The organism is Veillonella faecalis, assembly GCF_024677885.1.
GTDB classification, from domain to species: Bacteria; Bacillota; Negativicutes; order Veillonellales; family Veillonellaceae; genus Veillonella; species Veillonella nakazawae.
In genome coordinates this window covers 1-115,343 of sequence record NZ_JALBWL010000002.1, presented here as the reverse complement: position 1 = coordinate 115,343, position 115,343 = coordinate 1, and the positions used below count along the sequence as shown (strand labels likewise).

Genomic DNA, 115,343 nt, shown 5'->3' with positions numbered 1-115,343 from the left:
TCGGGGCTACTTATACGTTCTGAATATCTAACTAGACAGAGCGAATATCAGCTTCTATTAAATTGTTGGATTATTTACCCCATAGGGCCTGCATAACTTCCGCGCCCATGGTATCATCTTCAATTTTTGTAGGTTTTTGTGCGTCTTTGCTGGACAATAACGCTACGCCTGCAGCGCTGTATACTGTTGTATCAAGTTCTGTCCATGTTTTTTCTTTGCGATCGATGCGTACTGTGTAGATGTATGTGAAGCCTTCTACATTGTTAATTTTAACAAGTACTGTTGCCGCATCATCTGTTTTATATACAGAAGAGTTGTCGATAAACCATGCTGCATCGTCAGCATCAGCATCGATATAATACCAATCAGCGGCACTCGCTTGGCCAAAGCCACCTACAAAGAAAACCCCTGCTGCAAACATAGCAGCTAACCATTTTTTCATTTCTAACTCCTTAACGCTAGAGACGACCATCTAAGATGGCCGCCCATAGTTACTTACATATAGTATTAATACAAATTATTCCTCAGTTACATCTTCTTCGATTTCAGAACCTGGAATAACAGCAATGCTAGCTACTTTATCACCTTCGTCGAGGTTTTGTGTTTTCACACCAGAAATAGCTTTACCTTTCTTCACAGCAATATCATTCATGTTGAAGCGGATGATTTTGCCTTGTTCAGAGATAAGCATTACTTCATCATCGTTATGAACAACTTCAACGGCAACTACGTCACCTGTTTTGTTCGTAATCTTGAAGTTCTTAGAGCCTTTACCGCCGCGTTTTTGCAATGTGTAAGCTTCCGCATCATTGCGTTTACCAAATCCTTCTTCGGAGATAGTAAACACTTGTGCTTCGCTTTCATCAGCATTAATAACACCAGCACCTACAACCACGTCGCCTGCATTGAGTTTAATACCCCGTACGCCGTGAGCCGCACGTTTCATAAGGCGTACATCGCTTTCACTGAAACGAATAGCAATACCCAATTTAGTACCAATCAAGATATCTTGGTCACCAGTCGTTACGTTGACGGAAATCAAGTGATCCCCTTCATCGAGGTTGATAGCGTTGAGACCAGAACGACGGATGTTGCGGTATTCTTCGATAGCTGTACGTTTTACAACGCCGAACTCAGTTACCATGAATAAGTTTACATCTTCTTGAACGCGTTCAAGGTCGATCATAGTTGTAACGGATTCTCCTACAGCCAGTGGCAATACGTTAACCATAGCAGTACCGCGAGAATTACGGGAACCTGCTTCTGGCACTTCGTATGCTTTGAGGCGGTATGTACGACCTGTGGATGTGAAGAATAACAATGTATTATGCGTACGAACATGCATAATTTGTGTTACATAATCGTCTTCCTTAGTCTTCATGCCGATAACGCCAGCGCCACCTTTATGTTGGTTGCGATATACGTTCGCGTTCATGCGTTTGATATAACCTTGTTTAGTCAAGGTAATAACCATCTCTTCGTCAGCGATGAGGTCCTCTACATCAAGGTCGGACGTATCGATTGTGATTTCAGAACGACGAGGGTCGCCGTATTTCTTCTTCATATCTTCTAGTTCGTCTTTGATGATTTGACGTTGACGCGCTTCGCTAGCCAAGATAGCTTTCAAGTCTTCGATCAATGCCAACAATTCCTTGTATTCGTCTTCGATTTTCTCACGTTCCAAGCCTGTTAAACGGCGTAAACGCATGTCGAGGATGGCTACTGCTTGTTTTTCTGAAAGCCCGAATTTTTGCATCAATGCGTTACGTGCGATTTCGTCAGTTTGAGAACTGCGAATTGTAGCGATAACTTCATCGATGTGGTCAAGGGCGATCAACAAGCCTTCCAAGATGTGTGCACGCGCTTCAGCTTTGTTAAGCTCGAATTGAGTACGGCGTACGATTACATTGAGACGATGATCTAAGTAGTAACCCAATACTTCTTTCAAATTCAATACGCGAGGATGACCATCTACGAGGGCCAACATAATCACGCCGAAAGATTCTTGAAGTTGAGTGTGTTTATATAATTTGTTAAGAACGATATCTGGTTGCACGTCAGCGCGCAATTCGATAACGATGCGCATACCTTGACGGTCAGATTCGTCGCGAAGTGCTGTGATGCCATCAACAACCTTGTCACGGCTCAAGTTTGCAATCGTTTCAATAACGCGAGCCTTGTTAACTTGGTATGGAATCTCAGTCACTACGATTTTATGCTTGCCCTTCGCCATTTCTTCAATGGTTGCACGAGCGCGCATTTTTACGCTGCCACGACCTGTGGAGTATGCTTTTTTAATGCCTTCCCGGCCCAAAATGAGCGCCCCAGTCGGGAAGTCTGGACCTTTAATTTGCGTCATCAATTCGTCCACAGTTACATCTGGATTATCGATGAGCATGGTAAGGCCATTACATACCTCATTAAGGTTGTGCGGCGGAATATTTGTCGCCATCCCTACGGCGATACCGCTGGAACCATTGATGAGAAGATTTGGAATCTTCGCTGGCAATACTGTAGGTTCTTGCAAGCTTTCATCATAGTTCGGCATGAAATCAACAGTTTCCTTGTCGATATCAGCGAGCATTTCTTGCGTAATTTTCGCCATACGTACTTCGGTATAACGCATCGCAGCGGCACTATCGCCGTCGATGGAACCAAAGTTACCGTGGCCGTCTACCAAGAGGTAGCGCGTATTGAAATCTTGCGCTAAACGAACCGTTGCGTCGTAAACAGAACTATCACCATGTGGATGATACTTACCAAGTACGTCACCGACGATACGAGCGGATTTCTTGTACGGTTTATTTGGCGTCATGCCTGTTTCGTGCATCGCGTACAAAATACGACGATGTACTGGTTTCAAGCCATCGCGCACATCTGGAAGAGCACGCATTACGATTACGGACATCGCATAATCGATATAGGCGTTCTTCATTTCTTTATCAATCTGAACGGGATGAATATTCCCGTGGGACCATTGTTGGTCTGCCACAATCTCACCTCATTTTACTAACACTGATTATAATACATCATAATATTATAGCATTTTTAAGGGATAAAGGCTATAAACCCTTTATTATTAACTATGTTCTCTCACAAACTTATCAAAATCAGAAATTACTTTCTGTTGTGTATTAAACGTTTTATATTCACTAACAGCTTTCTTCTGTGCTTGTGTCATAGAAATAAGTCCTTTGTTTGTTAGGATTTGATACTCATTAAAGTCTAAAAACTTATCTACACTTTCAATAAACGCTTTCATAGTAAATGTTTCACGTCGTTCAATAATACGTTCTATATAATCAAAAAATGAGGATACCATTCGCTCAAGTTGTTCAATCTCTTCAACAGATAAATAATTTTTTGCTACGATTACATCCTTCTTATAAATCCGCCCTTCCGGTCCAGATTCCCACGTAGTCAATCCCATATGATCCTTTGTAGCATCTGCATGACTATGAATGATCTCTGCAGCAGTTTGACCTGTAATAGCATAATGAAACTTATTCTGTATCGTTCCAAAAAATTCTCTAGTAATAGGTGATTGTGCATCATAATCGATTGCACACGCAGCAAATATATCTGTTACTTGTTGATATATGCGTCGTTCACTAGCGCGAATTGAGCGGACTCTTCGTAGCAATTCTTTAAAATAATCTTGTCCAAATGAACGTCCATTCTTTAGCATAACATCATCAAGAGCAAAACCTTTGATAATATATTCCCGTAAAACTCCTGTCGCCCAAATTCGAAATTGAGTTGCCTTTTTGCTATTTACTCGATATCCTACCGCAATGATAGCATCAAGATTATAAAAATTAGTTTGATAAATTTTACCATCTTCAGCAGTTGTTTCCATTTTGGAAATAACTGCTGATATAACTAGTTCTCCACTTTCAAATATATTCTTCAGATGCTTACTAATAGCAGGTACATTAACATCAAATAGTTTTGCCATTTCTTTTTGTGTCATCCAAAATGTTTCATCTTTGAATAGAACATTCGTAGAAACAGATTCATTCTCTGCTTGATATACAATCACATTTCCTGTAATCGCATTTTCTAAGGATGTCATATAATCCCCCTCTATATTTATATCTCATTTTATTTCATACTTATAAGCTATTCCTGCTTATTATTTAATGAGCTGCATGATATATCATATCGTCCAAAATCTTAACAAAGTCTCGTTCCACACCTGAAGTATCATTACCAGTACTACCTATGCCTGTTAGCATAGTTTCTTTCCAATCATTCTTTGCCTTAAATCTAAATGAGAACAAATACTTAGCTTTTGTTTTATCCGCTTCTCCCAATTAGGGGCCTCGCCCCATGCGAAAGGAAAAGTGCTTTTGTTGTTGGGACTAGTCCACATATAGGGTTGTAAAAAAGTTAGACACTTATGAATGAGCGACTTAGGTCACTATGGAGCGAAGGAATAAGTGTCTAACTTTTTTAACTAGTAAACCACTATGTGACGGGGCCCCAACAACAATCACTTAACTAGCACATCCAACATATTCATGCGATAATCCTCCACCACATTCATAAAGGATTGATTGTGTATCGGATTTTCCGTCATCCCAAATAGGTGGCTTTTACAGTCACAGTCGGAGGATCCAAATTTAGGCACATCCCATTCGGCAACGCCACGGACCGCATCAGCGAGAGCACATTCCGCATCAGCCCAGCTAGTTCGGATTGGTAGGCCTGCGATCATTTCGCAGTGACCTCGGAAGTAATCTAGATGCCAGTGCATTTTCTTCCGTTTTCTCTTATGGCGCTCAATGCGTTTCGTTAAATTCGCCTTCGCAGAGCCTACGTACATATAGTAACCCGCCTTGAAATGCATCATCCCTTTAGAGCCAATCTCAAGGTCTAAATCATGGTCGAGATGCATGACCATTACGTACACGCCACTATCGTGAACCTCTGTGTCGAGGATGGTGCTCGGATAGGAACATTCACGGGTGACAGTCGGCATAGCGAAAGTCTCATCCCACGCCACTGCAACAGCTTTCCAATCTAAAGACGGTGCTACCTCTTTAAAGGTTTTGGCAAACTCCAAATCTGTATGGTAGTCTGGTAAGAACCACTGTGCACGGTCCCATTGCACGAGGAATAGAACCCCTGTATAGTATCCTTCGTTTTGCAATTCTTTTAAATGCAATAAATGCTTGCGCCCTCGCTCTGTAATGGCATCAGGGAACATGGCACCGGTCTTAGAGAATAACGTACAAGACTTAACCTCTAACAGGAACTCATCACCTTTATCATTGGTGAGGAGCAAGTCAAAACGAGATGATGTACCGTGTAGTTTAACTGTATACTCTCGTCGTACAACGCGCCACTCTTCCCAACCTGGGATAAGTTTATTTTCAATCAAATACTGCGCTACATCATTGCTATAGTTGGTGTCAAGCATAATCACTACGCCATCGCGCTCGATACCTACAACACGGTATTTCGTCTTCGCATCAGGCTTATCATGAGGTACGATGTACATCGTTACACCGGTGAACAAGAGCTCCCACATGCGACCGGGATTTGGCAAATGAGCAAGCACACTTTCACCATTCAAATCTAAGGTCACCACAAAACGGTTCGGGCGACCTGTATATTTCGCTTTTAAAATTGTATCGTAAAGGACTTTCATTGCATCTCCTATATCAATAATATTCTATATGTCTATTATACGCTATTTTGTTACAGGATGAGAGTCCTACGGATTGTACTTTGAAAGTCCTTACAAATTGCATGGTGAATGCCCTAAGAAAAGTCTAAGAAGTACCACCTTACATATTTACAAAATCTGAATTAATAATTCACCACAGTTACAGGATCATTATTACGGTATTTGCGGTTACTACGTTGATAATCTCGTTCTACCAGATTCTGTAGCGCTTCTCCTAATAAGGTCCAAAAAGCATCAGAATCTTCCGTTGGTATACCAAGAACAATGGAGTTTCCTTTGGAATAGGTAATACATGTGGAGGTTATGTTATCAATAATTGGCAAATACACAATAATCACACCACATGCTGCTAACATGTCCTTAAGAGGCTCTTTCACACCAATTAAAGGTTCACTAGAAAGGTCCTTAATTTTTGGTATAAATTTTCTTAGTAACTCCGCATCGTAAGGATTGACCTCTACAAAACGAGCCTGCCCTTTTGTGATTTGTACTAGTGTATAAATCGCGCTCTTTTTAGCTGGCTCCATATCCTTAATATTTTCATATACTAAGGGCATAACCATGTCATTAGCTACATTTTTTAAAGAAGCTACCTCAAAAAACTTCTGTAAATTATTGACCTGCTCAGCTGCCTTTTTCGTTTCTGGAACAATACCCAAACGTGCAAGCTTAGCATAACCAAAAGGCTTGGCAAAATTGATTTCTTCATCAATAGAATTCTCATACTCTACTTTTAAGATAGATTCTCTATATGCAGCTTCTAGACCATTCCAAAAACTAGCCTCTACACCAAACACCCGCTCAAGACGCATTGCCACATCTTGAGTTAATGGCACCTCTCCATTAATAAGCTTACTAATGTGTTTTTCACTCATATCCATTCGTGTAGCTAATTCTTTTTGCGTCATATGCCTATCTTCTAAAACCTCTTTTATAGTCATACCTGGTGGTATCGCTATAAAGGTATTACTTCTATAAATTTTCATACTTTTTACACTCCTTATCAATGATAATCCACAATTTCTTGGATCTCTACAATATCTACAGTATTACCATATTGAGTAAAAATTAAGCGGTATGGATGGATTAAATCCATAGCATATTGTCCTAATCGATCTCCGTATAAAGGATGGCATCTTCCTAATCGCAAAAAAATTAATGTTTCAATAGATGTAGCTTGACTAATTTGTTGTAACCGTTCATATAGTTTTACTGTCATTTTAAGATTATATTTTTTCTGTGCTACATTAATATCTGTACATACCTTACGTATCTTATTATTCTTATATCGTATATCCAATATGTCACCGACTCTCTCAAATCATAGTGAATGGTTGATACAATATAAATGGCCATTTATAATAATTTACCTAGTAGGTTAATTCTATTATACCTCTTCAAATACAAATGTAAATAAATAATTTACCAATTAGGTAAATTTAATAGCACTATGTAGTATCAAAAATCATGTATGCTATTAATAATTAATATTGAAATTTTTCATTTTTGTAGCTTAGGTTACATTATTACGTGTTAAAATAGTTTATACTAGGAACATCAGGTCAGTATTTAATACCCGTACTGATCGTTACGCCGGGTTTTGATGAGGCATCGCCTAGTTGATCTCATCACGCTGTTCGTATACGTGCGAAGCTTTCACAAAACCCAACGGCGTATATATTTTACAAACAAAGAATCACATAGATTAACTAAGTAGTTTTAGCCACTATTCTCCGCAGAGAGGGCTCGAGAAAGGATTTAATATGGCACAAATTGCAGCAAATTTACAACGCATTAAAAACGGTCAACGCCGTTATGCAATTACACCTCGCGTTCCTGCAGGTTTCATTCAACCTGAACAATTACAAAAATATATCGACGTAGCTAATGAGTTCGGCGCCGTTCTTAAATTGACTGGCAGCCAACGCATTATGATTACGAATTTGAAAGCAGAAGACGTAGATAAAGCTTGGGAAATACTCGGCATGGAGCCAGCGTACACTGTATCTAATCGCGTGCGCAGCGTAAAAATCTGCCCAGGTACTACATTCTGTAAACGTGCTAAACAAGATAGCGTACATCTTGGCATGCAAATTGAGCGCAAATATTTGTCTCAAGAAATGCCAAGCAAAATGAAAATCGGTGTGTCCGGTTGTCTTAACTCTTGTACTGAAAGCCGCATGAAAGATGTTGGTATTATCGGTACTGTAGAAGGCTGGAATGTTTACGCTGGCGGTAGCGGCGGTGCTCATCCACGCATCGGCGACCTCATCGCTGAAGTAACAACTGAAAAAGAAGCTCTTGCATTAGTAGATCGTATCATTGCATACTATAAAGAAAATGCACAAATCGAGCGCATGGGCGAATTTATTGACCGCATTGGTTTAGAGGCTTTCAAAGCAGCTGTATTAGGCGACCTTGAAGGTGCTCCAGCTGAAAGCAAATCCGACGAACCAGCTGTGTTCTTGCCTGGTCATGGTAACGATCCTGAACCAGAAGCACCACGCCTCGAAGAAGGTGCCCCTATTACACCAGATACAATCATTCGCGATATCGTAGATACATATCCAAATGTTGTACCTGTGTTACAAAGCATCGGCATGGGTTGCCTTGGTTGCCCATCTTCTACAGCTGAACCATTATGGCAAGCTGCAGAAATTCACGGTGTTAATGTATACGATTTAGTTCAAAAATTAGAAACAGCACGAAAAGGAGCTTAATATGTCCGCATTCTTAGGTCACATCCATTACTGGTTATATCGTAAAATTCAATTGCTCGTTGAGCGTGAAAACTTGATTTTAGAAAAAACAACTAAAGTTGTTGATGATTTGGCAGAGGAATTGCACTCCATCTCCGTAGATACATATGGCGAGCCAATCAATCCAAGTATTCCTCTGGAAAACATCATCGACCATGGCAATATCCATGGCTGGTTGTCCAACCAAATTAACATCGCATCTGTTCGCGAAGCAGCTTTCATCAAAGATTTGCTTGACACTAACTCTGGCGACGAAGCGGTGAACGTAGTAACAGCTATTCTTGATGCGTTTGCTGTACAAGGCCAAGCATGTGGCGTTGTGGCACAAGATAACCTTGAAGAACACACAGCTCCAGCAATTTACAATGCGTTGCAAAACTTCTACGTAAATGGCATGCCTTGCGATGGTGGTGACCAAGTTGTTTCTGAAAGCCCTGACGAATTCACATGGGTTGGCGATCACAGATTACAAGCAGGCTACTGGCGTACAGCAGGCGTTGATCCTAAGTTCATGGCACTTGCGTACCAAACATGGTTCGAAGCCTTTGTAAAAGCGGTAGATCCTAACTTTGAACTTGTAACGACTGAAGAAAACGGCACACGTTTATATACAATCAAGAAAAAATAATTAATAAATACATAACATTCTGTTTGTTTAGGCACTATAAACGAACGAAAACGGGCGCAAAAACGAACGAAAATATTTTCGTTCGTTTTTGCGTCCATTTTAAATCTATATTTAATATATATTTCTTTCAAAACTGTAGCTATAGGCACAGCATTGATAAGCAATATCATTTATAATGTAAACATAAGGTAATTACACAAATTAATTTAATTAAGTGATAGCGTCAGCTTTCAAAACATAAAAAGCTAGAATTAGGAGGTCTATTATGGCAGGCACAGTTAATCAAGAATTAGGTTTATTATTCCAAGGTCCTAACTATGTAATCGTAAAAAAAGGCGGCAAAGCTGGTGAACAAGTTGAAAAACACAATCACCCAGAAGCAAATGTAGTCTTTACAGTAGTAAAAGGTAAAGTACAAGTATTCCTTAACGAAACTGAAGAACATGTACTTGTACCAGGCCAAGTATTAGAATTCAACGGCGACAACTACATCCAAGCAACACTTGTAGAAGACAGCGAATTCGTAGTAAACCTTATCCACAAACCTGAATAAAATACTAACAGAACCTACAAACACTATTAGAAAAGGCGGTTAATCGTAATTGATTAACCGCCCTTTTTGTATTACTTAAATTCTGTAGTGCTTACATTTTATAGAGCTTACATTTTAAAGAAATTAAAAGGAATTATAGATTGTAAAGTCACTTACATCAAAGCGTTTTGTATGGCCCGGTGCCGGTACGCAATCTGGATGAGGATAACCGATTGGGAATATCGCTACAGGTATGATGTTATCAGGCAAAGCATAGGCTGCTCGTACTTTACGGGGATCAAAATGAGCAATCCAAGTTGTTCCTAGACCTATATCCGCCACGGTAAACATGAGGTGAGAACCTACAATACTAGCGTCTACAACGCCCATATCCGCATCATCGTATTCCCGTTTCCAACTCACTGTATTATCATAACAAACAATAATCGCCAACGGCGCATTGAAGTGGCCATTAGTGCAGTCTTTTAGTTTATTAAGACTATCTGTCGTATTCAGCACAAGTAAGCGTTGCGGCTGATAATTATGAGCCGTAGGTGCTAATCTCACTGCCTCTAACAAGATATCTAACTTCTCTTGCTCAACGGGCTTCGTATCAAATTTTCTAACGGAATACCGCTCTGTGGCTAATGCTTTAAAATCTTTCATTAGATCTCACTCCTTAATTGAAATAAGCTAATCTATTTTAAAGAAAACACCTATATGTAACCTACAATATCTTATCTCTATACAGACTACTTCTGTTAATATATTTCTCTATCTCAATATAAAAGTCCTTTAAATCCAAAAGCCCCTTATCTGAAACCAGACAAGGGGCCATTTCATATTATCTTTTTAGCCGGTATTATTTTTTAAGACGGCTAATTACTTCGTTAGTAATGTTTTCGATTTTGCTGTTAGCGTCAGCCGCACGGATTGTGTATGGATCATCCAATACTACATCCATTTTTTTCTCAACGCGAATAGTTTCAACTGCATTATGAATTGCTTGCATCATAGGTTGAGCAATTTTGTTGATTTCATCGTTTTCTTTTTGAAGCAATGGAGCTACGGATTTATTGAATTCAGCTTCTGCTTGAGTTTGATCTTGAATTTTTTCAATTTCTTGTACTTTTTTCTCAATTTGTGGACGGTATTGAGCGTCTACTTGTTGCATTTTCATATCTAATGCACCATAGCCAGGGTAGCTATTTACTACTTGGCTCATATTTACTAAGCCAATGTTAGCAGCACTTGCTACTGCAGCAGTAGCAGACATAGCACCAACGATAGCTAGGGTAGTTAATTTTTTAGATAATTTCATCTGAAATCCTCCTCGAAATAAAAGTGTCACTATACAATCCAATAGTGTACTATTTTTACTATAACAAATCTCGCTAACTTTCACAAGACTATGTTACATAGCATAATAAAGACCTATGAAATGCTTATGAAAGTCTATAGAAGTTAAAATAATACCCACAAGTATACTCTGAAGCTATAATCGCAGTCGTTACGGACATATTCAGAGCACACATGTGGGTATTACGGCTTTCACCTAGTATTTATAATTCGACATCGAATTATTGTTCATCGTTTAAATAAATGTATTTATCGGATTTCAATTTGGACACGAGGTCAGGCACCAAACCGATAAGACGATCGAAGCTGCTGCTGTAAGGGTTGCCTTTAATGTTGAACAACTCAATGCGTTCGCCTTTAATAACGAGGATAGCGCTTGGTTCCATTTTGGCACCGCCGCCACCGCCGCCACATTCGTGGTTTTTGTTAGCAGTGTTGTGGTTTGTACCAGTACCAAAACCAAATGTTACGTCTACGAATGGAACAAGTGTAGTATCGCCGATTTGCACAGCTTCGCCTACTACAGTTTCCACCTTAATCATATTTTTGAATTTCTCGAATAGGACTTCCAAATTCTCTTTTACATTACTGTTTTCCATCACAGTACCTCCGCTTTTTGTGAAAGTATCATTGCTGTACGTTCAATACTTAGGTTTTTATACTATGTATTTACTTCTATATGACATATACATTATTTGTAGACCTTATATATTGTCTTAATACAGCTCATTTACTTAGTTGACTTAATATATCCTTACGCTGTTTGACCTTGTTCGGCTTTCAGCTTTTCTAACTGCTTAGCTTCCTTCCGTTTAACCCAGAAGACGCGAGCGCTTTCACCCAATAGGGAACGCATTGGTTTAGATAGCAAGAATCTTGTACCATGCCAAGCCATGACAGCTAAAATGATGCGCCCTTTAATATGACCACTACCTTCACCGGCCCAATGTACATAATCGAGCTCGATGTTCTCAGCTTGTTCAGGCCAAATGCTGTACAGCATAGATGCGATAATCCCCATACGATATGGGTCACCAACACCAAATCGACCTTCTATGGCCACATCCCGTGGTTTAGAGTGGTCATAGCATCGTTTCGAAACAAGGAATAGCTGGTGCCATAATTCTGTATTTTGTACATGTTTCATGAACCAGAATGTAGGAATTTTAGACTTAAATGATGCTACCGGATCGTTTGGATCTGGTTTTTCAAAACGATGTTTAACCGTCGTTTTGAGGTCTTTCACCTTCGTAAATACCTTTTCCTTGATAGAACCGTCACTGTTGAAAGTAACGCGGCTCACTGTTTCGTCATCGCTTTTAATATGGGATGTTGGATCTTGCTGAATGGAGTCATACCGATCAGCTCGAGCCTGTGCATCCATATCCTTAGAAGCTTGTTCAGGACGTTCAATGCGTTCATTTGGATTTTCAGATCTACCAGCCCCCGGTGATTCTTCATCATCAAAGGTAATGTCAGAACGTTGAGAGCTCTTCAAATCTTCAAAGCTAGTACCACTAGAGCTTGCAGAAGGACCTTGTCCGCCCCCTTGCATCGCCTTCGCAAAAGCTTCTGTTTGAGACATTTCATCGTCTTCGTCCACAACTTTTTGGTATTCTTCGTCTACGCGATTTTCAAGCCATTCTTCATAGTCTTTCACAGGACCAATCTTGAGCATACCCAAAATATATAATTCCTTAAAAAATGGTTTGTCCTGCAAATATGCTAGATGCAGTGAAAATACACGCCACAGCCATTTGACGCGCACCTCGCCTCGATATGGCGAGCGTCCGTTAATTTCGATGCTATATGTGATTGGTGTCAGTAGGATAATCAAGATGAGTGCTGCAATGATGGCCACAATAACGAGGGCCACAATAGCCACTGTACTCAACCACATCACCTCCTTAGGTGTACCTATGATTAGTTTTCAATACCTTTTCGAGCCATTACGCCTTGAAGGTAGTAATGTTTAACCTCTTTCATTTCCGTTACAAGGTCTGCCTCATCGATTAATTCTTGAGGAGCCCCACGGCCCGTAAATACGAGTTCCGTTTCTGGATGACGAGCATCGAGCAAAGCCTTTGTTTTATCCCATGTAATGAGTTCAAAGAAGAGCGCCATGTTGTATTCATCAAGAACGACGAGATCGTACTCTCCACTGCTAATAGCAGCCAGTGCGCGTTCGTATCCTTTTTCAATGAGCGCTACATAGTCTTTTGGCGGATTACCGGATTCAAAGACAACGACTTCATCGCCCCATTTAGCGAGTTCATCCTTGCTTTTCATCCCTTCTTTGATGATAAAGAATGGCTTACCCACGGTTTCTAAGGTTAAATTCTGTAAGGTAGGTAAAATAGTATGTTCACTATATACTTTAGATTTCATAAATTGCAAAAAGAGGACTTTCTTGCCAGCACCGATGGCACGGATAGCTAGACCGATAGCAGCGGTCGTTTTGCCCTTGCCTTCGCCGGTATAAACTTGTACATAGGCCTTCATAGATATACCTCCGTTCATATACTTTTATTTTACAATATATATATGCAAAAATAAAGAAAAAGAACTTGCTATTAGTGCATTTGCACGCATAACAAGTTCTTTTTTCTATGAATTATGTTTTATTTTAGTTACTAATTGGTAAGAAGATCATAGGATCTGTAGGGGATCCATTGAGTCGTACCTCGTAGTGAACGTGAGCGCCTGTACTTTTACCAGTGCTGCCCATCAAGGCGATTGTTTGACCTTGTTTTACGCTCATACCTACAGTTACCAATACAGCACTATTATGGCCATAACGGGTTACGAAGCCATTGCCGTGATCGATTTCAACGAGGTTACCATAACCGCCGTCTGTATAACCTGCAAAGGTTACAACGCCCGCAGCAGTCGCCACAATTGGTGTACCATAGTCATCCGCAATATCTACCCCTTCGTGGAATGCACCGATAGCGCCCGTTACAGGGTCCACACGGCTACCAAATGGAGAGGTAATAACGCCCTTGCTCGGCCAGATACTTGGTGTAGTATTATTCGTAACACCACCAGACCCAGCAGAGAAGTTAATGGATTGCATAGCCATAAGGTCTTGCGCCCCACCATCGCGAAGGATATTACGCATTGTATAGAAGCTAACTAGCAATTTTTGTGCGTCCTTGTCCATTTTGGACAGACGAGCTGATAATTGTGCCGCTGTTAGCGTCTTTACTTCGCTTTCATCAGCGGCTGGCTGCTTTGGGTCGCTACCGTCCCCGCCACCTTGAGATGGTGTGCCAGATTCAGCGCCTTTCAGCATTTGCTTGTTTTCTTCGCTAATTTGATTTAAGTTTTGAATTTTCTTATCTAAAACATCTGTCTTTTGTTGTAACAATTTTAGCTGTTCAGATTGTAATTGTGTCTGTTGACGTAATTGCACAATCTCAGCTTGGCGCACGATGCCCCAAATGCCGAGAACCAATGCGGCGATAATTATAATAGAGCTTACAATAGCTGCAACCTTCGCTTGCTTGGTTGTTAATGTCAATATGCAGTTGTCACCATTTCTTTCAACTTTATTTGAAATAAATGCCGGTACTTTCAATACAAACCTTCCTTATTTAGAAACGATGGCGCTCGTTAACGCTTCCTCATTGGTGCGCTCGCCCAACGCTTCGTTCAAACTCTCTAATTCTTCTTGTGAAAGACTTACGAGACTTTTACCTTTCACAATAGGTTTACTAAAAATACGGGATTCGCTACGACCGTAAATACTAGAGATACAGATACCGTTATTGTTGCCATCAAGTAATGTAAGTGCAAAAGACAAATCATTACCGATATTTTCAAAGGCATTATATTTGACAAAGCCAATTTTTTGTATCGTATTGCTTTGAATATTGCGGATCGCCGCTTGCTCAGTCAACATTGTCTCAAGACCTTTTGCAGCATCGCGAATTTCGCTAACCTCTACAGATAATTTACGTTCTAGGCTCGCACCATTGTCCCCTTGCATAAAGAAATCATATTTCTTTTTAAGGCTCCCTAAGCGAATGTGCAAGATTACACAATACACTAACAACGCTATTACAAGGACGATGGTCGCCATGCCAATCCACGGTTGAATCGATTCGAACATGTATATTCCTTCCTATACAATCATTCAAACTCCAACACTTAATTATACCATTCTTATTGTGAAAGTTAAATGACTGTATACAATTTAATTTAATATATGTAATTAAAGATTAATTATACCTACCCTTTTATTTCGTCAATAAATGGGCTTATCGCTCGTTCTAGTATACCATGCAGAGCCGCTATGAGTACACCGTAATTTACGATTGGTGTGCCTTGTACAACGGCACATTCAATGCGTCGTAACACCTCGCGGCGTGTGAGCATACAAGCACCACAATGAATGATTAAATCATACTGGGATACATCTTTTGGGAAGGCGCCCCCACTAGTAAATTCTAGCTGTAAATCTGTATGACCTTGCTTCTTAAGAAGATTAGGAATCTTTACAGTACCAATATCATCACATTGGCGGCGATGTGTACAACCTTCACTGATAAGCACCTTAGAGCCTGCTTTCAAATTCTTAATCGCTTCTACACCAGCTACTAAATCTTGTAATTTGCCCTTGAAACGGGCCATCAAAATAGAGAATGATGTCAACGGAATTGTACTAGGTGTTAACTCATCGACGCGATCAAAAGCTTGGGAGTCACAGATAACCATCTTCGGTGGATATTTAAGAGAATTAATCATAGCAGGCAATTCTTCGGTTTGGCATACTAACGCTAAGCCTTTATAATCCAATATTTCACGAATAGTTTGGACTTGTGGCAAAATAAGGCGGCCCTTTGGTGCTGCGCTATCAATAGGACATACAAGAATTATAGTATCTCCCTCTTCTACTAGGCCTTGTAATAGAGTTTGATCCCCTTCTACATCAAGTGGTGTTAACCCACCCAAGAGATCAAGTAATTCTAAACGTTTATCTTGAGATGTAAAATCAGCAGAACCAATGACAGTAGCTAATTCAGATAATCCCTTATGAGTTTCTACATAAATAGATGCATCTGTTTTATTTTCTATGTTGTTTTCTTTATCATTTTCTTTGTCAATTTCTGCATTGATTTCATTTATAAATAATGCAATAGGCACATTGTTTTGTTTTAATAGGCCTAACCAATGCATATCATCAGTAGTTGGTTCTTCATCGGTACGAAGTACATAAACAGCGAGGTTAATCTTCTTCACAACCTCCTCTGTTTTCTCCATCCGCAATGTACCTAATTCAGTTGTATCGTCTATACCAGCCGTATCGGTAATCACTACAGGTCCGAGTGGTAAAATCTCCATAGATTTACTCACAGGGTCTGTCGTTGTTCCTGCCACCTCAGATACAAGGGATACAGGCTGATCAGTTAACATATTAATCAATGTAGACTTACCAGCGTTACAACGACCAAAAAAGCCGATATGCACGCGGTTTGCTTTAGGTGTTTGTTCCATAGTCTATCCTTGTTACTTAACGTTTATATTTATTACAAAATATCGTTAATCATCTTACAACATGTATTAGTACGTATTAGTACGTATTAGTATGTATTATGATCTACTAAGTTATCTTACAATATTATTATAACTCAATAAAATACCTTATATACAGTAAAAGCGCAGTCCGTAGACTACGCTTTTACCGTGGATTGTAAATTGTATTTACATTATACAGAATTGTTATCGGTTTGTCATTACTAAATTCACATAATTCGATTCGAATTTAAGTATATCAATTATACTCTAAATTCTACTGTTTCAGTATCGTCTGTATTATCTTGACCATCCATAAAAGCAATGAGACGTTCTAATTCTGCTTCAGAGGAGAAGGCAATTTCAATCTTACCTTGAACCTTTTTACCAGCACGGAATTTAATATTTACAGGAGATCCTAAGCTTAGTTTTAAACGGTCCATAAGAGCACGTACCTCTGCAGTACTTTGCGGCTTAGCAGCCTTTGCTTTAGGTGTCTTATTTTGCATAGACTTCACAAGAGCCTCTGCTTGACGAGCACTCAACTCGCCCTCTTTAATACGTTCAGCAGCTTCAATTTGTTGCGCTGCACTACGCAATGCCAACAATGGACGCGCTTGACCTACTGTTAAGTCACCTTCGATGAGATCTTTTTGTACAGAATCACATAGTTTTAACAAACGAACCATATTTGCAATATAAGAACGACTGCGACCTAGTCGAGCAGAAATCATTTCTTGAGTTTGTTTATACGTATCCATTAAACCTTGGTATGCCAAAGCTTCTTCAATTGGATCTAAGCCTTCACGTTGCAGATTTTCAACGAGGGCTACTTCTGTCATCTCTTCTGTATTATATTTCTTTACAATAACTGGTACAGTCTCAAGACCTGCAATGATAGCAGCACGGTAACGACGTTCACCAGCTACGATTTGGTATTTATTCTTTTGTTTACGTACTACAATTGGTTGAAAAATACCAAGATTTTTAATAGATTCAGCTAATGTTGCCAAACTATCTTCATCAAAACTTTTACGAGGTTGATCTGCATTAGGAACTAACTCGGAGATTGGTAGTTCGTGAATCTCCTTTTCAGGCAATACAGACTCTACCGTATCTACCTTCATTAAATTTCCAAGGCCCTTCCCCAAGCCGGATGATTTACTTTTCTTACTTTTTACTTCTCTAGGCATAACTAACCTCTCTCACCTTACATATGCGATTATATATCAATTTATAGCACTCATTTATTTAATAGACCAGGTATTAGTCTAGTCATTTTAACTATTTAACTAAACAACGAGCTATCTATTTAACTAAACAATTAGCTATCTATTGAACTATTGAACTGTTTATTTATCTTTTGAAGCTTTGATCACTTCTTTAGCTAGTTTAGTATATACGTCCGCCCCTTTAGATTTTGGATCATATACGATGATAGGTTCACCATAACTTGGAGCTTCGCTAAGACGTACATTACGTGGAATAATAGTCTTATATACTTTATTGCCAAAGAATTTTTTAACTTCATCAGCAACTTGAATAGATAAATTTGTACGGCCGTCAAACATTGTTAATAACACACCTTCAATTTCAAGGTCTTTATTAGATGTTTGTTGCACAATAGTAATTGTTTTCACTAGCTGACTAACCCCTTCTAATGCGTAGAACTCGCTTTGAATCGGAATTAACACGCTATCTGCCGCTGTAAAGGCATTTAATGTTAGCAAACCAAGGGATGGCGGACAGTCGATAATGATAAAATCATATTCATCACATACGGGTGCCAATGCTTTTTTCAACATTGTTTCACGTGAAACAACTGAAACGAGTTCCACTTCTGCACCAGCTAATTGAATTGTTGCAGGCGCTACAAATAGCTTTTTAAGCATTGTAGGCTGAACAATATCAGCAATAGGTTCACCATCGATTAGAACATCGTGTACACAGAGTTCTAAATCATCTTTTTCAATACCTAAACCAGAGCTAGCATTACCTTGTGGATCTAAATCAACAAGCAATACTTTTTTACCAGCATCAGCCAAACAAGCGCTCAAATTCACGGATGTCGTCGTCTTACCAACACCGCCTTTTTGATTAGTAATAGCTATCACTTTGCCCACTTAATTCACCTCACATGTTCGTTCAAAATATTTCTTTTTAATTATAACATAAAACAACGATAATTACGGTAATTACAAATCAAATTCCAGAAAAATATCTATATTTTATTCACTAACTACATTATTTAATAATACACATATCAATATATTAGCAAATAATATGATTAAATCTTATTTATAAACCTTATTTTGTATTTCTCAAATACTACTATAAGAATTTTAATTGTTTCACGTGAAACAAATTATCTTTACTTTTTCATAATAAAATTTTGATTTAAAACATATACCTAAATGTTTCACGTGAAACATTTATAATTAATAAAAAGATATACTAAAATTTACTCCCTTAGCATATAGTTTTAATACTAAAAATTTTATAGTAAAAAAATCACTTTGGTATATAAACATATACCAATCATCCAAATTTACACAAAAATTTTTTCATTCAAAATTTATCTAAAAACAATTAATTAGGAATCAAAATTAGGCCAATGAAAATTGTTCAGTCAGAAAATATAAATCATTTAGAAAAACAATTTATTACAAAGTATCAATAAGATTACAATATATTACAACTTATTATTAAGATTACAATTTATTACAACTTATCATTAATATTACAATTAATAATCAAACATCAGTACTAAAAATAAAATTTAATATCTTGATCAAAATTTATAGATAAAATTATTAGATTGTTTCACGTGAAACAATTAAATATAAAACTATAATAATATTAGGTATCCTAACAGTCTAAAACATCTATACAATTACCAATGATAACTTTTAAGATTAAAATGTAATTTGATATAGCTTCAAGTTATATCAACATACAACTAAATTATATGAGAATATAGGTCCTATATGCTTTGACAGGCATTATCGATATCTATATACTATTAATTAGATAGTAATTATATTTATAGACATAAAATCAGTAAATTTTAAGTTTCAACTGATCTATATACAATATACTAAAGATTAAGTACACGCTCTACGGATACGCAGAGCTTTTTATTTTGAAGAGGAGGCGTTTCCATGCCCATTTATAACGGAATGCTTCCTGCCATCGATAAAGCAGAAGTAAAACGATACGCAGGACTTCGTCATGCAGAGGATTTTCCACAACAATATGTGGATGAAGCATGTAAAGAAATTCAGTTATTAGCTACACCTAAAGGTGTATATCAAGAATACGATTATGATGCAGAAACAAAGACAATTTTGAGCAATCCACCGCTAAAAATTGAAGGTTCTATCATCGAAAAACACTTAGAAAAATCTACAAAGGTCTATGTATTAGGCGTAACAGTAGGTGAAGATGTAGAAATCCGCAGTGAACAGCTTTTTAAACAAGGTAATTACACTGTAGGTTTATTGCTTGATGCAGCTGCTACAACAGCAGTAGAGCAGGTAGCTGATCAAGTAAATGAAGTTATTAATACAATTGCTAAAAAACAAGGTTATAAACCAACATGGCGATTTAGTCCTGGTTACGGTAACTGGCCACTAGAAATTCAGCCACAATTAGCTAAAATCATCAAAACAGAGATGATTGGCTTACAAGTTACAGAAAATTATTTATTGTTCCCACGTAAGTCGGTAACAGCTATCATTGGTTTAATGCCAGCTAATGAAGATATCAATACAAAGCGTGGTTGCACATCTTGTTCCCAAAAGGATTGTGCATCTCGTAAATTACCAGAAAAGGCATCTGTAACCACTAATAATAAAGGAGAAGAGAGCTGTAGTAAAACGACAGCTGAAGCCTCTGGTATCGCTATGAAAGGCCAACCAACAGAATAATGTTTCACGTGAAACATTTCAAAATTTAGGATGATAAAGGAAGATATTTATGTATATATTTGATGGTGCTATGGGCACAATGCTTCAAGCTGCAGGCTTGGAAGAGGGCTATTGTCCAGAATTATTTAACGTAGAAAAACCAGAAGTAGTAAAGAATATTCACGCTCAATACTTACAACATGGTAGTGATGTAATTACTACTAACACATTCGGTGCTTGTGGTCTTAAGTTAGAAGATTATGACTTACAAGATCGAGTAAGAGAGATTAATATTGCAGCTGTAAAGGTAGCAAAAGAAGCTATTGCAGAGGTTAAACCATCTGCTCGTGTAGCTGGTTCTATGGGACCTACAGGTCGTTTCTTACAGCCATTAGGTAATATGAGCTTTGACTCTATTTATGACACATATCGTGAACAAGCAGATGCATTGATTGAAGGTGGCGTAGATTTCATTATCATTGAAACCATTATCGATGTACAAGAAATGCGTGCCGCTTTATTAGCATCTCTTGACGCTCGTGAAGCAGCAGGGAAGACAAAAGAAGATGTACAAATTATCTGTCAGTTTTCTTTCAGTGAAGACGGCCGTACTATTACAGGTACACCGCCAGCAGTAGCAACTACTATCGTAGAAGCTATGGGTGCTGATATCATCGGTATCAACTGTTCCCTTGGACCTGAACAAATTACACCACTTATCGAGGAAATCGCTAGCGTTACCAACTTGCCAATTAGCTGCCAACCAAATGCAGGCATGCCTCAATTAATTAATAAACAAACTGTGTTCCCACTTACAGCAGAAGAAATGGGTCCATTGATGCTTCCAATCGTAGATGCAGGTGCAAGCTATGTAGGTGGTTGCTGTGGTACAACACCAGCTCATATCCAATCTATTTCCGACGCTGTAAAAGCGCATACACCTAAAGAACGTGCTCATATTGAACCTAAAACAATCATTACGAGCCGTACTAAATTGTTAGAATTAGGTCATCATACAAAACCTCTTATCATCGGTGAACGTATCAATCCTACAGGCCGCAAAGTGCTTGCTCAAGAATTACGCGATGGCTCTTTCATCCGTGTAAAACGCGATGCGTTAGACCAAGTAGAAGCAGGTGCTGATATCCTCGACGTAAACATGGGCGTAGCAGGCATGGACCAAACTCCATTGATGGAGCGTGCTATCTTCGAATTATCTATGCTTGTTGAAACTCCATTATCTATCGATACATTGGATCCAGCAGCTATGGAAGTAGCCCTTAAAAACTACCCAGGTCGTGCTCTTATCAACTCTGTAAATGGGGAAGAAGAGTCCATCACACACGTTATGCCATTGGCTAAACGTTATGGTGCTGCTTTGCTTTGCTTGCCAATCTGCAGTGGCGACTTACCTGAAAAAGCAGAGGATCGCGTTGCTTTAGCTGAAAGTATCGTAAATCGTGCCTATGGCTATGGGCTTCAACCACACGACTTATTACTTGATCCATTAGTATTAACACTTGCTAGCGGTGAAGATAGTGCACGCCAAACATTGCGTACATTACAGTTATATAAAGAGAAATTTGGCTTCCCAACAGTAATGGGCTTGTCTAACATCTCCTTCGGTATGCCACAACGCCCTTACTTGAACGGCCAATTCTTAACAATGGCTTTAGCATGTGGCTTAACTACACCAATTATGAATCCTCTAAACTATCCAGCGAAAAAAGCGTTTGTTTCTAGCACTACATTATTAGGCTGGGACCCAGGTTCCGCTCAATTCATCAAAGAATACGGTTATGAAGATGAAACAAGTGCTCCTGGTAACGCTGCTCCAAAAGGTCCTGAAAAGAAATCTTTCGACAGTAATGATCCACTCGCTAATATCCGTGCTTGCGTAGAGCAAGGGGAAAAAGAGGCGATTATAGATCTTGTAAAAAAAGCATTAGCAGATGGCATTGATCCATTAGATCTTACTAAAAAAGGTTTATCTGAAGCGATGAACGTAGTAGGGGACAAGTTCGGTTCTGGTAAATTATTCTTGCCACAAGTAATGCTTGCTGCTGAAACAATGCAGGCTGCTTTCAACACCATTAAAGAAATTATTCCTGCTAGTGAAAGCTTAGATAAAGGTACAGTCGTTGTAGCAACAGTTAAAGGCGACATCCACGATTTAGGTAAAAATATCGTAGCAGCCTTGCTTGAAAACAATGGTTACAAAATCGTTGACCTTGGTAAAGATGTTGATCCAGAAGTTATCGTTCAAGCGATTAAAGACAACAAGGCGGCTCTCGTTGGTATCTGTTCCTTGATGACTACTACAATGCCTCAAATCGACAACACCATCGCTGCAATCCGTGCGGCAGGCCTCAAAACTAAGGTCATGGTAGGTGGTGCCGTAGTATCTCAAGACTACGCAGACCAAGCGGGTGCAGATATCTACGCTAAGGACGGTATCGCAGCCGTTAACCACGCTAATGATTTCTTTGAAACTTTAGAGAAATAATTTTTTACTTTCATTACTCATAAATATAGTGAAAGCCCATCTTAAATAAACGTTCTTAAATGAACGTTATAAATATTACAAATCATGTAATAAATCTAAGGAATTAAGCTTTTACTATAAGAATAGATAAGAGGTACATGATGACCCTAAGAGAGAAACATCAACAAGGGAAGTTCACCATCACTGTTGAATTAGACCCACCAAAGAGTAGTTCAGCTCAAAAAGTATTTGATCAAGCAGCGCTTTTGAAAGGGAAGGTTGATGCTATTAACATCGCTGACAGTCCTATGTCTAAGATGCGTATGAGCCCAATTTCCTTGTCCTATTTATTGCAACATAATGAAGGCATTGAAACTATTTTCCACCTTACTTGCCGCGACCGTAATATCATCGGTTTGCAATCCGAATTACTTGGCGCTGCGGCGTTGGGCGTGAACAATATTTTAACCCTCACTGGGGATAAACCAGATAATGGGGACCATCCATTTGCACAATCTGTATTCGAAGTAGACTGTATGGGCTTACTTAACATCGCTAAAACATTAAATGCTGGCAAAGACTTGGCAGGTAATGATTTAGAGGAACCTACAAACTTCTACATCGGTGCTACTGGCAATCCTGGTGCGCCAGATTTAGAAATCGAACGCCAAAAATTGGCTGCCAAAATCCAAAATGGTGCGCACTTCGTTCAAACACAACCGATTTACGATTTAGAACAAGCAAAACGCTACATTGATAAAATGTCTGAATTCGATGTACCTATTATGCTTGGATTGATTCCACTTAAAAGCTTCAAAATGGCCACATACCTACACGAAAAAGTGCCTGGAATCAATCTTACTCAAGAGATCCTAGACCGCGTAGAAAAAGGCGGTAAAGAAGCGGGTACAGAAATCGCTATCGAAACATTAGAACAAATCAAAAAAATCGCTGCAGGCGTACACATTATGCCTTTAAACGATATCGATACAACATTACATATCATTGACCATGTATAAGTCATTGTGAAATTATAAAAGAACACCTTTCCCACAGCCTCAATAGCGAGTAGGGAAAGGTGTTCTTTTTAGCAACTATATTAACAATAAAATATTACACTAGCGGTTTGTCTTTAATTTCTTTTGGTTTACGTGGATATTGTTTCGGTGTTTTGCCTGTTTTCTTGATGTACAAAATTGCTCGTTTATCATCCAAGGTTGGCAGAGTAACGGTACGTACTTCTTCAATCTTAGCTTTTAATATACTGAGTGCTTTATTGGATTCTGCCACTTCTTCTTCATATATAGCACCTTTTAAAGCCACCACATAGCCACCTTCTTTTACGTATGGAACAGTCCATTCTAGAAGAATAGGTAAACGTGCTACTGCACGACTCATCGCAATATCGAAGCTTTCACGGTAATCTTGATGACTAAGATCCTCTGCACGGCCATGCAAGGTCGTACAATTCGTCAATTTTAGCTCATCCATAACGGATTCAAGGAAGGTAAGACGTTTTTTCAAAGAATCAAAGAGCGTAATCTTAAGGCTACGGTCATAGATTGCCAACGGAATGCCAGGGAAACCAGCGCCAGTGCCAACATCGATAATAGACATGCCTGATTTAATAATATTTGAGTCATAGCAGGAGAGGGAGTCGATCATGTGCTTAACTACAACCTCTTTCATATCAGTAATGCCCGTAAGGTTGAGGTATTTATTTGTTTCAATCATGCGCGAGTAATACACATAAAAGTCCTTTGCTTGCTCTTCCGTACAGGGCAGACCAAAGTTGCTCATTTGTTCCATCATGTATGAAACAAATTCAGACTCAGGTGCGATAGGCACATCGTATTTTTTTTTCATAAGTACTCCTAATAAATTACTCGGTATTTATATAAAAATAAAAGCTATCCACAATTATTCAATACAACTCATGTCATATAGCTCATCATATAAATAAATCTATGTAATTAACAATATATGAGATAATAAAATAGTATTTCTAATTTCAAATGCTATAAAACTCAAAAATTTAAGCTCTACCGCTTATTTGATCAATTTTATATAAGTTTATATACAAAAACTAATAAAATGACCATATAAGCGAAATATTTAAGTCATTTTTCTTTATATTATAGCATATTCTCAATCTATTCTCATTTATAAATCAAAATATATGACCTGCGCAGAAGAAAATAGGGTAGGGTAGAGATGTTATACCTATATTATCATTTAAGATAATTAATTGAGAAATCGGTCCATCTTTTTACAATTTCATCATCCATCTTTTCAGCACCCAAATTTTACAGTTTATTTCTAATTTATCACCATGAAATTTTCTTCACTTACAGATTATTTTGTCTATTCTGAATGTACATCTAATGTATTTCTCTAGTGTACATATTTTAACCATAGAATAATATGTGTTTTATAAATATACATATAAATATACACAGAAATTCCATTATGATATGTATACAAAATTATACCTTGTTAAAATATATATCAAGGTATATACTTTTATTAACAAGGAGGTGATATGTATGACCACAGCAAAGCTATTCGAAAATGGCCGCAGCCAGGCTGTACGATTACCAAAAGAATTTCGGTTTAATGGTGATGAAGTAATCATCAACAAAATTGGAAATGTAGTTTTACTTATGCCAAAAGATGATGAATGGGCAGGATTTGTAGCTGGTTTATCATTATTTACAGATGATTTTATGTGTAACGGACGGGAAGATATCGATCATCAGGAGCGTGAAGCCTTATGAAGTATATGTTAGATACAAATATATGTATTTATGCCATTAAGCAAGAGCCAGAAGTTGTACTACAAAAAATTTTAAAGCATCGTCCTTCAGATATATGTATATCATCAATTACATATGCTGAGTTAATGCATGGTGTAGAAAAAAGCCAATCAAAAGATAAAAATAGATTAGCTTTAACACTTTTATTATCGCCTATCCAAATTGTTGATTTTGACAGCCACGCTGCTGAGGAATATGGAAAAATAAAAGCAGATTTACAATCACAAGGAAAAATTATTGGTCCTATGGATCTGCTCATTGCAAGCCACGCAAAGTCAAAGGGTCTTACCATTGTTACTAATAATACAAAAGAGTTTGAAAGAGTAAGGCAATTAGAAGTTGAAGATTGGTCTAAACCATTAAGCTAATTAAAACTATAAATAGTTACTAAAAAAGCTAGCTAAATCACATTAGCTAGCTTTTTGTATGTAATCACATATTTTATTTACTTCTATTGTATTGTTCTAATTGAATCAACAGAACAGATACGTCCGCAGGGGATACGCCAGAGATACGGCTTGCTTGGCCAATGGAGTGAGGGCGGATTTTATTGAGCTTTTGTTGAGCTTCAAGGGAGATGCCCTTAATTTGTGTGTAATCCCATTCTTTTGGAAGAATTTTTTCTTCTAATTTGCGAACCTTGTCGACTTGGTCCATTTGTTTTTTGATATAACCTTCATAGGTAATGGAAATATCAACAGCTTCTTCTACGTCAGGTGTATAACGTTTCAAACCAAATGCATCGGCTACGATAGCATAGGAAAGTTCGTTACGTTTTACTAAATCATACGCATGAATACCTGTTCTAATCGGTGATGTGCCTAAACTTTCAAGCAAAGCTTGAGTTTCCTTAGATGGATTAACAGGTGTATTTCGCAACATATCCATTGCTTCTTCGATATTAGCTTTCTTAGCTGTAAATTTAGCCCAACGATCGTCTTTTACAAGACCGATTTCACGGCCTTTTTCAGTAAGACGCATATCTGCATTGTCTTGACGAAGCAATAGACGATATTCACTGCGGCTTGTCATCATACGGTACGGTTCGTTTGTACCCTTTGTTACGAGATCATCGATGAGAACACCGATATACGCTTCAGAGCGTGCAAGGATAAACGGTTCTTTACCTTCAAGCCATAAAGCAGCGTTAATACCAGCCATTAAGCCTTGAGCAGCTGCTTCTTCATAGCCAGATGTACCATTCGCTTGACCAGCAGAGTAGAGGCCTTCAATATGTTTCACTTGAAGTGCTGGCGTCAATTGCGTAGGGTTCAAACAATCGTATTCGATAGCGTACGCAGGGCGCATGATTTCTACATTTTCAAGACCAGGAATGGTACGCAAGAACGCATATTGTACGTCCATAGGAAGGGATGTACTCATACCTTGTACGTACATTTCATTTGTGCCAGTACCTTCTGGTTCTACGAATAATTGATGACGTTCTTTGTCGGCAAAGCGCACTACTTTATCTTCGATGGAAGGGCAGTAACGAGGACCTACACCTTCGATTTTACCGCTATACATTGGGGCACGGTGAATATTACTTGTAATGATTTCATGCGTTTCTTTGTTAGTATAAGTCAACCAACATACGTCTTCATTGCGATTGATCCATTCATCCATAAAGGAGAAGGAGTGATGATGTGTATCGCCTTCTTGAACCTCCATATTTTCGAGGTTAAGCGTGCGTTTATCTACACGAGCTGGCGTACCAGTCTTAAAGCGCATCAATTCAATGCCATTATCTAGCAAGGATTGAGAGAAATGTTCTGCTACGCGTTGACCATTTGGACCACCTACGTAATCGATATCGCCGATGAGAATTTTACCTTTCAAGTAGGTCCCTGTACAAAGAATAACCGCCTTAGCACCATAGAATTCGCCAAGTTCTGTTACGATACCTGTTACCTTGCCATCCTCAACCTTAAGCTCTGTTACCATGATTTGCTTAACATTGAGATTCTCTGTATTTTCAATGGTTTGTTTCATCAAATGTTGGTATTTGATTTTATCAGATTGGCAGCGCAAGGAATGCACTGCAGGGCCTTTACCCATATTGAGCATACGCATTTGGATAGCTGTAGCATCTGCGTTGATACCCATTTGACCGCCTAAAGCGTCTAGTTCATAAACAAGATGGCTTTTACCAGGACCGCCAACGGCAGGATTACATGGCATAAGCGCAATATTATCTAAACTGATGGTCGCCATCAATGTGCGATGACCCATGCGGGCAGCGGCGAGGGCCGCCTCACAACCAGCATGACCACCACCGATGACGATGACATCATAATTATCTACTGTGTACATATCAATTGAATTCCTTATATATTACTTATGTTGAAAGCTTATTTTATTTAAATCACGAGGCCAAATATCCCAGAGTCCAGGTCCTCACTGTAAAAGTTTTTAAAGTGATGCTTTGGTTTGACCCAGAGTCCAGTTCCTCACTGTGAATTTTCTTTAGGCTACGTTGTAGCCTAGAAAATTTTACGTTCGGAACAAAGTTATGCAGTGTCTTTCCCAGTGTACAGGTCGCTCGCTGAGCATTTTCCTTCGAAAAATTGCACGCTCCGACCAAAGTGATGTGTGGCTCCCATCGTCGCTAGCGCTCCTCTGTTAGCTCACACCCTACTTTTACTTTTATTTACCTAAACAGAATCGACTGAATAGTTCGTCGATCATGCTTTCTCGAATGGTGTCGCCCGTGATGTCACCTAGTAGTTCCCAGGCGCTGCGCAAATCGGTAGCGACAAAGTCCACCGGCATGCCCATGTCGATGGAGGAGAGGGCTTGTTCGACTTGTGCCTTTGCTTGTTCCATGAGGCTGATGTGGCGCACGTTACTGATCATAGCGCTGTTGTCTTGTTTTACGCGACCGCCGTAGACGAGTTCTTGTACCCATTTAGAGAGAACTGCAGAGCCTTCGCCTTCTTTGGCACTAATGCGCTCAATAGCTGTAAAAGTCCCGTGTTCTTTAATATTTTCATCTGTAACGATTTGTGCCACGTCGGACTTATTGAGGAGTACGATGGTATTCAAACCGCTGACAGAGGTCAAAATTTCGATTTCTTCAGGGGTTAATGGAGTAGACCCATCGATAACGCAGAGCACGATATCTGCTTTGTTAATATAGTCGCGAGCCCGTTCCACACCGAGGGCTTCTACCGTATCTTGAGTATCCCGAATACCTGCCGTATCGATGAGGCGCAGAGAAATGCCTTCTACGGTCATATATTCTTCAATACTGTCCCGCGTTGTCCCCGGAATATCCGTTACAATGGCGCGGTTTTCGCGCAAGAGAGCGTTCATAAGGCTCGATTTACCTGCATTTGGGCGGCCCACGATAACCGTCATAATACCGTCGCGAATGAGGCGACCTGTGTTCGCTGTGGACAAGAGTTCATCCATAGCTTTCAAAATAGGCTGCAATTGATCGCGAACCTCTTGGCTCGTTACATCCTCAATATCCTCTTCTGGATAGTCGATAGTTACCTCTAAATGAGCAATCATAGCGATGAGCTGTTCACGCACATCTTTTACAAAGGACGAAACTGTGCCGTCCAGCTGCGATACAGCGAGAGAGAGGGAGTCCTCTGTTTTTGCTTCAATAATATCAATGATCGCCTCTGCTTGGGTGAGGTCGATACGTCCGTTCATAAAGGCGCGCTTCGTAAATTCGCCGGCCTCTGCCATGCGTACGTCATGATTTACGAGGAGTTTCAAGATTTGTCGAACCGGCACAATACCGCCGTGACATTGAATTTCTACCACATCCTCTGCCGTGTAGGAGTGAGGGCCTTTCATTAATAACACAAGAACCTCGTCAATGGTCTTGTTCGTTGCAGGATCCACAATGGTTCCGTATTGAATCGTTCTATTTTGGCGGTCCATCAAAGGAACGGTGCCAGCGCTCTTGAACAGGCTATTTACAATAGGAAAACTATCCTTGCCGCTAACACGAATAATACCAACCCCGCCGATGCCGGGCGGCGTCGCAATGGCCGCTATTGTATCATCTATATACATACATATCTCCGTATTTCGATTATCTAGTATTTGCTTTTGTATATGTTCTTCGCCTGTGAAAGTTAAACTAAACTAATCTTTGCATGCGAAGATTAACTTAGGTTAGCTTTCACCATAACCTAAAGAATAAAGGGGGCAGCCCTCAAGCAACCGAGAATTCAGTCACTTGAAAGCTGCACCACTATATTATTTTTTGTACGTAATCACAACGTGACGGAACGGTTCGTCCCCTTCACTGTTGGTAACAACGTTTTTATCCCCTTGAAGGGCAGTGTGAATGATTTTACGTTCAAAAGCATTCATCGGTTCTAAGGAAACCTTTTGACGGTTGCGTTTCACCTTAGAAGCCAAGCGTTTCGCGAGATTTACCAATGTTTCTTCTCGGCGAGAACGATAGTTTTCCACATCTACAACGATATGGCAGTGGCCAGATACATCCTTGTGTGCCACGAGATTTGTTAAGTATTGAATAGCATCCAATGTTTGACCATGTTTACCAATCAAAATACCTAAATCTTCGCCGTGTACTTGGAATGTAATTTTATCTTTCGTCATCATTTTTTCGATAACTACTTTGAGGCCCATTTGTGTAAACATATCATCGAGGAATTGTTTACCTTTTTCAGCAATTTCTTGTTGATCTTCTTTTGAAAGTTCCTTTTTAGAAGGTTTTTCTACAACATCACCTTCAGAAGTTTCAACTGCTGTATCTTGTACTTCTGTTTCACTTGTTGCTACCGGCTTGGAAGCAACAGCTACAGATTGTTCTTCTACATGAGCTACTTCTTCTTGCGTAGCAGTTTTAGCTACAGATGTGAAGAATAAGCGAACAACTGCTGGTTTACGACCAATGCCCAAGAAGCCATTAGAAGGTTGTTCCAAGACTTTAGTTTCTACCAATTCTTGGCCATCTTCAGCCAATTGAGCTACGCCTTTGGCAATGGCATCTTCAATGGTTTTAGCAGATACATCGATAAATTCCATAGTGTCTCCTATTTCTTAGCTTCTAAGCTTTTGTAAATGAAATGTTGTTGCACAAATTGGAATACATTGGATACGATCCAGTAAATAACTAAGCCAGATGGGAAGTTAAGGGAGATGTAACCAATGAATAAAGGCATAAAGATTGTCATAATCTTTTGTTGTTGCGCAGCAGCACCAGTTGCACCGCTACTAGTTTGCTTGGACATAATCCATGTAGATAATGCACTCAATACTGGCAAAATGTACATTGGATCTGGTTCGCCAAGACTAGGAAGCCATAAGAATTGTACATAGTTTTGATCGTATGGATAGCCTTGTAAAGCATAGAAGATAGCGATCAAGAATGGCATTTGCACCAATAGAGGCAAACAACCAGCCAATGGGTTAACGCCCATTTCTTTGTACAATGCACCCATTTCCGCTTGAAGTTTTGCAGGATCGTTTTTGTATTTATCTTGCAATTCTTTCATGCGAGGCTGTAACTCTTGCATAGCCTTCATGGATTTGATTTGTTTTACAGTAAGTGGTGCCAAAACCGCTTTAATAACGATTGTTAAAAGGATAATAGCCACACCGTAGCTTGGATAGCCTACCATTTGAGTTAATTGGAACGCATAGGTTACCAATGTAGTCATCAATTCAACGATAGGGTGGAATATACTACTTAAGAATTCCATTGTTTCTCCTTTTTCTTACAGTCCGAAACCGTCCTTTGCGCATCTATATATCGTTATGGTATGGTCTAAATTTCATCCATACAGATGCTCAGGTATTTCCAAAACTGTGCTAGATGTTTTTTGTGAAAGTTGCTTTCACAGAACGCAAAACCAGCCTAATCCAAAATAGATTATGGTACTGGGTCATAGCCACCCTTGTGGAAAGGATGGCAGCGAAGAATGCGTTTTAAACCCATCCAGCTACCTTTCAAAGGACCATATTTTTCGATGGCCTGTAGAGTATATGTGGAACATGTCGGATAATAACGGCAACATCCAGGTTTTAAGGGAGATATGGCAAGCTGATAGAACCTAATTAAAAGTCGTAAAAGCGTAGTTATACAGCGTTTCATGGAAACCTCCATATACACAAAAAAGGACCAAAGCCTTCTAACTTGTGGTCCTATTTATCATTTTGTATCAACAATTTGCTTTTTCGCAAAAGATACAAAATTTCATTTTCCGCTTTTTCGTAGGTAGCGTTTTTCAGAGGGCCACGTCCAACAATTACGATATGATACCCTTCGCGTATGGAATGTTGATTGAGGCGATACACCTCTTTCATGAGCCGTCTAGCTCGGTTGCGCTCAACAGCACAACCAACCTTTTTGCCGGTTACAAAACCAATGCGCGTAGATTGCTTCGCCACGGGCATACGATAAAGTACACACATACGGCCTACTTCGTATTTTCCGTGCTTATACACAAGGCGATATTCATTATTGTGCGTCAGTCGTCTTGCTTTATCGAGGCAATAATCCATATGCATTGTCCTTAAGTCCTAAGAATAGAAAAACTTGGCAGCAGCGCCAAGTTTTTTCTCCTGCCTAACAGCTATTATATTATGCAGATAAGCGTTTTCTGCCTTTTGCACGTCTTCTTTTTAAAACGAGACGGCCACCGATAGTTTTCATGCGTTCACGGAAACCATGGGTACGTTTTCTCCAAAGAGTATTTGGTTGGTAAGTACGTTTCATTAGTAAAACACCTCCTCGTCATTTGTATTGTTTTACTTATACCATAACAGGGTAATTATAGAGTTAAAACGTAAATTTGTCAATATTTTAGGGCTATTCTGAAAGACTTTTATGTGGATTTTACTTAAATCCGATAGAACTTAAAACTGATACTACTTTTATAGGGGGAGGAATAGATGTGGTTTTCTCCCTCCATACGACACGTTTCGGTCAAAAATCCACATCTATTCCTAACACTTCCTCTAAAAAAATCACTAGTTTGTCATTTTTATTGATCATTTAGTTTTGATTATCTGAAGGTTGATGCTGTTATGTTCATCAATTACTTTTTCGTCTATGTGTATTGTAATCATAAAAATTATCTTATAGGAGGAGGGGACTGAAAACTACTTTTTGAGTGACTTACGCGTCGTATGGAGCGATAAAAGTAGTTTTCAGTCCTCACCCAAAAGTAATTGATGAACAAAAGATGAGATAATAACTGAGTTATTAACACTTCTCCTTCAGATAACCAAAAGTTATCCACAGAATAAATGACAAACTAGTGATTTTTTGGTACAATCATACTTGAAATTAGGAAAAAGTATATATTTTTATAAGTTTTTGTTGGATAACTTTTAAGGTTATCCACATTTTTTCTCTTTTGACCTGTGTAATCTATAAAGTCAGTTATTATCTGGTTGGAAGAGAATTTTATTTTCACTTATTCACAGGTTGTGCACAGGTTATTCACAGGAATAACAGGTTTTTCCACAGCTTTCACAAGAGTTATACACATTATTCCTAAAGTTATACACATTTATCGCAATAGTTATACACAAGAGGCACGTCATGCAATCATTTGATTTGAATAATATATGGGAGCATATATTGCAAGAGGCGAAAAAGAACATGCAACATTTGCCTGACGCGTTGTACTTGCGCGTCACGTCATCGTTGATTCCCATGTCTCTCGACAGTCATTCGATCCATATAGGGGTCATGCAAACATTTGTTAAAAACTTAATCGATCAGCAGCCACAGATCAGCAAGGCTTTGCAGGATGCTATTACTACGGTTATCGGTTCCCATCGGGATATGGTGTTATTTGATTTCAATCAAGAGAGTGTAGATACTACCTTTGTTGATGAAAGTCTCATTGATGATGCACCTGTAGTGGCTCCGCCCATGCCGTTACCGCCTGTGGTAGAGGAAAAAGCTCAACAAGATGAGTTCTACACACCGGTGTATCAGGAGCCTATTTATATCGACCGAACACCAGCTCCTGTGAATATTCCAGATGAGCCAATGGTAGCGCCTAGTAAAACAGTTGAAACTACAACACCTACATTACAGTCTGATAATGTACCTGTGGATTTGTCCTTGTCTAATCTCAATCCAGCGTACCGTTTTGATAACTACGTTACAGGCAACGCGAACCGTATTCCATTTGGGGCGGCTCAAAATGTAGCTGAGTTCCCAGGCGGTGACTATAATCCGCTCTTTATCTATGGTCCATCAGGTCTAGGTAAAACGCATTTGATGCACGCCATCGGCAATGCCATCAAGGAAAATCATCCTCACATGAAGGTTATGTCCATTACGAGCGAAAACTTTATGAACATTTTCGTGGAAACATTGCAGCGTAACCAAGGTAAATTGTTCCGCAACACATTCCGCAACATCGACGTGCTCATGATTGACGATATTCAGTTCCTTGAAAGTCGTGAAAGTACGAAAACTGAGCTATTTAATACGTTCAATGAGTTATTAAATAACAACAAACAAATCGTCCTCACCTCTGATACGATGCCAAACGATATGGAGCAATTTGAAGACCGTCTCCGTTCTCGTTTCCAAGCTGGCTACATTGCAACAATGGAAAATCCAGATTTAGAAACACGCATCGCTATCTTTAGATCACTTTTAGAACGTGAATATAAGAAAAATCGCGTTATCCGCATCGATAACGACTCCATCAACTATGTGGCATTACAATTTAGCGAAAATGTCCGCGTGTTGCAAGGGGCTTTCACAAAATTAATCGGTACCGCATCCATCGATCAACGTCTTGAATCTATCGATCTAGAATACACTAAACAAGCCTTGGCTGGCCTCGTTCATACCGAAGAGGTGAACATGGTCACTATTGAAAGTATCCAGAATTTTGTAAGTTCTTATTTCAGTATTAAAAAGCAAGACTTGCTCGGCAAGAAGCGTAAGGCACAGTTCGCATTCCCACGCCAAGTGGCCATGTATCTATGCCGCGATATGATCAATGAAAGTTATCCGCAAATCGCAGCAGCCTTCTCTCGTGACCATACGACAATTCTCCATGCGTACGATAAAATTACGAAGGAAATTGAACGAAACGAAGAAACTAAGAACATGATTTCTGAAATTAAACAGAAATTAACAACCTGTGGATAACTCTGTGGATATATTGTGCGTAACTTTGTGGATATCCTAAAAACTGCACTCTGCTGTGAGTATGTGGATAAGTGGTTACAAACTATCAACATAGTTATACACAACCAAGAAATAGCACAGTTAGTAGCGCCAATTCACTTTTACACATATGAACAGGCCCCTACTATTACTACTACTAAAACTAACAAACAATCAAAAAACCAGTAGAAACAGATCTATCGCAGAATATCTATAGAGCATCTACGATAGCAAACATAGAATATTACAAACAAGATAAGTTATTATTAGAGCTTCTACAATATATAGAAATATAGAAATCAAAAAGGAGTTATATATGCATATTACATTCCCAAAAGCAAATCTCCAAAAAGCAATCAACGTATTGCAAAAGGTATCTCAAAATAAAACAAGTTCCAACTTACCAGGTGCTATCTACATGACAACAAAAAATGGCCAAGTAGAATTGCAAGGTAACGACTTTGAACTCGGTATTCGTTTAACCATCGACGGCGACATTAAAGAACCTGGTACATTAGTAGTAGGTTCCCGTTATTTCCAAGAGTTAATCCGCAAATTACCTGGTGATACTATCGAACTTTACAAACCAGAGGACGGAAATTCTTTAACGATTACGTCTGGTTCTTCTGAATTTAACCTCGTAACATTGCATCCAGATGATTTCTCCTTGGTTGAACAAATTCACGACCAAGATCATGTAAACATCGATAGCTTTGCTATGAAAGAACTCATCGATTTAACAAACTACGCAGCTGCAACAGACGAAGATCGTCCTGTATTTACTGGTGCTCTTCTTGAAATTAAAGAAAACGAAGTAACAATGGTTGCTACTGATACACATCGCATGGCTGTTAAGAAAATTACCATCGATGAACCAGCAACTACGCCAATGCGCGCCATCATTCCTACAAAAACTTTAGCAGAAGTATCTCGTTTGTTACCAACAGATAATCCAGCGATGATCAACATCATTTGGAACCGCACACAAATCGTGTTCAACTTTGAATCAATTTACATTATTTCTCGTTTAATTGAAGGCACATATCCTGAATATGAAAAGGTTATTCCTTCCCAATTCGACTCTAGCGCTGTTATCGATCGTCGCGAATTCGCTGGTGCTGTTGACCGCGTATCCTTATTAGCTAAAGATATCAGCTATAACGTAATTCGTTATGATTGGGCTGAAAGTAATGTAACATTGTCTACTCAAAATACTGAAATCGGTATGGCTAAAGAAGACGTAGCTGTTGAATTTAAAGGTACACCATTCACAATCTCCTTCAACGGTCGCTACATCTCCGACATCTTGCGCCACAGCACAGGCGACAACATCCACCTGTTCTTAAAACAAAATGGTCCAGTTGTCATTCGCCAAGACAATAATCCGAACTATACATACGTAGTAACACCAGTTCGTACGAACGCTTAAAGCAGGGCAGTAGTCAATGGAGGAGCTTGCGACGACAGTGACACTGCATCGCTTTGTTCTGAACGTAAGATTTTCTAGATAATAAAGTTATCTAAGAAAATCCACAGTGAAGAACTGTGCTTTGGGTTCCAGCCACACATCACTTTGGTCGGAGCGTGCAATTTTCTGAAGGAAAATGCTCAGCGAGCAACCTGTACTCTGGTACTAAATAATATTAAATGTTGATATCTACTATCTATGTGTTGATAAAAATATCAATATTCCGTATATTTTATTGTATTAATATACAAATATATATTAGGTAATGATGATTAAAAGTCATCGTTACCTAATTCCAATATAGTTATAATTTGTCCACTATAGGAGGACGTTATGAAAGAGCAACAGCAGGTACCCATTCATACGGAGTACATTCAAATTGATCAGTTGTTGAAGTTAGAAGGCATTATCGAAACGGGTGGTCAAATCAAATCCTTTATCGATGAAGGCATCATTACTTTGAATGGTCAAGTTGTAACAGAAAAACGCAAGAAGTGTCGCGTTGGGGACGTGATTTCTTGTGAAGGTCTCGATGTAGATCTCGTGATTACTCAAGAGGAGGCATAATCGGTGAGAATTGACTCACTGCAATTATTCCAGTTTCGTAATTACAAGGATGTAACGATTCAGTTTAATCCGGAGATTATCGTTTTGCACGGCACCAATGGGGCTGGTAAGACGAATATTCTCGAATCGATTTATGTTGGTACCATTGGTAAAAGCCATCGGACCAACGATACATCGGATATGCTCATGTTCAATGCTGAGGAAGCAGGTATTGTTGTTAAGTTCGAGAAAAAGGATACACCTCAAAAGGTAAATATTAAGTTATTCCGCCAAGGTCCTAAGGATATTCGGTTAAACGATACTAAAATATCTCAGAAAGAACTGATAGGTACATTAAATACAGTTATCTTCTGTCCAGAGGATTTACAGCTCATCAAAGGAACGCCGTCGGGACGTAGACGTTTCCTTGATATGGAAATCTCTCAGACGAGTGCTACCTATTATCATCAATTAATGCAGTATAATCGGTTATTACAACAGCGTAATACGATTCTTAAAGAATATAGAGGTAAGCAGAACATTCCTCTTGAAGAATGGGATTTACAGCTAGCTGATATGGCGAGTTTTATTGTAAAGAAACGGTTAGAAAGCTTGAAAAAAATCAATCTTCTCATCGATTTGATGAACCGTAAATTGACGGGTGGCCTCGAGAATTTGACCATTGGTTATGAACAGCCATATATGGACAACGGATCCTTAGAATTTACAAAGGAAGGCTTTTACGAGCGCATTAAAGCAGCATTGCCACAGGATCGTCATCGGATGACCACCAGCGTAGGTCCTCACCGCGATGATCTTAGATTCTTCTCTGATGCGATGGATTTAAAGAAATTTGGATCCCAAGGACAGCAACGAACTGCTGTATTGTCCTTAAAGTTGAGCGAGCTTGAGTTTATTAAGTCCGAGGTTGGAGAATATCCAGTTCTGCTACTAGATGATGTATTGAGCGAACTTGATGAATCGAGACGAGCGAATTTATTGCAGTTTATTCATAAACGTATTCAAACATTTATTACTACTACAGATATTCACGATTTTAAAGATTTAAAATCGGTTCAATTTATTTCTTGTGAAGGGGGAAAGGTTCAGTATGGACAGCCTTGATCTTTGTTTACCAAAGGCCTTATCAAAACTGAATTTACTGGAACAATATAAATTAAATACCCTCGTTCACAAGTGGCGTGATGTAGTGGGCGATGTCATTGCGGAGCATACAAAAATTGTGTCTATCAAGCCGCCAGACATGGTTATCAGTGCAGATAATTCTATGTGGATGCAAGAAATGCAGATGCAAAAACGGCGTATCATCGAGGCGATAAACAAATATTACCATCAAGAGGTGATCAAAGATATTCGCTTCATTATGAAACGTCAGAGCTATGTGAAAGCAAATACTGATACATCGATTTCATTGCCTGATGAACAGATTCTTACAAAACGTATTAATTTCGCAGATATCGTACTTTCAAAAGAAGACGTAGAAGCCATCGATAAATCGTTAGAGAAGACAGATAACGAAGAATTACGAGCTGCTTTCAGAAAAATACAGATTACGGCTCGAAAGCGGGAAATCTATTTAGAGCAGCATGGGTATCATCGTTGTAAGCGATGCGGCATGCATATGGAATCTAAAAAAGAAATCTGTCCGACCTGTGAATATGAATTGCATCGAAAACATATTAAGGATATTAAGTCGGTTATTAGAAAGTATCCGTACTTTAAATACAGCGACTGTCAGCAGTTTATACAGTGTACCTTCCCAGATTTTGCAGAAGCCATGCGGGAATCCATATATTTTTACCTAGATAAAATTTATAAAGGGTCCATTAATCGCCGTCACATGTATATGGTGGCTATGCTCATCACTCATAAGAAGCCTGATGAGTTAACAGACCAGCATGTTATTAATTTGTGTAACAAATATCGATCTAAGTTCCTTGCAGAAGAGGAACAGCGGAAAATTGATTCATTAAATGGGACATTAGAAAAGTAGAGGAGGCATTCCTATGTACGTTCATATTGGGGATACCGTTTCCGTGCCTATCGAATCCATCATTACCATGGTGCACGCCAAGGGCGGAAAATCCCATAAAAGTCCTATTCATCACTATGAAACGCTAGAGTATATCGCCATGGTACCAGAGGAGCAGATCAAGACCTATGTGGTCACAGATGATTGCGTTTATGGATCTGGTATTAGTATTAAGACTTTAATGAGACGAATTGACGAGTTTTATAGTATAATAAAGAGATAAGATTTATTCTGTACATGTGTTGTACCAAATTTCAATCCAGTACAGTGTGATAGATTGTTAGGAGGAGTTTGTTTCATGCCTGAAGAAAATTATGGCGCTCAGAATATACAGGTTCTCGAGGGTCTTGACGCGGTACGTAAACGCCCTGGTATGTACATTGGTAGTACATCCATTCGCGGTTTACATCACCTCGTTTATGAAGTAGTAGATAACTCTGTTGACGAAGCGCTCGCAGGTTACGCTACACATATCGAAGTATCCATTAATAAAGATAACAGTATCACTGTTGTCGATGATGGTCGTGGTATCCCTACAGGGATGCATGAATCCGGTATGTCTGCGGTAGAGTTAGTATTAACAAAATTGCATGCTGGCGGTAAATTTGGCGGTGGTGGCTATAAGGTTTCTGGTGGCCTTCACGGCGTAGGTATTTCCGTAGTAAATGCGTTGAGTGAATGGACTAAGGTTCAAGTATCTCAAAATGGTATCGTTCAAGAGATTTCCTTTGCTCGTGGTCATAAAACTTCTGAGTTACACGAAATCGGTAAAGCAGAAGGTACTGGTACTACTGTTATCTTCAAGCCAGATGCTGAAATCTTTGAAACTACTGTATTCAACTTTGATACATTGAAAATTCGTTTACAAGAATTGGCATTCCTTAATAAAGGCCTTCGCATTACTTTGAGCGATTTGCGCCAAGAGGAACCTCGTGTTGAAAGCTTCCACTACGAAGGTGGTTTGAGTTCTTTCATTACCTTCTTGAACGAAAATAAAGAAGTAGTAAACCCAACTGTAATTTACATTGAAAATACAAAAGACGACGTAGTTGTAGACGTTGCATTGCAATATAACGATAGCTATAGCGAAAACTTGTTGTCCTTCGTAAATAACATCAATACCATTGACGGTGGTACTCACCTTTCTGGTTTCCGTGCTGCCTTGACTCGTACCCTCAATGATTACGGCCGTAAAGCTGGCTTAATCAAGGAAAATGAGTCCAACCTTTCCGGTGAAGACGTACGTGAAGGTTTGACAGCTGTTGTATCTGTAAAAGTATTGGAACCTCAATTTGAAGGCCAAACAAAAACTAAACTTGGCAATAGCGAAGTTAAAGGTATTACAGATGTTATCGTATCTGAAGGTCTTAGAACATTCTTCGAAGAACATCCTCAAGATGCGAAGAAAATCATCGAAAAAGCAACAATGGCAAGCCGTGCTCGTGAGGCCGCTCGTAAAGCCCGCGACTTAACTCGCCGTAAAAATGCGTTGGAAGTATCTAGCCTTCCTGGTAAATTGGCAGATTGCTCTGAAAAAGATACATCTATGACTGAAATTTATCTAGTCGAAGGTGACTCTGCGGGCGGTTCTGCAAAACAAGGTCGTGACCGTCGTTACCAAGCGATTTTGCCATTGCGTGGTAAAATCCTTAACGTAGAAAAAGCGCGCCTTGATAAGATTTTAGCGAATAACGAAATTCGTTCCATGATTACTGCTTTCGGTACTGGCATTGGTGAAGAATTCGATATTACTAAATCTCGTTATAACAAGATTATTATCATGACAGATGCGGACGTTGATGGTGCTCATATCCGTACCTTGTTATTAACATTCTTCTACCGTTATATGAAACCATTGGTAGAGGAAGGTCATATCTACATTGCTCAACCACCTTTGTACCAAATCAAGAAGGGCAAGTCCCACTGGTATGTATACTCTGATGCAGAGCTTACAGCTAAACTTGATGAAGTAGGCCGCGATGGTATTACAATCCAACGTTACAAAGGTTTAGGTGAAATGAATCCTGAACAATTATGGGAAACTACAATGAACCCTGAAAATCGTACGATTTTACAAGTTAGCTTAGAGGATTCTATCGAAGCTGATAAAATCTTTACTGTTCTCATGGGCGATAAAGTAGAACCTCGTCGTAAATTTATTGAAGATAACGCAAAATACGTGCGTAATCTAGATTTGTAAGAGGTGACCCATGGCTGAAAATCAAAATAATAACGTAGAGTTTACCTCTAATAAAGATCAACATTTAAAACGTTCCCTAAAGGCGCGTCATATGAATATGATCGCTTTAGGTGGCGCTATCGGTACCGGCTTATTCGTAGCTGGTGGTGAAGTGGTAAGTACAGCGGGCCCTGGTGGTGCGCTTGTAGCTTACGGCCTCATTGGTATCATGGTGTACTTCCTCATGACATCTCTTGGGGAAATGGCTACGTACTTGCCGATTCCAGGTTCCTTCGGGACCTATGCAAAACGCTATGTAGATCCTGCCTTTGGTTTTGCCTTAGGTTGGAACTATTGGTTTAACTGGGCTATTACCTTGGCTGCTGAAGTATTAGCGGGGGCGCTGATCATGAAATATTGGTTCCCTGATGTGCCTGCTATCGTATGGTCTGCTCTGTTCTTGCTCGTTTTATTCGGCTTGAACTATTTGTCTACTCGTTCCTTTGGTGAAAGTGAATATGTATTCTCTAGCATCAAGGTTATTACTGTATTCGTATTCCTATTCTGCGGCTTCATGCTCATCTTTGGCATTGGCGGCACATCTCCAGGATTTGCGAACTGGACAGTAGGGGAAGCGCCATTCGTAGGTGGTTGGGAATCTATCCTCGCTATCTTTATGGTAGCTGGTTTCTCCTTCCAAGGTACTGAGCTTATCGGCGTAGCCGCTGGTGAAGCAGAAGACCCTGAAAAGAACGTGCCAAAAGCGATTAATACAATCTTCTGGCGTATTCTATTGTTCTATATCGGTGCTTTCATCGTTATCGGTTTCTTAATTCCTTACACTGATCCAAACCTATTGAATTCTAGTGTAGAGAATGTATCTATTTCTCCATTTACACTCGTATTCGACCGCTTTGGTTTTGCCTTTGCTGCTAGTTTTATCAATGCTATCATCTTAACGGCAGTACTCAGTGCTGGTAACTCTGGTCTCTATTCTTCTACACGTATGTTGTATGCACTTGCTAAAGAAGGACAAGCACCAAAAATCTTCGGTAAGCTTAATAAACGTGGTGTTCCAGTACCAGCGTTAATCTTAACTACAGCAATCGGTTTATTTGCATTCCTTACAAGCTTCATCGGCGAAGGTACTGCATATACTTGGATTGTTAATATCTCTGGTCTATGCGGTTTCATCGCATGGGTTGGTATCGCTGTTTCTCACTATCGCTTCCGCCGTGCCTTCATTGCACAAGGTAGAGATCTTAAAGAATTACCTTACAAAGCGTGGTTGTTCCCAATTGGCCCAATCTTGGCGTTCATTCTTTGCGTCATCATCATTGCTGGTCAAAACTACTCCGCTTTCACAGGCGATACAATCGACTGGTATGGCGTATCCGTTGCGTACATCGGATTGCCAATCTTCTTCGCAGTATACTTAGGTTACAAATATATCAAGAAAACAAAACTTGTTCCTTTGAAAGAGGTTAACCTAGACCGCGATTTCGATAAATAATAATTGATTCAATTACTATTTAATTAATAAAATAATAAAATCCTACTTAATGATCTTTCCTGTGAAAGTAAATTAAGTAGGATTTTTTTGTATTTATACTAGTTATAATGTATGATATATATATTGGAATTTTAAAATATTAAAAAATAATTTATGTAATAATAAGTTATAAATGACTATATAAAAGTTACTATTTAAGATTCTTAATAATAAATATAGTAAGAATTAATGTGATTAGTATAGGAGAGAATACTATGAAAAAATTTATTACCTTTATATTAGCAGCTATATCAATATTATCTATCTCTATATTATTTACTGGATGTGGAACACAAACAGTAGATGACATAACAGGTGAATATATTTTAGTTAGAGATGGACAGGAGATAAAAGAAGATAACAAACATTATTATCTTATAGTTTTAGAAAAAGATATAACTAAGCAGAATAAACCAGCTATTAAAGTACGTTTTACTGAACAACGATATAATTCAGATTTAGATAAATACTATTATGTAAATCGTGATTTCTATATGGATCCTAAAACATTACAATCATTTGACTCAGAAAAAAATCATTTTAGTATCAATGATAAAAAGAATATTTTAGTAAATAACGTAGAATATAAAAAAATATCATCTAACGTGGTAAATAAAGATGATACAAATTATACAGCTCATAATTTAATTCAAGATTTAGTAAAAATACCAAAATTTAATGAATTACATTATAAACGTGAGCGTATACGAGATGAATTCAGCGGTTATAAAACTGAATTAGAAAAACTAGTTTATTATTAATATCAACAAAATAGCAAAGAATAAAATAATCATATAAAAGAGCTGTTCAGTATATACATAATGAACAGCTCTTTTTTGGTGATTGTATTTCTGTGAAAGCCTTGCTATAATTAATCAAAATATATTGTAGTCAATTAGAAAGGATACAATTATGATTATTACTACAACTATGCATATTGAAAATAAACCTGTACAAGAGTACAAGGGTATTGTATTTGGTGAGGTCGTAGAAGGCCGTAACTTTGTGAAAGATTTCATGTCTGGCATTCGTGACATCGTTGGTGGCCGTAGTGGCAGCTATGAAGATTCTTTGATGAAAGCTCGCCAAGCAGCTCTTGATGAAATGTCTCAACGGGCTTCTAAATTGGGTGCTAATGCTGTTATCGGTGTATCATTCCAATACAGCACAGTAGGTGCAGAAAACGGTATGCTCATGGTTACATGCAATGGTACAGCCGTTGTAGTTTAATAGGTAATAGACTATAAGTTTCCATGTATTATTGTAACTAAAAACAGCAGGGTGGAAGCCCTGCTGTTTTTTTATTTTATCTTATACCATGTTGCGTACATAACTGGTAGTACGATGAGTGTTAGAACAGTTGCCACTAGTAGGCCGCCGCTAAAGGCGATGGCAAGTGGGCTCCAGAATACAGATCCCATAAGAGGAATCATGCCTAAAATCGCTGCGATAGCGGTGAGCATGATCGGACGGAAACGAAGTGTAGCGGAGTTGATAATCGCTTCAAGTGGTTTTTGTCCTTCTGCTTTGTGGATTTCAATTTGGTCTAACAAGATAATGGAGTTACGGATGATCATACCCGAAAGGGCGATGATACCTAGAATAGCCATAAAGCCTAATGGTGTTCTCGTAATATTGAGAGCTAATACGACGCCGATTAATCCAAGAGGCGCTGTGAGCAAAGCCATAATCATGAAAGCAATACGCTTTAATTGGAACATGAGGATTGTCATGATCACAAAGAGCATAATTGGCATTGGTGTTGCTAGATTTTGTACAGCTGTAACGCTCTTTTCAGCGGCTCCATCAAGTTCAATGGTATAGCCTGTAGGCAAGGAGTCGCGAATGTCTTGTAAGGATTTATAAACCTCTTTTGTTTTTGCATTGCCTAAAACACCGGCTTTTACATTAGCGTGAATGCTGATGGATGGCATCATGTTACGATGCCAGATGATACCATCCTCTTGTGTCATGGTGATAGTTGCAATTTGGCTAAGCGGTACGTAGGAACCATTGCCTGTTTGAATCGGTAAGGAGGATAGAGCACTTAAGTTATGTTGCTCATTATCTCCTAAACGGAATGTAACAGGAATCGTTTGGTTACCTTCATAGTATTCCCCAGATTTAGTGCCAGATAATAGACTTTGTAAGTGTAAGGATACAGCATAGCTATCGATGCCGAGTAATCGAGCCTTGTTAGGGTCGATATGAACATTGGCTACTGGTTCCGTATCTGGCCAGTCAAAGGCAATATTCTGTAAATCCTTGTCACCTTGCATTTTGCTTTTTACTTGGTTCGCAATGTCTTTTACCACCTTTTGATCAGGACCTGCTACGCGGAGCATCACTGGATATTTAGATGGTGGCCCAATTTGTATAAATTGAGCATTTACGAGGGCTGAAGGAAATTCTTCATTTAAATAAGAAGTTAATTCACCATAGAGTTTATCTCGATCCTCTAAGGATTTTGTAACGATAACGTACTGCAAGAAGTTATTTCGTTGCAACTCAGGTTCTAAGGTGAGAACGAAACGCGGAGAACCTTGTCCTATATAGGATGTAAAGGTCGAAATGTGTTCGTTACCTTGTAAATGTTCATCGATGATTTTTGCCTGATTTGCAGTGTATTCAATAGATGAACTTTGAGGAAATTGCATGGATACGATAATTTCATTACGCGTTGATGATGGGAAAAATTCCTGCTTGATTAATGGTAGTGAAAGTAGGGATAATACAAAGGCACCTAAGGTGATGAGTAATACTACCTTATGATGGCCTAAAGCCCAATGTAATAGTTTTTCAAATTTATCATAGAATGTAACACTGAGCTTGTGCATGATACGGTCTCGTTTATTCCATTCTGATTCAGGTTTTGGAGCCTTATTTTCGATGATTTTATAACCGAGAACAGGGCTGACGAGAACAGAGGCGAACCAAGATAGGATGAGCGCCATAAATACAACGATGGATAGAGATTTTGTAAACTCTGCTACCATGCCTTCTGCGAGTGCTAATGGTAAGAAGCCAGCACAGGTAATGAGCGTACCAGATAGCATAGGGAATGCTGTCGATTGATAAGCAAAGGTGGCAGATCTAAAGTGACCCCAACCTTCTTCGAGCTTAACGCTCATCATTTCTACAACGATGATGGCATCGTCTACGAGGAGGCCTAGAGCCAGTATTAACGCACCTAGACTAACCTTGTGCAGATAAATGCCACTTTCATACATCAAAATGAATGTGGTAGACACAACGACAGGAATCGTGAGGGCTACGACCACACCTGTACGCAAGCCAAGGGATGCAAAGCTTACGAGCAATACGATGGCGATAGCTTCAAATAGAGATTGAGAGAAATCGCCAATGGATTCTTTAACAATATGTGGCTGATTTGATACTTGATCGAGCTCAAGGCCTGCAGGAATAGTTTTCTTCAATTCTGCTAGCTTTTTATCGATAGCTTCACCAAATTCTATATTATTGCCACCTGCATCCATGGAGATGGCAATACCGATAGCTGGCTTGCCTTCATAGTAGAATTGAGGATTGCTAGGGTCTTGGTAGGTCATGGTTACATCAGCCATGTCGCCAAGGCGCAAGGTTTGATTATTGATGCGAATTGGCATATCTTGTACGGCTTGTGGACTATCGAATAGGCCGTTCACGCGGAGATACACATTATTCGTATCCGTCGTAATCATACCAGCTGGAACCATCATACTTTGCTGTTTGATAGCTGTTAATAGCTGTTGTGTACTGATTTTATAGGATGCTAATTTATCCTTATTAATCGTTACATTAAGGGTTTGTTGTTGAACCCCAATGAGGCTGATTTTCTTAACATTTGGAACAGATAACAACTGACGTTTTAAGTCTTCTGCTTGTTGACGCTTTTCTTCGTAGGAGAATTCATCGCCGCTAATGGCGTAGATAATGCCGTATACATCATCAAATCTGTCGTTGATGGTTGGTCCTTGAACGCCTTGTGGTAATGACTTCCATTCGTCGTTGATCATGTTCCGCGCTTCTTCCCAAGCGGGACGGATTTTATCGGATGGTAGATTTTCTTTCAGATTAATATAAATAACTGATTTACTGCCATCTGTGAAAGATTTTGTATAATCGACGCCAGGTAGGTCGCGCAGTTTTTCTTCTAATTTGTCCGTTACCTGATCCGACATTTCTTGTGGGGAAGCTCCCGGCCAAGCAACGCCGACTACCATGGTGCGCATTGTAAAGTCTGGGTCTTCCATACGGCCCATGTGGTTGTATGAGAAGATACCAAAGGTGAGGAGCACAGCCATAAAGTAATAGATAATGGACTTATGTTTGAGGGCCCATTCGGCTAAGTTAAATTGTTTCATTGACTAACCGCCGTCCCTTCTTGTAATTGTTGGGTACCTGCGGTGATGACAATGTCACCCTTAGCTAAACCAGACGTAACGATGACGGAGTTCTTACCAAACTCACCAGTCTTAATCGGCACGAGATGAGCCTTTTTATCTCGAATGATATACACTGCATTATTGCCGTTAGAGTCTTTCACAAGAGCCGTTAACGGAATGGAAATATTAGTGCTATCTGTAGTAGATAGATTTACATTGATCGTCATGCCTAGTTGTACCTCTTTTGGAGGATTTTGTAAGGTAATTTTTACGGTATACGTTCTTGCCACAGGGTCAGGAACTGGTGAAATTTCACGGACCACGCCTTGCACGGTTACATCAGGTAGAGCCCAGAATGTAATAGTGGCAGGGCTACCTACATGCACCTTAGTCAATTCTTGTTCAGGAAGGGCGATGACTGCTTCTGGGTCGCGACCAGCTGCTAAGGTACCAACGCTTTGACCAGCTGCTACGACTTGGCCTGTTTCAATATTGAAAGCAGTGATAATACCTGTATCAGGGGCTGTTAAATTTGTATAGCTATTTTGATTACTACTCAAGTTGAGGCTGGCCTGTGCTTGTTGTAATTGAGCAGATGTGGCATTTAATTGGTTTTCTGCTTGATCTAATTGCAACTTACTAATCGCTTGTTGTGCATAGAGTTCGCGATATCGTTTTGCATTAGTTTCTGCTAATTCATAAGCCGATTGAGCAGCTTTCACAGCACCTTCAGCATTTTGTACTTGAGCTGATGTATCTGAACCATTGATTTGAGCAATTACTTGGCCTGCTTGCACAGCATCACCGACATTTACAAATTTATTGAGGACACGACCCCCAATTTGAAAGGCTAAGTTTGTTTCCGTTTTATTATGGATAGTGCCTGCATAGCCAGCACTAGTAGTACCAGATTCTTCACCGATGGTGATGGTGCGCACCTTGAGGCTAGTATCCTCAGGTTGCTTTTCAGATCCGCAACCACTGATTATAGCAGTCCCTATTAAAAGGGCTCCTATGGTTGCTATGACTCGTTGATTCATAGAATCTCTCCTTTATACCACACATAAGCCCTATGACACAGAACTACACATTAGTAATCATAGGACTATATATTTTATGAAAGTAACTCTAATTTAGCCATTAGAGTTATTTTAGATAATAGCTCTATTAGATTTTATTATATATTTTATACAATTTAATAATACTATATTTATATGTAAACGGCTAGGGGGATATATAAAAAGTGAGTCCTCCATAGGAGAACTCACTCTTTATATATCTACAATGCTCATAAATCTACAAGCTAGTAGGAAGCTAGTAGGTATTACTCTTTTTCTTCTGTTTCTTGTACTACGATAGGTTCTTCATAGGTTACAAGAATTTTGTCGATACGAGTATTATCCATATCTACAACTTCAAAGGTATAGCCATTCCATTTTGCTTTGTCTAATTCTTTTGGAATGCGACCAAAGAGAACGTTTAATAGACCGCCCATTGTTTTGTACAAGTCTTTTTCTTCGCCTGGTAATTCTTCATCGATGTGGAAGAATTCTTTAAATTCGTCTACGTCGAGAAGGCCATCTACAAGCCAGGAGCCGTCTTCACGTTCGACGATTTTATTTTCTTCTTCCTTGATTTCTTCTTCACCGGAAGGCATGAGACCTACGATTTCTTCCATGATGTCATGTAAGGTTACAAGACCACTGAAACCACCGTACTCGTCGAGAACGATGGTTTCATGAACGCCTTCTGTACGGAGTACGTTCAACAATTTCATGAGCGTTATTGATTCTGGAATGAGTAATGGTTCTTTCAAACAAGATTCAATAATATCATGAATAGAGCGTTCGCTAGGACGTTGCATGATCTGTACCAATACGTCAGATACAGTTACGAGACCCTTTAGTTCGTCCAAGGAATCGGTACCTACAGGAATGCGGTAATGGTTAGCATTTTTGAGGACTTCCATAATTTCATCCTCTGTGCCATTAAGGTCAATCCATTTGAGCTGTGTACGAGGTGTCATGATGTCGCCAGCGTTCATATCTGCTAAGTGGAAGATATTTTCTACGAGGATAGGTTCCTCTTCTTCATAAGCACCCATAGCAACGCCTTCGGTGAGCATCTTATTGATTTCAGACTCTGTAACAGGCGCCTCTTCTTTCACAGTCACGCCTAGTAATTTTAAGAGGAATTCTGTGGAAACACCAAGGAAGCTAACGATAGGTTTTAATGCTACAGATAACCAGTAAATCGGTTTTGCTACGACTACGGCGATGCTTTCAGGACTATTTAAGGCCAACCGTTTTGGTACGAGCTCGCCAATAACGAGGGATAAATAGGTGATAATAGCAACGATGAGTAAGGAGCTAATGGATGCTGCATAAGGCTCAATACTTGGAATATTAGCTACTAAAATCTCTTCTAAAGGACCAGAGAAGGTCGCACCAGAATACAAACCAGTTAAAATACCAACGAGGGTAATACCAATTTGAATAGTAGAAAACATATTATTTGGATTCTCTGCTAATTCAAAGGCTTTTTTTGCACGCTCATTGCCTGCCTCTGCCATTTCTTCGAGTTTACGTTTTTTAGCATTGACGATGGCCAATTCCGTCATAGAGAATAAGCCGTTTGCTATGATTAATACGATGATAATTATAAAATCTAAGGTCAGATCACTGTCCATGTAAGTAGACACTCCTTTTTTATGACATATCATTCTGCACATGAGAATAATAAAATATTACTCTTTAGTATACCATATTGGCATCAATAAATGTTTGACATAATAAAAGCACCCAAAAGGGTGCTTTTATTGTATACTATAGGTGTTACTGCCCCAGACTGGTAACAGAAAGGGGGTGAAAACGTGTTTGACACTTTGATTTCCTTAATAGTATCCATCGTAGCAGGTGTAACCTGTCACTACATCTGCAAGTGGCTAGATAGATACTTCCGTCAGTAACTAGCACAAAAAAAGGAGGGCCGCCACCCTCCTTTTTTGTTTGCGTGAAAACGTGTCTCACATTGACTTCCTTTGTCATATATTATGATACATGATTACCTTTAATTTGTAAATATTGCTCTAATAAGGGTATAGTATATATATTAATTTTAGTATTGAAATAGGGCATACAATTGGGAACTCATGATGGGATTAGATATATGACAAGTGAACAGGAATGGGAACAGGTTTTACAAATAAAAACAGCAGGCCGCGATGATAGTCGGTCAGATACGGAGCATCATCCGTATGAGCCGACAGATTATTGCGTCCTAGAGCGCTTGGCGAACAGCGGTCATATTCGTAAGAAACATACCCTCATCGATTATGGCAGTGGCAAGGGCCGTGTTAGCATTTTTATGGCCTACCAAACGGGCTGTCACTCCATCGGTATCGAATATGATGAACGATTGTATGAAAAGGCTCTTATCAATGGTGAAAGCCCAGCAGCTCGCAATCGTGTGAGTTTTGTGCTAGGTGATGCGGCGCTCTATGAATTGCCAGCTCAAGCAGATCGATGCTTTTTCTTTAATCCCTTTGCACTCCATACGATTAAGCGCGTTCTAGGAAATATTTTTGATTCCCTGTATCATCATCCGCGTGAAATTAAACTATTTTTCTACTATGTTAACGAAGAGGTAGAAAACTTCTTAAATAACCATGTGCGACTTGAACAAGAAGAACCTATCGATTGCAGCGATTTATTTGAAGAAAGCGATGAAAAGGAACGAATTTTAGTATATTCAGTTAATTTATTTTAATGTATTCAGTTAACTGTATTTAGTATGTAAGAAACCTCAATGTTGAAGTCTTGTTTTAGTGGTTCTAAATTTGTACGACTAGGACATCATTCAAATTGAGGTTTTATTCTATTTTTAAGGTACTTTCACCTAGATTATTAAGGAAAAAGCAGATAAATTCTGATATAATAATATATTAGAGATTATAAAATCAAATTATTTTTTATGGTTCTATACATTGATTCGTATGCACTAAGTTAGTGGATAGGGCTGAGTGTATTGAAGACTGGAGGTACCCGTGGAAATCATCGATACAGCATTGATTGAACGTATTCGCAAGGCCTTAATTAAACGTTATGATCGAGATCAACAGATCCAACAAATGATAGAAGAAATCGGTGCCGAAGAGGGACTCAATGAAACTGAATTGGCTATCATTTACCAAGCTTATTTAGAGATTAAGGAACGCATATACTATACATCCTCTCTCATTGATTTGTGGAATCAAATTGAAGAGGTTCAAAAACGGATGTCCATGTTGCATACCTATGATTCTCTTGAAGAGGATTTGTTTGGCAATGTATTAGGCGACGATAAAGAGGATATTATCATTTCTGATGGATCTTATCTTGGTAAGGGTGCTAGTCATAATAATGATGTATACGCTATGGAACAGGTCCAATTATCGGATATTCCTGTACAGCATGATTCTACAGTGGGCATGAACCATATTAAATTGAACGAATTGCATTCTATGGGCGGTCTTTTTACAGGATCTGGTGAAAGCTCCCAACATGAGATATCGGACCTTGATGAAGACATTGTAGAGCATATGGATGTAAATCCATTAGAAGGTGTGGAAAGCTTAGAAGTCCATCACATGGATGAAGAAAATATGTCCTCTATTGATCCATATACAGCAGTAAATGCTTTATTATTCGGTAAGTCTGGCTTAGATTCAGATAAAGCCAATAAGAAGATGGAAAAGCTTCTTAAAAAGCAATTGAAACGCGTAGATGATGAATGGGCGCGTATCAATGGAACTGACGTAAAAAAATCCAAGGACGAAAAAAAATCTAAAGAAGATAAGAAATCTAAGGGTGACAAGAAATCCAAAGAGGATAAAAAGTCCAAAGATGGTAAAAAGTCTAAAGAGGATAAAAAGGACAAAAAACATAAAAAGTCTAAGGAAGACAAACATTCTAAATCCGAAGATAAGTTAAAGAAAAAGAAAGACAAGGCTGAAAAGAAGCTTAAAGTCTTAAATGACAAGTTAAAAACCGTCTTTTTAGGCGATACTTTCAGTAAAAAAGATAAGAATAAAGACAAGAAAAAGGATAAAAAATCCAAAAAGGATAAATCCGAAAAAAAGCAAAAACGATAGTTTCTGTACGGAATAGTAAGTCCTCTGAACAGAGAACCAAGGAGAGTACTAGTGCGAAGAAATCGGCAAGTGCTGGAACTATCGACCGTGGATGCGGTAAATGCAAGCGATGTAAGGGGCCTAAATGTAAGAAATATCCAACATAATTATAGTTAGGTAATATAGAGTAGTTACGTTATATGAGAATAGTAGGGGTTAATGATGAACCGATGGCAACGATTATTTGAAGGCATAAAGACAGAGATTAAGGTGTTTATCTTTTTCTCTGCTTTGTTGACTGCATTTAGAATCGTGTTTCTTGCAGTATTTCAATCACAGCTAGCATCTGTGACGATGGAGAATATCCTTACCTCCTTATGGCTAGGCTTTAGATTGAGTCTCAAGACAGTCGGTTCTTTGTGTTTACTAGGCTTTTTAGGAGGCACATTGGTACATACCTTTGTACCTAAATGGCCGTCCTTACGCATTAAACAGGTTGTGTATTCCATAGCGACTGTACTGTTGACCTTCCTATTCTTAGGCCGCATTCCGTTCTACAAAATATTCAATTCCTCTTATAATGCGATGCTCATTAATGGTAAAAACGATGATATCAGCGCCATTATCAATACAGCCATCAATGAATATAATGCGTTGATGTATATCGTTGGAGCCGTTGTGTTGAGCGCAGCTCTTTGTTATTTCCTCGTTAAATTCTTGGCGTGGGGTACAAAGAAATATAGTGATTACGCTGATACTCAATTAGTTTGTCCTACTTGGTATCCTAAGACTAAGAAAACGCAATGGATCACAGGTATTGGATTGACTGTAGCTATCGGTGTATTAGGTCTGTTCTTTAGATTTGGTGGTGCTTTTAACTATACGAATTCCATCAACTGGGAAAGTGCAGCACGCCTCAGTTCTAATCTATTAAACGAAACCATCCTCGACGATGTGCAGGCTCTTTATCGTGTTAAAAGTATTGCAAAGCGCGCGGATGAGTTAGAGGTTATCAACTTAACCCCTCAAGAATTGAGTGAGAAAATCAGTGCCATCGGTGGAACATTTAATGGTAAGGATTTTGATGGTTCTTTCACAAGAACTATTACGACAGAGCGTTTAGCGGAGCAACCACAGTCCATCAATATCGTTCTCGGTGAATCCTATGGTTTGTGGCCATTCCTCAGTGAATACAACGAACCTGGTGCGTACCTCGTTGAACAAGGCCGTAAATATGCTGCCAGTCCTCAAGCGATGAGCACGCAGCTAGCCCTTGCTCAAGGTACAGGCACTATGCCGGCTATCAATGGTTTGCTCACTGGTATGCCAGATACAGGTCTATATCCTAACTATGAAGGTGAAAGTTTCAAACAACCGTATGGTTTAGGCATTGGCTCTGTTATGAAAAAGCTAGGCTATAAAACTGTATTCTGGTACGGCGGCTTTAGTACATGGCAAAACGTGAAGAACTTCACCTTGTCTCAAGGTTTTGACGAATTCCACGATGCGTCTGAAATGCCTAGCGAAGACGGCAATGCGTGGGGCGTAGGTGATAAAGATTTATTTAAAGCGATTTCTGCGTATATGGATCAACATAGAGGGGAAAAAATCCTCAATGTCATCATGACCACCTCTAATCATCCGCCGTATAGCATCAATGTAGCCAAGGAAGGGTATGATGTGAATAAGGTAAAAGGCCATTTGCCTGATACAATTGCAGAAACAGATAAGCAATTGAATGAAATGGGTCATATTTGGTATGCGGACCATGTGATGGGCGAGTTCATCGCTAGTGAAGAAAAAGCAGATCCTTCTGCACTCTTTGTTATCACTGGTGACCATAGTGAACGATTTACCTTTGCTCGTGAAGTAGGTCCTAATGTGGCGTCTACGATTCCAATTATCTTCTACGGTCGTGGTATTCATAAAGACTGGCTCGCTCCAAACGCTTTTGGCATGAGCATTCAAATCATTCCAACCTTGGCAGAACTAGCAGGGCGACCTGGTCAAACCTATGAAGCCATGGTGCCAAGCTTGTTTAAACAAGAGGAATTTGTCTTTAACCATAGACTATATCTAGATAACAGTGGAAAACTTATGGAACAAGGCACAAATATGCCTCAAGCCTATGGGGATGTGATTAAGAACATGCGCGAACTAGCGGCGTGGCGTATTAAGCACGGGGATAGTATTCAATAATTTTTGTATACGATACATATGGTAGATATCATATTTGTATCTACCATATTACCTACATAGTAAATTAAAGGGATTTGTAAGTTAAAGGATGATCTATGAGCACTGTGACGGCTATTATCTTAGCTCGCAACGAAGAAAAACATATTGTAGATTGTATTAAAAGTATTCAATTTGCTGATGAAATATTAGTTATTGATGATGGAAGTACAGATCAAACGGTACCTCTTGCTACTAACTTGGGGGCTAAAGTTATACCACATCATCTGAATGGAGATTGGTCACAACAACGGAGATTTGGTATATCTCAAGCACATAGTGAATGGATTCTATTTATAGATTCGGATGAGCGTGTATCTCCTCAATTAGCAAAATCAATCCAAGAATCTATTAAAGGAGAGCCAAAAGCTTATTGGCTACGAAGATATAATTTATTCCATCACAATCCAGCTACGCATGGCGTAGTAAGACCTGATAAGGTTTTGAGATTAATGCCTCGTGAAGGGGCTACAGTGGAGGGGGCAGTCCATGAGACTTTTATTAGTCCTTATCCACAAGCTACATTAGAAGGCAAATTGTATCATTATACTTATGATAACTGGCATCAGTTCTTCGAAAAGTTTAATAAATATACTACAGCAGCGGCCAACAAGTACAAGGAACAAGGGAAATCTTGTAGTTTTTTAGGGGATATTATATTGCGTCCCACATGGGCATTTTTTAAGATATATATTTTGCAAGGTGGCATATTAGATGGAAAAATAGGTTTTCTATTATCTATCTACCATATGATGTACACTATGACGAAATATGTAAAATTATATTATTTAAACAAATCTAATGGGCAATTATAATCAGTAATTTAGTATAGTAGATTACTATGGGGAATTATTGTTCTTGACGTAGATATGGAAGTATGAATGAGTGAACAATTTTTTCTATCCCTACAACAAAATATAAAACTAATGCTTTGGGCTCCTATATTGAGCGCCATATTTCGAATCATATTCATGATTGTGTATAATCCTTACCCTACATGGAAGGGACGCTGGAAATCTGTATTAGGTTCATTGCGTTACGGCTTTTGGTGGGGCATGGATTTTGATGCTTATGTATTCTTACTACCCTTAGTATTGGTGACGCTCCCTGCATTATTATTTGATGGGTATCATCAAATAGAAGATACTGTACGGTTAGTGGGATTAACCATTTATTCCTGTATACTTTACGCAGCTTTTGCAGGAAAAATGATTTTTTATAAGCATTTCCATGATACGTATAACTATATGGTTCATTATGGAAATCATGCAGAGAAACGTAATTTGATTGATGTATTCTTTAATCAAGATCGAGGAATTCTCGTCATTTTAGGATTGATTCCTATTACGTTTATATCCTGGTACATGGGAGATTTCTTCTTATCCTTGCCATCTATACCTTATCCAACTATTGAAGGAACTTGGCCTACTGTAGCTTGGAATATAGGTCTTGTGGCTGCCTCCGTTTTGGGGTTTTATTGGTTCCGCTATGGTGGAACCTTATCTCACGATGATAAACCAGAATGGGATACGATTCCTACAGTGGTAAAAGAGGATATATTCTTTGCTCGTGCTACAGTGCCAGATCTATGTGCCTTAGAAACGGTGCTAAAACATCCACTTCGTGATGAATATACCGCATCTGCTGAGGACATTGATGACGCGATTCATCGTATTGTTCCTAAGGAATATAAAGATCAGGATTTGAATACACCGCTTCATGCGTTTAAGCGCGTTGCATCAGGTCCTCGTATTGATAAACCACAACATATATTCTTTATTGTTGGTGAAAGTATCCCACAATGGTCTCTTGATGAACCTTATAAGGAACTTAATATATGTCCTGGTTTATGGGATTTTAAAGATAATCCACATACGGCGCAAGTACCTAATTTCTTGCCTGCCGGTAATGTATCTCGTCCATCCATTGTGAGTCTCTTATCTGGTGTCTATGATGCGGGTATGGAAATCAATGAACGGGAAGCCTTCTGGCATGAACCATTGCCGACTTCTTTGGCATCTCAAATGAAGCGTTTAGGTTATGATACGATTTATTGGTATGGTGGCAATGCATCGTATGGTAACTTTAATCACTTTGGCAAGGCTCAAGGATTTGACCGCGTAGAAAGTGCTTCTGTTTTTTGTGGTCCTGATGCACCTAAGACTTGGGTAGGTGTTTATGACCATGTATTTTTAGAACATATAGAACAGGAAATCAAATCTTTAGAACATCCTACATTCCATTTTATTTACACAACATCCAATCATGGTCCTTATAAAATGGAGGATTCCTTATTAGATTATGATCCTGAACAGGTGATGCCAAACCTTGGAGATGATTTAAAATTCAACAAGAAACGCAATAAGGAATTGGCTACCTATCGCTATAGTGATAAGGCGATTTTTAACTTTGTTAATGCTATGAAAGAGGCATTTCCTGATAGTTTATTCGTTGTTACCGGTGACCACTCTAATCTATTTGGCTCTTTGAATAATACATCCTTAATTCAACGAGACTATACGTTGCGCGATACATTCTGTACGGTAGGGCTGTTACAACATCCTGCTTTCACAAAGGATATGATTACGGCGCCAATTGGCACGCATATGAGCCTCATGCCTACCATTATTGAAGCCATTGCACCAAAGGGTTTCGAATATTACTCCATCGTACCGTCCTTGTTTGATGAACAGCCAGATACATTAGTTACACCGTATCAATGGATTACGCCTCATATGATGGGCGATGTTCGTATGGATTATGGTGAAAGTAATATACCGTCCTATAAACCGGTTGAGCCAATTCGCCCTATTAATAATCATGGGGACGATGCGCGAGATTGGACAATGTTGACCATGTGGCTCATTAACCATGAGGACAGCATGAATAAGTCGTAGTATAATTAAATGATAATAGTCTATTGATGTATATGTAATCAGTATTTCGTATACATCAATAGATGTTACTATATGTGTATTGATATGTGTATGATAGGAGGAATCTATGTCTATAATCAATATTGTAGGCGCCAAAATTTGGGGTGGCGGTGAACAATATGTATATGATATTTGTAAGCAATTACAACAACGACATAGGACTGCGTACATCTTAGTGGACCAATCGAATGAAGATATGCAATCTCGGTATGCCCAAGTGGGTCATGTGATGACGGCCAATCTTTATACCTTGAAGGGTTTTCTATCTGTTAATGCAGTGGCTAAGCAGGTAAAAGCACAAGGGATTGATACGATTGTATGCCACTCTGGTAAATATATCTTATTCTGTATTGCTCTTAAGCAGCTAACAGGTGCTAAATTGGTGTTTATTAAACATAATCTTGTACCTGGTAAAACAGATATGTATCATAGATGGATCAATGCACAAGTGGATGCCTTTGTTTGTGTGTCTAAACTCGTTTATGATGATCTTATGACACCTGTTATAAAGGATACTAGCAAATACCATGTTGTATATAATGGTATCGACCCGAATCGATTCCAGTCCTTTTCAGATGCAGTTCCCATGAAATATAAGGTTAGAACCTTTGGCTATAGTGCGCGTATTACAGAACGAAAAGGTTTGTATCTGATTTTAAGCGCTCTTGAACAGATTCATCAAAACAATCCAGATGTTCGATTGATTATATCTGGGGCTGGTACAGAGGATCAAATTAAGAAATTAAAAGATTATATACATGCTCATCAAATGCATTCTTACGTTGAATTTATAGGTTTTACACGAGATATTGAAGGTTTATATAGATCCATAGATTGCTTACTATTGCCAACGATAACGCGTGAAGCCTTTGGTCTCGTTATTTGTGAGGCTATGTATTGCGGTGTACCAGTCATTACAAGTGGCTCTGGGGCTCAGCGAGAAATCATAGACGATGGTGAATCTGGATTTATTGTAGATCCTTTGAACGAACACAGCTTACAACAAGCTATGGAACATGTGATGAGTGATGCTGTAGACTTGCCAAATATCATCACAAAGGCACGACAAGTTGTGGAACAGCGATTCATTGTTAATCGTGTGGCAGATGAATTAGTTACGATTATAGATAATTTACACTCCACTGATAAGTAATGATAAGGTTTGGTAGTTTTTTAGTGGATAGGAGTTTGAGATGGGATATTTAGAAACACAATGGCAGCGAGGTCGTAAGATTTACGGCAAACGTAGTTGGAGGGAAACACGACGCACTTTCCTTCATACAATGCGCTCTATCCGCAATAAACGAGAAATAGAGGCACTAGAGAGCTATTTTGCAAGCTATACGCCAGATCCAACATTATTAGACCGTCAAGTTGGTCTATTTGAGTTAATGACGCGATATTTCTTGTTTAAAAGCTCAACACCACAGGAACGATTAGAGGCTATTATTAATCATTTTGATTATTTGAAAGATGTATTTACAGATGAAGCCATTCGCGAAATGTACTCTGTAGATCCAGATAATATTTATGACGATGTAAGTCGTATGAATCGTGGTTTTATCGTATGGGAATCAGAAGACCTTGATATGGTGGCCCGTTTATATTATGGACCGGGTCAACGAAAAGAAGGTTTTTTAACCTTGTTGTTAACCTTGGGTAAACAAGGCGTATACCATGCTAACTTCCGCCTTGGTAAAGGTTTTAATGGGGAACCCGCTATGTGGATTGGCACGATTCAAGGATATAAAGATGGCCTTGATAATGCTAAAACAGTTACTAAAAAGATGTTTGGGTATCGACCAAAAAACTTTATTATGTTCCTATTACGCCATATTGCGGTCCTTTGTAAGGTCGAATCCATTTATGCCGTATCTGATGAAGGCTTCTATGCAAATACCCATTTAGTTCGCGGTCATCGCGCTAAGGTAGCTGAGCTAGATCCATTGTGGGAGGAATCTGGTGGTGTTGTATGTAGTGATGACCGTTTCTTCAACATTCCATTAGAGGAATATCGTAAACCTATTGAAGAAATTAAATCACAAAAACGTAGCCAATACAGAAAACGCTATGAATTACTCGATCAATATGAGCAAGAGATTCAAGAGCATCTGAAACCATTGTTACGTGTAAAATAGATATCTATAAAATAGATGTTAATATGATGAAAATTAGATTGTAACTATGTAGGTGAAAAGGGGTTAGTATGCAATCTTGGATAATTAAGCATTCTGAAATGGTGCTGACCGTACTCATTTCACTGATGATATGTACGACGCGGTCATCTATGGCACTAGGAAATTTAATATATAGCCTTATTATATTGATGACCTTAGTAACTTGTTGGTATAGACGACATGAAATCTCTGTACCACAGTCCATACGCCAATATGGATGGGCCTATGTAGGCATGTTACTATGCGTATTGCCGTCCGCATTAATCAGCAATGATATAGCGGTGACTACTAAATATTTCTTTAATATTTGGGTTTGGAAGGTATTAGTTATCGTACCAATTCTGTTATTTATTAAAAGTTCTCCCAAATTATACGCCATATTATCAGTATTTTTTGTGTATATGGGCATCGATGCTATATCGGCCTTTGCACAATATTTACTGGGCTATAATTTAGGACCAGGAGGTCGTGCAGGTGGTGTTATACACGGCTCTATGATGGGACTTGCCATGTTGTTAACATTGGCTTTTCCATTAGCATTAATTGCTGCCTATGATAAGAGATTTCCATCGTATGTAAGAAAATCTGCTGTATTTTCTTTGTTTGGCATGCTATTAGGCATGTGGGGGAACCAAAGCCGTGGTTCCTGGTTATTTAATGGCATTAATGGTGCGCTCATTACATTGCGTTATTGCTTTGTAAATATTCGCTATGTATTAGTACTACTTGTAGCTGTTGTAGGTATAGGATATACATTTAGTAGCAATCAAGCCTATGTAGCTCGTTTTGAAAGTACTTTTAATATAAGCACAGATGGTTCAAATTTGGGCCGTATCTATGTATGGGAAGCAGATAAGCAAATGATTATGGATCATCCTGTAACAGGTGTTGGTCCTGGATTATGGCAAAAAACATATCGAGAGCACTATAAATTAAAACAAGAAAATCAAGATTTGGGGCATTCTCATAATAATCTATTGCAAATAGCCTCTGAATCTGGTCTATTAGGACTCGTTGGTTTCTTAGGGTTCTCAATTTTTATGTTCTGCAAATCGTTGAAACACTATGTGAAGACACGAAACCCTTATGATTTATCAATCCTTGTAGGTTTGATTAGTTACTTATTCCTATTTGGATCTATTGATTATACATGGGGAAATTCATCTGGGATTCGCATGTTTTGGATTGTTATGGGCATCATGATTCAATTGAAAGAAATTAAGAGTTAATTGAGAGTTAATTGAGAATTAGAGGATTATTTAGGAAATATTTACGCATTATTTAATTGATTTTTATGTCTGATTTAAATAGACTCAAAATCTCCAAAAAAACTGCATAAAAGATAGCTAAAATCTATGTTTTTTCATAGTTTTAAACTTTTGAATATGATACAATATATGTAAATATTGGTACATTGTATTCGTATGGGTTAGAGGTTGTTTTCTTAAAAATTGTATTGAGAAAACAACCTTTTTTTATAGTTTGGGGTATTAGTATGAATAGTTCTGGATATAATAATCACAACAAATTGCTTATTAGCAAAATCATAGTGCTTATAGCAGATTATGTTTCTATTGTGTTAGGCACATTAGCAGCTTATCATTTGCGTTTAAATTTGCCATTGTTACCGGTAGGTTCAAATTTTAAGGTAGATGAAATCTATGTATATGGCGTTATACCTTTCGTATTTTTAGCCATATTATTGCTCAATAATGCCTATTCTGTAGTATCTCCTTATTGGGATACGATGAAGAACTTATTCCGCAGCATCACTATTGGCGTCGTTGTATCCATTGTACTCATGTACACAGGGCATGTAATCAACGATGTATCTCGACTCTTTGTTATCTTTGCTTATCTATTTATGCTGCTCTTTATCTTTAGTAGTCGTTTTATTGTAGGTAAGATTCTTTCAAAGGCTGGATATTTAAATATACCAGTCCTTCTCGTTGGGGCAGGTAAAACAGCAGAGCTCGTAAAGAAATCCTTAGATCGCATGCCAATTGCTACCTATAAGATTATTGGTTATGTAGATGATAATCCTAAATCCTCTACCATTGCTAAAGAATATCCATGTCTTGGAGCCTTTTCCGATGTGGAACGAGTTATTAAGGATACAGGTGTACAAACAGTCCTTATATGTGCACCAGGGTTAGAGCCTAAAAAGTTAGTATCCTTGATTAATCAATTGCAATTATTAGTAAAGCGCGTTGCCTTTGTGCCTGAGTTGTTTGGTTTGCCTACAAGTAATATTACGGCTCGTGGCATGATGGAAGAGCAAGCCGTTGTATTGCGGGTACAAAATAACTTGGCTCGCAAGTCTAACCGTATTATGAAACGCATCTTTGATATTGTAGCTACTGTATGTGGTGGCATCTTGATTTTGCCAATTCTAGCTATCGTAGCTGTATTGATTTATCTAGATTCTCCAGGTCCTATCGTATTTGGTCACAAGCGTGTTGGCCAAGGTGGTAAAGAGTTCCCATGCTATAAATTCCGCTCCATGGTGCCAAATGCACAAGAGGCACTGGAGGTATATTTGAAAGAAAATCCTGCAGCTCGTGAAGAATGGGAACGAGATTTCAAATTGAAAGATGATCCTCGCGTTACAAGAATTGGTAAATTCCTTCGTAAAACGAGTCTTGATGAATTGCCACAATTGTGGAATGTTCTCGTTGGTGATATGAGCCTCGTAGGTCCACGTCCTATCGTGCGTGATGAAATCGTGAAATACGGTGATTATATTAACGACTTTTACCTTGTACCACCAGGGATTACCGGTGTATGGCAAGTGAGCGGTCGTAGCGATACTACCTATGAAGAACGGGTATTAATGGACTCTTGGTATGTTCATAACTGGTCTGTGTGGATCGATATTGTATATCTATTGAAAACTGTGTTGGCTGTCGTTAAATCGAAAGGGGCTTATTAGTCAGGGGATTATGAGGGATAGTAGTTTTGATATTATGAAGGGGATTGCAATTTTGCTTGTTGTTTTAGGGCATTCTGTTCCAGACCAAGCAAGTGCTAGTGGTATTGCTAGTTATCCTTTATATTTGATGCGGACTATAATTTATAGCTTCCATATGCCTGTATTTTTCTTTGTAGCTGGCTATTTTATGCATATACCTTTGAAAGAGGGCTTCCAAAAATTCGTAAAAGATAAAAGTATACGGTTAATGGTTCCTTATTTCACTATTGGTTTATTGTATTTTCCCTTCAAATTAGCTTTATCAAAATTTGCAAATCAGCAGATATATCCGCAAGATATATGGAAAATATTTATAGGCATTAATCCTGATGGAGAGCTATGGTTCTTATATTGCTTGTTCTTTATATCAATCATTATTGCCATATTGGTTAAGCGTGTAAATTTAGGTTTACTAATTGGATCTTTCCTTATTGGAATGCTATCTGATGTATTAAATATCTTTTCTGTATCTATGGTATCGGAGATATTGTACTTCCAATTCTTCTTTATCTTGGGATTATATATAAAGAAATATATGCTATTGGATTATATGAAATCCGCAGGAGTAGCCCTTACATCTCTTGTGATTTTTAGTGTAGGTAATTATGCATTACTATATGGTATTAATGTACTTAAAATACTTACTCTTGTAACAGCAGTTTCGGGCATTACTATTACATACTATATAGCTAACCAAATCTCATCTAGAATCGGATTATATAAAACACTTTTGATCTTTTTAGGTACTGTCTCCATGGATGTTTATATCTTTAGTGATATTGTTAAAATTCCATTCAGAATTGTACTTTGGTCTAAATTAGGATTGTACTATGAAGCTTTTATTGTGTGCTTCTTAGCATCTACAATTCTATCTATCTTGATAGGTTATATTTTAAGAAAAAATCGTTATTCGCGATTGCTATGTCTTGGAATGAAAAAATAAGGATATACATATGAAAAAACAATTTGATTATTTAGTAGTTGGGGCAGGCCCATTTGGTGCTGTATTTGCCCATGAGGCGCATAAGCGTGGTAAATCTGTACTTGTTATCGATCGTCGTAATCACATTGCAGGTAATCTCTATTGTGAAAGCAAGGACGACATCAACATTCATGTCTATGGTGCTCATATTTTCCATACATCCTTGAAGCATGTGTGGGATTATGTCAATCAATTTGCTGAGTTCAATCACTATGTAAATAGCCCTGTAGCAAACTATAAAGGTGAAATGTACAATTTACCGTTTAATATGAATACCTTCTCTAAAATGTGGAATATTCGAACTCCAAAAGAGGCACAGGATATCATTACAAAACAACGGGCTGCTATTACAAGTGAACCAAAGAACTTAGAAGAGCAAGCTATTAGTCTTGTAGGTACAGACATTTACGAAAAACTCATCAAAGGGTATACGGAAAAACAATGGGGCCGCAAATGTACTGAATTGCCAGCTTTCATTATTAAACGCTTACCAGTTCGTTATACATACGATAACAACTACTTTAATGACCGTTTCCAAGGCATTCCTATGGGTGGTTATACAAAGATGATTGAACGCATGTTAGAAGGAATCGAAGTCCGTTTAGGCGTAGACTTCCTCAAACATCGCGAAGAATATGAAGCCTTGGCAGATAAGATTATCTATACAGGTCCTATTGATGAATACTTTGGTTATTCTGAAGGTGTTTTAGAATATCGTGGTCTTCACTTTGAAACAGAACGTCTTGAAGAGGAAAATCATCAAGGCGTTGCCGTTGTGAACTATACAGAAGGCGATATTCCGTATACTCGTATCATCGAGCATAAACACTTTGAATTTGGTACACAACCTGTTACATATTTAACTAAAGAATATCCAAAAGACTGGAAAATCGGCGAAGAAGCCTATTATCCAGTGAACGATGTAAAGAATTTAGACCTTTACGCAAAATATGTTAAAAAGGCTGAAACGATTTCCAATGTTATCTTTGGTGGTCGTTTAGGGGAATATAAATATTACGATATGGATAAGGTTATTGCTAGTGCCTTGGCATTAGTAGAAAAGGAATTAGCATAAGCTCTATTTCCGACGTAAATATAGATTTGAGAATCAACACTCATGTAGGAGAGTACTAGTGAATATTAAGATTTTAGTAGCTACACATAAGCAATATTGGATGCCAGAGGACTCCGTATACATGCCAATCCATGTAGGTAGAGAGGGCAAGGCTGATATTGGTTATACTGGCGATCATACAGGGGATAATATTTCCTCAAAAAATGCAAATTACTGCGAATTAACAGGCCTTTATTGGGCTTGGAAAAACCTTGATGCGGACTATATCGGTCTTGTTCATTACAGACGATACTTTACACGCAAAGAGGTACGTTCCGTAGAGGACAAAAAGAATCAAATTCTTACAGGTCCAGAATGGGAAAAACTACTTTCAGAGTATCCTGTTGTGGTAGCAGATAAGCGTAAATATTATATTGAATCTAACCGTTCTCACTATAATAATGCGCATCATAGCGATGGCCTTGATGCGGCAGAGCAAATCATCGCTGAGAAATATCCTGAATATAGCGCAGCTTTCACAAAGGTTTGTAATCGCACTTGGGCGCATATGTTCAATATGTTCGTCATGCGACGCGACCTATTTGATCAATACTGCGAGTGGATGTTCTCCATCTTGGAAGAGATTGAACATCGCGTCGATATTTCCGATTATGATACATACGAAGCGCGCATCTATGGTTTCGTAAGCGAAATCTTGCTCGACGTATGGCTTGAGGCCAATAACATTAACTATAAAGAACAAAATGTATCCTTTATGGAGCCACAAAACTGGATTAAAAAAGGTGGATTATTCTTGAAAAGAAAATTCTTTAAATAATAGACCTATTTGTATTATGGAGGAATTTTTTTGATGAGAGAAATTGGATTTTCGGAGATTAAGAGTGTCGCTTTAGATATTTTAAAAGATGTGGCACATTTTTGTGATACACATGATATTCGATATGTATTAGCGTATGGAACAATGTTGGGAGCCGTTAGACATAAAGGTTTTATTCCATGGGATGATGATATTGATATCATGATGCTACGGGATGATTATAATCGCTTTATTAAGACATATAATGAGCATAACTCAAGATATCAAGTGTTTTCTATTGAAAATGATGATACTTATACCTATACAATGGCTAAGGTATTCGATCAAGAAACGGTTATGATTGATAATACATTATGGCGTAATTTTGATAAAGCAGGTGTATTTATAGATATTTTCCCAATTGATGGGTTACCGGATGAAACACAGGCACAACAAAAAATATTTAGACATCAACAATTTTTAAACTTGTTATTTCATGGGTCTTCTATGAAGTTTACATTCAGTAATCGTTATGTAGACTCTAAAGGTAGCTTTGCAAAGTTAAAAGGTTATGTTCGTACATTCTTAAAATTTGGTGCTATTAGTTTAATGCATTTTTTACCAACTACAAGTTTAATCAAAAAGATTAATCAAGATGCCCAACAGTATCCATTTTCCAATTCGAAATACATAAGTGTTCTCGTCGATTGTGCGAGTGGTAATAAACGGGAAGTATACGAAAAAACTTTGTTTGATAATAGAAGTTTATATCCTTTTGAGGATACTGAGTTTTGGGGACTTACAGATAGCGATTTCTATTTAAGTCATTTGTACAATAATTATATGGAAGCACCACCTAAAGATCGACAGGTACCGCATCATAACTATAGAGTGTATTGGAAATAATAAGAGGGGATTATATTATGAAACTATTTACAGTAGGACCAACTCAAATGAGACAGGAAATTCTTGATGTAAGACATCAACAAGTTCCTTATTTTAGAACAACAGAATTTTCTGAAGTTATGTTAGATTCAGATAGACTGCTCAAAAAATTTATGAATGCACCAGAAAGCTATAAATCCATCTACTTAACAGCTTCTGGTACGGGTGCATTAGAAGCTACTATTATGAATTGTATGAATGAAACAGACCATGTGTTAGTTATTAATGGTGGTACTTTTGGTCAACGTTTCGTTGATTTATGTGAACTCCACGAGATACCTCATACTGTGATTAAATTAGACGAGGGTGAGGAGCTAACCGCAAAACACTTTGCTGCCGTAGAAGAACAATCATTTACATTTGTTATTGCTAATATTGATGAAACTTCGACCGCACAGTTATATGATATTAATTTATTAAGCAACTTTGCTAAAAAGAAAGAAGCATACTTGGTAATTGATGCGATTAGTTCGTTCTTAATTGATTATTATGATATGGCTGGTAATAATATTGATGTTACTATTTTGAGTTCCCAAAAAGGTCTTTGTATTGCACCAGGTATATCCCCTATTGTAATTAGTGATAGATTATATGAAGAACGTGTAAAAAATAATCATATTAAGAATCTTTACTTTGATTTCAACCAATATGTAAAAAACTTTACAAGAGGTCAAACACCATTCACACCTGCTGTTGGGGTATGTTTAGAAATGAATAAAGCATTACATCTGATTGAAGAGGAAGGTTTTGAAAATTATTTAGCTCGTATTGATAGTGTGGCGAAAGATTTCAGAAATAGAATTAAAGAATTACCAGTATCTCTTCCTACTTTCAGCATCAGTAATGCGGTTACTCCTATCCGTTTTGAACAACCAATTGCTAAAGAGGTATTTACAATCTTGAAGGATAAATATGATATTTTTGTAAATCCTACGGGTGGGGTTAATGAAGAATACGTTCTACGCGTTGCTCATATTGGAGATACAACCATTGAGGATAATAAAATGCTCGTAGAAACAATGAAATCAGTCATTAAAGAGATTACAGGTAAATAATATGGTAAAAGTGATAACATATGGAACATACGATTTGTTTCATGAGGGACATTACAATCTATTAAAGAATGCAAAAGCATTAGGTGATTACCTAATTGTTGGGGTTACGTCTGACTATTTTGATAAATCTAGAGGTAAATTTAATGTTCGTGATTCTTTAATGACGCGCATTGATAATGTGCGTGCTACAGGTTTCGCAGATGAAATTGTAGTAGAAGAATATTTTGGCCAAAAAATAGATGATATCAAACGATTTAATGTAGATATATTTACCGTTGGATCTGATTGGGAAGGCTATTTTGACTATTTAAATGAGTATTGCAAGGTAGTTTACTTACCAAGAACACAAGGTATTTCGAGTACGCAGATTAGAAATTCTGAGAATATTAGACTTGGTATCATTGGTAATGAAGTTATTTTAGATAGATTTTTGGATGAGTCTAAATTTGTTAGTGGCATTGATATTATTGGTGGGTACACAGAGGCAGAGTCGGTTGATACTATCTATAAATCACATCAATTTAATAATTTAGAACAATTTGGTTCATCTGAAGAATTGCTGGATAAAGTAGATGCAGTATATATTAATATGCCTTTATCCAAACGTGGTGCTTATATCGAAAAAGCACTACAAGCCAAAAAACATGTATTAACAGAATTCCCATTTAGTAGTGACCTTGATGAAACATTACGCTTAATGGACTTGGCGAAATCTTCCAACTTAGTATTGATGGAAGGCTTGAAAACAGCTTATAGTCCTGCATTTAATAAGTTAATTGCCATGGCTCGTAGTGGAAAAATTGGTAAAATCTTTAATGTAGAAGCTAATTTTACACAAGTTTTGGGGGAAGATTTGGCTAATCAAATTAGAATAGCTGGTGGTAGTATTTTATCCTTAGCATCCTATCCATTATTAGCTATCTTTAAACTCCTAGGATTTGATTATAATCGCGTTGATTTTATAAGTCATAAGGTTGATGATGTTGATATTTTATCAAAGATTAATTTTCTTTATGATGATGCTATGGCCTCCGCTACTGTGGCAATCAATGCTAAGGCAGAGGGAGATTTAGTTATATCTGGTTCTAAAGGATATATTTATGTACCAGCGCCTTGGTGGAAAACAGAATTCTTTGAATTGCGTTTTGAAGATGTGAACTTAAACCAAAAATACTTCTATAAGTTTGAAGGTGAAGGCTTACGATATGAAATCGTTGAGTTCTTAAAATGTATTAGAGAGGACTCTGAAAGCTTCTTGATGAGCCATCAAGATATGATTGAAGAGGTACGCGTCCTCAATAAGTTTGTATCTGATACCGATGTTACTGTAATTTAGTATGGGATTTGATGAGTATGCAACAATTATCTTTACGAGAAGTTCAGCTAGAAGAGTTAAATCTTCTCAAGGATTTTGACCAATTTTGCAAAAAATATAATTTAAAATATAGTTTATGTTATGGCACATTAATAGGTGCAGCTCGACATAAAGGGTTTATACCTTGGGATGATGATATTGATGTTTGCATGCCAAGACCTGATTATGAACGGTTATTAACGTTAAAAGAGCACTATGATCACGATGGATTAGAGCTAATTGCTAATCCTATTAATCATAGCTTGGATGCAACCTATGCGGCTATCATCAATAAAAATATCCCTTGTGAAAATATATATTCTAATACATTGCGTAGTAAGTATTTGTGGATAGATATTTTCCCTGTTGATGGATTTAGTGAAGATATGTCCATTATGAAAGAGATTTATGATAAATCGATTTTTTATCAAAAAATACTTACATTAGCTAGCGCTAAACTGTTTAAGGGGAAATCTCTTATTCATGCTTTAGGTAAATTAGTTATTGTTCCATTGTGCCGTTTATTTGGTAAACAACGTTGTATCGATATCATGGATCGTTTGGCTAAATCTTATGACTATACTAAATCAGAGTATGTTGGTGTAATTGCCTGGGGTGAAGGTGTAAAGGAACGATTGCCTAAACAGGATTTTGAGAAGATGACGACAATTGAGTTTGAAGACCAATTATTTTCTGTTATGTCCTGTTGGAGACAATATCTAGATAATATGTATGATGACTATATGCAGATGCCTCCTGAGAATCAACGCTGTGGACATAATATTGTTGCATATAAGATAGAGCGAAAGGATTAAGTATATGGAGCCGTTACTTTCTATTATTGTTCCCATTTATAATGTTGAACAGTATGTTGATAAATGTATTCAATCAATACTTAATCAAACTTATCAAAATTTAGAAATTATTTTAGTTGATGATGGGGCAACTGATCGCAGCGGTTCTATTGCAGATTCTTATGCGGCGAAAGATAAACGGATTAAGGTCTTTCATAAAGAAAATGGTGGGCTTTCCGATGCTCGTAATTATGGTTTAGATCATGTTACAGGAGACTATATTTTATTCGTTGATAGTGATGATTTTATAGAAAATACAATGTGTGAAAGATTGTTTGCTGTAGCGAATAGTACTAATGCTGATATAGTATCTTGTAATTATTATATCTATAGAGAAGATGATGATATCAGTATACATACTATGTCTGTTCAAGATGATACAAGAACTTTCACAGGCATGGATATGTTACGATATTATCTATTAAAAACGGAACCATTCGATCTCAATGTAGTATGGAATAAACTCTTTAAATCTGAGTTATTCAATGGGACAGTATTAGTTCGTTTTCCAAAGGGGAGAGTTCAAGAGGATAATTTTACTATTTTCAGGCTATTTTTGAATGCTAATACTATAGTAACAGTAAATGAACCTCTTTATTATTATGTACAACGCGCTGGTAGTATCATGGCTAATTTTAGTAGACGTTTTATGACAGATACCGTAGAGTCCCATATATATATGAATGATTATCTTATGGATCACTGTAGTAGTGTAAAGAACGAACTGCAATTGTATCTTTTAAATTCCTATGTGGAATTATCTCGTAGAGTTCATGTTAATAAATGTAAGACAGAGTACAATGATTTACTCACTCAATATAAGCACTATGTCTTAGATCATACGGCTGATACTAGCCATAACCCATTATGGAAGTGCAAACAAGATATAAAGAGGGTATTGGTTAAATTGTATTATTGAATATGAATCATAACCATATTTATACGGTTGTATGTAACATATGATTAAAACCTATAGAGATTATCTTTATATTTTTAATTGATAATACTATGGGATTTTCTCTAATTATGAAAGCATGGTTAGTAAGGTTTGATAGATATTAATGATAGAGGAAAAGTAATGTGAGGAAGAGTTACTCCGTATTAATAGAGAATATATTTTCTCTACTAACCCTACGCGCCTTAGAGTATGTACTCGCTTTTATTTTGGTACCATATTTAATTCGCGTATTAGGACCTTTGCATTTTGGAATGATTGCATTTATGCAAGGTATTATGGAATATTTCCGAATCTTTGTTGATTTTGGGTACTCCTTAACGGCTCCAAAGGCAATAGCACAGGCTGAAGAACAGAAGATAGGATCTCTATTTGCCAAATATTTTTATGGAAAAGTATGTATATTAATATTTGTTACGGCCGTATTTTTTGCTATTTATAATTTGCAACGCATATTCCTAGGGAACACGATTGATATATTATTGTTTCAAGTTATGTACTGTGGAATTATAGGCAATGTTTTATTTCCTATATGGTTTTTCCAGGGCATACAGAAGATGCGGTATATTACCATATTAAATATGAGTGGTCGTATCTGTACGATGCTCGGTATATTTTTACTTGTAAAATCTCCAGATGATTATATACTCGCTGCATTCTTACAAGCTTGCACGCCTTTAATTGCAGGTGTTTTTTCAATAGTCTGGTTAAGAAAACATTATACGGGATTGTTTAAATGGCCAACTATAGGTGAAATTATTAATTCTTATAAAGAAGGATGGTCTATATTCGTATCCTCCTTAGCGGTTAACTTATATACTGCAACTAATGTAGTGGTATTAGGTATGCTTACGAATAATGTTATCGTTGGTTACTATAGTGCTGCTGATAAATTAATTACATGTGTTCGTAGAGGTATATATGCTGTCAGTGACGCCATATATCCATTTATAAGTAAGATGATGAAGGATAATATTCCAAAAGGGTTACAGTTCATTAAAAAGCAATTGCTCTTATATCTAGTTGTAGGTCTTGTTGGTTGTACATCACTATTTTTCTTCTCGGATACTATAGTCAAGCTATTGTTCGGAGCGGATTATAATTTAACTGTTGACGTATTACGAATCTTGTCATTTGTTCCACTAGCGGTTGCTATTAGTACTGTATTTGGTGAAGAAACGATGCTACCACTCAATATGAATAGTGCATATAGCCGAACTCTAGTATTGGCAGCATTCTTTAGCTTGTTATCTATATTCCCATTGTGTTATTTGTGGGGGGCTAAAGGGGTAGCAATGACAATGTTATTAACAGAATTTTTAATTATGATTATTATGGGAGGCTTATTAAGGAAACAACTCTTCCAATAGGTTTAAATAGTTTGAGAGATTTGAGAGGTTTGTTTTAATATGATTAGTACAGCATATTATAAAATTCAAGAGTTATTGCTTTGTGCAATGATAATTTCATTACCACTGATGCGGATACCAGATCGGTATACTTTGTTTTCAATGGGCAATAATCTATCGATGATATTTCTGTTCTTTTCCCTTTTGTTATTCATTGTATATAGCCTATGGAACAAGAAGACAGAGTTTCCCTTTAAACCGTATTTTACAATATCTGTTGCTTGGATTGTTTTTTGTACCATTTTAGGGGTATTTTCTTTTCCTTTTTATGATACTGTTATTTACACGTATTTAATCAATACATCTGTTGTCCAAAAACTATATGCGCTATTTCCTTCGTTTGTAGGTAATGAATTTATTCTACAAGTAAAGTTAATGGTATCACTAGTTTGGTATCTGTTTAGAAACTTTATATTCCCCTTAATTGGGCTATTCTTAATCATTTTTAATCTATATAAAGATGATTGTAAAAAAGGTCTTGATACTATTGTTAATGCTGCAAGGATATTAACAATACTATGTATAGCTTACTCCATTATAGAGGTTTCTTGGCTATGGAGTGGTTCAGATTACTTGGCTAGTATATTAGTAACTATTAATAATAGCTTATATGATCCTGTTGTACAAAGTGGGTGGTGGCCTCCGGAATTATGGCCAGGTCAACTTAGAAGCCTTGCGTTAGAACCATCCTATTTTAGTATGATTGCGGTGTTTTTGGCACCATTATTAGGTATTCATTATGTAAATTCTAAGAATAAACTTGATATTATATTAGCATTTCTCTTAGTTGTCATGATTTTCTTAACTAAAGCGCGAACAGGTGTTGTTGTTTATCTATTCGAACTGGTTGCATTTATTGTATTAAGTCTAATATTTAGATATAAATCTTGGTGGAAACTATGTCTATTTACAATTGGACTTAGTGTTCTAAGTTATTCTTTTGCTATTGTTGGTGATTCTGTAGTAAGCCCTATAATTAAGGCTAGTATTTCTCAAACGAATACTACCAAGGAAGCACCTAAGGCTATATCCGTAGAAAAGGCTCTAGATAAGTATATTGATAGTAATGTTAAGTCAGTCAGCAATACTAGTTCTAGATCTAATTCAGCTAGATTTGGTAATACAGTAGCTATGTTTAACGTTGGTCTAGATCATCTAGCATTTGGTGTTGGTAGAGGATTGCACTCAAGCTATATGGTTGATAAATTCCCTGATTTTGCTAAAGATAGTGGAGAAGTCAAACGTTGGACAGAAGACGTATTACAAAAGGGCTTCCTAGCATTTGAATATCCAGTACTTAATGAATTCGCAGCTATATTGGCATGGTTTGGGTTAATAGGAGAAGTCTTATTTATTACTCCAATTTTATATATTTTATATAGAACATATAAGATTAAGAAGTATATTAATAACCCTATATTAGTCTACCTGTTAGTGGCATTTTTGGGGCAAATTGCATGCTTTATGAGTAATGAATTTTTATTAGCATATCCAATTCTTGTAGGGATTTTGGTTTGTTATATTAAATTTTATGAGCATAATGATATAACCAGAGAATAGGGGGTTATTCTAAATAAAGTAAAATATGTATATTATAACTAATGTTTAAAATATATCGAATATGTTTGATATATAGTTTATGGCTTTTCTATCTCATAATTAGTTATAATTTGTGTAGCAAAATATTATGGAATGAATATATTGGGAGTTTCATTCCTAGGGGATTACATTAGTTAATATATTTGTTTGGGAGATTTTAATTATGAAAAAATATGTACTTTCAGTTGATAAGAATAGGCCTATAGAGCTTGAAATTACAAATATTTTAGATGATAATAAAGCTATAGTGCGCGGTCGTCTTAATACATATCATTTGGATTATGATGTAGAGACAACTTCTGTTTTATTGAATTTTACGTTGGAAGACGATCGAGAAACTGTATATAGTATTAGATTAAAGGAAGATGATTCTTTATTAAAATGTTTAGATTGTACTCCTCAGGAGATATTCTTTAACATTGTTAATTTTCTTGGTGAAGTAATACATAAGGCTAAATCTATTGGACATACATTAGTTATGAAGTTAGATCATCAAACTTCTAGATTACTTGTAAAGGATTTAACAAAAATTGGTGATGAATATCGTACATTTAATGGAGAACTAGTATATTAAGATAATTCTTAATAACTATATAGTGGAATTAAAAGAAGGTATCAACGGCAGCTGATACCTTCTTTTATGTAGAAATCAAATTGATGGGATACTAAATTTAGATCAACCTATAATATCTTTATTAGATATACGAAGATAAGAAATAGGGATTGAATGTTCTCTTATATAACAAATCTGTTATGAAACGTATTGTATTGTATATTGAGCAGCCGATAGTAGTTGGCTCAGAAGTTGCCATTTTAATGCGAATTTCACCGTTTTTTGGTATAATAAACAAGTATTCCAACGATAAAACGGAGGTAATTCTAATGCGTAAGTTCTTATATATGTTAGCGGCTCTACTCGTGTTGATCGGGATTAATACACATGATGTAGAAGCTCGTACAGATGTGTATGCTACTACTTATAACGGCAATAGCTGGTACGTAGATCAAGACTCTGTGAAGAAAGTAGGGGATGTACTCAACTTTACAGTGTACACTACGTCTGGCCTTAGCTATAAGGTATCATCTAGCGATAGTAACTATTACAATGCAGATGTATTCTACTATAACAATAAACTCGTTTCAGACAATGGCCAATCCGTCTGGAAATCTCCAGGTATGATGGCAGCTATGCGTGTGGCACGTAGATAAAGGGTAAATAAAAAGGCAGCAATTTTATTGCTGCCTTTTAGTATGTATAAGTGTACTATAGTATCGTTTATCCGTATTTGACGATATATAAGATTAACCCTATAATATAAACAGATAGCCAAACGAGTAGATCCGTCGGGCTCATCTCAAAAGGGTAAATAATTGATGAAATGGCCTTTCAGTTATCCAGTTATTGGTAACGAAGGGCTATTTGTCTTTTCCAAGACAAATAAGCGCCACGAGTGCACCAAAGGCAATGATTACAGTCATTACCTCTAGGATTATCATGATTAACTCATAATCACTCATAGACAACCCTCCCTTCATAGACGAAGAGAGGCCCAACCTCGCTTAACTATCCTAAGTCAATTATATGGCGAACATATAGGCGAATCAATAAGAATCTATAAATAGAAATATACAAAAATATATATACGTATACGTTAGCAGTAACTATAGTTACTGCTTTTTTATTTGTGGTAATTTTCTAGTTATGTGGCAAATTTCCCTCATATTTACAAGAACATAATTATTAAATATAATTAAATTGTTTAATAATAGTTTATAGTGTGTAAATGAGAGAGGGTTTTTATGAAACGTGTGTATAAAGCAAACCTATCTTTAGCAATTGCTTTGACAATTGCTAGTTCTGTAGTGCCCTATGCAATGGCGGGGAGTACATTAGTTACTACACCTAATGGTGCAAATATTACGGCAAATAACGGTGGGAAGTTTAAGGCTGGCGAAATGACAAACTACATATCTACCATTGAGGCAGATACTGGTAGTACAGTCAGCATTGATAAAGCTGTTGCTAATATTGGCTATAATAACAAGCCTTTCATTAGCAGTAAAGGTGGCAGTACAGTTAGCCTTAAGGAAGGCGTTTATGATGTTCAAAATGTAAGCACTCCTATTGCAGTGGCTCAAGGTGGCACAGTTAATATTGGTGTAGATGGCAACAAAGGTAATTTTACTGGCAATGACTTGTCTTTAGTAGGTGATGTTATCGTTAAAAGCGACCCAAATCATGCGTCTGAGATCAATATTGGTATCATTGGCAAAGAATCTCTTTGGGATGGCTTGGCTTTTAATCTAGCAGATAAAGATGCAAAGCATCCAAGTCATATTAATGTATTCCTTGGCGACTATGGTTCTTGGGAGCTTTTCTATCAAGGCGGCTTGCATGAAGGAACATTAGATGGTGGTACACAACCTAGTCATGTACATCGACTTGTAGGTTCTAAGAATCGCAACTATGCGAATATGGTAACCCAAAGTGAGCATAATAAGCTCTATGTAGATAAGCTTGAAGGGCATGTAAACTTTATTTACGATCCTAATGATGAAGGTGGCGATACTGAGGATCCAAGTTATCAACCACCAACGAAAACCTATAATGGTTTAACTCCAGATTCCTTCTGGGGTGGTGATATTCATATTACAAGTGCGGCTCCTGGTGCAGCGGCTCATGTGTACACGACTCAACGAGGCCTAGATATGTCCTCTGAGGCTAATGTGAACAAGATTTTAGATAACTTGGCTCACAAGATGTACTATCATAACTATGTTAATGGTGAAAGAAACCTTCAAGGTACAGTAGCTATTGCATCTGATGGTTCTGAATCTGGTCGTTTTACAGTAATTACATCTGGTCATGCTAAAGAAGGTGATATTACATGGCAAACGGATAAAGATGGTCAAGGTAAATACGTATATGGTGAAAATAAACCTGTACCAAAACCTCAACCTAAGCCAATACCTAAGCCAGAAGTAAAACCAACGCCAACACCTGAGGTTAAGCCGGCACCAACTCCGACTCCTAAACCAGAGGTTAAACCAGCGCCAAAACCTGAGGTTAAGCCAACACCAAAACCAACACCTAAACCAGAAGTGAAACCAGCTCCAGTGCCAGAGCGTAATTCTCATGTTCATGTTATCATGGGTGATTTTGATACACCTCATATGCGCGGTGCCCGTTCTGCTATTATGAGCAATATCAATGGTTGGAGAACATTGACAGATAATATGTATCGTCCACGCGTATTGCAACAAGGCGAACCAACAGGCATTTGGGCTCGCGTTGGGGGCGGTAAATATAGCTATACCGCAAAAGGTATCGACACAGATACAACATATACACGCATTCAAGGCGGTTACGATGCTAAAACAGGTAGCGGCTGGACTGTAGGTGGTCAAGTATCCTACCTTCGTGGCAACGATGATTACGTATTTAATGGTACTGGTAAGGAAAAAGCCTTTGCTGTAGGTGCGTACGGTGTGAAAGATCTTGGTAAAGATCAATATATTCACATCGAATCTCAAGTAGGCCGCGTTTCTAATGCTTTCACAGCTCGCAATGAAATTGGTGAAAGCCTTTCTGGTGAAGCGAAAGCGAATGCTTATACAATTGGTGCACGATACGGCAAAACTGTGAAATTCCAAAATGGTACATATATCGAACCACAAGCGCAATTGAGTTACACTCATTTCGGTGGGGATAGCTTTGATGCAGGTCGTATGCATGTCAACGAATCTGGTGTAAGCAGCACAGCAGGTGGCCTTGGCCTTGAAATCGGTAAAACATTCGGCGCAGGTAACATCTATACTCGCGTTGGTGTAAACCATGCCTTCTCTGGCACTGTAAATACAGCGTACACAACTGGCAATACTACAAAATATACAAAACAAGACCTTAAAGGCACTTGGACCGATCTAGCATTCGGTGGCCGCTATGGCTTCAATGCAAATAACAGCATCTTCGGTGATATTAGCACAGGTCTATCTGGCGATTATAAAGCTGGCTGGTCTGTAAATGCAGGATTTACACATAAATTCTAATATAATAGTTACTATATAAAAGTATATGGTGATAAGTACTATATACTTTTATAGTACTCATAAAATAAAAGAGCCCCATGTATTAGATGTAATAATCTAGTACATGGGGCTCTTATTTGTCTTGGAAAAGACAAATAGTCCTTCGTTATCCTTGGATAATTAGGTAACTGAAAGGCCATTTCATCAATTAATTATAGTTTTGAGATGAGCCCGACGGAACCACTCGCTTGGCTATCTGTTTATATTATAGGGTTTATATCATATATCGTCAAATACGGATAAACAAGTGTATATTAAACAATTTTATATGGTTATTATTTACTAAGTGGCAGCGAATTAATCGTTGCCTCTTTTTGTATGCTTCCATCTAATAGATACTAATTTTCCAACAGATGACAATTTTTAAATATTTTTAAAATAAATACGTATAATTCATTTACAATTCACCAAAAATGATGTAATATTTTAAATATATTTTAAAAGTGTTAGAAAAAAGTTTCTTTATTATGAGAGTGTATATCTGTCTTTTACCGTATATAAAGGCTAATAAATCAACTCATAGATATATATTCAAGTATGAAGGAGCTTTCACAAATGTGATTGTATTGTAAGTGAAATATTGATTGAGGTATAAGAGGATGAAAGGTAGTAATAAGATTTTATTGTCTGCTGTTATGATGACCTTATTGTCATCTACGATGGCTATGCCTGTTACATGGGCTGCAGCAGGTATTAATTCTGATGGACGTATTTTTGCAACTACTGCTGATAGTAAATTTGAAAGTACAGGTAATACGACTGCGAATGGTGTAGTCGCATCTGATGGTGGTCAAGTTACAATTGGCTCTTTGGACACTCCTGATGCATCTCAATTGCCTAAACGCTATCGTCAACCAGCTTTCATTACAGGCATGCTAAATAACAGTTCCATCCAAGTAGATGGCGGTGTTATGGACGTGACTACTGCGCCATGGAAGTCTCCATATCCAGTGGCATTTGCTTATAATAGTAAAATTAATCTTGGTGTCGATGATGCGGGTACTGTAAAACACAAAGTGTTTAATATGCAAGGTGATGTGCTGGTATCTGATAAAATGATGCCTCCTCATCAAGAACAGCAACCATCTGTGATTAATATCGGTCTAGGTCGTGCACATAACAGTCCTAACCAGTTCTCCGGTAAAGCTGTGAACACCTTAGAGGATAAAGGTGGCGAAATCAACATGACCTTTGATGGTGGCATGTGGAGCCATGATAGCATGGGCGGCTTGGAATCTTTCAAAATTGATGGTAAAACAGAACGTAGTAGTATTAACAACCTCACAGGTACTCGTACGCGCGAAGGTTTCAGCCGTATTTCCCAAGATTCTCGTAGCGACATTCATGTAAATAAATTGGACGGTCATATTAATGTTATTTATGACATGACTAGTGGTACTGGCTTAAATTATGCTAAACCAGGTTCTAAGAAAGACGGCCTTGATCCGGCTGACATCGAGGGCGGTAACTTCATCGTAAAATCCGCTGTAGCTGGCTCTGGCGTACATGGCTATGTAACAGGTGATCATCTCGATACTTCTTCTGAAAGTAATGTAAATAAGATTTTAGATAACTTGGCCCACAAGTTCTATTATGAAAACTATGTAAAAGGTGAAAGAAACCTTTCTGGTACTGTATCCATCGCTTCTAAAGGTATCGTGTCTAGTTACAAAAAAGCATTGACTACAGACCAAAAAGAAGGGGATATTACTTGGAAAGACGGTAATGGCCAAGGCTCCTATGTGGTGCCAGAACCAAAACCAGTTACGCCTGTAACTCCAGATCCAAAACCAGTTACACCAGTAACTCCGGATCCAAAACCAGTTACGCCAGTAACTCCGGATCCAAAACCAGTTACACCTGTAACTCCAGACCCTAAACCAGTTACACCAGTAACTCCAGACCCTAAACCAGTTACACCTGTGACTCCGGACCCTAAACCAGTTACACCAGTAACTCCAGATCCTAAACCGGTTACGCCAGTAACTCCAGATCCTAAACCAGTTACACCTGTAACTCCAGATCCAAAACCAGTTACACCAGTAACTCCAGATCCAAAACCGGTTACACCTGTAACACCAGCACCTACACCAGTAAATCCTAGTCCTGTTGTTCGTGGCGCCTATGATACACCTCATATGCGTGGTATTCGTTCTGCTGTAGTAGGAAATATCAACGCTTGGCGTACATTAGCTGACGATATGTATCGTCCTCGTGTATTGCAACAAGGTGAACCAACTGGTATTTGGGCTCGCATCGGTGGCGGTAAATACAGCTACTCTGGCAGCGGTATCGACACAGCTACAGATTATACACGTATCCAAGGCGGTTATGATGCTAAAATCAGCCGCGGTTGGACTGTAGGTGGTCAAGTATCTTACCTTCGCGGTTCTGAAGACTATGTATTCGATGGTTCCGGCAAGGTTAAATCCTTCTCCGTAGGTGCTTATGGTCTGAAAGACCTTGGCAAAGATCAATATGTACATGTAGAAACTCAAGTAGGTCGCGTATCTAATGACTTCACAGCTCGCAATGAAATCGGTGAAGCCATGTCTGGCGATGCAAAGTCTAATGCATATAGCATCGGTGTTCGCTATGGCAAAACATTGAAATATGCTAATGGTTTCTATGTAGAACCACAAGCACAATTGAACTTTACACACTTTGGTGGCCGTAACTTTAATGTAGGTAATGTATTTGTTAACCAATCTGGTGTGAATAGCACTTCTGGTAAGCTAGGCCTTGAATTGGGTAAACAATTCGGCAATGGTAACCTTTATACACGTTTTGCAGCAGGTCATGCTTTCACAGGCAATGTAAAAACTGCATTTGCTAGTGGCAGTGTTGCGAAATTAACAGAGCAAGACCTTAAAGGTACTTGGACTGAACTTGCCTTCGGCGGCCGTTATGGTTTCAATAGCAACAATAGTGTATTCGCTGACGTTGCCACAGGTTTGTCTGGTGACTACCAAGCAGACTGGGGTGTGAATGCAGGATTTACGCATAAGTTCTAAGTGTAGATTTATTAAATAATCTTTTTTTACAATAGCTAACATATATAGCCTCCTAATAATAGAGTCATGACTTTATTATTAGGAGGCTTTTATTGTATGGAGCATAGAACTAACTATATAGCCACCTATGCATTTTTCTTCTAACCTTAATGAAAAACTATATAGACGAAATACGATATATCGTGTATACTAATGAAAATGTAAGCTACTAGAATCATTATTGATTGAAGCACACTGTATTAATAAATTTACCATGCTTAGTATGGGGGTCTCTATGGGGATAAAAGTTCCTCAAGAGATAATATCTATTACATGATAAATGAAGTAGCTCTGGGGAGGGCACTTCGAGAGAGGAGACTTATGAAATTAGTAAAATTATTACCTATTATGGCAATTGCTTTTGTAGGTGTTGCTGGCCAAGTACATGCGGCACAAGATCCTTTGATGATGCCAGAACAACCTGCGGCTCCTTTGACTGCAGAACAACAAGAAATTTCTCTTGCTGTTCCTAGTGAAGAGGTAAAAGCTGTAGTATCTGAATTTGCAGCATTCCAATTGGGGATGAGCAATGCTTTAATCAAAGACGACAATCGCGTAATGTCTGGTCAACAACGTTATACTAATAATGTGTTGTACTACATGAATGTTCGTCGTGACTGGTACATTACAAGCCATCGCTATAAAAAAGATAGCTATGCTCGCGTAGCATTAGATCGCTTGTACTTAGATTACAAAGAATTCTTCACAAACCACACAACTGTGTCTGACATGAATCAAGCTGAATATGAAAACCAAATTTTGGCAATTCTTGAAAAGAATACAGCTAACATGTCTAATGATGAATTGCGTTTCTACATGAATGAAATGGTAATCTACAGCTTGAAAGAAGCTATGCGTGACGGTAATAACCGCGTTAAACGCATCCGCTAATCGGTATATACAACTATATATCTATGAAAGAGGTAACGGCATAGGCCGTTACCTCTTTTGTTTTCAAAACAAATGCCCTCGTAGGAACAAATTCTACGGGGGTTTGTTTATTAATTAATTATATTATCTGATTTATTCTTTATGAATTATTATTTATGTTATTTACATATTTTTTCGATGGCAGTATAATCTACTTGTAGAATTATGAGGAAAGTATGAAGGAGAAGTGTTTTGTAGTGTAACAAGGGAGGCGTATGATTATGAATCACGCAAAGAAACTACAATTATTAGCAGTACTCGGAGTTTTGACCATATCTTCTGCTAGCTTGGTACAGGCTGCAGATATTCCTGTTGTTTCTAGTGGTGGTGCCACTTATAACATTGGTTTACAAGGCTGGTCATCTTTCACTAACTCAGATAATGTACATCTTGGCGGTCAAACTGGGGCGGCTAATAGCGATCCCTATGCTCATGTAGGGGATCCAAATGCAAAGGGTAATAATATTGCCATCGGTCGTCTTGCCTTGAATGGTTCTCAAGGTGGTGGTAACGTAGCGCTCAGTTCTAAGACATTTGTAGGCGGTAAAGGTGATTATAACTTCTTAGGTAACTTTGCAGCAGGTTATAATTCAACCATTTCCGATACAATTGCTATAGGCTACTTTACAGGTTCCTACTCTCAAGGTAATAAAAACGTATGGCTCGGCGCTTCTCAAGCTGCCGCTAGTAAGGGGAATAACACTGTATTAATCGGTTCTAACTCTACAGTAAATGGTAATTTTAACTATGGCATGGGTCATGGCGTTATCTTTAAAGGCGATAAGAACTCCGCTATTGGCGCATATAACAAAATTGAAGGTAACCAATCGGGCGCCTTTGGTGTAGGTACGTATAATGTGGATACTGTTAAGGGCGATAATTCCTACAGTGTTGGTAACAAGAACCAAGTGAGTGCTAATAATACATTCGTAGTTGGTAATAATGTGAAAACATCTCTAGACAATGCAGTTGTATTAGGTAATAATTCTACTGCTGAAAGTAGTGATGTAGTGAGCACTCCTAGTTATACCTACAATAATGGTGTTACTGAAAGATTCGCCGGTACTGCTCCTATTTCTACTGTATCTGTTGGTGCGGCAGGTCAAGAACGCACTATCATTCATGTTGCAGCAGGTCGTATTACAGCGGATTCTACAGATGCGGTTAACGGCTCCCAGTTATATGGTACAAACCAACAAATTGATGTATTGCATCGCGATGTACGCCACGTGGAAAAAGAATCCAACCGCGGTGATGCTCGTGCCGCAGCACTAGCTGCATTACATCCACTACAATTTGATCCTGACCACAAGGTTCAAATTATGGGTGGCTATGGTCACTACAAGGGCGAAAATGCATTGGCTCTTGGCGTAGGTTACTATCCGAAAGAAAACCTACTCCTTACAGCAGGTACAACTGTAAGTGGTGATTTGATGACTAATGTAGGCGTATCCTATAAATTCGGTGAAAATAAAACATTGCCTAAGATCTCCCCTGCATCCTATAACGCATTGGAACAACGGGTAGATACATTAGAAGCACAAAACAAAAAACTACAAGAAACAGTAGATATGCTTGTGCAAAAACTTAATGAAAAATAGGGTTTAAAAGATATGAAAGAGGTAATAACATGGTTATTACCTCTTTTTTATATACATATATTAGTAAACTAATACGTTTCTAGTGACCTCTTATCTTGACATACATAAACATTATTCGATACACTAGTATATATTTCATTTGTTGTTCATGAATTTTAAATGTAGAGAGTAATGAAACGTATTGTGTGTATCGCCTTGAGCGCCCTATTGTGTTGTGTGGGTACAGCTGAGGCAGAAAAACAACAATTACATAATGATAAGGGCGTAGTGTCTGCAAAAACTGATGCTCAAACAGAGCGCATGAAGGCCGCATCAGAGGGCTTTCACATTACGCCTGCTGCTACACCAGACCATGTGATTGGACAAGGTGGGCCGCTCATCATGGATCGGCAAGATACTAAGACCGTGCAGTATAGCAATGTGGATGCAGTGAACCGTGCCATTAATGCGGTGGCTATGTCCAATGTATCTAATGCTATGTATGGTGCCAAAGGTAAGCCGTGGATGCGACGCACTACGCTGAGCTTTCAGTTCCAAGAAGGATGGAAGCCGCTGTATTCTGCGGAGACTATTCAGCCTCTAGGTCATTACGATCATACCTCTCGTGATGTGTGGTTTACGCAGCAGCGCATTTCTCGCGCCTCTGATACGGGTACTACCCTTAACGTAGGCGTTGGGTACCGTCGTATTTCCAAGGACGACCGTCGTCTCTATGGGGCTCATCTATTCTATGACCATCGCTTCTTAAATCGTCACGATCGACTCAGTGCTGGTCTTGAATATATGTCTGGTGAAAGCGAGTTTCGTTTTAATTGGTATGGTTCTGCTTCTGATGAGCGTGTTTTGGATGCGAACCTGCATACCTTAGAGCGAGTATCTAATGGTTATACCTTAGAATATGGTAAAACCTTTAAAAATGCGCGCTGGGCTAGAGTCTATGTAGAAGGCTATCACTGGAACCAGGATCGACAAGCCGATAAGAATGGTTTGCGCATAGGCTCTGAGATGCAACTTACGCCGCGTGTATCTGTAGATATGGGATACAATAAACCGGAACATAGCTCTGGCGGTGCATATGGTAAAATTACGTTCCGTTTAGCGGGAGCTCCGATGGCTTGGTATGGTGGCAAGCATCGTTTAGAACAATCTGCAACAGTTCGCGATAAAATGCTCAACCTCGTAAGACGAACTAATACGGTTTTTGTTGAACAATAATTTTGATAACTGAATAGAGAAATTGAATGGTCATGCCATTTCCTGCATTCATTTTATTTTAATGAAAATTAAATGAAAAATAACCTACTATTGTTCCTATATAAGTGATATACTCTAGGTAAGGGAAACGTTAGTGTTCATATCAATTGTTTTTTAAGATAATGGCTTTTTATAAAAGCCATTATCTTATTATTTGATGCCGTGTGATCGCCCGTTCATCTTAGTTACTCTCCAACTATTTGATAATCTTTGTGTTGTGTTTACTTCAAAATCTCTCTCTTAATAACAAACCTATATCATACGGCACCGGTAAGGGGTTCGCCTTCCTCTTACCAAAAAAAGGATAGTTAATCCTCATCGATTAACTATCCTTTTTATATTCTCTTAATAGATATATAAATTACTGTTTACAAAATTCGTATAAGTGCTACAATATTCATATAAGACTCATGAATAAAAAGTGAATTTTAATGCAAAGAGAGTATGATAGGTTTTGTAGTTTGTAAATGGAGGTTCTAAACTATGAACAAACGGAAACGTTTATTAACTTTGTTAATCAACGGTGTGCTATTATCTAGTTTATGTGTTGTAGCGAGTGCAGCCGATACGGCAACGGGCGCAGGCAATGGCGTTGCTTATGGTACAGGCAGTAATGCACCAAAAGTAGAAAACGTAGCGATTGGTAATAATGCTAAGATTGGTTATTCCAGTGGTGCTAGTGCTGCTACAGGGGATATCGTAGTCGGTAAGGATGCTAATATTAATAACTATGCTAGCCAAGGTGGTAGTATTGCTATTGGTAAAAATGCAAAGATTGAAAATATGGCCGGCGGTGTAGAGGCTAGCTTTGCCCTAGGTCAAACAACGTATAGTGGTAGTTGGTTCTCTTCTTCAAGAATTCCTGCGGATCCAACTAAGGTAGTAGGTAGCGTGGCGATTGGGGACAATACCTTTGCGCGTACTGGCAGCACTATGATTGGCTCCCATAACTATAAAGGAGACCTTGGTGATACCACAGTAGATACAGCATCTACCCGTACATATGCATTGAATGCTTATGCCACTACAGTAGGTGCTAATAGCTTTAGTAATGGCGCTTTTACAACCAATACAGGTACCTATAATATTATCTCTAGTGAATATAATGGTGGCCGTTTGGCAAATCCTGTTAAGAATTTGGGATCCACTATTAATGGTTCCTTAAATAGCATTGAATCTAAAACAGCTAATAGCTACTATTCTGGTGTTGCTAACAGTATTGTTGGTACAGCAAATAGAACATTTAACTCTAATGGCTCTCTTATCATGGGTGCTGGCAACGAAATCACTAACTCTGTTAAATCTATTTCTGGAGCACCAGATGATGGCGGTAATTCCGCTAAAGAATTAGCTGAAAAATTACGCACTGCTGTAAGAGATGCTAATGGCGGTGGCGCCACAATGGCCCTCGGTGGTGGCAACAAGGCTGACTACACATTGCGTACATCAATGATTGGTATTAACAATACTGTAACAGGTGCTAACCGTGTTGAAAGCGCAGATAACTTTGTAGTAGGTGTTGGTAATACTGGTACGAATGTACAACATATGACGGCTATTGGTTCTAAGAATACTGTATCTGATGCAAAGAATACAGTTATTGTTGGTGACAACCGCAAGGTAACTGGTGCTAATAATTCTGTTATTATTGGCTCTAGCGATGCAGAAACTACTACAACTGTAAATGATGCAGTGGCTATTGGTCATAACACTGAAGTATCTGCTGAAGGTGGTGTAGCTCTTGGTAGTAAATCCAAAGCGACTGTAGCAGCTGGTGCAGCTGGTTATGATATCAGTACAAAAGCAGCATCTACTGATACAAGCTCCACATGGAAAGCCACAGCATCTGCTGTATCTGTTGGCGACGTGGCAAATGATGTAACACGTCAAATTACATCTGTTGCAGCTGGTACAAATGATACTGACGCAGTAAACGTAGCACAACTTAAAAAGGTAGAAACTAAAATCTCTACTGTTGAGGCAGATGCTAAAAAACATACTACTGTAGTAGCTGGTGATAATACGACTGTAACATCTGGTACAAATGCTAATGGTGGTGTTGAATATAAAGTAGCTGTTAATAAAGACTTAGTAGAAATGAGCTCTGCTAACTTCGGCAAAGCAACTGACGACGTTCGTGCTCGTATCGATAAAGACAGTGCTCGCTTCTTTAACGGTAGCGAAAATATCGGTGTTACACCTAAAGGTATCCAAATCGAAAACACAGATACATTGGAACAAGCGAACTTCACTAAATACGGTATGTATGCAAGTGAAGGTAGTAAAACTGTTTACTACACTACAAATGGTATCAGCGCAGGCGACCAAATTATTAATAATGTGAAAGCTGGTGTAGCAGATACTGATGCGGTTAACGTATCTCAACTTAAACGCGTACAAGATCAAATCGCAGCATCCACTCAAGTTACAACTGTAACAGCTGGTGACCACATCAAGGTTACACCAACTGTAAATGGTAATACTCACGACTATAAAGTATCTCTTGCTGATGATATTGCTGGCCAAATTACAAATAACACAACAAATATCAACAAAAACACAAATGATATTAAAAATATCAAAGGTGATTTATCTAAAATCGATAAACGTGTTGATAAATCTGTAGCAGGTGCAGCAGCGTTGGCAGCATTGCATCCACTTGATTTCGATCCAGATGCTAAATGGGACTTTGCTGCAGGCTATGGCCATTACCGCAGTGGTGATGCAGCAGCTATCGGCGCTTTCTACCGACCTAATGAAGACGTACAACTTAGCGTAGGGTCTACTGTTGGCAGTGATGAAACAGTATTTAATGCTGGTCTATCTGTGAAAGTAGGCGCTCATAGCAATGTATCTCGTTCTCGTGTAGCGATTGGTAAAGAAGTATTAGCTCTTAAGAAAACAGTAGCTGAACAAAATGCTCAAATTCAAAAATTGACTACATTGTTGAATGGTGTTGCTGGTACTAAGATGAAAGCCGATCACACAACATTGTTCCCAGATATCCCTACAAACCATTGGGCATATGAAGCTGTAAGCGATTTATCTCGCCGTGGTTTAGTAGAAGGCTATCCAGATGGCACATTTGGTGGTGACCGTATGTTAACACGTTATGAATTTGCTCAAATCGTATACCGTGCTATTCAAGACGGTGTAACAGTTAATGATCGCCTTGTAACAGAATTCAGCCCTGAAATGGCTTTGTTCCGTGTTGACACTGTAGCTAAAAATGCTAAAGGTGAACCAACAATCGAACGCGTTCGTGTTAATAAAAAATAAGGATACTATTAGTTTATAGTGTTCACACAACTTAATAAGTAGCTACTATGCCATACCTCAACTCCACCCCGAGGTCGCATAGTAGTGAATATAAAAAGGAGTAACTGATTATATCAGTTACTCCTTTTTGTTGTTATATTAGGCTCACTATTCTTTTTATTTGGCAAAATAACCTAGCGATTGAATGTGCGCGATGGACTCGTCTAAATATTGTTCAGAGGACACAATCTGTTTAGTGCCATCATCTTTTGTTCTTTCAACGGTCATGTTTTCGTTCATGGTATCAATTAATTCTTGACGAGATATTGGCTTTGCCATCAATTTCATGACGTAGGATAGACCTTCATCTACGGAATAGTCTATTTGGTTATACATATTACCGAGGCACATGTATTGATAACCACCTTTTTCAACAAGTGTGGATACATAGTTGATAAAGTGTTCTGGAATATAGGTTTTGTTTTCCTCAAATGGTAATTGGTCATATTTTTTTGCATATGTGTTGATATGGCCGACGATAGCAAGATGGAATAAACGTTTATACATAGTATCCATATCGATTTCAGAACCAGGATGATGCTCTTCAATATGTTTCATGATGTCTGCTATATTAAATGGTCGCTTTGTATCCATCAATTCTTGGATGCTAATATGCATAATATTTGTCCACTCTGGAGGGACGCCAGGCTCTTCATCTAATGCATTGTTGAAGTATAGTGTATCTAGTACTTTCTTCTCAACCCTTTCGTCATGGGAAATTTTATCTTCGTTACTACACTTTGTTAATAGGGCCATGCGGAACTGAGTATCATACACATAATCGTAGTACTGCTCCTTATCAATGTAGCTATCTCTAGCTAATGTTCTAATATTATTTTCCACACTACTATCAAGCCATGTAATGAAGGAACGATTCAATGTTTCGTCACCAATGTAAGCGCAACCTTGCTCTTGCGCACGTTCAATTAATTCTGACACATATACAGGATCATTAATAGCTTCTAAGTATTCGTGCCCAACATAATAATCATTAGATTGTAATACACGATTGATATTTTTTATTTTATAATCAGAAATTTGTTGGGAACGTTCATCTAATTTCATTGTTTCTGCAATGAGTTTTAATACATTTTTTGTGTAGACCGTACGCTCTTGTAATGAGTCGTTAGGTGCATGTTTTTCAGAATATAACATAATATCCCGCAATTGCTCTAACCGTTTCCAACCAGGATATGTATTGTATGATACATATGCTACACCACGGTCGGATAGATTTCGGTTACAAATGCTGAGGATTTTATCTTTCACCACGTCAGGCACCCAAGACCAAATACCATGGACGATAATGTAATCGAAGGTACCAAATGAATCATCAATATCCATAATATCTTTTTCTAATAATGTAATATTTTTTAGCCCCATGGATTCAATTAATTCATTCCCATGTTTCACCTGTGTAGGGGATAGGTCGATACCTGTAAAGGTAGTCGTTGGATTATATAGGGCTTGGGGAATGATATTTCCACCGCAAGAAGAGCCCAACTCTAATACGCGCGCCTCTTCAACTGGTACTGGGTCTAAGCCATAAATAAGAGCTTTTGCCATTAAAGATGTAATACATGTATTGGAAAATGGTTTTGATACGTATAGAAAATCGTCGTAAGATTCCTTCAGGTCGTTAATTTTAGATTGATCTACACTAGTAATGTGTTGTTTACTCATTAGAATATATCCCCTCTATAACTAATACTCGTAAAATGGTCCTCATAATGATTTAGTATATCATAATTTTTATCAAAATCGGTCAAAAAAATTCATAGTTATTTCATTTATAAGTTAGTATATGAAAAAAATGTGAAAGTACCTTTAAAAGGTTGTTGGATTATTATAATTATATTTTTCTATGATCCATATTTTATAGATAATATATAAATAGATGCCAAAATCGAGAAAAATCAATGAGATTAAATCAATTAATCGTTTATTTATAACTATAGTTAATGTAGTTATCGATAAATACCGAACTGCATTGAAATAAATAGATTATATTTTATAAAATACGTATAAAACACAGAAAAAATGAGTAAAAAACCACCCATATATTAAAAATTGTTTAACAAAATAAAGGTTCCAACAATAAATTCTGTCGATTATGATAAAAACATGAAGAAAAGTATTTACAAGATTTTCGATATATGATATTCTGTTCATGACACAAAATGAAAGAAATATGAAAGATACTCAGAAAGGCGTAAAGGTATGGGAAATTTAGGCTTTTCCTTCTTTTGTATTTAAATGATTTAATTATAAGGATTGTAATTGTGTCTAGTTAAGAAAGGGGTTCATAGTAATATGAATAAAATCTTTAAAGTTGTTTGGAGCAAAACTAAAGAGTGCTACGTAGTAGTTTCCGAAGTTGCAAAAAACAATGGTGGTAAGAAAAAAGCTCTTGCTAGCGTGTTAGCTGGTTTGGCTATGGTAGCTGCTACAGCAGGTGCACCTGTACATGCGAACGTTAATACTGGGGGTAGTGCCGTTAATATCTCTCCTGATGCTTATAATGGTTCAAATACTACTGGAAGAAACTCTGTAGTAGTTGGTTATCAAAATAGAACTAATAACCAAGATGGAACTATTGCAATCGGTGCGTCAAATACGGCTACAGAAAACTCTGCAATGGCTCTAGGTAATGGTAATACAGCTTCTGGCGGTGCAGCAGTGGCTATGGGTGCTTATAACCAAGCAACAGGACGTGCTTCTGTCGCTATTGGTAACGTATCTATGGCATCTGCTGAAGACTCCATTGCAATTGGTAATCGTGCGAACTCTAATCCAGCTAACCAAGATAGAGGTAGCGGTCAATACTCTATTGCTGTAGGCCGTGAAAGCTGGGCAAAAGGTTCTGATAACATCAGTATTGGTCATAATGCTACAACTGATTCTACTGGTGATAGTATAGCTATTGGTCGTGATTCCACAAGTAACTCTGTAAATACTGTTACAATCGGGGCACAGACTAAAGCTACTGGTGGTTATGCGGTAGCAATCGGTCGTGAATCTGAAGTAAATGCTAATTTTGCTACTGCAATGGGTTATCAATCCAAAGCAAAAGGTAGTGCTTCTATCGCTATTGGTAAACAAAATAATTCCAATCTTGGTGATACTATTACAATGGGTAATAGTAATACTGCTAATACAATGGGCGGTATCGCAATTGGTAAAAATAATATCGCTGACTCCTCTATTGGGGATCCTACTACTGCAACTAAAGAAAACTCTCAAATCGCTATTGGTTTAGACAACAAAGCAACAAGTCAAGATACTGTAGCTATCGGTCGTGAAGCTGAATCTACAAAAACTGGTGCTGTTTCTTTAGGTGCGCGTACAAAAGCGAAAGGTGACTATGCAGTAGCTCTTGGTTCTGCCTCTCAAGGTAAAACTGTAGAAGCTTCCGATTATGCAGTAGCTGTTGGTGCTATGTCTAAAGCAACTGGCGATCGCTCTGTAGCAATTGGCGGTGGTGCTGAAGCAAGTGCATCTCGCGCAGTGGCACATGGTTATAGATCTTCTGCATCCGTAGCTGATGGCGTTGCTCTTGGTTCTAACTCCAAAGCAACTGTAGATAAAGGCGTTGAAGGTTACAACCCAGCTGATAGCCGTACAAATACATATGCTGGTTTAGCAGGTAATGCTAAAACATCCACATTGGCAGCAGTTTCCGTAGGTGATGGTGCTAATGCAACTCGTCAAATTACAGGTCTTGCAGCCGGTAAAGAAGATACTGATGCTGTTAACGTAGCACAATTGAAAAACGTTAACTTGAAATACGCTGGTAATAGCGGCAATGGTGATGTATTGCTAAAAGACGGTACATTGAATGTTAAAGGTGAAGGCTTAATCTCCACAAGTGCTGATGCAGATGGTATCAAAGTAAAACTTACTGAAGGTGGCCCAATCACTAATAACAATGGTAAAGCGGTAGCTCCGACTACAAATGGTGTTGCTACAACTGACAATGTTGCAAAAGCAATCAACGAATCTGGTTGGAACGTAGTTTCTTCCAATAACGGTGGTAGCGTAACAGGTACTCAAGCATCCAAAAAAGTGAGCCCTGGCGATACTGTAACATTGAGTGCTGGTAAAAACATTGTATTAGACCAAACTGATAAACAATTCACATACTCCTTGAACAAGAACGTTGACTTGACTAAAGATGGTTCTTTAACAATTGGTGATACTAAAGTTAACAACGATGGCTTAACAATCACAGGTGGTCCATCTGTTACTAAAACTGGTATCGACGCTGGTAATAAAAACATTACTAATGTAAAAGCTGGTGTAAACGATACTGATGCAGTTAACGTAAGCCAAATTAAAGGTTTAAGAACTGAAGTTAAAGCTGGTACTGGTGTAAGTGTAGCTAAAACTCAAGGTACTGATGGTCATGATATCTATACAGTAAGTGCTAATGGTGCTACTGGCTCTACAGATCCTTCTAAAGTTGCAGCTGGTAAAAATACTACTGTAACAGGTGATGGTAAAGCAGCTACTCCTTACCAAGTAAATGTGGAAGGCGACTTGACTGATATCTCCTCCATCACAAACGGCAATGGTTCTGGTAAAATCTCCTTCGCTGGTGATCAAGTTGTAAAAGTTGAAGGCAACAACCCTATTTCCTTAGATGGTAAAGGTGGCTATGTAACTGGCTTACAAAACAAAGATTGGGATATTACTAACCCAACTGTAGTTTCCGGTCGTGCAGCAACTGAAGACCAATTGAAAAAAGTAAGCGATGGCTTCAACAACACAATTAAATTAGCAGGTAACACTGGTAACACAGATACTCAAAAATTCAATAAAACTGGTGGTTTGAGCTTCGGTGTAGTTGGTGCTAACAACGGTCAATACATCAAAACAACTGCTTCTGGTACAGATGTAGTAGCTGATTTGTCCGATGATGCAAAAGCTAAATTGAACCATACCTTTGAAGTAGCTCCTGGTTCTAGCAATGTAACAGTATCTAAAGATACAACTGATCCTAATAAAACAGTTTATAAAGTAGCTGTTGCTAATACTCCAGCAGCTGGTGCTTCCTCTACTGAAAGTGTAGTTAAAAAAGCAGCTGCAGCTGGTGATACTAACATTGCTGATGTTACTGTTGGTAATGGTAAAAACTCTGGCGATCCAGATGCTCAATACGAAGTTAATGTTTCCCGTAATGCAGTTAAAGATGCAGCTCGTGAAGCAGTAACAGTTAACAACGGTGGTACAACTACTGGTGGTAACTATACAGCTGATACAAATAATCCTATCACTGTTAACCCTGTGAAAGATGATGCAAACCATAACACTACATACGAAGTGAAATTCGATGGTGATAAAGCAGCTAAACAAATTCCTTTGACTTACAAAGCTAATGGTACTGGTGACCAAAAAGTTAAGTTGGATAAAGGTCTAAACTTCACAAACGGTTCCAATACAACAGCTTCCGTAGCAGCTGATGGCGTAGTTAAATATGACTTGAACAAAAACGTTGATTTAACAAAAGATGGTTCCTTAACAATTGGCGATACAGTAGTTAACAAAGATGGTTTGACTATCACTGGTGGTCCATCTATTACTAAAACTGGTATTGATGCTGGTAGTAAGAAAATTACTAATGTAGCTCCTGGTACTGATGGCACAGATGCAGTTAACTACGATCAATTGAAAGCAGCTCGTACAGTTGTTACTTCCAACGACAAATCTGTAACAATCAACAAAACAGAAAATGGGGATCAAGTAACATATGACTTACATGTAAATGCAGCTGCTGGCACAGCATCTACTTGGAACTTGAAATCTGGTGCAGTTTCTGCTACAGAAGGTACACATTCTGGTGACACAGCTCAAAACATTGCAGACGGTAAATCCGTTACAATGCAAGCTGGTAAAAACTTAACTGTTAAACAAACTAACGACGGTGCAGGTAATACAGAAGTTGCATACGCTCTTGATAAAGACCTTAAAGATCTTACAAGCGTAACTACTGATAAAGTAACTACAAAAGAAATCGGCTTACAAGATGCAGCTGGTAACACTACTACAATTAAGAAAGATGGCGACCGCATTACATACACTAATGACGGTGGTACAACTACTAAAACTGTAGCTACTCTTGAAGATGAAAAACACATCAAACCAGGTAGCTATGCTGTAGACAATAAAGGCGACGTAACAATGACTTACGTTGACGGTAAAGGTCAAGATGTACCAAATGATAAAGTAGTTCTTACTGGTATTGCTAAAAACGATCTTTCCAACATCACTGATGACGGTAAGAAAGTAATCACTGGTCTTGGCACAATCGTTAAAGCTGGTGAAAATGTTAACGTAACTGAAGCATCTGATGCTACTACAGGCCAAAAAACTTACACTGTAAATGCTGTAACTCCAGCAGTTTACACTAAAGCTGATGGAACTAAAGTAGTTAAACGTCCAGATGGTACTTTCACAACAAACATTGATGGTTCTGCTGGTAATGATGTTCCTGCAAGTGACGTTATCGTATCCTTCCAAGATGCAGCTGGTAACACAACTGGTGGCAATTCCATCGTAAACAACGTTGGCTCCGCTATTAAAAATCAAACTCCAACAGTACCTGCAGGTCAAACTGCTACATATTTGGATAAATTGAAAGCAGCAGCTAATGATACAAACACTCAAAATGCAGCTGTTAATGTATCTGATCTTCACAACACTGCTGAAGCATTGAAAGCTTCTGAATTACATATTGCTCCTACAGTTGGCGGTAATGACACAGATAAAGGCGGTGTAGCATCTGGTAATACTAACCCAGGCGCAGCAGCTCAAGCTTATAAATATAATGCGACTACTAAACAAGTTGAATTGACATTCAATGATGGTAATGGTAAAGCAGTAACTGGTCCTAAAGCAGTTATCGACTTCTCCGACTTGAACATCCCAGCTGCTGGTAACAACTACAGCTTCAAAACAAATGCAACTGGTAACCTTGAAACTGGTACAACTGCAACTGAAACTGAAGTAGCAAGTGGCAAAACTGTAAACTTCGGTGCAGGTAAAAACTTGACTGTAACACAAAAAATCGGTGCTGATGGTAACCAAACATACACTTACGCATTGAACAAAGACTTAACTAACCTAGATAAAGTAGTTGTTAATGGTAAAGATGGTAAAGACGGTGAAGATGGTGTATCCATTACTGGTCCTACTGGCGCAGCTGGTACAGATGGTAACAATGGTAAAGTTGGTATCACTGGTAAAGATGGTAAAGATGCAGTATCTATCTCCGGTAAAGATGGTGTAGGTCACATTGGTTTGACTGGCCCTGCTGGTAAAGATGGTAAAAATGCAACTGCTGATATTACTGTTAAAGAAGGTAAAGCTGGTGTAGATGGTAAAGACGGTGTTGATGGTATCACTCGTATCTTCTACAACGATAAAGATGGCAACGAACATCAAGTAGCAACTCATGATGATGGTATGAAGTTTGCTGGTGACGATGGTCAAGCAAACCAAGATACAAATGCACAAGTTATTAAGAAACATCTTAATAACGTTGTAGATATCGTTGGTGGTGCAGATAAAACTAAGTTGACTTCTACTGATAACATCGGTGTTAACAATGTTAATGGCAAATTGAAAGTTCAATTGGCTAAAAATGTTGACTTGGATGCTGATGGATCCTTGACTACTGGCGCTACAAAAGTTGATAACAACGGTGTTACAATCACTGCTCCTGCAGGTGGTACTACTACTGATGTTAAATTGACTAAAGATGGCTTAGATAATGGCGGTAACAAAATTGTTAACGTTAAAGCTGGTGAAAACGATACAGATGCTGTAAACGTTAAACAATTGAAAGACAAAGTTACAACTGTTGAGTCTTCCGATAATTCCATCAAAGTAGTAGACAAAAATGTTGCTGGTCAACCTGGTTATGATGCAGCTAAAGGTCACCAATATGACATCACTATCAATAACCAAACTGTAGTGGAAAAAGCTCAAACTCCAGTTGTTTATACTAATAAAGATGGCGACAAACTTTACAAAATCGTAGATCCTGCTACTGGTAATGTTACATTCAATACTAAGCCTGATGGTACTGGTACTACAGTTCAACCTGCTGATGTAATTGCATCCATGAACAATGGTGGTGATTCCACAACAACTCCTATGAAGTTGAACAACGTAGGTTCCACTATTGCTGATCAAGCTGGTAACACTTACTTAGATAAAATTGATGCAGCAGCTGCTGATAACAAAACTAAGAACGGTGCGGTAAACGTAACTGACCTTAAAAATACAGCTGATGCATTGATTGAAAAAGGCTTGAAATTCGACGCTAACTCTGGCGGTGTAAAAACTAATAAACTTGGTTCCACTGTAAAAGTTCAAGGCGAAGGCGCTAAAGCTGATACTGAGTACAGCGGTGAAAACGTTAAAACTATCATCAGTCAAGATGCAGATGGTAACACAACTATCGACGTTAAACTTGATAAAAACCTTAAAGCTGACAGCGTAGTTGTTGGTAAAGATGGTAAAGACGGCGTTGATGGTAAGATTGGTGTTAACGGTAAAGACGGCGCATCTGTTGTACTCAACGGTAAAGATGGCTCTATCGGCTTGACTGGTCCTAAGGGTGCTGACGGTAAAGATGGTGCAAGTGCTAAGATTTCCGTTAAAGACGGTGTTCCTGGTGTTGACGGCCAACCTGGTGAAACTATGACTCGTATCGTATACCAAGACAAAGATGGTAACGAACATCAAGTAGCAACTCACGATGATGGCATGAAGTTCGCTGGTGATGACGGTCAAACTGATGATACTAAAGTTATTAAGAAACATCTTAACAACGTAGTAGACATCGTTGGTGGCGCTGATAAAGCTAAATTGACTGATAACAACATCGGTGTAAATAACGACAATGGCAAATTGAAAGTTCAATTGTCTAAAGACCTTGATCTTACTAAAGACGGTTCCGTGAAAATTGGCGATACTAAAGTTAACAACGATGGTTTGACTATCACTGGTGGTCCATCTGTAACTAAGACTGGTATTGACGCTGGTAATAAAACAATTACAGGCGTTAAAGCTGGTGAAAACGATACAGATGCTGTAAACGTTAAACAATTGAAAGACAAAGTTACGACTGTTGAATCTTCTGATGGTACTATTTCTGTAACTGATAAAAATGATCCTACATCTGCAACTTATGATGCAGCTAAAGGTCATCAATATGACATCAAGATCAATAGCCAAGGTGTTGTAAACAACGCTCAACTTCCAGTGGTATACACTAAACAAGATGGCACTAAAGTTTACAAACAACCAGATGGTACTTTCAACACAGCTAAAGATGGTTCTGGCACTGTTGTAAATGCTGGTGATGTAATCGCTTCCATGAATAGTGCAGGTGACTCTACTACAGCTCCTACTAAGTTGAACAATGTTGGTTCTTCCATCGCTGATAAAGCTGGTAATACATTCTTAGATAAGATTGATGCCGCTGCTGGTGACAACAATACTAAGAATGGTGCTGTAAATGTTACTGACCTTAAAAATGCTGCTGATGCAATCGGCAACAAAGGTTTGAACTTCGGTGCTCAATCCGGTAATGACATCCACAAAAACTTGGGTGAAAAACTTGAAATCGTAGGCGAAGGTACTAAAGCTGATGACAACTACAGCGGTTCTAACATCAAAACTATGACTAAAGATGGTAAAGTTGTAATCGGTCTTGATAAAGATCTTAACGGCTTGAACTCCATTGGCGTTCCTGGTAAAGATGGCGTAGCTGGTAAAGATGGTGTATCTATCTCCGGTAAAGACGGTGCTAACGGTATTGACGGTAAAGTTTCCATCGGCAAAGATGGTAAAGATGCTGTATCTATCGCTGGTAAAGATGGCGTAGGTCACATTGGCTTGACTGGTCCTAAAGGTGCTGATGGTAGCAACGGTAAATCTGTTGATATCTCCACTAACGATGGTAAACAAACATTAGTGAACCCAGAAGCTGGCACTGATAAATCTCAACGTATCGTTTATACTCCACAAGATAAAGACGGCAACCCTATTAAAGGTGCTGACGGCAAAGATATCGTACGTGAAGTGGCAACTATGGATGATGGTTTGAAATTCACAGGTAACAACACTGGTACTGAAAACAAACATGCGTTGAATACGCTTGTTAAAGTTCAAGGTGAAGGTGTGACTGCGGCTCAATCCACTGCATTCCAATCCGCTGCTGGTAACATCAACGTAGTAGCTGATGGCAACGATACATTAACTGTTAAGTTGAACAAAGACCTTAAAGGTATCAACTCTATCAGAAATAGCGACAGTGGTCCTGCATTGAACTTCAACGCTGGTGACCTTTCCGTAACTGGTGGTAACCTCAACATGGGTGGTAACAAAATTACTAACCTTGGTAAAGGTACTAACGATACAGATGCGGTTAACTTGAAACAATTGAAAGATTCCCGTACAATCGTTAAATCTACTGATGGTTCCGTAGGTGTTCGTGAATCTGAAAGTGCTGATGGCGCTAAAGTATACGACTTGTCTACTGGTGCAAGCCCTCGTTTTGATGAGTTAACTGATGAAATCGGTCGTGTAGGTGCACAAGGCGCAGCTCTTGCAGCATTGAAACCTATCCAATACGATCCATTAGAACCAACTCAAATCATGGCTGGTTATGGTAACTACCGTGGTAACTCCGCTATTGCAATGGGCGTTGCTCATTACAAAAACGAGTCCACAATGATGCATGCAGGCTTAGCTTGGGCAGGTGGTTCCCGTCACATGATGGCAAATGCTGGTGTAACTTGGAAAGTTGGCAACCGTGATAGCGAAGCTGCAGTAGCAGATCGTTACCGCAAAGGCCCTATCAGCTCTGCTTATGCAATGCAACAAGAAATGGCTTCCGTTAAAGCACAAAACGCTGGATTAAAAACAGAAGTATCTGATTTGAAAGCTGAAAACGAACAAATGAAAGCTCAAATTGCTGCTATGATGGCAAAACTTGGTATGTAATCATTTGTGAGTGTAAGAACTGAATGAACAAAGGACGGTATGCGCTACCTAGCGTAGCGCTTACCTCTCCCTATTGTTTATGAAAATAATGCTTTTAAATATGAACGTGAAACGCGTGAGAGATACTTTCACCATAATCTAACGATAGAAAAGAGGAATATAGAATGAAAAAATCTACATTACTTGCTTGTGCAGCGGCTCTTGTTATTTCTACAGGCGTTGTAGGTGCACAATCCGCTCCAACATATGACGATAACCTAATTTTACGTAACCCAGTATCTGCTCCAGCATTGGGCAATGTAGTATTGGTTCCAGTGGCTAGCCCACAAACAGTGTCTGCTGTTCATGACTATGTGAAAGCTTGGCAAAATGCGGAAATCAACATCGCAAAAGCTAAAGTGAAATACGAAAACCATGAACGTATGACTAAAGCTGAGAAAAAATGGTTACATTCCTATGACAAACACAACTATGCTGACTACTTCCGTACACATTCCATCGGTCGTGTACATGGTCAAGAAGTGTTCTTGAACTGGAATGGTGAAAACCGTAATAAAAACGAATACGAATACTTTGAAATGCCTAAATACAATAAAGAAGATGGCTTCACTAACAGCTATGGTTACAATGTATTGCGCGGCATGACAGATCGTATTAACGAAATCATCCAAAAACAAAAAGAAGTTGGCGGTCCTATGACTGACGACGAAGCACAAGCATTAGAAGATGCTATTTTGGATGTAATGGCTAAAGATCAAGAAAACGTTTCTAACGAAGAACTTCGTCACTACATGAACGAAACAATCTGGTTCGCAGCTAAACAAACAGTTAAAAATAAAGCTAGTGAAGAACCTACTGTTCAAGATGAACATACTGTAGATCTTCGTGAAGCGATCAATCGTCCAGCTAACCAAGAAATTAAAAAAGTAGACTTGCGCGCTGCGATTCAATAATAAGGTTGTAAATTTAACTATAAATCATTAACACACTGAGAGCTCGGCATAAACGATATACAATGAATTAGGAAATGATGTGTGACGCACAGTGTATATAATGAACAACCACATCAGGCCCTCATACGGCGATTGTTTGAGGGCCTGATGTACCCTGGACCCTGACTAGGGCACAAATCCTTATGCAAAACAACGCCATCCGAAAGGATGGCGTTGTTTTTTTGCGTTTATGTATTGTTGTCCTTACTTAAGGCTCAATAGCTGTACAAATATAAACAATTATAAAATAATAGACTACTTATATTAACTACCTTTTTCTATGCATTTATGAAGAAACGCTTTATTGCTATGCTTTATCTTCATCTAATTTAGAAAGTTTATATATTTTAGATGAAGATTAATTTGTGTAAGATATACAAATATAATGTAAATATAAACTAATATGATCTGTTTTATACTCTTATATATATAATGTATTATATTATATATAATACAATTACAATATAAACCCTTATTATATGCTGATGTGGAGATATTTTCACATATCTAGAAAATTCAATTTATCTTGTTTAGAAATATAAAATTTATTTTAATTATTTCAGGAATTTCTATTTACAATTAGTTTATAAATTGTTATCATATTAATATCTTAATGAATAGTATGTGAACGTGTGTCATAAACAATTCATGAAACAAAAAATGTATATAAGGCATTTAGTGTTTTCTTTATAAGAGAGAAAGGGGTTCATAGTTTCTATGAATAAGGTTTTTAAGGTCGTTTATAGCAAATCTAAAGGCTGCTACGTAGTAGTACCTGAAACTGCTAAAAATAATAACGGCAAGAAAAAAGTTTTGGCTAGCGTATTGGCTGGCTTGGCTGTAGCTGGTGCTATGGGTGGCATTGCGCCTCTAGAAGCACAAGCAGGTTATGATACTGGTAATAGTCATGTTAATATTTGGGCTGATACTGCTCCAGATGGAAGTAATGGCAAAAATAATGCCGGTCAAAACTCTATCGTTGTAGGCTACCAAAATACTACTGATTATGTAGCTGGTCATGACGGTAAGGTAGCGATTGGCGCTAAAAATACATCTACAAATAATGCGACTACTGCAGTAGGCAATAGAAATACAGCTACAGGTGGTGCTGCTACAGCTGTTGGTGCGGGTAATAACGCTTCCGGTGATGCTTCTCTTGCTGTAGGTAATGTAAGTAATGCAAATGCTAGAAGTGCTGTTGCTGTTGGTTCCTATAACAATGTGAATTACACAGAAGGTTCTTGGCAAACAACACCAAAAAATGCTGGTGAATACTCTACAGTAATTGGTAACTATTCTAGTGCTACTGGTACAAGCTCATCCGCTATGGGTGTATACACTAATGCTACTGGAGCAGGTTCCGTTGCTGCTGGTTATAGCAACAATGCAAATGGTCAAAACTCTGTTGCTATTGGCTCTGAAAATATTTCTCGTGTAGCAAATACAATTACAATGGGTTATAAAAATGATGCTAAAACAATGGGTGGCATCGCCATTGGTAAAAATAACATGGTTGACTCCACAAATGGTGGAACCAACTTTGCTCAAACTCGTGATGAGAACTCCCAAATTGCAATTGGTCGCGATAATACGGCAACTCACTTAGATACAATTGCTATCGGCCGTGATACACATGCTACTGGTTCTGGTGCAACTGCTTTTGGTGCTCGTGCTGATGCATCTGGTAACAACTCCATTGCTATCGGTCAAAGTGGTAAAGATTCTGATCGTGTTGTTGCATCTGGCGTAAATGCTATTGCTATCGGTATGCAATCTCAAGCGACTGGTGAATCTGCAATTGCTGAAGGTCCTGGTTCTCGTGCAGGCGGTAAATATGGCGTTGCATTAGGTCGTACAACTAAAGCAAATGCTGAGGCTGCAACTGCTTTAGGTAATGCGGCAGAAGCTAATATCGCTAATGGTGTAGCTCTTGGCTCCTCTTCTGTTACAACTACAGATAAAGGCGTTGTAGGTTACAACCCATCTGATTTACATAACCGTAAATATACTAACTTACAAGGTAACGTACAAAAGGCTACTACAGCTGCTGTATCCATCGGTAATGGCGAAACATTGACTCGTCAATTGACTGGTCTTGCTGCTGGTACTGCAGATACTGATGCTGTTAACGTAGCTCAATTGAAAAATGTTGGCGTTGCTGTGACTGGTAATACTGGTTCTAGCGATTTCTTGACTGACGGCGGTAAATTGAACGTTCGTGGTGAAGGTCGTGTATCTGTAGCTGCTAGCGATGATGGTGCTAAAGATTCCAAATTAACTTTGAAATTCGATGACACTAACTTGGTAAAAGCTGGTAGAAACGTAACTGTTGATACATCTGTTACTGATGGTAAAACTACTTACACAATCAACGCTGCTGACACAGCTGCTAAATATGACTTCTTAACAAATGCTACAGCAAACGGTGGTAAAGTTGATGGTACTGCAAAACCTGCAACTGTTCAAAGTGGTACAACTGTTAACTACGCAGCTGGTAAGAACTTAACAGTTAAACAAGACATCAAGCAATCTATTGGTGAACAAACTTATACATACTCCTTAAATAGCGATCTTGGTGGTATTACTTCCATTACTAACAATGGCGGTCCTACAATGCACTTTGGTGGTGATAACATCAGCATCACTGGTGGTAACCTAGATCTTGGCGGTAATAATATTACTAATCTTAAATCTGGTGGCGATGTAACTAATAATGCGGCTAACATTGGCGATGTTGTTCGTATTTCTAAAGCGAACGACTTGCATGTAGCTCCTACAGCAGGCACTAATAACAATGTGGCTGAATACACTGTAGATGCTAACAAAAAGGTTACATTAACTTACCAAGATGGTAATGGTAAAACTGTTAACGGTCCTAAAGCAGTTATCGACTTGAGCGGTTTGAAAACTGGCGATATGAGCTCTTTCAACGTGAAATCTACTGCTACAGAAGGTAAAGTGGCACAAGGTTCTGCTGGCGTTCAAGAAATTCGTGACGGCAAAACTGTGGAAATGCAAGCCGGCAAAAACATGACCATTAAACAAACTAATAATAATGGTAATGCAGCTGTTGAATTTGCATTGAATAAAGACATCGATTTGACTCCAGATGGGTCTATCAAAATCGGTGACACTAACATTACTGATAATGGTTTGACTATTAACGGTGGTCCATCCATTACTAAAACTGGCATCAATGCTGGTGGTTTGAACATTACTAATGTGAAAGCTGGCGTAAACGACAACGATGCAGTTAATGTTAGCCAATTGAAACAAGTTCGTGCTGACGAACGTCACATTAAACCAGGTGAATACGCAGTTGATAATAACGGCAAAGTAACAATGACTTACCTTGATGGTAACAACAAAGACGTTCCTAACGAAACTGCTGTTATCACAGGTATTGCTAAACAAGATCTTTCCAATATCAACAAGGGTGGTGAAACAGTCATCCAAAATCTTGCTAAAAAATCCATCGATATGGAAAATGGTAAGAATACAAAGGTTAGCAACCGTGAAATCAATGGCGTTAAAACTTTCAAAGTAGACGTTGAAGGTGATTTAAACGACATTACATCCATCACAAACAAAGCTGGCGACGGCAAGGTTGTATTCGGTGGTAACCAAACTGTAAACGTTGCAGGCGATCACAACATTAACTTGAATGCTAAAGTTGGTGACATCACTGGTTTGACTAACGTAACTATCGATGCTCCTGACTTCGCTAAAAAAGGTCGTGCAGCAACTGAAGAACAATTGAACATCGTTAACAACGGTTTCAATAACACAGTTGGTTTGACTGGTAACACAGGCGCTACTGAATTACAAAAATTGAACAAACAAGGCGGCTTGAGCTTCGGCGTTGTAGGTGCTAACAATGGTGAGTACATTAAAACAACTGCTTCTGGTTCCAATGTAGTGGCTGACTTGTCCGACAGCGCTAAAAACAAATTGAACAGCACTGTTGAAGTTCAAGGTAAAAACGCTGCGAAAGTAACAAGCAACGTAGTTCAAAATGCAGACGGTAGCAGTAAAACTATCTATACTGTAGATGTTAATAACGTAACACCTACTGCAGCTTCTACTGAAAAAGTACAAGCTAAAGCAGACGTAGCTGGTTCTAGCGACAAAAATATTGCTAAAGTATCCCCTAAAGTAGGCGATCAATTCGGTGAAGCTGGTGCAACTTACGAAGTAAACGTATCCCGTAACGACGTAAAAGATGCAGCTCGTGAAGCAGTTACTGTAAACAATGCAAACAATAACAACAACCCTATTACTGTTACACCTGTACAAGATGAAGCAAATCATAACACTACATACCAAGTAACATTCGATGGCGACAAAGCTGCTAAACAAATTCCTTTGACTTACAAAGCGAATGGCACAAACGAACAAAAAGTTACATTGGATAAAGGTTTGAACTTCACAAACGGTAAAAACACAACAGCTTCTGTAGATGCTGAAGGCGTTGTTAAATACGATGTGAACAAAGATTTAGTAGACATCCATTCCATTTCCAATACTACAAATGGTCCAAAAATGGAATTCGGTCCTAACTCTATCAACATCACTGGCGGCCCTATCAACATGGGTGACCAAAACATCACTAACCTTAAATCTGGTGGCGATGTAGTGAATAACGCAGCTAACATTGGCGACGTAACTCGTATTTCTAAAGCTAACGACTTGCACATTGCTCCAACATCTTCTGACCGTCAAGGTGAAACTACTACATCTTACGCTTACGATGCAGCAAGCAAATCTGTAACATTGAAATATAACGATGGTAACGGTGCTAACCAAGCTGGTACAGTGGCGAAAATCGACTTGTCCGGTTTGGCTGATCAAATCAAAGATGGTTACTCCTTCTCCACTGACGCTAAAGGCAATGTAGTTGGTAACCATGCTGTTACACCTGTAGCAAATGGTAAAACTGTTTCTTATGCAGCGGGTAAAAACTTAACTGTTGCTCAAAATATTGATAATGCAACTGGTGAACATACTTACACATATGCATTGTCCAATGATGTTGATTTGACTCCAAATGGTTCCTTGAAAATTGGCGACACTATTCTTAACAATGGTGGCTTAACAATTACAGGTGGCCCATCCGTAACTAAAACTGGTATCAACGCTGGTAACTTGAACATTACTAATGTGAAAGCAGGCGTAAACGATACTGATGCAGTTAACGTAAAACAATTAAAAGATGCTCGTACAGTAGTAACTTCTAACGATAACTCCGTAACAGTTAACAAAACTGAAAACGGCAACCAAGTTACTTATGACTTGCATGTAGCTCCAGGTGCGGCACAATCCGTATGGAATGTGAAATCCACTGGTAATACAACTGCTGATTCCGAAGCAACTGCTAAAACTATCACTGACGGTAAAACAGTTGAAATGGCAGCAGGTAAAAACTTGACTGTTAAACAAACTAGCAACAACGACGGTGCTAAAGTTGAATTCGGTTTAGCTGGTGACTTGACTAACATCAAGACTATTAAAAACGAAGGCCCTGCTACTTTCACAATCGGCGGTAACGAATTCAAATTCGATGGCGGCAATGTGAACATGGGCGACAACAACATCACTAACCTTAAATCTGGTGGCGATGTGATCAATAACGCTGCTAACATTGGCGACGTTAAACGTATCTCCAAAGCTAACGACATTCATGTCAAAGACAAAACATATACAGTGAACGCTGATAAAACAGTTACATTGGAATATGTTGATGGCAATGATAATACAGTGAACAAAACAGCTAAGATCGACTTGAGCAACTTGCCTACAGGCGATAAAGCTGCTGTTGAAAGCGTAGTTAAAAAATCTGCTGCTGCAGGCGACACTAACATCGCTGACATCACTGTAGCTGACGGCAAACAAACTGGTGATGCAAATGCTAAATACGAAGTAAATGTTTCCCGTAATGCTGTTAAAGATGCAGCTCGTGAAGCAGTGACTGTAAACAATGCAAACAATAGCAACAACCCAATCACTGTTACACCTGTTCAAGATGAAACAAACCATAACACAACTTACCAAGTAACATTCGATGGCGATAAAGCTGCTAAACAAATTCCTTTGACATACAAAGCGAATGGCTCTAACGACCAAAAAGTTACATTGGATAAAGGTTTGAACTTCACAAATGGTTCCAACACAACAGCTTCCGTAGCTGCTGATGGCGTAGTTAAATACGATCTTAACAACAACGTAAACTTGACTCCATCTGGTTCCTTAACTATTGGTGATACTGTTGTTAATAACGGTGGCTTAACTATTTCCGGTGGCCCATCTGTTCTTAAAACTGGTATTAATGCTGGTAACTTGAACATCACTAACGTAAAAGCTGGCGTAAACGATACTGATGCAGTTAACGTTAAACAGTTGAAAGATTCTCGTACAGTAGTAACTTCCAACGATAATTCCGTAACAGTTAACAAAACTGAAAACGGCAACCAAGTTACTTACGACTTACATGTAGCTCCAGGTGCTGCACAATCCGTATGGAATGTGAAATCCACTGGTAATACAACTGCTGATTCTGAAACTACTGCAAAAACTATCTCTGATGGTAAAACAGTTGAAATGGCAGCAGGTAAAAACTTGACTGTTAAACAAACTAGCAATAACGACGGCGCTAAAGTTGAATTCGACTTGGCTAACGATATCAAGATTGGTAACGATGGCAAAGACGGTAAAGATGGCGTTGACGGTAAAATCGGCGTAAACGGTAAAGATGGCTCTGCTGTTGTGATCAACGGTAAAGACGGCTCCATCGGCCTCAATGGTAAAGATGGTAAAGACGGTCTTACTATCCGTGGCGCTAATGGTCAAGACGGCGTAAATGGTACAAACGGTACTAACGGTATCACTCGTATCGTATACGAAGACAAAAACAACAACAAACACGAAGTGGCTACTACTGATGACGGCTTGAAATTCACTGGTAATAACACTGATGTTGTAAACAAAAATAAATTGAATAGCCTTGTTAAAGTTCAAGGTGAAGGCGTAGATAAAACAACTTCTGCATCCTTCAAGAGCGCTTCTGGTAACATCAACGTAAAAGCTGATGGTACTGATACTCTCGAAGTTCAATTGAACAAAGATTTGAAAAACATCACTTCCATTAAGAACGATGGCCCTGCAACTATGACAATTGGCGGTAACGAATTCAAATTCGATGGCGGCAATGTGAACATGGGTGGCAACAACATCACTAACCTTAAATCTGGTGGCGATGTAATCGATAACGCTGCTAACATCGGCGATGTAAAACGTATTTCCAAAGCTAACGATTTACACATTGCACCAACTCAATCTGATCGTGCAGGTGAAACTACTACATCTTACTCCTACAATGTAGCAGACAAATCCGTTACATTGAAATACAACGATGGCAATGGCGCTAACCAAGCTAATACAATCGCGAAAATCGACTTGTCTGGTTTGGCTGATCAAATTAAAGACGGCTACTCCTTCTCCACAGATGCGAAAGGTAATGTAGTTGGTAACCACGCTGTAACAGCAGTAGGCAACGGTAAAACTGTATCCTACGCAGCAGGCGATAATTTGACAATTACTCAAAATATCGATAATGCAACTGGTGAACAAACTTATACATATGCATTGTCTAATGACATCAAAGTTGGTAACGACGGTAAAGATGGTAAAGACGGTGTTGACGGTAAGATTGGTGTAAACGGTAAAGATGGTTCTGCTGTTGTAATCAACGGTAAAGACGGTTCCATCGGCTTGAATGGTAAAGACGGCAAAGACGGTATTACTATTAAAGGCGCTAATGGTCAAGACGGCGTAGACGGTAAAAATGGTACTAATGGTATCACTCGTATCGTATACGAAGATAAAAATAACAATAAACACGAAGTGGCAACTACTGACGACGGCATGAAATATGCTGGCGACGATGGTCAAACTGACTCCACTAAAGTTATCGCTAAGAAATTGAACCAAACATTGGATATCACTGGTGGTGCTAATAGCTCTAAATTGACTGAAAACAACATCGGCGTGAACAACGTAGATGGCAAATTGAAAGTTCAATTGGCTCAAAACATCAACTTGACTCCAGCAGGTTCCTTAACAATTGGCGATACGAAGATCACTGACGGTGGTTTGGTAATCAACAATGGTCCATCCATCACTAAAGGTGGCATCAATGCTGGTGACTTGAACATCACTAACGTGAAAGCTGGCGTAAATGACACTGACGCAGTTAACGTAAAACAATTGAAATCCGCTAAGACAGAAGTTAAAGCTGGTGACAACGTAACAGTTGATAAAACAATTGGTGCTGATGGTCAAAACATTTACACAGTAAATGCAAAAGCAACTAACCTTGGCGATGCTGAACTTAACTACACAGCTAACGGCGGTGCTAAACAAAAAGTTAAATTGTCTGAAGGCTTGAACTTCGTTGACGGTAACTACACTAAAGCTTCCGTTGATGCAAACGGTGTTGTTAAATACGACGTAACACTTGGTAAAGTAAGAGACGGCGTTGACGGCAAACCAGGCGTAGATGGCCAAAATGGTATCGCAACAGTTAAAACTGTAGTAGATACAATCAACAACTCCGGTTGGAAAGGTGACGTTACTGGTAACACAGTAGGCGATCACAGTGCAACAATCGTAAAACCTGGCACAACTGTAAACTTCGGTGCAGGTAAAAACTTAACTGTTGAACAAATCGTTGATGCAGTAACTGGCAACCACACTTACAACTATGCATTGTCCGACGATATCAAAGTTGGTAATGATGGTAAAGACGGTAAACCAGGTGTTGACGGTAAGATCGGTGTAAACGGTAAAGACGGTTCTGCTGTTGTAATCAACGGTAAAGACGGCTCTATCGGCTTGAATGGTAAAGACGGTAAAGATGGTCTTACTTTCAAAGGTGCTAACGGTCAAGACGGCGTAGACGGTAAAAACGGTACCAACGGTATGACTCGTATCGTTTACGAAGATAGCAACAACAACAAACACGAAGTTGCTACTACTGATGACGGCTTGAAATTCACTGGTAACAACGAAAGCGTTGTAAACAAAAACAAACTTAACTCCACAGTTAAAGTTAAAGGTGAAGGCGTTACTGAAGAGCAAGAAAAAACATTTGAATCTGCTGCAGGTAACATCGCTGTAACTGCTGATGGTAACGATACTTTGAACATTCGCTTGAATAAAAACATCAAAGGCATCGACTCCATTCAAACTAAGGAAATCCACTTAGGTACACCTGATAATTACACAACAATTAAGAAAGATGGGGACCGCATTAAATACGGCGACAAAACATTCGCTAACACTGATGATATCTGGACAATCCAAGCTAATGGCACAGATGTTCCAGCTAACGGCGGTAAAGTAAATGTTAAAGGTGCTGACGGTATCACAGTATCCAAATCTGCTAATGGCGAAATGACAATTAGCGGTGCTGGCCTTGGTACAATGAACAGCTTCAACGTTAAATCTTCTGGTAATACTACTGCTGATTCTGAAACAACAGCTAAGAGCATTACAGATGGTAAAACTGTTGAATTCTCCGGCGGTAAAAACCTCACTGTAAAACAAACTAGCGACGAAAACGGCGCTAAAGTAGAATATGCATTGAGCAACAATGTAGATCTTACTAATAAAGGTTCCTTAACAGTTGGCGATACTAAGATCACTGATGGTGGCTTGGTAATCAACAATGGCCCATCCGTAACTAAAGACGGCATCAATGCTGGTAATAAACAAATTACTAACGTTGAAGACGGTGTAAACGATACTGATGCGGTTAACGTACGTCAATTGAAAGCAGCTAAAACTAACCTTGTTGACGGTCAAAACACTAAAGTGACTGGCGATGGTTCTAAAGCTAACCCTTACAAAGTTAATGTTGAAGGCGATTTGAATAAAATCACTTCCATCACTAACAACGAAGGCGATGGCAAATTAGAATTCAAAGGTGACCAAGTAGTTAACGTAGCTGGCGACAACACAATCAAGCTTGATGGTAAAACTGGTGATATCACTGGCTTAACTAACAAAACTCTTGATTCCGCTGACTTCGCAACTAAAGGTCGTGCAGCAACTGAAGAACAATTGAAACTTGTTCATGAAGAAGCAGCTAAAAAATCTACTGAAAAAGTACAAGCTAAAGCTGATGCTAATAACATCGCTAAAGTAGCTCCTAAAGCTGGCGATACATTCGGTGCAGCTGGTGCAACATACGAAGTATCTGTAGATAAAAATGACGTTAAAGACGCAGCTCGTGAAGCAGTTACTGTAACAGGTGACAACAAAGCGATCACTGTAGACGTTCAACCAAATGCTACAAACCATACAACTAACTACCAAGTTAACTTCAATGGTAAAGAAGCAGCTAAACAAATTCCATTGACTTATAAAGAAAATGGTGGCAATGCTAGAACAGTAATGTTATCTGACGGTTTAGACTTCTCTAATGGCGTAAATACTACTGCTCACACTGATGCGAACGGTAAAGTATCCTTCGACGTAAAAGGTGACCTCACTAACATCACTTCCATTTCCAATAACTCCAATGGTCCTAAAGTATCCTTCGGTGGCGATACTGTAAATATCACTGGTGGCAACCTCAACATGGGTGGTAACAAAATCACTAATGTTCAAAAAGGCACTAATGATACTGATGCAGTAAACGTTAAACAATTGAAAGATTCCCGTACTACATTGACATCTGATGATCATTCCGTAGTATTGAAGAAAACTGAATCTGCTGACGGTGGCTTGAACTACGACCTTTCCGTAAAAGGCGCAGTTGACCCTCGCGTTGATCAATTGACTGAAGAAATCGGTCGTGTAGGTGCTCAAGGTGCAGCATTGTCCGCATTGAAACCTATGCAATACGATCCATTGGAACCAACTCAAATCATGGCTGGTTACGGTAACTACCGTGGTAACTCTGCGATTGCAGTGGGCGTAGCTCATTACAAAAACGAGTCCACAATGTTCCATGGCGGCTTGTCCTGGGCTGGCGGTTCTAGCCACATGATGGCAAACGCTGGTGTAACTTGGAAAGTTGGTAACAGAGATGCTGAAGCAGCTGTAGCAGACCGCTACCGCAAAGGCCCTATCAGCTCTGCATACGCAGTTCAAACTGAAATGGCTGCAATGAAAGCTCAAAATGCCGGATTAAAAGGTGAAGTATCTGACTTGAAATATGAAAACGAACAAATTAAAGCTCAAAACGCTGGTCTACAAAGTGAAGTAGAAGTATTGAAAGCTCAAATGGCTGCAATGATGGCGAAAATGGGTATGTAATTTAGTTAGCAAATGGATACAACTGGTACGGGTTCCTTCGGGAGCCCTGAACCAGCACATTAATTCGACTATGAAAAGAGGAATAGATATGAAAAAATCTACAATGCTTGCTTTCACAGCGGCACTTTTAATGAGCGCAGCATCCATCACTGGTCACGCAGCAAGCGCACCAACATATGATGATAACTTGATCTTGCCAAACCCTGCATCTGCACCTGGTTTGAGCAATGTTGTATTGGTACCTGTGGCTAGCCCACAAGTAGTACAATCTCTTCATGATTATGTGAAAGCATGGGAAAATGCTGAACAAAAAATCGCGTTAGCAAAAGCTAAACGCGACAATCATGAACAATTGACTAAAGCTGATAAAAAATGGTTGCATTCTAAAGATAAACATAACTATGCTGATTACTTCCGTACACATTCTTTAGGTCGTGTACATGGCTTTGAAACAGCTTTAAATTGGAACGGTGAAAACCGCAACAAAAATGAATACGAATACTTTGAAACACCTAAATACAATGAAAAAGATGGCTTCGTAAATAGCTATGGTTACAACGTATTGCGTGGTATGGTAGATCGTGTTAACGAAGTTGTACAAAAGCAAAAACAAGTAGGCGGTCCTATGACTGACGACGAAGCACAAGCATTAGAAGATGCAATCTTGGATATCCTTGCGCAAGAGCAAGAACATGTATCTAACGAAGAACTTCGTCACTACATGAACGAAACAATCTGGTTCGCTGCTAAAGAAACAGTTAAAAACAAAGCAAGCGAAGAACCAACTGCTGCTGATGAGCACGTAGTAGACCTTCGTAAAGCAATTAACGAACCAATGGGTAGCAACGACTACAATAAAGTTGACTTGCGCAGTGCGATTCAACAATAAACAATATCTATAGTAATGTAGGTATTGTAGCCTTTTCTTCTCTCGTTAAAAGGCTTAGTTGATCTCTAATACATACTGATGATATATGATGTATCCCTTACATACACATATATCTAAAATGACACATTGGCCCTTATATTGAGTTTATGAGGGCCCTATACCCTGGACCCCCGACTAGGGAACACAAATCCTTATTAAACAACGCCATCTGGTTGGATGGCGTTGTTTTTATTATTGTCTTTAGACTGGTTCGCGACGTAGTCGCGAATCATAAAACCACCCGCTATGCGGGTGCGGCAACGAAAGTTATACAAAAAAATCACCTTGCTTAAGTATAATGTAGGTGTTCAAGCCGCATTATATACAAAAGAAAGGTGATTTTATATGGCAACAAAGACACAGAGCCTTGCGCACACAAAATGGTTATGCAAATACCACATAGTATTTACACCTAAGTATAGACGTAAAGTTATATATAATCAATACAGAAATAGTTTACGTGAAATACTGAGACGTTTATGTGAATATAAGGGCGTCAAGATTATAGAGGGGGAGCTTATGGCAGATCATGTGCATATGCTAGTATTAATTCCACCTAAAATATCAGTTTCATCTTTTATGGGATATCTAAAGGGTAAAAGTGCACTAATGATGTTCGATAAACACGCAAACTTAAAGTATAAATTTGGAAATAGACACTTTTGGTCCGAGGGATATTATGTAAGTACGGTAGGATTAAATGAAGCTACCGTAAAAAAATATATACGTGAGCAAGAGTTACATGACCAAATGAAAGATAAACTTAGTGTAAAAGAATATGAGGACCCTTTTAAGGGTAGCAAGTAATACATATCCCCTTTAAGGGGACCGTTACGAGTCAATGGCTATGCGGCTTGAACGTAGTGAAAGCCAGCGCCTTTAGACGCTGGCCTAGTACTACGGGCTTATAGCCCGTGAGCAAACCACCCGTTTTACGGGTGGTTCTGATTTATAATAACTAAAAAAAGGCTTATAGGACAAAAAGTGTGTGTAAAAACCCTTATAACACTAGATATTTACTAGTGTTATAAGGGTTTAATCTTTTTTTGGAGAAGTTTGAGGGTGGACAAAAAGTGTGGGTGAAAACATCAATTAACCCTTGTAATTACTGACTAAAATGAGGTTATATCTTCCTATATATAAACAAATATGGAGGAAGAGTTTATGCGACAAATAAAATGTCCTGATTGTAATGAAACATGTATTAAACACGGTGTTTTAAAATCTGGTTCTCAGCGTTGGTTTTGCAAACATTGTAAGGTGGCATTTACCGTTAAAATTAATAATTTAAGTAAAGAGTTAAGCCTATTCTTGAATTGGTTATTCAGCACCAATATTCAAGCTGATATGCCTGGTAAAGGTCGTACATTCAGGCGTAAAACCGCTAAATTTTGGTCCATATGGCCATTGCCACCAAAAGTGGAAGAAGTACATGATGTGGTATATCTTGATGGAATTTACTTAGCTAGGAATTTATGTGTTTTGATTTGTTGCAATGATACTCATGTTCTAGGATGGTATGTCTGTCGTTATGAGCATGCTAGAGCTTGGCAGTGTTTAATGGAACGGATTGCCGAACCTAAAGTTGTTGTGTCTGATGGTGCTAATGGTTTGCCTAAAGCATTACGTAAAGTTTGGCCTCATAGCAGTCACCAAAGATGCTTGTTTCACATTTTTTGTCAGGTTAGACGATATATGACAAGTAGACCTAAAACGTTAGCAGGAAAGGATCTTTATACTCTGGCTAAAGATTTATTTAATGTGAAAACAATGGATCAAGCTCTTGTATGGATTAATGAACTTTCAGCGTGGCGAATGACATATTCTGATTTTTTATGAGAAATGACGATTGATGAATTCGGAAACAAACGCTCTACACATGAGCGTTTGCTTAAAGCCGAATCATCATTATGGCGTCTGATTAGGCAACAAACTTTATTTACATTTTTGGAATGTATTGATATTACAGTACCTACAACAAATAATCGTATTGAAGGTGGAGTAAATGCTCAACTAAGAAGTATGTTACGATCTCATAGGGGCCTTTCACTTGAAAGAAGACTAAAAGCGGTCTATTGGTGGTGCTATATGCACTCACCAAGACCGCTTTCTATTTCAGATATATTAAATTGTATGCCTACAGATGAATCGATTGCTGCTATCTACAAACGGTTATCTGATTATTGCCAAATAGATCGCTCAATACCTCAATGGGGTGATGCTCCTGTTTGGAATGAGCTACATATGTCTACAGATTTTCCAACTTATTGGGATTAGTCACACACACTTTTTGTCCTATAACCCTAAAAAAATATAGTAGCTTTATATAATATATATACCATATAAAGGTAAAATAAGAGGAATATGATACGTGATAAGGGTAATATAATATGAGATAAGGATAATATAATACGTGGAAATAAATATCCATATTGATGAGGGTATAGACCAGGTACTAAAACAAGACTTATAAATGCCTAAAATAGTAAACTAACGATATATTAATCCAATTGCATGGTATTAGTATATTTATATAATTAATAAATACAATATATAGTATGATAAGAATAGGAATATACCATATAAAGAGATATAGAAAAAAGTTTGTAAAATTTTAAAATTAGGGGTTGCGCCCCTCGGTTCTTTGTACTATAATAGCTATACAGTCGTTCGAAGCGACTGTTTATTAGTTAGCAAACACTAGATAAAATCTATGTTTGTTGATAATCGTTTTAGAATAAAAGTGTAATTCCTGGTTAAAACAGAAATTACAAAATTCTAAAAAAGATTATAAAAAGGTGTTGACATGAACATGACAACATGTTATTATAATCTAGTCGCCAGTTGGTGAAACACTTCGAAAGAAAGTGCTTCAAAGCTAGATGAAATCTAGTTTAACTGGTACAGATCTTTGAAAACTGAACAATGATAGGTAATCAATCAATACGATTGAACATATGCCAGAGTGCGGGTTTTGACAAAGTCAAAACCAACCATAATTCAAAGTTACTTAAATGTAACGACAACAAATAATGAGCTATTCAAATAGCTTCAAGATATCTTGGAGAGTTTGATCCTGGCTCAGGACGAACGCTGGCGGCGTGCTTAACACATGCAAGTCGAACGAAGAGCGATGGAAGCTTGCTTCTATCAATCTTAGTGGCGAACGGGTGAGTAACGCGTAATCAACCTGCCCTTCAGAGGGGGACAACAGTTGGAAACGACTGCTAATACCGCATACGATCTAATCTCGGCATCGAGGATAGATGAAAGGTGGCCTCTATTTATAAGCTATCACTGAAGGAGGGGATTGCGTCTGATTAGCTAGTTGGAGGGGTAACGGCCCACCAAGGCGATGATCAGTAGCCGGTC

At 38.4% G+C, this 115,343-nt stretch carries 79 protein-coding genes, 1 rRNA gene and 1 pseudogene; 52 read left to right on the top strand and 29 right to left on the bottom strand.

Annotated elements, in window-relative coordinates; translation table 11 throughout:
• Positions 1–70 precede the first annotated feature (70 nt).
• The 7 genes from MOQ65_RS04240 to MOQ65_RS04210 all read right to left on the bottom strand — a co-directional run bounded on the left by MOQ65_RS04240 (position 71) and on the right by MOQ65_RS04210 (position 6,995).
• Complete coding sequence (locus MOQ65_RS04240; RefSeq protein WP_119207103.1) at positions 71–442, bottom strand: hypothetical protein; 372 nt, start codon at positions 440–442, stop codon at positions 71–73.
• 75 nt (positions 443–517) lie between these two features.
• Complete coding sequence (gyrA, locus tag MOQ65_RS04235; RefSeq protein WP_257846764.1) at positions 518–2,992, bottom strand: DNA gyrase subunit A; 2,475 nt, start codon at positions 2,990–2,992, stop codon at positions 518–520.
• An 87-nt stretch (positions 2,993–3,079) separates the two neighbouring features.
• Positions 3,080–4,075, bottom strand: a complete 996-nt coding sequence (locus tag MOQ65_RS04230; protein WP_257846763.1) for a virulence RhuM family protein — start codon at positions 4,073–4,075, stop codon at positions 3,080–3,082.
• A gap of 64 nt (positions 4,076–4,139) precedes the next feature.
• Positions 4,140–4,316, bottom strand: coding sequence for a hypothetical protein (locus MOQ65_RS04225; RefSeq protein WP_257846762.1), 177 nt, complete (start codon positions 4,314–4,316; stop codon positions 4,140–4,142).
• A 179-nt stretch (positions 4,317–4,495) separates the two neighbouring features.
• A complete protein-coding gene (sfsA, locus tag MOQ65_RS04220; RefSeq protein WP_257846761.1) occupies positions 4,496–5,656 on the bottom strand; it encodes a DNA/RNA nuclease SfsA in 1,161 nt (386 codons plus the stop codon).
• 161 nt (positions 5,657–5,817) lie between these two features.
• Positions 5,818–6,681 (bottom strand): HigA family addiction module antitoxin, encoded by an 864-nt coding sequence (locus MOQ65_RS04215; protein ID WP_257846760.1) that lies wholly within the window; start codon positions 6,679–6,681, stop codon positions 5,818–5,820.
• 17 nt (positions 6,682–6,698) lie between these two features.
• Entirely contained in the window at positions 6,699–6,995 is a 297-nt protein-coding gene (locus MOQ65_RS04210; RefSeq protein WP_195186117.1) for a type II toxin-antitoxin system RelE/ParE family toxin, read from the bottom strand.
• 463 nt (positions 6,996–7,458) lie between these two features.
• Between MOQ65_RS04210 and MOQ65_RS04205 the strand changes: the two genes are divergently transcribed.
• From MOQ65_RS04205 to MOQ65_RS04195, 3 genes are all read left to right on the top strand, one after another.
• Complete coding sequence (locus MOQ65_RS04205) at positions 7,459–8,415, top strand: DUF1858 domain-containing protein (RefSeq protein WP_257846759.1); 957 nt, start codon at positions 7,459–7,461, stop codon at positions 8,413–8,415.
• A gap of 1 nt (position 8,416) precedes the next feature.
• Positions 8,417–9,082 carry a hypothetical protein gene (locus MOQ65_RS04200; RefSeq protein ID WP_060924851.1) on the top strand — a complete coding sequence of 222 codons (666 nt, stop codon included), beginning with the start codon at positions 8,417–8,419 and terminating at the stop codon, positions 9,080–9,082.
• A gap of 265 nt (positions 9,083–9,347) precedes the next feature.
• On the top strand, positions 9,348–9,635 hold the full coding sequence (locus MOQ65_RS04195) for a cupin domain-containing protein (protein WP_257846758.1): 288 nt from the start codon (positions 9,348–9,350) through the stop codon (positions 9,633–9,635).
• 123 nt (positions 9,636–9,758) lie between these two features.
• Here MOQ65_RS04195 and MOQ65_RS04190 read toward each other — a convergent pair whose 3' ends face one another.
• The 10 genes from MOQ65_RS04190 to MOQ65_RS04145 all read right to left on the bottom strand — a co-directional run bounded on the left by MOQ65_RS04190 (position 9,759) and on the right by MOQ65_RS04145 (position 18,613).
• On the bottom strand, positions 9,759–10,280 hold the full coding sequence (locus tag MOQ65_RS04190; protein ID WP_119207080.1) for a nitroreductase family protein: 522 nt from the start codon (positions 10,278–10,280) through the stop codon (positions 9,759–9,761).
• Between the two features lie 196 nt (positions 10,281–10,476).
• A complete protein-coding gene (locus tag MOQ65_RS04185) occupies positions 10,477–10,935 on the bottom strand; it encodes an OmpH family outer membrane protein (RefSeq protein ID WP_060924853.1) in 459 nt (152 codons plus the stop codon).
• A 259-nt stretch (positions 10,936–11,194) separates the two neighbouring features.
• Positions 11,195–11,572, bottom strand: coding sequence for a GerW family sporulation protein (locus tag MOQ65_RS04180; protein WP_005384862.1), 378 nt, complete (start codon positions 11,570–11,572; stop codon positions 11,195–11,197).
• A 155-nt stretch (positions 11,573–11,727) separates the two neighbouring features.
• A complete protein-coding gene (locus tag MOQ65_RS04175; protein WP_257847017.1) occupies positions 11,728–12,867 on the bottom strand; it encodes a hypothetical protein in 1,140 nt (379 codons plus the stop codon).
• A 29-nt stretch (positions 12,868–12,896) separates the two neighbouring features.
• Positions 12,897–13,475, bottom strand: a complete 579-nt coding sequence (locus tag MOQ65_RS04170; protein ID WP_060924854.1) for a cob(I)yrinic acid a,c-diamide adenosyltransferase — start codon at positions 13,473–13,475, stop codon at positions 12,897–12,899.
• Positions 13,476–13,599: 124 nt separating this feature from the next.
• Entirely contained in the window at positions 13,600–14,553 is a 954-nt protein-coding gene (locus MOQ65_RS04165) for a M23 family metallopeptidase (RefSeq protein WP_257846757.1), read from the bottom strand.
• A 12-nt stretch (positions 14,554–14,565) separates the two neighbouring features.
• Positions 14,566–15,087 (bottom strand): DUF4446 family protein, encoded by a 522-nt coding sequence (locus MOQ65_RS04160; RefSeq protein WP_257846756.1) that lies wholly within the window; start codon positions 15,085–15,087, stop codon positions 14,566–14,568.
• Positions 15,088–15,206: 119 nt separating this feature from the next.
• Positions 15,207–16,472 carry a [FeFe] hydrogenase H-cluster maturation GTPase HydF gene (gene hydF, locus MOQ65_RS04155; protein WP_257846755.1) on the bottom strand — a complete coding sequence of 422 codons (1,266 nt, stop codon included), beginning with the start codon at positions 16,470–16,472 and terminating at the stop codon, positions 15,207–15,209.
• Positions 16,473–16,753: 281 nt separating this feature from the next.
• Positions 16,754–17,683 (bottom strand): ParB/RepB/Spo0J family partition protein, encoded by a 930-nt coding sequence (locus MOQ65_RS04150; protein ID WP_119207075.1) that lies wholly within the window; start codon positions 17,681–17,683, stop codon positions 16,754–16,756.
• A 159-nt stretch (positions 17,684–17,842) separates the two neighbouring features.
• Positions 17,843–18,613, bottom strand: coding sequence for a ParA family protein (locus tag MOQ65_RS04145; protein ID WP_257846754.1), 771 nt, complete (start codon positions 18,611–18,613; stop codon positions 17,843–17,845).
• 1,038 nt (positions 18,614–19,651) lie between these two features.
• Between MOQ65_RS04145 and MOQ65_RS04140 the strand changes: the two genes are divergently transcribed.
• The 3 genes from MOQ65_RS04140 (at position 19,652) to MOQ65_RS04130 (ending at position 23,902) form a co-directional block, all read left to right on the top strand.
• Entirely contained in the window at positions 19,652–20,419 is a 768-nt protein-coding gene (locus tag MOQ65_RS04140) for a methionine synthase (RefSeq protein WP_257846753.1), read from the top strand.
• Between the two features lie 49 nt (positions 20,420–20,468).
• A complete protein-coding gene (locus MOQ65_RS04135) occupies positions 20,469–22,904 on the top strand; it encodes a homocysteine S-methyltransferase family protein (protein ID WP_257846752.1) in 2,436 nt (811 codons plus the stop codon).
• A gap of 140 nt (positions 22,905–23,044) precedes the next feature.
• Positions 23,045–23,902 carry a methylenetetrahydrofolate reductase gene (locus tag MOQ65_RS04130; RefSeq protein ID WP_257847016.1) on the top strand — a complete coding sequence of 286 codons (858 nt, stop codon included), beginning with the start codon at positions 23,045–23,047 and terminating at the stop codon, positions 23,900–23,902.
• Between the two features lie 94 nt (positions 23,903–23,996).
• Here MOQ65_RS04130 and rsmG read toward each other — a convergent pair whose 3' ends face one another.
• On the bottom strand, positions 23,997–24,749 hold the full coding sequence (gene rsmG / locus MOQ65_RS04125; protein ID WP_257846751.1) for a 16S rRNA (guanine(527)-N(7))-methyltransferase RsmG: 753 nt from the start codon (positions 24,747–24,749) through the stop codon (positions 23,997–23,999).
• 680 nt (positions 24,750–25,429) lie between these two features.
• Between rsmG and vapB the strand changes: the two genes are divergently transcribed.
• Positions 25,430–25,660, top strand: a complete 231-nt coding sequence (vapB, locus tag MOQ65_RS04120; RefSeq protein ID WP_005384838.1) for a type II toxin-antitoxin system antitoxin VapB — start codon at positions 25,430–25,432, stop codon at positions 25,658–25,660.
• Positions 25,657–26,067: a type II toxin-antitoxin system tRNA(fMet)-specific endonuclease VapC gene (vapC, locus tag MOQ65_RS04115; protein WP_105086243.1), complete on the top strand. Its 411-nt coding sequence runs from the start codon at positions 25,657–25,659 to the stop codon at positions 26,065–26,067. The genes vapB and vapC overlap by 4 nt, the downstream gene beginning before the upstream one ends.
• Positions 26,068–26,140: 73 nt before the next feature.
• Here the strand turns inward: vapC and mnmG are convergent, their stop codons facing one another.
• From mnmG to rpmH, 7 genes are all read right to left on the bottom strand, one after another.
• Positions 26,141–28,012, bottom strand: coding sequence for a tRNA uridine-5-carboxymethylaminomethyl(34) synthesis enzyme MnmG (mnmG, locus tag MOQ65_RS04110; protein ID WP_257846750.1), 1,872 nt, complete (start codon positions 28,010–28,012; stop codon positions 26,141–26,143).
• Between the two features lie 333 nt (positions 28,013–28,345).
• Positions 28,346–29,731 carry a tRNA uridine-5-carboxymethylaminomethyl(34) synthesis GTPase MnmE gene (gene mnmE, locus MOQ65_RS04105; protein WP_257846749.1) on the bottom strand — a complete coding sequence of 462 codons (1,386 nt, stop codon included), beginning with the start codon at positions 29,729–29,731 and terminating at the stop codon, positions 28,346–28,348.
• Between the two features lie 186 nt (positions 29,732–29,917).
• Entirely contained in the window at positions 29,918–30,715 is a 798-nt protein-coding gene (gene jag, locus MOQ65_RS04100; protein WP_257846748.1) for an RNA-binding cell elongation regulator Jag/EloR, read from the bottom strand.
• Between the two features lie 8 nt (positions 30,716–30,723).
• Entirely contained in the window at positions 30,724–31,392 is a 669-nt protein-coding gene (locus tag MOQ65_RS04095) for a YidC/Oxa1 family membrane protein insertase (RefSeq protein ID WP_024066050.1), read from the bottom strand.
• A 170-nt stretch (positions 31,393–31,562) separates the two neighbouring features.
• Positions 31,563–31,784, bottom strand: coding sequence for a membrane protein insertion efficiency factor YidD (gene yidD / locus MOQ65_RS04090; RefSeq protein ID WP_072270728.1), 222 nt, complete (start codon positions 31,782–31,784; stop codon positions 31,563–31,565).
• 50 nt (positions 31,785–31,834) lie between these two features.
• Positions 31,835–32,194, bottom strand: coding sequence for a ribonuclease P protein component (gene rnpA, locus MOQ65_RS04085; RefSeq protein ID WP_257846747.1), 360 nt, complete (start codon positions 32,192–32,194; stop codon positions 31,835–31,837).
• A gap of 79 nt (positions 32,195–32,273) precedes the next feature.
• Complete coding sequence (rpmH, locus tag MOQ65_RS04080; RefSeq protein WP_004692946.1) at positions 32,274–32,408, bottom strand: 50S ribosomal protein L34; 135 nt, start codon at positions 32,406–32,408, stop codon at positions 32,274–32,276.
• A gap of 831 nt (positions 32,409–33,239) precedes the next feature.
• Here rpmH and dnaA point away from each other — a divergent pair.
• The 10 genes from dnaA to MOQ65_RS04030 all read left to right on the top strand — a co-directional run bounded on the left by dnaA (position 33,240) and on the right by MOQ65_RS04030 (position 43,863).
• Positions 33,240–34,817: a chromosomal replication initiator protein DnaA gene (gene dnaA, locus MOQ65_RS04075; RefSeq protein ID WP_257846746.1), complete on the top strand. Its 1,578-nt coding sequence runs from the start codon at positions 33,240–33,242 to the stop codon at positions 34,815–34,817.
• A 334-nt stretch (positions 34,818–35,151) separates the two neighbouring features.
• Entirely contained in the window at positions 35,152–36,264 is a 1,113-nt protein-coding gene (gene dnaN / locus MOQ65_RS04070) for a DNA polymerase III subunit beta (protein ID WP_054747902.1), read from the top strand.
• A gap of 372 nt (positions 36,265–36,636) precedes the next feature.
• Positions 36,637–36,870: an RNA-binding S4 domain-containing protein gene (locus tag MOQ65_RS04065; RefSeq protein ID WP_257846745.1), complete on the top strand. Its 234-nt coding sequence runs from the start codon at positions 36,637–36,639 to the stop codon at positions 36,868–36,870.
• A 3-nt stretch (positions 36,871–36,873) separates the two neighbouring features.
• Positions 36,874–37,974, top strand: coding sequence for a DNA replication/repair protein RecF (gene recF / locus MOQ65_RS04060; RefSeq protein WP_257846744.1), 1,101 nt, complete (start codon positions 36,874–36,876; stop codon positions 37,972–37,974).
• Positions 37,961–38,863: a DciA family protein gene (locus MOQ65_RS04055; protein WP_257846743.1), complete on the top strand. Its 903-nt coding sequence runs from the start codon at positions 37,961–37,963 to the stop codon at positions 38,861–38,863. Before recF ends, MOQ65_RS04055 begins: the two co-directional genes overlap by 14 nt.
• A 13-nt stretch (positions 38,864–38,876) precedes the next feature.
• Positions 38,877–39,125 carry a DUF370 domain-containing protein gene (locus tag MOQ65_RS04050; RefSeq protein WP_105086251.1) on the top strand — a complete coding sequence of 83 codons (249 nt, stop codon included), beginning with the start codon at positions 38,877–38,879 and terminating at the stop codon, positions 39,123–39,125.
• Between the two features lie 75 nt (positions 39,126–39,200).
• Complete coding sequence (gyrB, locus tag MOQ65_RS04045; RefSeq protein ID WP_257846742.1) at positions 39,201–41,102, top strand: DNA topoisomerase (ATP-hydrolyzing) subunit B; 1,902 nt, start codon at positions 39,201–39,203, stop codon at positions 41,100–41,102.
• 10 nt (positions 41,103–41,112) lie between these two features.
• On the top strand, positions 41,113–42,594 hold the full coding sequence (locus MOQ65_RS04040) for an amino acid permease (protein ID WP_257846741.1): 1,482 nt from the start codon (positions 41,113–41,115) through the stop codon (positions 42,592–42,594).
• Positions 42,595–42,848: 254 nt separating this feature from the next.
• Positions 42,849–43,394, top strand: a complete 546-nt coding sequence (locus tag MOQ65_RS04035) for a hypothetical protein (RefSeq protein WP_257846740.1) — start codon at positions 42,849–42,851, stop codon at positions 43,392–43,394.
• 151 nt (positions 43,395–43,545) lie between these two features.
• Entirely contained in the window at positions 43,546–43,863 is a 318-nt protein-coding gene (locus MOQ65_RS04030) for a YbjQ family protein (protein ID WP_195186134.1), read from the top strand.
• Between the two features lie 71 nt (positions 43,864–43,934).
• Here MOQ65_RS04030 and MOQ65_RS04025 read toward each other — a convergent pair whose 3' ends face one another.
• The 3 genes from MOQ65_RS04025 to MOQ65_RS04015 all read right to left on the bottom strand — a co-directional run bounded on the left by MOQ65_RS04025 (position 43,935) and on the right by MOQ65_RS04015 (position 49,707).
• Positions 43,935–46,997: an efflux RND transporter permease subunit gene (locus MOQ65_RS04025; protein ID WP_257846739.1), complete on the bottom strand. Its 3,063-nt coding sequence runs from the start codon at positions 46,995–46,997 to the stop codon at positions 43,935–43,937.
• Positions 46,994–48,058, bottom strand: coding sequence for an efflux RND transporter periplasmic adaptor subunit (locus tag MOQ65_RS04020; protein ID WP_257846738.1), 1,065 nt, complete (start codon positions 48,056–48,058; stop codon positions 46,994–46,996). The genes MOQ65_RS04025 and MOQ65_RS04020 overlap by 4 nt, the downstream gene beginning before the upstream one ends.
• A gap of 284 nt (positions 48,059–48,342) precedes the next feature.
• Positions 48,343–49,707, bottom strand: a complete 1,365-nt coding sequence (locus tag MOQ65_RS04015; RefSeq protein WP_257846737.1) for a hemolysin family protein — start codon at positions 49,705–49,707, stop codon at positions 48,343–48,345.
• A gap of 479 nt (positions 49,708–50,186) precedes the next feature.
• On the opposite strand from MOQ65_RS04015, the gene MOQ65_RS04010 reads away from it, so the two are divergent.
• The 27 genes from MOQ65_RS04010 to MOQ65_RS03880 all read left to right on the top strand — a co-directional run bounded on the left by MOQ65_RS04010 (position 50,187) and on the right by MOQ65_RS03880 (position 87,677).
• Complete coding sequence (locus MOQ65_RS04010; RefSeq protein WP_257846736.1) at positions 50,187–50,786, top strand: SAM-dependent methyltransferase; 600 nt, start codon at positions 50,187–50,189, stop codon at positions 50,784–50,786.
• 277 nt (positions 50,787–51,063) lie between these two features.
• On the top strand, positions 51,064–52,149 hold the full coding sequence (locus tag MOQ65_RS04005; protein ID WP_257846735.1) for a transcriptional regulator: 1,086 nt from the start codon (positions 51,064–51,066) through the stop codon (positions 52,147–52,149).
• 198 nt (positions 52,150–52,347) lie between these two features.
• Entirely contained in the window at positions 52,348–54,327 is a 1,980-nt protein-coding gene (locus MOQ65_RS04000) for an LTA synthase family protein (protein ID WP_257846734.1), read from the top strand.
• Between the two features lie 95 nt (positions 54,328–54,422).
• A complete protein-coding gene (locus MOQ65_RS03995) occupies positions 54,423–55,178 on the top strand; it encodes a glycosyltransferase family 2 protein (protein ID WP_257846733.1) in 756 nt (251 codons plus the stop codon).
• A 66-nt stretch (positions 55,179–55,244) separates the two neighbouring features.
• Positions 55,245–57,260 carry an LTA synthase family protein gene (locus tag MOQ65_RS03990; RefSeq protein ID WP_257846732.1) on the top strand — a complete coding sequence of 672 codons (2,016 nt, stop codon included), beginning with the start codon at positions 55,245–55,247 and terminating at the stop codon, positions 57,258–57,260.
• A 106-nt stretch (positions 57,261–57,366) separates the two neighbouring features.
• Positions 57,367–58,452 carry a glycosyltransferase family 4 protein gene (locus MOQ65_RS03985; RefSeq protein ID WP_257846731.1) on the top strand — a complete coding sequence of 362 codons (1,086 nt, stop codon included), beginning with the start codon at positions 57,367–57,369 and terminating at the stop codon, positions 58,450–58,452.
• Positions 58,453–58,492: 40 nt separating this feature from the next.
• On the top strand, positions 58,493–59,437 hold the full coding sequence (locus MOQ65_RS03980) for a VirK/YbjX family protein (RefSeq protein ID WP_257846730.1): 945 nt from the start codon (positions 58,493–58,495) through the stop codon (positions 59,435–59,437).
• Between the two features lie 68 nt (positions 59,438–59,505).
• Positions 59,506–60,705 (top strand): O-antigen ligase family protein, encoded by a 1,200-nt coding sequence (locus MOQ65_RS03975; RefSeq protein WP_257846729.1) that lies wholly within the window; start codon positions 59,506–59,508, stop codon positions 60,703–60,705.
• A 266-nt stretch (positions 60,706–60,971) separates the two neighbouring features.
• Complete coding sequence (gene wbaP / locus MOQ65_RS03970) at positions 60,972–62,408, top strand: undecaprenyl-phosphate galactose phosphotransferase WbaP (protein WP_257846728.1); 1,437 nt, start codon at positions 60,972–60,974, stop codon at positions 62,406–62,408.
• 34 nt (positions 62,409–62,442) lie between these two features.
• Entirely contained in the window at positions 62,443–63,390 is a 948-nt protein-coding gene (locus MOQ65_RS03965) for an acyltransferase family protein (protein WP_257846727.1), read from the top strand.
• 10 nt (positions 63,391–63,400) lie between these two features.
• On the top strand, positions 63,401–64,504 hold the full coding sequence (gene glf / locus MOQ65_RS03960; RefSeq protein ID WP_257846726.1) for a UDP-galactopyranose mutase: 1,104 nt from the start codon (positions 63,401–63,403) through the stop codon (positions 64,502–64,504).
• A gap of 58 nt (positions 64,505–64,562) precedes the next feature.
• Positions 64,563–65,321: a DUF4422 domain-containing protein gene (locus tag MOQ65_RS03955; protein ID WP_257846725.1), complete on the top strand. Its 759-nt coding sequence runs from the start codon at positions 64,563–64,565 to the stop codon at positions 65,319–65,321.
• A 33-nt stretch (positions 65,322–65,354) separates the two neighbouring features.
• The gene (locus tag MOQ65_RS03950; RefSeq protein WP_257846724.1) at positions 65,355–66,206 is read left to right on the top strand and encodes a LicD family protein; all 852 of its coding nucleotides are present in this window, start codon (positions 65,355–65,357) and stop codon (positions 66,204–66,206) included.
• A gap of 17 nt (positions 66,207–66,223) precedes the next feature.
• Positions 66,224–67,300, top strand: coding sequence for a pyridoxal-phosphate-dependent aminotransferase family protein (locus MOQ65_RS03945; protein WP_257846723.1), 1,077 nt, complete (start codon positions 66,224–66,226; stop codon positions 67,298–67,300).
• 1 nt (position 67,301) lies between these two features.
• Positions 67,302–68,636, top strand: a complete 1,335-nt coding sequence (locus MOQ65_RS03940) for an adenylyltransferase/cytidyltransferase family protein (RefSeq protein WP_257846722.1) — start codon at positions 67,302–67,304, stop codon at positions 68,634–68,636.
• Between the two features lie 11 nt (positions 68,637–68,647).
• Complete coding sequence (locus MOQ65_RS03935) at positions 68,648–69,469, top strand: LicD family protein (protein ID WP_257846721.1); 822 nt, start codon at positions 68,648–68,650, stop codon at positions 69,467–69,469.
• A 4-nt stretch (positions 69,470–69,473) separates the two neighbouring features.
• A complete protein-coding gene (locus MOQ65_RS03930) occupies positions 69,474–70,427 on the top strand; it encodes a glycosyltransferase family 2 protein (protein ID WP_257846720.1) in 954 nt (317 codons plus the stop codon).
• 161 nt (positions 70,428–70,588) lie between these two features.
• Positions 70,589–71,833: a flippase gene (locus tag MOQ65_RS03925; protein WP_257846719.1), complete on the top strand. Its 1,245-nt coding sequence runs from the start codon at positions 70,589–70,591 to the stop codon at positions 71,831–71,833.
• 39 nt (positions 71,834–71,872) lie between these two features.
• On the top strand, positions 71,873–73,432 hold the full coding sequence (locus MOQ65_RS03920; RefSeq protein ID WP_257846718.1) for an O-antigen ligase family protein: 1,560 nt from the start codon (positions 71,873–71,875) through the stop codon (positions 73,430–73,432).
• Positions 73,433–73,634: 202 nt separating this feature from the next.
• Positions 73,635–74,045 carry a hypothetical protein gene (locus tag MOQ65_RS03915; protein ID WP_024063950.1) on the top strand — a complete coding sequence of 137 codons (411 nt, stop codon included), beginning with the start codon at positions 73,635–73,637 and terminating at the stop codon, positions 74,043–74,045.
• A 308-nt stretch (positions 74,046–74,353) separates the two neighbouring features.
• Complete coding sequence (locus tag MOQ65_RS03910) at positions 74,354–74,680, top strand: Tat pathway signal protein (protein WP_119207382.1); 327 nt, start codon at positions 74,354–74,356, stop codon at positions 74,678–74,680.
• A 591-nt stretch (positions 74,681–75,271) separates the two neighbouring features.
• Positions 75,272–77,521, top strand: a complete 2,250-nt coding sequence (locus tag MOQ65_RS03905; RefSeq protein WP_257846717.1) for an autotransporter outer membrane beta-barrel domain-containing protein — start codon at positions 75,272–75,274, stop codon at positions 77,519–77,521.
• Positions 77,522–78,159: 638 nt separating this feature from the next.
• Positions 78,160–80,574: an autotransporter outer membrane beta-barrel domain-containing protein gene (locus MOQ65_RS03900; RefSeq protein ID WP_257846716.1), complete on the top strand. Its 2,415-nt coding sequence runs from the start codon at positions 78,160–78,162 to the stop codon at positions 80,572–80,574.
• A gap of 360 nt (positions 80,575–80,934) precedes the next feature.
• Positions 80,935–81,504 carry a hypothetical protein gene (locus tag MOQ65_RS03895; protein WP_257846715.1) on the top strand — a complete coding sequence of 190 codons (570 nt, stop codon included), beginning with the start codon at positions 80,935–80,937 and terminating at the stop codon, positions 81,502–81,504.
• A 260-nt stretch (positions 81,505–81,764) separates the two neighbouring features.
• Positions 81,765–83,144 carry a YadA-like family protein gene (locus MOQ65_RS03890; RefSeq protein ID WP_257846714.1) on the top strand — a complete coding sequence of 460 codons (1,380 nt, stop codon included), beginning with the start codon at positions 81,765–81,767 and terminating at the stop codon, positions 83,142–83,144.
• A 171-nt stretch (positions 83,145–83,315) separates the two neighbouring features.
• Entirely contained in the window at positions 83,316–84,359 is a 1,044-nt protein-coding gene (locus MOQ65_RS03885; RefSeq protein WP_257846713.1) for an inverse autotransporter beta domain-containing protein, read from the top strand.
• 522 nt (positions 84,360–84,881) lie between these two features.
• Complete coding sequence (locus tag MOQ65_RS03880) at positions 84,882–87,677, top strand: S-layer homology domain-containing protein (protein ID WP_257846712.1); 2,796 nt, start codon at positions 84,882–84,884, stop codon at positions 87,675–87,677.
• A 156-nt stretch (positions 87,678–87,833) separates the two neighbouring features.
• On the opposite strand, the gene MOQ65_RS03875 is transcribed toward MOQ65_RS03880, so the two are convergent.
• Positions 87,834–89,399 (bottom strand): methyltransferase regulatory domain-containing protein, encoded by a 1,566-nt coding sequence (locus MOQ65_RS03875; protein ID WP_257846711.1) that lies wholly within the window; start codon positions 89,397–89,399, stop codon positions 87,834–87,836.
• A 630-nt stretch (positions 89,400–90,029) separates the two neighbouring features.
• Between MOQ65_RS03875 and MOQ65_RS03870 the strand changes: the two genes are divergently transcribed.
• From MOQ65_RS03870 to MOQ65_RS03840, 7 genes and pseudogenes are all read left to right on the top strand, one after another.
• On the top strand, positions 90,030–98,732 hold the full coding sequence (locus tag MOQ65_RS03870) for an ESPR-type extended signal peptide-containing protein (RefSeq protein ID WP_257846710.1): 8,703 nt from the start codon (positions 90,030–90,032) through the stop codon (positions 98,730–98,732).
• A gap of 164 nt (positions 98,733–98,896) precedes the next feature.
• Complete coding sequence (locus MOQ65_RS03865; protein ID WP_257846709.1) at positions 98,897–99,685, top strand: hypothetical protein; 789 nt, start codon at positions 98,897–98,899, stop codon at positions 99,683–99,685.
• A gap of 756 nt (positions 99,686–100,441) precedes the next feature.
• The gene (locus tag MOQ65_RS03860; RefSeq protein ID WP_257846708.1) at positions 100,442–111,043 is read left to right on the top strand and encodes an ESPR-type extended signal peptide-containing protein; all 10,602 of its coding nucleotides are present in this window, start codon (positions 100,442–100,444) and stop codon (positions 111,041–111,043) included.
• An 88-nt stretch (positions 111,044–111,131) separates the two neighbouring features.
• A complete protein-coding gene (locus MOQ65_RS03855) occupies positions 111,132–111,932 on the top strand; it encodes a hypothetical protein (RefSeq protein ID WP_129823754.1) in 801 nt (266 codons plus the stop codon).
• 384 nt (positions 111,933–112,316) lie between these two features.
• On the top strand, positions 112,317–112,778 hold the full coding sequence (gene tnpA / locus MOQ65_RS03850) for an IS200/IS605 family transposase (RefSeq protein WP_005380067.1): 462 nt from the start codon (positions 112,317–112,319) through the stop codon (positions 112,776–112,778).
• Between the two features lie 357 nt (positions 112,779–113,135).
• Positions 113,136–114,248 (top strand): annotated as a pseudogene (locus MOQ65_RS03845) (IS1249 family transposase).
• A 781-nt stretch (positions 114,249–115,029) separates the two neighbouring features.
• Positions 115,030–115,343, top strand: a 16S ribosomal RNA gene (locus tag MOQ65_RS03840); the annotation flags it as partial.

What these genes read in the sequence shown, in the direction of transcription:
- MOQ65_RS04240 (WP_119207103.1), bottom strand. Translation starts at nt 442, where the DNA reads ATGAAAAAATGGTTAGCTGCTATGTTTGCAGCAGGGGTTTTCTTTGTA.
- MOQ65_RS04230 (WP_257846763.1), bottom strand. Translation starts at nt 4,075, where the DNA reads ATGACATCCTTAGAAAATGCGATTACAGGAAATGTGATTGTATATCAA.
- sfsA (WP_257846761.1), bottom strand. Translation starts at nt 5,656, where the DNA reads ATGAAAGTCCTTTACGATACAATTTTAAAAGCGAAATATACAGGTCGC.
- MOQ65_RS04215 (WP_257846760.1), bottom strand. Translation starts at nt 6,681, where the DNA reads ATGAAAATTTATAGAAGTAATACCTTTATAGCGATACCACCAGGTATG.
- MOQ65_RS04205 (WP_257846759.1), top strand. Translation starts at nt 7,459, where the DNA reads ATGGCACAAATTGCAGCAAATTTACAACGCATTAAAAACGGTCAACGC.
- MOQ65_RS04200 (WP_060924851.1), top strand. Translation starts at nt 8,417, where the DNA reads ATGTCCGCATTCTTAGGTCACATCCATTACTGGTTATATCGTAAAATT.
- MOQ65_RS04195 (WP_257846758.1), top strand. Translation starts at nt 9,348, where the DNA reads ATGGCAGGCACAGTTAATCAAGAATTAGGTTTATTATTCCAAGGTCCT.
- MOQ65_RS04190 (WP_119207080.1), bottom strand. Translation starts at nt 10,280, where the DNA reads ATGAAAGATTTTAAAGCATTAGCCACAGAGCGGTATTCCGTTAGAAAA.
- MOQ65_RS04185 (WP_060924853.1), bottom strand. Translation starts at nt 10,935, where the DNA reads ATGAAATTATCTAAAAAATTAACTACCCTAGCTATCGTTGGTGCTATG.
- MOQ65_RS04180 (WP_005384862.1), bottom strand. Translation starts at nt 11,572, where the DNA reads ATGGAAAACAGTAATGTAAAAGAGAATTTGGAAGTCCTATTCGAGAAA.
- MOQ65_RS04170 (WP_060924854.1), bottom strand. Translation starts at nt 13,475, where the DNA reads ATGAAGGCCTATGTACAAGTTTATACCGGCGAAGGCAAGGGCAAAACG.
- MOQ65_RS04160 (WP_257846756.1), bottom strand. Translation starts at nt 15,087, where the DNA reads ATGTTCGAATCGATTCAACCGTGGATTGGCATGGCGACCATCGTCCTT.
- hydF (WP_257846755.1), bottom strand. Translation starts at nt 16,472, where the DNA reads ATGGAACAAACACCTAAAGCAAACCGCGTGCATATCGGCTTTTTTGGT.
- MOQ65_RS04150 (WP_119207075.1), bottom strand. Translation starts at nt 17,683, where the DNA reads ATGCCTAGAGAAGTAAAAAGTAAGAAAAGTAAATCATCCGGCTTGGGG.
- MOQ65_RS04140 (WP_257846753.1), top strand. Translation starts at nt 19,652, where the DNA reads ATGCCCATTTATAACGGAATGCTTCCTGCCATCGATAAAGCAGAAGTA.
- MOQ65_RS04135 (WP_257846752.1), top strand. Translation starts at nt 20,469, where the DNA reads ATGTATATATTTGATGGTGCTATGGGCACAATGCTTCAAGCTGCAGGC.
- MOQ65_RS04130 (WP_257847016.1), top strand. Translation starts at nt 23,045, where the DNA reads ATGACCCTAAGAGAGAAACATCAACAAGGGAAGTTCACCATCACTGTT.
- rsmG (WP_257846751.1), bottom strand. Translation starts at nt 24,749, where the DNA reads ATGAAAAAAAAATACGATGTGCCTATCGCACCTGAGTCTGAATTTGTT.
- vapB (WP_005384838.1), top strand. Translation starts at nt 25,430, where the DNA reads ATGACCACAGCAAAGCTATTCGAAAATGGCCGCAGCCAGGCTGTACGA.
- vapC (WP_105086243.1), top strand. Translation starts at nt 25,657, where the DNA reads ATGAAGTATATGTTAGATACAAATATATGTATTTATGCCATTAAGCAA.
- mnmG (WP_257846750.1), bottom strand. Translation starts at nt 28,012, where the DNA reads ATGTACACAGTAGATAATTATGATGTCATCGTCATCGGTGGTGGTCAT.
- mnmE (WP_257846749.1), bottom strand. Translation starts at nt 29,731, where the DNA reads ATGTATATAGATGATACAATAGCGGCCATTGCGACGCCGCCCGGCATC.
- jag (WP_257846748.1), bottom strand. Translation starts at nt 30,715, where the DNA reads ATGGAATTTATCGATGTATCTGCTAAAACCATTGAAGATGCCATTGCC.
- MOQ65_RS04095 (WP_024066050.1), bottom strand. Translation starts at nt 31,392, where the DNA reads ATGGAATTCTTAAGTAGTATATTCCACCCTATCGTTGAATTGATGACT.
- yidD (WP_072270728.1), bottom strand. Translation starts at nt 31,784, where the DNA reads ATGAAACGCTGTATAACTACGCTTTTACGACTTTTAATTAGGTTCTAT.
- rnpA (WP_257846747.1), bottom strand. Translation starts at nt 32,194, where the DNA reads ATGGATTATTGCCTCGATAAAGCAAGACGACTGACGCACAATAATGAA.
- rpmH (WP_004692946.1), bottom strand. Translation starts at nt 32,408, where the DNA reads ATGAAACGTACTTACCAACCAAATACTCTTTGGAGAAAACGTACCCAT.
- dnaA (WP_257846746.1), top strand. Translation starts at nt 33,240, where the DNA reads ATGCAATCATTTGATTTGAATAATATATGGGAGCATATATTGCAAGAG.
- dnaN (WP_054747902.1), top strand. Translation starts at nt 35,152, where the DNA reads ATGCATATTACATTCCCAAAAGCAAATCTCCAAAAAGCAATCAACGTA.
- MOQ65_RS04065 (WP_257846745.1), top strand. Translation starts at nt 36,637, where the DNA reads ATGAAAGAGCAACAGCAGGTACCCATTCATACGGAGTACATTCAAATT.
- MOQ65_RS04055 (WP_257846743.1), top strand. Translation starts at nt 37,961, where the DNA reads ATGGACAGCCTTGATCTTTGTTTACCAAAGGCCTTATCAAAACTGAAT.
- MOQ65_RS04050 (WP_105086251.1), top strand. Translation starts at nt 38,877, where the DNA reads ATGTACGTTCATATTGGGGATACCGTTTCCGTGCCTATCGAATCCATC.
- gyrB (WP_257846742.1), top strand. Translation starts at nt 39,201, where the DNA reads ATGCCTGAAGAAAATTATGGCGCTCAGAATATACAGGTTCTCGAGGGT.
- MOQ65_RS04040 (WP_257846741.1), top strand. Translation starts at nt 41,113, where the DNA reads ATGGCTGAAAATCAAAATAATAACGTAGAGTTTACCTCTAATAAAGAT.
- MOQ65_RS04035 (WP_257846740.1), top strand. Translation starts at nt 42,849, where the DNA reads ATGAAAAAATTTATTACCTTTATATTAGCAGCTATATCAATATTATCT.
- MOQ65_RS04030 (WP_195186134.1), top strand. Translation starts at nt 43,546, where the DNA reads ATGATTATTACTACAACTATGCATATTGAAAATAAACCTGTACAAGAG.
- MOQ65_RS04025 (WP_257846739.1), bottom strand. Translation starts at nt 46,997, where the DNA reads ATGAAACAATTTAACTTAGCCGAATGGGCCCTCAAACATAAGTCCATT.
- MOQ65_RS04020 (WP_257846738.1), bottom strand. Translation starts at nt 48,058, where the DNA reads ATGAATCAACGAGTCATAGCAACCATAGGAGCCCTTTTAATAGGGACT.
- MOQ65_RS04015 (WP_257846737.1), bottom strand. Translation starts at nt 49,707, where the DNA reads ATGGACAGTGATCTGACCTTAGATTTTATAATTATCATCGTATTAATC.
- MOQ65_RS04010 (WP_257846736.1), top strand. Translation starts at nt 50,187, where the DNA reads ATGACAAGTGAACAGGAATGGGAACAGGTTTTACAAATAAAAACAGCA.
- MOQ65_RS04000 (WP_257846734.1), top strand. Translation starts at nt 52,348, where the DNA reads ATGATGAACCGATGGCAACGATTATTTGAAGGCATAAAGACAGAGATT.
- MOQ65_RS03995 (WP_257846733.1), top strand. Translation starts at nt 54,423, where the DNA reads ATGAGCACTGTGACGGCTATTATCTTAGCTCGCAACGAAGAAAAACAT.
- MOQ65_RS03990 (WP_257846732.1), top strand. Translation starts at nt 55,245, where the DNA reads ATGAGTGAACAATTTTTTCTATCCCTACAACAAAATATAAAACTAATG.
- MOQ65_RS03985 (WP_257846731.1), top strand. Translation starts at nt 57,367, where the DNA reads ATGTCTATAATCAATATTGTAGGCGCCAAAATTTGGGGTGGCGGTGAA.
- MOQ65_RS03980 (WP_257846730.1), top strand. Translation starts at nt 58,493, where the DNA reads ATGGGATATTTAGAAACACAATGGCAGCGAGGTCGTAAGATTTACGGC.
- MOQ65_RS03975 (WP_257846729.1), top strand. Translation starts at nt 59,506, where the DNA reads ATGCAATCTTGGATAATTAAGCATTCTGAAATGGTGCTGACCGTACTC.
- wbaP (WP_257846728.1), top strand. Translation starts at nt 60,972, where the DNA reads ATGAATAGTTCTGGATATAATAATCACAACAAATTGCTTATTAGCAAA.
- MOQ65_RS03965 (WP_257846727.1), top strand. Translation starts at nt 62,443, where the DNA reads ATGAAGGGGATTGCAATTTTGCTTGTTGTTTTAGGGCATTCTGTTCCA.
- glf (WP_257846726.1), top strand. Translation starts at nt 63,401, where the DNA reads ATGAAAAAACAATTTGATTATTTAGTAGTTGGGGCAGGCCCATTTGGT.
- MOQ65_RS03950 (WP_257846724.1), top strand. Translation starts at nt 65,355, where the DNA reads ATGAGAGAAATTGGATTTTCGGAGATTAAGAGTGTCGCTTTAGATATT.
- MOQ65_RS03945 (WP_257846723.1), top strand. Translation starts at nt 66,224, where the DNA reads ATGAAACTATTTACAGTAGGACCAACTCAAATGAGACAGGAAATTCTT.
- MOQ65_RS03940 (WP_257846722.1), top strand. Translation starts at nt 67,302, where the DNA reads ATGGTAAAAGTGATAACATATGGAACATACGATTTGTTTCATGAGGGA.
- MOQ65_RS03935 (WP_257846721.1), top strand. Translation starts at nt 68,648, where the DNA reads ATGAGTATGCAACAATTATCTTTACGAGAAGTTCAGCTAGAAGAGTTA.
- MOQ65_RS03930 (WP_257846720.1), top strand. Translation starts at nt 69,474, where the DNA reads ATGGAGCCGTTACTTTCTATTATTGTTCCCATTTATAATGTTGAACAG.
- MOQ65_RS03920 (WP_257846718.1), top strand. Translation starts at nt 71,873, where the DNA reads ATGATTAGTACAGCATATTATAAAATTCAAGAGTTATTGCTTTGTGCA.
- MOQ65_RS03915 (WP_024063950.1), top strand. Translation starts at nt 73,635, where the DNA reads ATGAAAAAATATGTACTTTCAGTTGATAAGAATAGGCCTATAGAGCTT.
- MOQ65_RS03910 (WP_119207382.1), top strand. Translation starts at nt 74,354, where the DNA reads ATGCGTAAGTTCTTATATATGTTAGCGGCTCTACTCGTGTTGATCGGG.
- MOQ65_RS03905 (WP_257846717.1), top strand. Translation starts at nt 75,272, where the DNA reads ATGAAACGTGTGTATAAAGCAAACCTATCTTTAGCAATTGCTTTGACA.
- MOQ65_RS03900 (WP_257846716.1), top strand. Translation starts at nt 78,160, where the DNA reads ATGAAAGGTAGTAATAAGATTTTATTGTCTGCTGTTATGATGACCTTA.
- MOQ65_RS03895 (WP_257846715.1), top strand. Translation starts at nt 80,935, where the DNA reads ATGAAATTAGTAAAATTATTACCTATTATGGCAATTGCTTTTGTAGGT.
- MOQ65_RS03890 (WP_257846714.1), top strand. Translation starts at nt 81,765, where the DNA reads ATGAATCACGCAAAGAAACTACAATTATTAGCAGTACTCGGAGTTTTG.
- MOQ65_RS03885 (WP_257846713.1), top strand. Translation starts at nt 83,316, where the DNA reads ATGAAACGTATTGTGTGTATCGCCTTGAGCGCCCTATTGTGTTGTGTG.
- MOQ65_RS03880 (WP_257846712.1), top strand. Translation starts at nt 84,882, where the DNA reads ATGAACAAACGGAAACGTTTATTAACTTTGTTAATCAACGGTGTGCTA.
- MOQ65_RS03875 (WP_257846711.1), bottom strand. Translation starts at nt 89,399, where the DNA reads ATGAGTAAACAACACATTACTAGTGTAGATCAATCTAAAATTAACGAC.
- MOQ65_RS03870 (WP_257846710.1), top strand. Translation starts at nt 90,030, where the DNA reads ATGAATAAAATCTTTAAAGTTGTTTGGAGCAAAACTAAAGAGTGCTAC.
- MOQ65_RS03865 (WP_257846709.1), top strand. Translation starts at nt 98,897, where the DNA reads ATGAAAAAATCTACATTACTTGCTTGTGCAGCGGCTCTTGTTATTTCT.
- MOQ65_RS03860 (WP_257846708.1), top strand. Translation starts at nt 100,442, where the DNA reads ATGAATAAGGTTTTTAAGGTCGTTTATAGCAAATCTAAAGGCTGCTAC.
- MOQ65_RS03855 (WP_129823754.1), top strand. Translation starts at nt 111,132, where the DNA reads ATGAAAAAATCTACAATGCTTGCTTTCACAGCGGCACTTTTAATGAGC.
- tnpA (WP_005380067.1), top strand. Translation starts at nt 112,317, where the DNA reads ATGGCAACAAAGACACAGAGCCTTGCGCACACAAAATGGTTATGCAAA.